This window comes from Kosakonia sp. BYX6, from assembly GCF_038449125.1.
Classification (GTDB): Bacteria; Pseudomonadota; Gammaproteobacteria; order Enterobacterales; family Enterobacteriaceae; genus Kosakonia; species Kosakonia calanthes.
Map to the genome: position 1 here is coordinate 2,575,470 of NZ_CP151800.1, position 112,778 is coordinate 2,688,247.

General features: G+C 53.5%; 117 protein-coding genes, 2 tRNA genes and 1 pseudogene (2 of these 120 cut by a window edge). 66 read left to right on the plus strand and 54 right to left on the minus strand.

Translation table 11 applies throughout. From position 1 onward, the window contains the following. The 3 genes from AAEY27_RS12005 to AAEY27_RS12015 form a co-directional block, all read right to left on the minus strand. On the minus strand, positions 1-784 hold the 5' portion of the coding sequence (locus tag AAEY27_RS12005) for a Zn-dependent oxidoreductase (RefSeq protein ID WP_342320767.1). Its footprint begins 233 nt before the window's first position; only the first 784 of its 1,017 coding nucleotides appear in the window; it begins with the start codon at positions 782-784; its stop codon lies off the left edge, out of view. 21 nt (positions 785-805) lie between these two features. After that, entirely contained in the window at positions 806-2,020 is a 1,215-nt protein-coding gene (gene manD / locus AAEY27_RS12010; RefSeq protein WP_342320768.1) for a D-mannonate dehydratase ManD, read from the minus strand. A 115-nt stretch (positions 2,021-2,135) separates the two neighbouring features. Then, positions 2,136-2,462: a YnfA family protein gene (locus tag AAEY27_RS12015; RefSeq protein ID WP_342320769.1), complete on the minus strand. Its 327-nt coding sequence runs from the start codon at positions 2,460-2,462 to the stop codon at positions 2,136-2,138. A gap of 134 nt (positions 2,463-2,596) precedes the next feature. On the opposite strand from AAEY27_RS12015, the gene AAEY27_RS12020 reads away from it, so the two are divergent. Together AAEY27_RS12020 and speG are read left to right on the plus strand one after the other, a co-directional pair. Beyond that, entirely contained in the window at positions 2,597-2,935 is a 339-nt protein-coding gene (locus AAEY27_RS12020) for a DUF1283 family protein (RefSeq protein WP_342320770.1), read from the plus strand. A 51-nt stretch (positions 2,936-2,986) separates the two neighbouring features. Then, positions 2,987-3,547 carry a spermidine N1-acetyltransferase gene (gene speG / locus AAEY27_RS12025; protein ID WP_342320771.1) on the plus strand — a complete coding sequence of 187 codons (561 nt, stop codon included), beginning with the start codon at positions 2,987-2,989 and terminating at the stop codon, positions 3,545-3,547. A gap of 18 nt (positions 3,548-3,565) precedes the next feature. Here speG and AAEY27_RS12030 read toward each other — a convergent pair whose 3' ends face one another. Continuing rightward, a complete protein-coding gene (locus AAEY27_RS12030; RefSeq protein ID WP_342325560.1) occupies positions 3,566-4,276 on the minus strand; it encodes a YnfC family lipoprotein in 711 nt (236 codons plus the stop codon). A 184-nt stretch (positions 4,277-4,460) separates the two neighbouring features. Between AAEY27_RS12030 and AAEY27_RS12035 the strand changes: the two genes are divergently transcribed. From AAEY27_RS12035 to osmV, 9 genes are all read left to right on the plus strand, one after another. Beyond that, complete coding sequence (locus AAEY27_RS12035; protein WP_342320772.1) at positions 4,461-4,742, plus strand: DUF1161 domain-containing protein; 282 nt, start codon at positions 4,461-4,463, stop codon at positions 4,740-4,742. 153 nt (positions 4,743-4,895) lie between these two features. Continuing rightward, entirely contained in the window at positions 4,896-7,334 is a 2,439-nt protein-coding gene (ynfE, locus tag AAEY27_RS12040; RefSeq protein WP_342320773.1) for a selenate/tellurate reductase subunit YnfE, read from the plus strand. A gap of 10 nt (positions 7,335-7,344) precedes the next feature. Continuing rightward, entirely contained in the window at positions 7,345-7,962 is a 618-nt protein-coding gene (locus AAEY27_RS12045; RefSeq protein WP_342320774.1) for a DMSO/selenate family reductase complex B subunit, read from the plus strand. A gap of 1 nt (position 7,963) precedes the next feature. Further along, positions 7,964-8,821 carry a dimethyl sulfoxide reductase anchor subunit family protein gene (locus tag AAEY27_RS12050; RefSeq protein WP_342320775.1) on the plus strand — a complete coding sequence of 286 codons (858 nt, stop codon included), beginning with the start codon at positions 7,964-7,966 and terminating at the stop codon, positions 8,819-8,821. Positions 8,822-8,899: 78 nt separating this feature from the next. After that, the gene (gene dmsD / locus AAEY27_RS12055) at positions 8,900-9,511 is read left to right on the plus strand and encodes a Tat proofreading chaperone DmsD (protein WP_342320776.1); all 612 of its coding nucleotides are present in this window, start codon (positions 8,900-8,902) and stop codon (positions 9,509-9,511) included. A 288-nt stretch (positions 9,512-9,799) separates the two neighbouring features. Next, the gene (osmY, locus tag AAEY27_RS12060) at positions 9,800-10,510 is read left to right on the plus strand and encodes an osmoprotectant ABC transporter permease OsmY (RefSeq protein ID WP_342320777.1); all 711 of its coding nucleotides are present in this window, start codon (positions 9,800-9,802) and stop codon (positions 10,508-10,510) included. A 20-nt stretch (positions 10,511-10,530) separates the two neighbouring features. Further along, positions 10,531-11,433 carry an osmoprotectant ABC transporter substrate-binding protein OsmX gene (osmX, locus tag AAEY27_RS12065; RefSeq protein ID WP_342320778.1) on the plus strand — a complete coding sequence of 301 codons (903 nt, stop codon included), beginning with the start codon at positions 10,531-10,533 and terminating at the stop codon, positions 11,431-11,433. A gap of 9 nt (positions 11,434-11,442) precedes the next feature. Beyond that, positions 11,443-12,090, plus strand: a complete 648-nt coding sequence (gene osmW, locus AAEY27_RS12070; protein WP_342320779.1) for an osmoprotectant ABC transporter permease OsmW — start codon at positions 11,443-11,445, stop codon at positions 12,088-12,090. Further along, positions 12,090-13,238: an osmoprotectant ABC transporter ATP-binding protein OsmV gene (osmV, locus tag AAEY27_RS12075; RefSeq protein ID WP_342320780.1), complete on the plus strand. Its 1,149-nt coding sequence runs from the start codon at positions 12,090-12,092 to the stop codon at positions 13,236-13,238. The genes osmW and osmV overlap by 1 nt, the downstream gene beginning before the upstream one ends. Positions 13,239-13,345: 107 nt before the next feature. Here osmV and AAEY27_RS12080 read toward each other — a convergent pair whose 3' ends face one another. The 5 genes from AAEY27_RS12080 to AAEY27_RS12100 form a co-directional block, all read right to left on the minus strand. Next, the gene (locus tag AAEY27_RS12080) at positions 13,346-13,651 is read right to left on the minus strand and encodes a hypothetical protein (RefSeq protein WP_342320781.1); all 306 of its coding nucleotides are present in this window, start codon (positions 13,649-13,651) and stop codon (positions 13,346-13,348) included. A gap of 305 nt (positions 13,652-13,956) precedes the next feature. Continuing rightward, the gene (locus tag AAEY27_RS12085; protein ID WP_342320782.1) at positions 13,957-14,805 is read right to left on the minus strand and encodes a hypothetical protein; all 849 of its coding nucleotides are present in this window, start codon (positions 14,803-14,805) and stop codon (positions 13,957-13,959) included. A gap of 186 nt (positions 14,806-14,991) precedes the next feature. Next, a complete protein-coding gene (gene bioD, locus AAEY27_RS12090) occupies positions 14,992-15,687 on the minus strand; it encodes a dethiobiotin synthase (RefSeq protein ID WP_342320783.1) in 696 nt (231 codons plus the stop codon). Positions 15,688-15,812: 125 nt separating this feature from the next. Next, a complete protein-coding gene (gene mlc, locus AAEY27_RS12095) occupies positions 15,813-17,033 on the minus strand; it encodes a sugar metabolism global transcriptional regulator Mlc (RefSeq protein WP_342320784.1) in 1,221 nt (406 codons plus the stop codon). A 129-nt stretch (positions 17,034-17,162) separates the two neighbouring features. Continuing rightward, the gene (locus AAEY27_RS12100) at positions 17,163-18,059 is read right to left on the minus strand and encodes a LysR family transcriptional regulator (protein ID WP_342320785.1); all 897 of its coding nucleotides are present in this window, start codon (positions 18,057-18,059) and stop codon (positions 17,163-17,165) included. 119 nt (positions 18,060-18,178) lie between these two features. Between AAEY27_RS12100 and AAEY27_RS12105 the strand changes: the two genes are divergently transcribed. Further along, entirely contained in the window at positions 18,179-19,429 is a 1,251-nt protein-coding gene (locus tag AAEY27_RS12105; RefSeq protein WP_342320786.1) for an MFS transporter, read from the plus strand. A 60-nt stretch (positions 19,430-19,489) separates the two neighbouring features. Here AAEY27_RS12105 and AAEY27_RS12110 read toward each other — a convergent pair whose 3' ends face one another. After that, entirely contained in the window at positions 19,490-19,582 is a 93-nt protein-coding gene (locus AAEY27_RS12110; RefSeq protein ID WP_342320787.1) for a KPN_01571 family protein, read from the minus strand. Positions 19,583-19,714: 132 nt separating this feature from the next. Here AAEY27_RS12110 and AAEY27_RS12115 point away from each other — a divergent pair, with 132 nt between their 5' ends. The 3 genes from AAEY27_RS12115 to AAEY27_RS12125 all read left to right on the plus strand — a co-directional run bounded on the left by AAEY27_RS12115 (position 19,715) and on the right by AAEY27_RS12125 (position 22,799). Beyond that, positions 19,715-21,199, plus strand: a complete 1,485-nt coding sequence (locus AAEY27_RS12115) for a carboxypeptidase M32 (protein ID WP_342320788.1) — start codon at positions 19,715-19,717, stop codon at positions 21,197-21,199. A gap of 163 nt (positions 21,200-21,362) precedes the next feature. Further along, entirely contained in the window at positions 21,363-21,686 is a 324-nt protein-coding gene (asr, locus tag AAEY27_RS12120; protein WP_342320789.1) for an acid resistance repetitive basic protein Asr, read from the plus strand. A 282-nt stretch (positions 21,687-21,968) separates the two neighbouring features. Then, positions 21,969-22,799, plus strand: coding sequence for a trypsin-like serine peptidase (locus AAEY27_RS12125; protein WP_342320790.1), 831 nt, complete (start codon positions 21,969-21,971; stop codon positions 22,797-22,799). Between the two features lies 1 nt (position 22,800). Here the strand turns inward: AAEY27_RS12125 and AAEY27_RS12130 are convergent, their stop codons facing one another. From AAEY27_RS12130 to AAEY27_RS12145, 4 genes are all read right to left on the minus strand, one after another. Continuing rightward, positions 22,801-24,963 carry a putative bifunctional diguanylate cyclase/phosphodiesterase gene (locus AAEY27_RS12130; protein ID WP_342320791.1) on the minus strand — a complete coding sequence of 721 codons (2,163 nt, stop codon included), beginning with the start codon at positions 24,961-24,963 and terminating at the stop codon, positions 22,801-22,803. A 98-nt stretch (positions 24,964-25,061) separates the two neighbouring features. Continuing rightward, positions 25,062-25,391: a multidrug/spermidine efflux SMR transporter subunit MdtI gene (mdtI, locus tag AAEY27_RS12135; protein WP_342320792.1), complete on the minus strand. Its 330-nt coding sequence runs from the start codon at positions 25,389-25,391 to the stop codon at positions 25,062-25,064. Then, positions 25,378-25,734, minus strand: coding sequence for a multidrug/spermidine efflux SMR transporter subunit MdtJ (gene mdtJ, locus AAEY27_RS12140; RefSeq protein ID WP_342320793.1), 357 nt, complete (start codon positions 25,732-25,734; stop codon positions 25,378-25,380). Before mdtJ ends, mdtI begins: the two co-directional genes overlap by 14 nt. 391 nt (positions 25,735-26,125) lie before the next feature. Beyond that, on the minus strand, positions 26,126-27,196 hold the full coding sequence (locus AAEY27_RS12145) for an AI-2E family transporter (protein ID WP_342320794.1): 1,071 nt from the start codon (positions 27,194-27,196) through the stop codon (positions 26,126-26,128). A gap of 266 nt (positions 27,197-27,462) precedes the next feature. Here AAEY27_RS12145 and umuD point away from each other — a divergent pair, with 266 nt between their 5' ends. Together umuD and umuC are read left to right on the plus strand one after the other, a co-directional pair. Beyond that, entirely contained in the window at positions 27,463-27,840 is a 378-nt protein-coding gene (gene umuD / locus AAEY27_RS12150) for a translesion error-prone DNA polymerase V autoproteolytic subunit (RefSeq protein ID WP_342320795.1), read from the plus strand. Further along, positions 27,824-29,077 (plus strand): translesion error-prone DNA polymerase V subunit UmuC, encoded by a 1,254-nt coding sequence (gene umuC / locus AAEY27_RS12155; RefSeq protein ID WP_342320796.1) that lies wholly within the window; start codon positions 27,824-27,826, stop codon positions 29,075-29,077. The genes umuD and umuC overlap by 17 nt, the downstream gene beginning before the upstream one ends. Here the strand turns inward: umuC and smrA are convergent. Next, positions 29,074-29,637, minus strand: a complete 564-nt coding sequence (smrA, locus tag AAEY27_RS12160) for a DNA endonuclease SmrA (protein ID WP_342320797.1) — start codon at positions 29,635-29,637, stop codon at positions 29,074-29,076. The genes umuC and smrA overlap by 4 nt on opposite strands. A gap of 470 nt (positions 29,638-30,107) precedes the next feature. On the opposite strand from smrA, the gene ogt reads away from it, so the two are divergent. The 3 genes from ogt (at position 30,108) to uspE (ending at position 32,676) form a co-directional block, all read left to right on the plus strand. Continuing rightward, positions 30,108-30,623: a methylated-DNA--[protein]-cysteine S-methyltransferase gene (ogt, locus tag AAEY27_RS12165; protein WP_342320798.1), complete on the plus strand. Its 516-nt coding sequence runs from the start codon at positions 30,108-30,110 to the stop codon at positions 30,621-30,623. A gap of 209 nt (positions 30,624-30,832) precedes the next feature. After that, positions 30,833-31,585, plus strand: a complete 753-nt coding sequence (gene fnr, locus AAEY27_RS12170; RefSeq protein WP_342320799.1) for a fumarate/nitrate reduction transcriptional regulator Fnr — start codon at positions 30,833-30,835, stop codon at positions 31,583-31,585. A gap of 143 nt (positions 31,586-31,728) precedes the next feature. After that, positions 31,729-32,676 (plus strand): universal stress protein UspE, encoded by a 948-nt coding sequence (gene uspE / locus AAEY27_RS12175; protein WP_342320800.1) that lies wholly within the window; start codon positions 31,729-31,731, stop codon positions 32,674-32,676. Positions 32,677-32,705: 29 nt separating this feature from the next. Here the strand turns inward: uspE and AAEY27_RS12180 are convergent, their stop codons facing one another. The 3 genes from AAEY27_RS12180 to pntA form a co-directional block, all read right to left on the minus strand. Beyond that, positions 32,706-33,815 (minus strand): mechanosensitive ion channel family protein, encoded by a 1,110-nt coding sequence (locus tag AAEY27_RS12180; protein WP_342320801.1) that lies wholly within the window; start codon positions 33,813-33,815, stop codon positions 32,706-32,708. 107 nt (positions 33,816-33,922) lie between these two features. After that, positions 33,923-35,311, minus strand: a complete 1,389-nt coding sequence (gene pntB, locus AAEY27_RS12185) for a Re/Si-specific NAD(P)(+) transhydrogenase subunit beta (RefSeq protein WP_342320802.1) — start codon at positions 35,309-35,311, stop codon at positions 33,923-33,925. A gap of 10 nt (positions 35,312-35,321) precedes the next feature. Beyond that, positions 35,322-36,851 (minus strand): Re/Si-specific NAD(P)(+) transhydrogenase subunit alpha, encoded by a 1,530-nt coding sequence (pntA, locus tag AAEY27_RS12190; RefSeq protein WP_342320803.1) that lies wholly within the window; start codon positions 36,849-36,851, stop codon positions 35,322-35,324. A 523-nt stretch (positions 36,852-37,374) separates the two neighbouring features. Between pntA and ydgH the strand changes: the two genes are divergently transcribed. Next, positions 37,375-38,319, plus strand: coding sequence for a DUF1471 family protein YdgH (gene ydgH / locus AAEY27_RS12195; protein WP_342320804.1), 945 nt, complete (start codon positions 37,375-37,377; stop codon positions 38,317-38,319). A 199-nt stretch (positions 38,320-38,518) separates the two neighbouring features. Further along, complete coding sequence (locus AAEY27_RS12200; protein ID WP_342320805.1) at positions 38,519-39,901, plus strand: amino acid permease; 1,383 nt, start codon at positions 38,519-38,521, stop codon at positions 39,899-39,901. Between the two features lie 2 nt (positions 39,902-39,903). Here the strand turns inward: AAEY27_RS12200 and AAEY27_RS12205 are convergent. Beyond that, positions 39,904-40,240, minus strand: a pseudogene (locus AAEY27_RS12205) (GlpM family protein). Positions 40,241-40,368: 128 nt separating this feature from the next. Between AAEY27_RS12205 and rstA the strand changes: the two are divergent. The 3 genes from rstA to tus all read left to right on the plus strand — a co-directional run bounded on the left by rstA (position 40,369) and on the right by tus (position 43,409). Further along, entirely contained in the window at positions 40,369-41,085 is a 717-nt protein-coding gene (rstA, locus tag AAEY27_RS12210) for a two-component system response regulator RstA (protein WP_342320807.1), read from the plus strand. 21 nt (positions 41,086-41,106) lie between these two features. Further along, entirely contained in the window at positions 41,107-42,402 is a 1,296-nt protein-coding gene (gene rstB / locus AAEY27_RS12215) for a two-component system sensor histidine kinase RstB (protein WP_342320809.1), read from the plus strand. Between the two features lie 77 nt (positions 42,403-42,479). Continuing rightward, positions 42,480-43,409 (plus strand): DNA replication terminus site-binding protein, encoded by a 930-nt coding sequence (tus, locus tag AAEY27_RS12220; RefSeq protein ID WP_342320810.1) that lies wholly within the window; start codon positions 42,480-42,482, stop codon positions 43,407-43,409. 12 nt (positions 43,410-43,421) lie between these two features. Here the strand turns inward: tus and fumC are convergent, their stop codons facing one another. Together fumC and fumA are read right to left on the minus strand one after the other, a co-directional pair. Beyond that, complete coding sequence (fumC, locus tag AAEY27_RS12225) at positions 43,422-44,822, minus strand: class II fumarate hydratase (RefSeq protein WP_342320811.1); 1,401 nt, start codon at positions 44,820-44,822, stop codon at positions 43,422-43,424. A gap of 184 nt (positions 44,823-45,006) precedes the next feature. Further along, entirely contained in the window at positions 45,007-46,653 is a 1,647-nt protein-coding gene (gene fumA / locus AAEY27_RS12230; RefSeq protein ID WP_342320812.1) for a class I fumarate hydratase FumA, read from the minus strand. A gap of 198 nt (positions 46,654-46,851) precedes the next feature. Between fumA and manA the strand changes: the two genes are divergently transcribed. The 4 genes from manA to AAEY27_RS12250 all read left to right on the plus strand — a co-directional run bounded on the left by manA (position 46,852) and on the right by AAEY27_RS12250 (position 50,513). Continuing rightward, complete coding sequence (manA, locus tag AAEY27_RS12235; RefSeq protein WP_342320814.1) at positions 46,852-48,030, plus strand: mannose-6-phosphate isomerase; 1,179 nt, start codon at positions 46,852-46,854, stop codon at positions 48,028-48,030. A gap of 101 nt (positions 48,031-48,131) precedes the next feature. Beyond that, positions 48,132-49,661, plus strand: a complete 1,530-nt coding sequence (locus AAEY27_RS12240) for a YdgA family protein (protein WP_342320815.1) — start codon at positions 48,132-48,134, stop codon at positions 49,659-49,661. A gap of 170 nt (positions 49,662-49,831) precedes the next feature. After that, positions 49,832-50,134, plus strand: coding sequence for a hypothetical protein (locus AAEY27_RS12245; RefSeq protein ID WP_342320816.1), 303 nt, complete (start codon positions 49,832-49,834; stop codon positions 50,132-50,134). A gap of 166 nt (positions 50,135-50,300) precedes the next feature. Then, positions 50,301-50,513, plus strand: coding sequence for a hypothetical protein (locus AAEY27_RS12250; RefSeq protein WP_342320818.1), 213 nt, complete (start codon positions 50,301-50,303; stop codon positions 50,511-50,513). 58 nt (positions 50,514-50,571) lie between these two features. On the opposite strand, the gene AAEY27_RS12255 is transcribed toward AAEY27_RS12250, so the two are convergent. Further along, a complete protein-coding gene (locus AAEY27_RS12255) occupies positions 50,572-50,820 on the minus strand; it encodes a biofilm development regulator YmgB/AriR family protein (RefSeq protein WP_342320820.1) in 249 nt (82 codons plus the stop codon). A 286-nt stretch (positions 50,821-51,106) separates the two neighbouring features. On the opposite strand from AAEY27_RS12255, the gene malX reads away from it, so the two are divergent. The 3 genes from malX (at position 51,107) to add (ending at position 55,025) form a co-directional block, all read left to right on the plus strand. Then, positions 51,107-52,720 carry a maltose/glucose-specific PTS transporter subunit IIBC gene (gene malX / locus AAEY27_RS12260; protein ID WP_342320821.1) on the plus strand — a complete coding sequence of 538 codons (1,614 nt, stop codon included), beginning with the start codon at positions 51,107-51,109 and terminating at the stop codon, positions 52,718-52,720. Positions 52,721-52,723: 3 nt separating this feature from the next. Next, positions 52,724-53,911, plus strand: coding sequence for a MalY/PatB family protein (locus tag AAEY27_RS12265; protein ID WP_342325562.1), 1,188 nt, complete (start codon positions 52,724-52,726; stop codon positions 53,909-53,911). Positions 53,912-54,023: 112 nt separating this feature from the next. Then, positions 54,024-55,025, plus strand: coding sequence for an adenosine deaminase (gene add / locus AAEY27_RS12270; RefSeq protein ID WP_342320822.1), 1,002 nt, complete (start codon positions 54,024-54,026; stop codon positions 55,023-55,025). 36 nt (positions 55,026-55,061) lie between these two features. On the opposite strand, the gene AAEY27_RS12275 is transcribed toward add, so the two are convergent. Then, positions 55,062-56,102 (minus strand): oxidoreductase, encoded by a 1,041-nt coding sequence (locus AAEY27_RS12275; protein ID WP_342320824.1) that lies wholly within the window; start codon positions 56,100-56,102, stop codon positions 55,062-55,064. A gap of 196 nt (positions 56,103-56,298) precedes the next feature. Here AAEY27_RS12275 and blr point away from each other — a divergent pair, with 196 nt between their 5' ends. From blr to nth, 10 genes are all read left to right on the plus strand, one after another. Further along, positions 56,299-56,436 carry a division septum protein Blr gene (gene blr, locus AAEY27_RS12280; RefSeq protein ID WP_342320825.1) on the plus strand — a complete coding sequence of 46 codons (138 nt, stop codon included), beginning with the start codon at positions 56,299-56,301 and terminating at the stop codon, positions 56,434-56,436. Positions 56,437-56,674: 238 nt separating this feature from the next. Beyond that, positions 56,675-56,890: a transcription modulator YdgT gene (gene ydgT / locus AAEY27_RS12285; RefSeq protein WP_342320827.1), complete on the plus strand. Its 216-nt coding sequence runs from the start codon at positions 56,675-56,677 to the stop codon at positions 56,888-56,890. An 86-nt stretch (positions 56,891-56,976) separates the two neighbouring features. Beyond that, positions 56,977-57,417: a DUF2569 domain-containing protein gene (locus AAEY27_RS12290; protein ID WP_342320829.1), complete on the plus strand. Its 441-nt coding sequence runs from the start codon at positions 56,977-56,979 to the stop codon at positions 57,415-57,417. A gap of 76 nt (positions 57,418-57,493) precedes the next feature. Continuing rightward, the gene (gene rsxA / locus AAEY27_RS12295) at positions 57,494-58,075 is read left to right on the plus strand and encodes an electron transport complex subunit RsxA (protein ID WP_342320830.1); all 582 of its coding nucleotides are present in this window, start codon (positions 57,494-57,496) and stop codon (positions 58,073-58,075) included. Next, positions 58,075-58,653: an electron transport complex subunit RsxB gene (gene rsxB, locus AAEY27_RS12300; RefSeq protein WP_342320832.1), complete on the plus strand. Its 579-nt coding sequence runs from the start codon at positions 58,075-58,077 to the stop codon at positions 58,651-58,653. The genes rsxA and rsxB overlap by 1 nt, the downstream gene beginning before the upstream one ends. Next, complete coding sequence (gene rsxC, locus AAEY27_RS12305) at positions 58,646-60,727, plus strand: electron transport complex subunit RsxC (RefSeq protein WP_342320833.1); 2,082 nt, start codon at positions 58,646-58,648, stop codon at positions 60,725-60,727. Before rsxB ends, rsxC begins: the two co-directional genes overlap by 8 nt. After that, positions 60,728-61,780 carry an electron transport complex subunit RsxD gene (rsxD, locus tag AAEY27_RS12310; RefSeq protein WP_342320834.1) on the plus strand — a complete coding sequence of 351 codons (1,053 nt, stop codon included), beginning with the start codon at positions 60,728-60,730 and terminating at the stop codon, positions 61,778-61,780. Positions 61,781-61,789: 9 nt separating this feature from the next. Further along, on the plus strand, positions 61,790-62,410 hold the full coding sequence (rsxG, locus tag AAEY27_RS12315; RefSeq protein WP_342320835.1) for an electron transport complex subunit RsxG: 621 nt from the start codon (positions 61,790-61,792) through the stop codon (positions 62,408-62,410). Positions 62,411-62,413: 3 nt separating this feature from the next. Beyond that, positions 62,414-63,109, plus strand: coding sequence for an electron transport complex subunit E (locus tag AAEY27_RS12320; RefSeq protein ID WP_342320836.1), 696 nt, complete (start codon positions 62,414-62,416; stop codon positions 63,107-63,109). Continuing rightward, positions 63,109-63,744: an endonuclease III gene (nth, locus tag AAEY27_RS12325; protein ID WP_342320838.1), complete on the plus strand. Its 636-nt coding sequence runs from the start codon at positions 63,109-63,111 to the stop codon at positions 63,742-63,744. Before AAEY27_RS12320 ends, nth begins: the two co-directional genes overlap by 1 nt. 4 nt (positions 63,745-63,748) lie before the next feature. Here the strand turns inward: nth and AAEY27_RS12330 are convergent, their stop codons facing one another. Continuing rightward, positions 63,749-64,174 (minus strand): CopD family protein, encoded by a 426-nt coding sequence (locus AAEY27_RS12330; protein ID WP_342320840.1) that lies wholly within the window; start codon positions 64,172-64,174, stop codon positions 63,749-63,751. A 743-nt stretch (positions 64,175-64,917) separates the two neighbouring features. Between AAEY27_RS12330 and dtpA the strand changes: the two genes are divergently transcribed. Together dtpA and gstA are read left to right on the plus strand one after the other, a co-directional pair. Next, the gene (gene dtpA / locus AAEY27_RS12335; protein ID WP_342320842.1) at positions 64,918-66,420 is read left to right on the plus strand and encodes a dipeptide/tripeptide permease DtpA; all 1,503 of its coding nucleotides are present in this window, start codon (positions 64,918-64,920) and stop codon (positions 66,418-66,420) included. Positions 66,421-66,527: 107 nt separating this feature from the next. Then, a complete protein-coding gene (gene gstA / locus AAEY27_RS12340; protein WP_342320844.1) occupies positions 66,528-67,133 on the plus strand; it encodes a glutathione transferase GstA in 606 nt (201 codons plus the stop codon). Positions 67,134-67,208: 75 nt separating this feature from the next. Here gstA and pdxY read toward each other — a convergent pair whose 3' ends face one another. The 5 genes from pdxY to anmK form a co-directional block, all read right to left on the minus strand. Further along, positions 67,209-68,069, minus strand: a complete 861-nt coding sequence (gene pdxY, locus AAEY27_RS12345; protein ID WP_342320845.1) for a pyridoxal kinase PdxY — start codon at positions 68,067-68,069, stop codon at positions 67,209-67,211. 67 nt (positions 68,070-68,136) lie between these two features. Beyond that, positions 68,137-69,411, minus strand: coding sequence for a tyrosine--tRNA ligase (tyrS, locus tag AAEY27_RS12350; RefSeq protein ID WP_342320846.1), 1,275 nt, complete (start codon positions 69,409-69,411; stop codon positions 68,137-68,139). Between the two features lie 142 nt (positions 69,412-69,553). Continuing rightward, positions 69,554-70,210 carry a pyridoxamine 5'-phosphate oxidase gene (gene pdxH, locus AAEY27_RS12355; RefSeq protein WP_342320848.1) on the minus strand — a complete coding sequence of 219 codons (657 nt, stop codon included), beginning with the start codon at positions 70,208-70,210 and terminating at the stop codon, positions 69,554-69,556. Between the two features lie 56 nt (positions 70,211-70,266). Beyond that, positions 70,267-70,590: a C-type lysozyme inhibitor gene (gene mliC, locus AAEY27_RS12360; protein ID WP_342320850.1), complete on the minus strand. Its 324-nt coding sequence runs from the start codon at positions 70,588-70,590 to the stop codon at positions 70,267-70,269. Positions 70,591-70,683: 93 nt separating this feature from the next. Continuing rightward, positions 70,684-71,808 carry an anhydro-N-acetylmuramic acid kinase gene (gene anmK / locus AAEY27_RS12365; RefSeq protein WP_342325564.1) on the minus strand — a complete coding sequence of 375 codons (1,125 nt, stop codon included), beginning with the start codon at positions 71,806-71,808 and terminating at the stop codon, positions 70,684-70,686. Positions 71,809-72,091: 283 nt separating this feature from the next. On the opposite strand from anmK, the gene slyB reads away from it, so the two are divergent. Further along, positions 72,092-72,559 (plus strand): outer membrane lipoprotein SlyB, encoded by a 468-nt coding sequence (gene slyB, locus AAEY27_RS12370; RefSeq protein ID WP_342320851.1) that lies wholly within the window; start codon positions 72,092-72,094, stop codon positions 72,557-72,559. Positions 72,560-72,665: 106 nt separating this feature from the next. Here the strand turns inward: slyB and slyA are convergent, their stop codons facing one another. Beyond that, a complete protein-coding gene (slyA, locus tag AAEY27_RS12375) occupies positions 72,666-73,106 on the minus strand; it encodes a transcriptional regulator SlyA (RefSeq protein WP_342320852.1) in 441 nt (146 codons plus the stop codon). A 153-nt stretch (positions 73,107-73,259) separates the two neighbouring features. Here slyA and AAEY27_RS12380 point away from each other — a divergent pair, with 153 nt between their 5' ends. From AAEY27_RS12380 to AAEY27_RS12390, 3 genes are read left to right on the plus strand one after another with little or no spacing between them, the layout of a single operon-like run. Beyond that, on the plus strand, positions 73,260-73,508 hold the full coding sequence (locus tag AAEY27_RS12380) for a DUF1656 domain-containing protein (RefSeq protein WP_342320853.1): 249 nt from the start codon (positions 73,260-73,262) through the stop codon (positions 73,506-73,508). Next, positions 73,499-74,359 carry an HlyD family secretion protein gene (locus AAEY27_RS12385; protein WP_342320854.1) on the plus strand — a complete coding sequence of 287 codons (861 nt, stop codon included), beginning with the start codon at positions 73,499-73,501 and terminating at the stop codon, positions 74,357-74,359. The genes AAEY27_RS12380 and AAEY27_RS12385 overlap by 10 nt, the downstream gene beginning before the upstream one ends. Then, complete coding sequence (locus AAEY27_RS12390) at positions 74,359-76,383, plus strand: FUSC family protein (protein WP_342320855.1); 2,025 nt, start codon at positions 74,359-74,361, stop codon at positions 76,381-76,383. The genes AAEY27_RS12385 and AAEY27_RS12390 overlap by 1 nt, the downstream gene beginning before the upstream one ends. Here AAEY27_RS12390 and sodC read toward each other — a convergent pair. The 3 genes from sodC to AAEY27_RS12405 all read right to left on the minus strand — a co-directional run bounded on the left by sodC (position 76,376) and on the right by AAEY27_RS12405 (position 78,160). Beyond that, the gene (sodC, locus tag AAEY27_RS12395) at positions 76,376-76,897 is read right to left on the minus strand and encodes a superoxide dismutase [Cu-Zn] SodC (RefSeq protein WP_342320856.1); all 522 of its coding nucleotides are present in this window, start codon (positions 76,895-76,897) and stop codon (positions 76,376-76,378) included. The genes AAEY27_RS12390 and sodC overlap by 8 nt on opposite strands. 78 nt (positions 76,898-76,975) lie before the next feature. Further along, positions 76,976-77,872 (minus strand): aldo/keto reductase, encoded by an 897-nt coding sequence (locus AAEY27_RS12400; protein ID WP_342320857.1) that lies wholly within the window; start codon positions 77,870-77,872, stop codon positions 76,976-76,978. A 48-nt stretch (positions 77,873-77,920) separates the two neighbouring features. Continuing rightward, positions 77,921-78,160 carry a DUF1289 domain-containing protein gene (locus AAEY27_RS12405; protein WP_342320859.1) on the minus strand — a complete coding sequence of 80 codons (240 nt, stop codon included), beginning with the start codon at positions 78,158-78,160 and terminating at the stop codon, positions 77,921-77,923. 120 nt (positions 78,161-78,280) lie between these two features. On the opposite strand from AAEY27_RS12405, the gene AAEY27_RS12410 reads away from it, so the two are divergent. From AAEY27_RS12410 to rnt, 4 genes are all read left to right on the plus strand, one after another. Next, positions 78,281-78,880 (plus strand): TetR/AcrR family transcriptional regulator, encoded by a 600-nt coding sequence (locus tag AAEY27_RS12410; RefSeq protein WP_342320860.1) that lies wholly within the window; start codon positions 78,281-78,283, stop codon positions 78,878-78,880. A gap of 51 nt (positions 78,881-78,931) precedes the next feature. Then, positions 78,932-80,026 (plus strand): alkene reductase, encoded by a 1,095-nt coding sequence (locus tag AAEY27_RS12415; protein ID WP_342320861.1) that lies wholly within the window; start codon positions 78,932-78,934, stop codon positions 80,024-80,026. Positions 80,027-80,119: 93 nt separating this feature from the next. Then, positions 80,120-80,527 (plus strand): lactoylglutathione lyase, encoded by a 408-nt coding sequence (gene gloA / locus AAEY27_RS12420; RefSeq protein WP_342320862.1) that lies wholly within the window; start codon positions 80,120-80,122, stop codon positions 80,525-80,527. A gap of 90 nt (positions 80,528-80,617) precedes the next feature. After that, on the plus strand, positions 80,618-81,277 hold the full coding sequence (gene rnt, locus AAEY27_RS12425; protein ID WP_342320863.1) for a ribonuclease T: 660 nt from the start codon (positions 80,618-80,620) through the stop codon (positions 81,275-81,277). 28 nt (positions 81,278-81,305) lie between these two features. Here rnt and AAEY27_RS12430 read toward each other — a convergent pair whose 3' ends face one another. Further along, positions 81,306-82,241 (minus strand): omptin family outer membrane protease, encoded by a 936-nt coding sequence (locus AAEY27_RS12430; protein WP_342320865.1) that lies wholly within the window; start codon positions 82,239-82,241, stop codon positions 81,306-81,308. 272 nt (positions 82,242-82,513) lie between these two features. Then, positions 82,514-82,858, minus strand: a complete 345-nt coding sequence (locus AAEY27_RS12435) for a Grx4 family monothiol glutaredoxin (protein ID WP_342320866.1) — start codon at positions 82,856-82,858, stop codon at positions 82,514-82,516. A 295-nt stretch (positions 82,859-83,153) separates the two neighbouring features. Here AAEY27_RS12435 and AAEY27_RS12440 point away from each other — a divergent pair, with 295 nt between their 5' ends. Together AAEY27_RS12440 and sodB are read left to right on the plus strand one after the other, a co-directional pair. Then, positions 83,154-83,990 (plus strand): C40 family peptidase, encoded by an 837-nt coding sequence (locus AAEY27_RS12440; RefSeq protein ID WP_342320867.1) that lies wholly within the window; start codon positions 83,154-83,156, stop codon positions 83,988-83,990. Between the two features lie 124 nt (positions 83,991-84,114). Continuing rightward, positions 84,115-84,696: a superoxide dismutase [Fe] gene (gene sodB / locus AAEY27_RS12445; protein WP_342320868.1), complete on the plus strand. Its 582-nt coding sequence runs from the start codon at positions 84,115-84,117 to the stop codon at positions 84,694-84,696. A 42-nt stretch (positions 84,697-84,738) separates the two neighbouring features. Here sodB and AAEY27_RS12450 read toward each other — a convergent pair whose 3' ends face one another. Both AAEY27_RS12450 and AAEY27_RS12455 read right to left on the minus strand, forming a co-directional pair. After that, entirely contained in the window at positions 84,739-85,923 is a 1,185-nt protein-coding gene (locus tag AAEY27_RS12450; RefSeq protein WP_342320869.1) for an MFS transporter, read from the minus strand. 174 nt (positions 85,924-86,097) lie between these two features. Further along, complete coding sequence (locus tag AAEY27_RS12455; RefSeq protein ID WP_088236881.1) at positions 86,098-86,187, minus strand: YnhF family membrane protein; 90 nt, start codon at positions 86,185-86,187, stop codon at positions 86,098-86,100. Positions 86,188-86,484: 297 nt separating this feature from the next. Between AAEY27_RS12455 and purR the strand changes: the two genes are divergently transcribed. Next, positions 86,485-87,510 (plus strand): HTH-type transcriptional repressor PurR, encoded by a 1,026-nt coding sequence (gene purR, locus AAEY27_RS12460; protein WP_342320872.1) that lies wholly within the window; start codon positions 86,485-86,487, stop codon positions 87,508-87,510. A gap of 19 nt (positions 87,511-87,529) precedes the next feature. On the opposite strand, the gene punR is transcribed toward purR, so the two are convergent. Beyond that, on the minus strand, positions 87,530-88,441 hold the full coding sequence (punR, locus tag AAEY27_RS12465; protein ID WP_342320873.1) for a DNA-binding transcriptional activator PunR: 912 nt from the start codon (positions 88,439-88,441) through the stop codon (positions 87,530-87,532). A gap of 111 nt (positions 88,442-88,552) precedes the next feature. Between punR and punC the strand changes: the two genes are divergently transcribed. Then, positions 88,553-89,752, plus strand: a complete 1,200-nt coding sequence (gene punC / locus AAEY27_RS12470) for a purine nucleoside transporter PunC (RefSeq protein WP_342320874.1) — start codon at positions 88,553-88,555, stop codon at positions 89,750-89,752. Between the two features lie 299 nt (positions 89,753-90,051). Then, a complete protein-coding gene (gene cfa, locus AAEY27_RS12475; protein WP_342320876.1) occupies positions 90,052-91,200 on the plus strand; it encodes a cyclopropane fatty acyl phospholipid synthase in 1,149 nt (382 codons plus the stop codon). Positions 91,201-91,268: 68 nt separating this feature from the next. Here the strand turns inward: cfa and AAEY27_RS12480 are convergent, their stop codons facing one another. Then, positions 91,269-91,907 carry a riboflavin synthase subunit alpha gene (locus AAEY27_RS12480; RefSeq protein WP_342320877.1) on the minus strand — a complete coding sequence of 213 codons (639 nt, stop codon included), beginning with the start codon at positions 91,905-91,907 and terminating at the stop codon, positions 91,269-91,271. A gap of 306 nt (positions 91,908-92,213) precedes the next feature. On the opposite strand from AAEY27_RS12480, the gene mdtK reads away from it, so the two are divergent. The 3 genes from mdtK (at position 92,214) to AAEY27_RS12495 (ending at position 93,903) form a co-directional block, all read left to right on the plus strand. Next, positions 92,214-93,587: an MdtK family multidrug efflux MATE transporter gene (mdtK, locus tag AAEY27_RS12485; protein ID WP_342320878.1), complete on the plus strand. Its 1,374-nt coding sequence runs from the start codon at positions 92,214-92,216 to the stop codon at positions 93,585-93,587. A 150-nt stretch (positions 93,588-93,737) separates the two neighbouring features. Further along, positions 93,738-93,814: transfer RNA gene (locus tag AAEY27_RS12490), tRNA-Val, on the plus strand. 12 nt (positions 93,815-93,826) lie between these two features. Continuing rightward, a tRNA-Val gene (locus tag AAEY27_RS12495) sits at positions 93,827-93,903 on the plus strand. Between the two features lie 71 nt (positions 93,904-93,974). On the opposite strand, the gene AAEY27_RS12500 is transcribed toward AAEY27_RS12495, so the two are convergent. From AAEY27_RS12500 to AAEY27_RS12515, 4 genes are all read right to left on the minus strand, one after another. After that, the gene (locus AAEY27_RS12500; RefSeq protein WP_342320880.1) at positions 93,975-95,030 is read right to left on the minus strand and encodes an NAD(P)-dependent alcohol dehydrogenase; all 1,056 of its coding nucleotides are present in this window, start codon (positions 95,028-95,030) and stop codon (positions 93,975-93,977) included. Between the two features lie 155 nt (positions 95,031-95,185). Continuing rightward, positions 95,186-95,908 (minus strand): amino acid ABC transporter ATP-binding protein, encoded by a 723-nt coding sequence (locus tag AAEY27_RS12505; protein ID WP_342325566.1) that lies wholly within the window; start codon positions 95,906-95,908, stop codon positions 95,186-95,188. After that, complete coding sequence (locus AAEY27_RS12510; RefSeq protein WP_342320881.1) at positions 95,895-96,659, minus strand: amino acid ABC transporter permease; 765 nt, start codon at positions 96,657-96,659, stop codon at positions 95,895-95,897. The genes AAEY27_RS12505 and AAEY27_RS12510 overlap by 14 nt, the downstream gene beginning before the upstream one ends. 69 nt (positions 96,660-96,728) lie before the next feature. Then, positions 96,729-97,496 carry a basic amino acid ABC transporter substrate-binding protein gene (locus AAEY27_RS12515; RefSeq protein ID WP_342320882.1) on the minus strand — a complete coding sequence of 256 codons (768 nt, stop codon included), beginning with the start codon at positions 97,494-97,496 and terminating at the stop codon, positions 96,729-96,731. Between the two features lie 150 nt (positions 97,497-97,646). Between AAEY27_RS12515 and AAEY27_RS12520 the strand changes: the two genes are divergently transcribed. From AAEY27_RS12520 to AAEY27_RS12530, 4 genes are all read left to right on the plus strand, one after another. Continuing rightward, positions 97,647-98,438: an inositol monophosphatase family protein gene (locus AAEY27_RS12520; protein WP_342320884.1), complete on the plus strand. Its 792-nt coding sequence runs from the start codon at positions 97,647-97,649 to the stop codon at positions 98,436-98,438. A 293-nt stretch (positions 98,439-98,731) separates the two neighbouring features. Then, on the plus strand, positions 98,732-98,926 hold the full coding sequence (locus AAEY27_RS22430; RefSeq protein WP_425294631.1) for a hypothetical protein: 195 nt from the start codon (positions 98,732-98,734) through the stop codon (positions 98,924-98,926). A 14-nt stretch (positions 98,927-98,940) separates the two neighbouring features. Then, entirely contained in the window at positions 98,941-100,353 is a 1,413-nt protein-coding gene (gene pykF, locus AAEY27_RS12525) for a pyruvate kinase PykF (RefSeq protein WP_342320885.1), read from the plus strand. Between the two features lie 309 nt (positions 100,354-100,662). Next, on the plus strand, positions 100,663-100,899 hold the full coding sequence (locus AAEY27_RS12530) for a major outer membrane lipoprotein (RefSeq protein WP_007374746.1): 237 nt from the start codon (positions 100,663-100,665) through the stop codon (positions 100,897-100,899). 64 nt (positions 100,900-100,963) lie between these two features. On the opposite strand, the gene ldtE is transcribed toward AAEY27_RS12530, so the two are convergent. The 7 genes from ldtE to sufA all read right to left on the minus strand — a co-directional run bounded on the left by ldtE (position 100,964) and on the right by sufA (position 107,593). Next, positions 100,964-101,986 carry a L,D-transpeptidase LdtE gene (gene ldtE / locus AAEY27_RS12535; RefSeq protein ID WP_342320886.1) on the minus strand — a complete coding sequence of 341 codons (1,023 nt, stop codon included), beginning with the start codon at positions 101,984-101,986 and terminating at the stop codon, positions 100,964-100,966. A gap of 100 nt (positions 101,987-102,086) precedes the next feature. After that, the gene (gene sufE, locus AAEY27_RS12540; RefSeq protein WP_342320887.1) at positions 102,087-102,503 is read right to left on the minus strand and encodes a cysteine desulfuration protein SufE; all 417 of its coding nucleotides are present in this window, start codon (positions 102,501-102,503) and stop codon (positions 102,087-102,089) included. 13 nt (positions 102,504-102,516) lie between these two features. Then, positions 102,517-103,737: a cysteine desulfurase SufS gene (gene sufS / locus AAEY27_RS12545; protein WP_342320889.1), complete on the minus strand. Its 1,221-nt coding sequence runs from the start codon at positions 103,735-103,737 to the stop codon at positions 102,517-102,519. Beyond that, complete coding sequence (sufD, locus tag AAEY27_RS12550; RefSeq protein WP_342320890.1) at positions 103,734-105,005, minus strand: Fe-S cluster assembly protein SufD; 1,272 nt, start codon at positions 105,003-105,005, stop codon at positions 103,734-103,736. Before sufD ends, sufS begins: the two co-directional genes overlap by 4 nt. Further along, complete coding sequence (sufC, locus tag AAEY27_RS12555) at positions 104,980-105,726, minus strand: Fe-S cluster assembly ATPase SufC (protein ID WP_342320891.1); 747 nt, start codon at positions 105,724-105,726, stop codon at positions 104,980-104,982. Before sufC ends, sufD begins: the two co-directional genes overlap by 26 nt. Positions 105,727-105,743: 17 nt before the next feature. Further along, positions 105,744-107,228, minus strand: a complete 1,485-nt coding sequence (sufB, locus tag AAEY27_RS12560; protein ID WP_342320893.1) for a Fe-S cluster assembly protein SufB — start codon at positions 107,226-107,228, stop codon at positions 105,744-105,746. Positions 107,229-107,236: 8 nt separating this feature from the next. Then, positions 107,237-107,593 (minus strand): Fe-S cluster assembly scaffold SufA, encoded by a 357-nt coding sequence (gene sufA, locus AAEY27_RS12565; RefSeq protein WP_342320895.1) that lies wholly within the window; start codon positions 107,591-107,593, stop codon positions 107,237-107,239. A gap of 399 nt (positions 107,594-107,992) precedes the next feature. On the opposite strand from sufA, the gene AAEY27_RS12570 reads away from it, so the two are divergent. Continuing rightward, positions 107,993-108,784, plus strand: a complete 792-nt coding sequence (locus AAEY27_RS12570) for an alpha/beta fold hydrolase (protein WP_342320896.1) — start codon at positions 107,993-107,995, stop codon at positions 108,782-108,784. Between the two features lie 469 nt (positions 108,785-109,253). Continuing rightward, positions 109,254-109,991 carry an EAL domain-containing protein gene (locus AAEY27_RS12575; protein ID WP_342320897.1) on the plus strand — a complete coding sequence of 246 codons (738 nt, stop codon included), beginning with the start codon at positions 109,254-109,256 and terminating at the stop codon, positions 109,989-109,991. A 54-nt stretch (positions 109,992-110,045) separates the two neighbouring features. Here AAEY27_RS12575 and AAEY27_RS12580 read toward each other — a convergent pair whose 3' ends face one another. The 4 genes from AAEY27_RS12580 to ydiJ form a co-directional block, all read right to left on the minus strand. Beyond that, on the minus strand, positions 110,046-110,396 hold the full coding sequence (locus AAEY27_RS12580; RefSeq protein ID WP_342320898.1) for a hypothetical protein: 351 nt from the start codon (positions 110,394-110,396) through the stop codon (positions 110,046-110,048). Between the two features lie 71 nt (positions 110,397-110,467). Beyond that, on the minus strand, positions 110,468-111,382 hold the full coding sequence (gene lpxP / locus AAEY27_RS12585; protein ID WP_342320899.1) for a kdo(2)-lipid IV(A) palmitoleoyltransferase: 915 nt from the start codon (positions 111,380-111,382) through the stop codon (positions 110,468-110,470). Between the two features lie 208 nt (positions 111,383-111,590). After that, positions 111,591-112,001 (minus strand): 1,4-dihydroxy-2-naphthoyl-CoA hydrolase, encoded by a 411-nt coding sequence (gene menI, locus AAEY27_RS12590; RefSeq protein WP_342320901.1) that lies wholly within the window; start codon positions 111,999-112,001, stop codon positions 111,591-111,593. Continuing rightward, positions 111,998-112,778, minus strand: partial view of a D-2-hydroxyglutarate dehydrogenase YdiJ gene (gene ydiJ, locus AAEY27_RS12595; RefSeq protein WP_342320902.1) — the 3' portion only. It continues 2,276 nt past the right edge of the window; only the last 781 of its 3,057 coding nucleotides appear in the window; its start codon lies beyond the right edge, outside the window; its stop codon occupies positions 111,998-112,000. The genes menI and ydiJ overlap by 4 nt, the downstream gene beginning before the upstream one ends.

Genomic DNA, 112,778 nt, shown 5'->3' on the forward strand with positions numbered 1-112,778 from the left:
TGGAAAATCCCATGATCACAATGCGCGCGGCGGGTGACGCCAGCGCAATCGCTTCCTGCAAAATCGAAGGATGGCAGGCGGCATCCACAATCAACGTCGGTTTGATCCCCTTCTCGGCCAGCGTTTCCTGCAATGGACGCTGGCTATTGTTGATGACCCAGTCGGCACCGCTGTTGCGGGCCATTGCCAGGCGTTCATCGATCCTGTCGGCGACAATCACCTGTTTTACCTTGTAGACACCTTTTAGCGCCTGCAAGGTGGTCAGCCCCATCGGGCCTGCGCCATAAATCAGCGCGATATCGTTTTCCGTTGGTTGCGCCTGGCCGGTGACATTCGCGGCAATGGTGAACGGTTCGACCATCACGGCGTGTTCATCGGCAATGGTTTCGGGGATTTTCCAGGCATTACGCGCCGGAACCGCCGCGTATTCGCTGAATCCGCCATCTCGATGTACGCCAAGCACCACCAGTTCGGTGCAGACATTGGGTTTGCCGATGGAGCACGGATAGCAGTGACCGCAGCTGATCACCGGGTCAACCGAGACGCGCTCGCCAAGACGTGACGGTGAAACACCTTCGCCGACGGCATCAATGTGCCCGTAAAATTCATGACCGATGACGCGCGGATATTTGGCAAACGGGTTATGTCCGCGGTAAATGTGGCTGTCGGAGCCACAAATCCCGGCCAGTTTGACTTTGACGCGCACTTCCCCGGCGGCTGGCTGCGGTAACGGGCGGTCAGCAACGGTTAATTGGTTGGGTTGTTCGATTACCACACTTTTCATTTCGCTTTCCTTTATTACCTATTACCAGTTCCACAGCGTGCCATCTTCCAGTCGCGCGACCGGCAGATAAGCAGGATCGTAGGGGTATTTCGCCGCCAACTTTTCGTCGAACTCAATGCCCAGCCCCGGTTTGTCGCCAGGGTGCATATAGCCGTTTTCAAAGCGCCAACTGTGCGGAAAAACCTCCAGCATTTGTTCGGAATACCCCATGTATTCCTGCACCCCAAAGTTAGGTACCCACAGGTCGAAATGGAGCGCGGCGGCATGGCAAATGGGCGAGAGATCGGACGGGCCATGCGAACCGGTGCGCACCTGGTAGAGCGAGGCAAAATCGGCAATACGGCGCATGCCGGTGATGCCGCCCGCGTGGGTAATGGTGGTGCGGATATAATCGATCAGTTGCTCTTCGATAAGCTGTTTGCAATCCCAGATGCTGTTAAACACTTCGCCGACCGCAATCGGCGTGACCGTATGCTGGCGAATCAGACGAAAGCACGCTTGATTCTCCGCAGGCGTGGGATCTTCCATCCAGAACATACGGAATGGCTCAATACTTTTGCCGAAGCGCGCGGCTTCAATAGGGGTCAGACGGTGATGCATGTCGTGCAGCAAATGTTCGTCAAAACCAAATTTGCTGCGCACCGCGTCGAACAGTTTCGGGGTGAAATCGAGGTATTTTTCCGTCGACCAGAGTTGCTCTTCCGGCCATTGGCCTTTGGTCGCCGGTTCATAAGCCAGGCCTTTGCCTTTTGCCATGCCGTAGGTGGTTTTCATCCCCGGCACACCGCATTGCACGCGGATGGCTTTAAAGCCCATCTCTTTATGCCGGGCATAATCTTCCAGCACATCATCAAGGGTATGGCCGGTGGTGTGGCAATAAACCATTACCCCTTCGCGGGAAGCGCCGCCCAACAGTTGATAGAGCGGCATATTGGCGGCTTTGGCTTTGATATCCCACAGCGCCATATCCACGGCGGAAATGGCCGACATGGTGACCGGGCCGCGGCGCCAGTACGCGCCTTTGTAGAAAAACTGCCAGATATCTTCGATGCGATGGGCGTCACGGCCAATCAATTGCGGGCAAAGATGATCTTTCAGATAGGAGGCGACAGAGAGTTCGCGGCCATTGAGCGTTGCGTCGCCAAGGCCAACAATCCCTTCATCGGTGGTGATTTTTAAGGTGACAAAGTTGCGCCCCGGACAGGTAACAAAAACATCAGCCCCTACGATCTTCATGCGTTATTCCTTGCAGCGTTTTAACGTGATGCAAGAAACTTAAGCAATCCGGCCACTACCATACAAGTATAACGATCAAAAAAGCGGCTTTTGATCACAAAAATTTAAAAATTGCTTATGCCCGGCCCCATCCTGCAACGATGATTAACATGCCGCACAAGGCGATCGCCGCGCCGAGCCAGTCATAAACGCTGAGTTTCACGCCATCTACCACGCGCAGCCAGATAAGCGCCGTGCAGACATAAACACCACCGTAAGCGGCATAAACGCGTCCGCTGGCCGCCGGATGCAACGTTAACAACCAGACAAACAGCGCAAGTGAAAGCGCGGCGGGGATCAGTAATAACGGCGTGTTGCCGCGTTTGAGCCATAACCAGGGCAGGAAGCAACCGACAATTTCACAAATCGCGGTAGCGAAGAAGAGCAGCGTTGTTTTGAGCATTTCTGATACTTTTATTCAAACTTGGTTGAACCATCTTACTCGATAATGCTCATAGTGTCGGTTTCTCGCCGGTATGCTGGCCGGCAGAGATCGCATAGAATAAAACTGTTTCTTTCCCAAAATAGGAAATCGCAATGACTATTACACTTAGCAAACGCCTGTGCCTCACCGCAATGCTGACGCTGGGTGCCATCGTGTACACCACTTCCGCAATGGCTGAAACCAACCGTCTGGTGATTGAATCCGGCGACAACGCGCAAAGCCGTCAATCTGCGGCGATGGAAAAAGAGCAATGGAATGACACCCGTAACCTGCGCACTAAAGTGAACAAACGCGTGGAAAAAGAGTGGGATAAAACCGACGTCGCGTTTGACGCGCAGGATAACTGCCAGAAAAGCAGCAATCTGAATGCGTACTGGGAACCGAACACCCTGCGTTGCCTGGATCGCCGTACCGGTCGTCAAATTCAGTAACCACGCCGGGCGCGCACTGCGCCCGATTCCACTTCAGAGAAAGGATTTTTCATGAGTGACGCGTATACCGTTCGTCTTCGGCCGCTTGAACGCGAGGATCTGCGTTTTGTCCATCAACTCGATAACAACGCAAGTGTGATGCGCTATTGGTTTGAAGAGCCGTACGAAGCCTTCGTTGAATTGTCGGATCTGTACGACAAACACATTCATGACCAGAGCGAGCGGCGTTTTGTGGTCGAATGCGATGGTGAAAAAGCCGGATTAGTGGAGCTGGTGGAAATAAACCATGTTCATCGCCGCGCGGAGTTTCAAATCATCATCTCGCCGGAATATCAAGGCAAAGGCCTGGCGTCAAAGGCGGCAAAACTGGCAATGGATTACGGTTTTACGGTGTTGAACCTGTATAAGCTCTATCTGATCGTTGATAAAGAGAATGAGAAAGCCATTCACATTTACCGCAAGCTGGGGTTTATGGTGGAGGGCGAATTAATTCATGAGTTCTTTATTAATGGCGAGTACCGCAACACCATCCGCATGTGCATTTTCCAGCAGCAATACCTGCAAGAGCACAAAACCAGCGGCACCACGCTGTTAAAACCCACCGCGCAATAAGCGCGGTGGTTGACGGCATCAATAATACTCAATGGTGTTTTTGATGCTGAATTTGTGCGTTACCTGCGGCGTCACACTCTCATCAACAATTTCCAGGCTGCAACTGAGCGGGTTGTTATGCCCGTCATATTCACAGACCTGCTTCACTTTGGTCAGCGGTTTGTCATTCAGCGTGCTGACCGACGTGTAATCGAGCTTTTTGCGTTTATCCGTTGATGGCGTAGACGCAACGTTCAAATGGGCGTCTTTTGAGGTGGTAGATTTCCCCAGCGGGTAACCTTCGCTATCGTAACGGTATTTCACTTCCATATCTTTGCCCGAGGCGCGCACGATAAACCCTTTATCATCCGTGTCCCAGGTCACGCCCGCAGACGGGAACTCAGCCAACTGGCATTTTCCCTGCAAACGCAGACGTTTTTCCTGAGTTTCCGCTTCGATGTAATAGTTGGCATCCAGCACCAGCGACACGCCATTATTATTTTCCAGATCGTGCAGTTCGAGCGTATCGAAACAGCCCTCTTTCGACATCGTTCCGGTCACACGCTTGGTCACTTCGCCCTTTTCATTGAGCAGGGTCTGGCTGAAATCTTTGACCGGGCCGCGCAAAGGATCGAAATCAAATTCATTCGAAAAACTCGCCATCTCAGGCGTGAACGCGACGGGTCCTTTTTCCTCATCACACCCGGCCAATAACACGGCCAGAGAGATAAGTAACAGCTGTTTTTTCAATGGGTTCACCACAGTTTGCTTCATGATGGCGCTTATATTAGCAAATCATTTACAACTTAGGGCAGCGACTTATGTGTAACGATGCCTGGCGCATTGCGCACTGCACGCTTAATTCAGATGTTTCAGGAATTTATCTGCCAGGCAGGTGCTAAGCTTAAAACGGGCATAATAAAAGGAGACGAGAATGCGATATTCACGTTGGCTGTGTGCATTACTGCTGGTGGGTTCTGTTCCTGCATTTGCGGCCCCGGACTCATGCGAACGGGTAAAAACGGACATCCAGCAAAAGATTATCAATAACGGCGTCCCGGAATCGGGTTTTACACTGACCGTCGTGCCAAATGATCAAGCCGATCAGGCGGATGCACAAGTTGTCGGTCATTGTGCCAATGATAGCTATAAAATTCTCTACACCCGCACCAACGGTGCAGCCCCGCAGGGCGAGCCAAGTAACAGCAATCAGTAAATCCCAATCCCCCTTATTTTTAGGGGGATTTCCCTCTATTTGATCCCGCTTAAGATTCTTCTACTCCCTAATGATTATCATGCTCCTATCATTAGCCTGCTTTTAATCCAGGCGGGTAAGTTCTTTTAATTATAAATAATAATGGAGTGAGCTATGTCTGAAGTGGAACACCCTGGGGGGATTAGTCGACGAACGTTGGTGAAGTCCACCGCGATAGGATCTCTGGCGCTGGCAGCAGGCAGTTTTTCTCTTCCTTTCGGCATGCGCTCTGCCGCAGCCGCCGTACAACAGGCAATGCAGCCCGCCCCCGACAAAGTGGTTTGGGGAGCCTGTTCAGTTAACTGTGGTAGCCGCTGCGCACTGCGTTTGCACGTGCGCGACGACGAAGTTTACTGGGTAGAGACCGACAACACCGGCGACGATATTTATGGCAATCACCAGGTTCGCGCCTGCCTGCGCGGGCGTTCTATTCGTCGACGCATCAACCACCCGGATCGCCTCAACTACCCGATGAAACGCGTGGGCAAACGTGGCGAAGGCAAGTTTGAACGCATCAGTTGGGACGAAGCTCTCGATACCATTGCCAACAGCCTGAAAGGCGTGGTGCAAAAATACGGTAACGAAGCGGTTTACATTAACTACTCCTCCGGAATTGTCGGCGGCAACATTACCCGCTCTTCCCCTTCTGCCTCGATCATTGCCCGTCTGATGGCGATGTACGGCGGTTTTCTCAACCAATACGGCACTTACAGCACCGCGCAAATTGCCTGCGCGATGCCCTACACCTACGGCTCCAACGAAGGTAACAGCACGTCGGATATCGAAAATACCAAACTGGTGGTGATGTTCGGTAACAACCCGGCGGAAACCCGCATGAGCGGCGGCGGCATTACCTATTTCCTTGAGCAGGCGCGCGAACGTTCCAATGCGCGGATGATCGTGATTGACCCGCGTTACACCGACACTGCCGCCGGGCGTGAAGACGAATGGGTGCCGATTCGCCCAGGCACCGATGCCGCGCTCGTCGCTGGTATGGCCTGGGTATTGATCAACGAAAACCTCGTCGACCAGCCGTTCCTCGATAAATATTGCGTCGGCTACGATGAGAAAACCCTACCCGCCGACGCCCCCGCTAACAGCCATTACAAAGCCTATATTCTCGGCCAAGGCGAAGATGGCATGGCGAAAACGCCGCAATGGGCGTCGCATATCACCGGTATTCCCGCCGATAAGATCATCAAACTGGCGCGCGAAATCGGCACCGCCAAACCGGCGTACATTTGCCAGGGCTGGGGACCGCAGCGCCAGGCCAATGGCGAGCTGACCTCCCGCGCAATTGCCATGCTGCCGATTCTCACCGGCAATGTTGGTATTAACGGCGGCAACAGCGGCGCGCGCGAATCGACTTATACCATTACCATCGAACGTATGCCGATGCCGGCAAACCCGGTGAAAACGTCGATCTCTTGCTTCACCTGGACCGACGCCATTGATCATGGCCCGGAAATGACGGCCCTGCGCGATGGCGTGCGCGGCAAAGATAAACTTGATGTGCCGATCAAGTTCATCTGGAACTACGCCGGCAACACCATCACCAACCAGCATGGCGACATCAACCATACCCACGATGTGCTGCAAGACGACAGCAAGTGCGAAATGATTGTGGTCATCGAGAATTTCATGACCTCGTCGGCGATGTACGCTGACATTCTGCTGCCGGATCTGATGACCGTTGAGCAAGAAGACATTATTCCCAACGATTACGCCGGGAACATGGGGTATTTGATCTTCCTTCAGCCAGTCACCGCGCCGAAGTTCGAGCGCAAAGGCATTTACTGGATCACCAGCGAAATCGCCCGCCGCCTGGGGCCGGACATTTACCAGAAGTTCACCGAAGGCCGCACGCAAGAAGAGTGGCTGAAGTATCTGTACGCCAAAATGGTGGCGAAAGATCCGCAACTGCCTTCCTATGACGATCTCAAAGCGATGGGCATTTATAAGCGCAAAGACCCGAACGGGCACTTTGTGGCGTATAAAAAATTCCGCGACGACCCGGATGCCAACCCGCTGAAAACGCCGTCTGGCAAAATCGAAATTTACTCCAGCGACCTGGCAAAAATCGCCAACACCTGGGAGCTAAAAGAAGATGACGTGATCAGCCCACTGCCGGTTTATGCCTCGACTTTTGAAGGCTGGGACTCCCCGGCGCGCGACCAATTCCCGCTGCAACTCTTCGGTTTTCACTACAAAGCCCGAACTCACTCCAGCTACGGCAACATTGATGTGCTGAAAGAGGCCTGCCGCCAGGAGGTGTGGATCAACCCGATTGACGCCGAGCGTCGCGGTATCGCCCACGGTGACATGGTGCGCGTGTTTAACGCACGCGGCGAAGTGCGCATTGCCGCCAAAGTGACGCCGCGCATTATGCCGGGCGTCAGCGCGATGGGCCAGGGCGCGTGGCATCAGGCCAATATGGACGGCGATCGCGTCGATCATGGTGGCTGCATGAATACGCTGACCACGCACCGTCCGTCGCCGCTGGCGAAAGGCAACCCGCAGCACACCAACCTGGTCGACATTCAAAAGGTTTGAGGAGTAACCGATGACAACGCAGTATGGATTTTTTATTGATTCTGCCCGGTGCACCGGTTGTAAAACCTGCGAACTGGCCTGTAAAGATTACAAAGACTTAACTCCGGATGTCAGCTTCCGCCGCGTGTATGAATACGCTGGCGGCAACTGGCAGGAAGATAACGGCATCTGGCATCAGAACGTCTTTGCTTACTATCTCTCCATCTCCTGTAACCATTGCGAAGATCCGGCCTGCACCAAAGTGTGCCCGAGCGGCGCAATGCATAAGCGCGAAGACGGTTTTGTGGTGGTGGATGAAGATGTTTGCATCGGCTGTCGTTACTGCCATATGGCCTGCCCATACGGCGCACCGCAATACAATGCGGCGAAAGGCCATATGACCAAGTGCGACGGCTGCCACGACCGCGTTGCGGACGGCAAAAAGCCGATTTGTGTTGAATCTTGCCCGCTGCGCGCGCTGGATTTCGGCCCGATCGACGAGTTACGTAAACAGCACGGTTCGCTGGCCGCTGTCGCGCCGTTCCCGGCGTCACACTTCACGAAGCCGAACATTGTCATCAAACCCAACGCCAATAGCCGCCCAACAGGGGATACCACCGGCTACCTGGCAAACCCTCAGGAGGTGTGAAATGGGAAACGGATGGCATGAATGGCCGCTGGTCCTGTTTACGGTGCTCGGCCAGTGCGTGGCGGGCGGATTGATTGTCACCGGCCTGGTCTGGATGACCAACAAAGACGACCACATTGGCCAGGTGCGCATTGTCCGCAGCCAGTTTTTCCTCTGGGTGCTGATGGGCATTGGGTTTATCGCCTCAATGATGCACCTCGGCTCGCCGCTGCGCGCCTTTAACTCCCTGAACCGTATTGGTGCGTCGGGGCTGAGCAATGAAATCGCCGCCGGTTCGCTGTTTTTCGCCGTTGGCGGATTCTGGTGGCTGCTGAGCTGGCTTGGCAAAATGCCGGCTGCGCTGGGGCGCGTCTGGCTGATTGTCAGCATGGTGCTCGGCGTGCTGTTTGTCTGGGCGATGACGCGGGTTTATCAGATTGATACCGTGCCCACCTGGCATAACGGTTACACCACTGCCGCGTTCTTCCTGACCATGCTGGTCGGCGGGCCGCTGCTGGCGGCGCTGCTGCTGCGCCTGGCGGGCATGCGCTTTCGTGCTTCCCGCTTTGCAGCCATCAGCATTACCGCGCTTGTGGCGAGCGTTGCGGTGGTGATGTTGCAGAGCGTGCAGTTGGGCGAAATCCACAGTTCGGTGCAACAAGCCGTCGCGCTGGTGCCGGATTACGGCACATTGCAGGTGGTACGCTTGCTGCTGGTGGCGCTTGGGCTGGGCTGTTGGATCTGCCCACTGGTGATGCGCAAGCAACCGCACATTCTTAGCCTGCTTGCGGGCATTGTGTTGGTCGCTGCCGGGGAGCTGATTGGTCGCGGCCTGTTTTATGGTCTGCATATGACCGTTGGCGTCGCTGTTGCAGGTTGATTGTCTTTGGCGCAACGACCGCCGTATGGCGGCTTGCGCCTTATCCGGCCTACAAATGGCCGAAATTACGGGGCCCCGATGACTGTTCAAACTCGTGAATCCTTTATTTTTACCGCCCGCGTATTGGGCGCGCTGTTTTACTATCCGCCGGACAGCGAGCCGTGCGCGCCGCTGGTTGCCGCGTTTACCCGCCATGACTGGCTTGAACAGTGGCCGCTGGCGCAGAACGACCTTGCTCCGCTGGTAAAAGGGTTTTCCGCACCCAGCGACGAACCGCTCAATGAAGCCTGGCAGCGCCTGTTGATTGGCCCGTGGGCATTACCCGCTCCGCCGTGGGGTTCCGTGTGGCTTGATAAAGAGAGTGTGTTGTTTGGTGACTCGACACTGGCGCTTCGCCAGTGGATGCGTGACAACAACATTGCCTTTGAAACCCGGCAAAACGAGCCGGAAGATCACGTCGGTGCATTATTGTTACTCGCAGCCTGGCTGGCGGAACAAGGAAACACCCAGGCCTGCGATCAACTGCTGGCGTGGCATCTGCTCCCCTGGAGCGGGCGTTTCCTCAGCGAATTTGCCGATAACGCGCAACACCCTTTCTGGCAGTCGCTGGCCCAACTCACTCAACTCACCCTGGCGGATTGGCAATCTCACCTGTTGATCCCAGTGGCGCAGAAACCCCTGTTTCGTTAGCACTTTTTTCCCGGCTAAACAGGCCGGGATAATTTACACCCGCAATCTTTTCCGTGACGGTGTCACTTCAACGCTTCCTTTTTAAGACAATTCTCTATTTCTTGTATACAGGCGTTACGCCATAAGGGTTAACTCCCTCTGAACGCCGCGAGCTTCGTATTAAAAACGAAACGGTAAACTGGAATCCTTCCCAGGCGCTTGCTATAGCTCAATCACCCTGCCGAACATGGCATAACAACACGCAACCCTCCGTTGCCATAACGCATGCAAACAGGGAGACACACTGCAATGCAAACATCCATGCTTAACCGTGCGCTGTTATTTATCGCCGGAATTGTCGTTGTTTTGGCGTTACTGACCTGGGGCATTGGTCTGGAAACGATCAAAGCACGCCAGGTTGATTTGGTTTATCTCGGGCAACAGCACCTAATTTTGGTGTTCAGTTCGATGTTCTTCGCGCTACTGGTGGGAATACCGAGCGGTGTCCTTTTAAGCCGCCCCGCTGCGCGCGGTGTGGCGGAATATGTGATGCAAATCTTTAACGTCGGTAACACGCTGCCCCCGCTGGCAGTACTGGCGTTAGCGATGGTGGTAATTGGTATCGGCGATACGCCCGCCATTATTGCGCTGTTCCTCGCCTCGCTGCTGCCCATTGTGCGTAACACCTACGCCGGGTTGTGCTCGGTTCCGGCATCCTTAATCGAGGCCGCTAATGGCATCGGCATGACCAAATGGCAACGTCTGCGCCAGGTGGAATTACCCAATGCGTTGCCGGTTATCTTGTCCGGGGTTCGCATTGCCACCGCCATTAATGTCGGTACCGCACCGCTGGCGTTCCTGATTGGTGCCAGCAGTTATGGCGAGCTGATCTTCCCCGGCATCTATTTGAACGACTTCCCGACGTTGATTTTAGGCGCAGCCGCCACCGCGTTGTTCGCCCTGATCCTCGACACCTTGCTGGCGACGCTGGGACGCTTCCTTAGCCCGCACACCGCCTGATAACGATAAGAGGGAACGCAATGAAACGACTTACCCACCTGTTGGGCTGGCTTGCCGCTGCGGCACTGTTTAGCGTAAGTGCGCACGCCGCGCCGCTGATTCTGGCGACCAAGAGTTTTACCGAGCAGCATATTTTGTCGGCCATGACCGTGCAGTACCTGCAAAAGAAGGGTTTTCAGGTTCAGCCGCAAACCAATATCGCCACGGTGATTTCTCGTAACGCGATGATCAACAAACAGATTGATATGACGTGGGAATACACCGGTACCTCGCTGATTATCTTCAACCACATCAATAAGCGTATGACGCCTGAAGAATCCTACGAAACCGTGAAGCGCCTCGATGCAAAACACGGTCTGGTATGGCTGAAACCGGCGGATATGAACAACACCTACGCGTTTGCCATGCAGCGTAAACGCGCGGAAGCCGAACATATCAACACCATGTCGGAACTGGTGGCGAAGATTGAGCAGATCCGCAAAACCGACCCGGATAACAATTGGCTGTTGGGGCTGGATCTGGAATTCTCCGGGCGCAGCGACGGGATGAAGCCGCTGCAACAAGCCTATGCGATGGGGCTGGATCGCCCGCAAATTCGCCAGATGGATCCCGGTCTTGTCTATAACGCCATTCGCGACGGCTTTGTTGATGCCGGGCTGGTTTACACCACCGATGGCCGCCTGAAAGGCTTCGATTTGAAAGTACTGGAAGATGATAAAGGCTTCTTCCCGAGCTACGCGGTGACGCCGGTGGTGCGCAAAGACACGCTGGAGGCGAATCCAGGGCTGGAAGAGGCGCTGGATACACTGTCCGGGCTGTTGAATAACGAGGTCATTATCGCGCTCAACGCCAAAGTCGATATCGATCACCAGACGCCGCAGCAAGTCGCTCATGACTTCCTGCGCGAGAAAGGGTTGCTGTAAGGAGAGCCTATGGACACGATTCATTACATGATGGAAAACGCGGGCTATCTGGCGAGCCTCACCTTCCAGCACCTGTGGCTGGTGCTGCTGGCGGTGGGCCTGGCGATTGTGATTGGCGTACCGCTGGGCATTTTGATTGTCCGCCATAAATGGCTTGCCACGCCGGTACTTGGCCTGGCGACGCTGGTACTGACTATTCCGTCGATCGCCCTGTTCGGGTTGATGATTCCGCTGTTTTCGCTGATCGGTCAGGGTATCGGCGCCCTGCCCGCTATCACGGCGGTCTTTCTCTATTCGTTGTTGCCGATTGTACGTAACACGCATACCGCGCTGGACAGCCTGCCGCCAGGGCTGCGGGAAGCGGGTCGCGGCATCGGCATGACATTCTGGCAACGCCTGCGCTGGGTGGAAATCCCCATGGCGCTGCCGGTGATTTTTGGCGGTATTCGTACTGCTGTGGTGATGAATATTGGCGTGATGGCGATTGCCGCCGTGATTGGCGCGGGCGGCCTGGGGCTGTTGTTGCTTAACGGCATTGGCAGCAGTGATATCCGTATGTTGATTGCTGGTGCGCTGATGATCTGTTTACTGGCGATTGTGCTCGACTGGTTATTGCACCGCTTACAAATTGTGCTGACGCCGAAGGGGATTCGATAATGATTAAACTGGAAAATCTGACCAAACAATTTACACAGAAAAACGGCCAGACCATGAAGGCTGTCGACAATGTGAACCTGAATGTGCCGGAAGGCGAAATGTGCGTTCTGCTCGGCCCTTCCGGCTGTGGTAAAACCACGACGTTGAAGATGATCAACCGCCTGATTGCGCCGAGTAGCGGCACGATTTTGATTAACGGCGAAGACACCAACGGCATGGACACCGTGACCCTGCGCCGCAACATCGGGTATGTGATTCAGCAGATCGGCCTGTTCCCCAATATGACTATTGAGGAGAACATTACCGTGGTGCCGCGCATGCTGGGCTGGGATAAAGCCCGCTGCAAAAGCCGTGCGGAAGAGTTAATGGATATGGTGGCGATGGATGCGAAAAAATTCCTTCATCGCTACCCGCGTGAAATGTCCGGCGGTCAGCAGCAGCGTATTGGGGTTATTCGCGCGCTGGCGGCGGATCCGCCGGTATTGCTGATGGATGAACCGTTTGGCGCGGTCGACCCGATCAACCGTGAAGTCATTCAGAACCAATTTTTAGAGATGCAGCGCAAACTGAAAAAAACGGTGATGCTGGTGAGCCACGACATCGACGAAGCGCTGAAACTTGGCGACCGTATCGCGGTGTTCCGCCAGGGGCGCATTATTCAGTGCGCCAGCCCCGATGAACTGCTGGCGAAACCGGCCAATGAATTTGTCGGTTCCTTTGTCGGCCAGGACCGTACGCTGAAGCGCCTGCTGCTGGTGTCTGCGGGCGACGTGACCGATCAACAGCCGACCATCACCGTGCGTGAATCGACATCCGCCGCTGAAGCCTTCACGACAATGGATGACAACGACATGCGTGCCGTTACGGTTGTTGATGGCGCGGGCAAACCGCTGGGTTTTGTGAAACGCCGTGAAGCGAAAAATATCGCGGGCGATTGCGCCGGATTGTTACACCCGTTCCGCATGACCGGCAAAGCCGAAGATAACCTGCGCGTGGTGCTCTCGCGGCTTTATGAGAGCAACACCAGTTGGATGCCGATTGTCGATGAAGAGGGACGTTACAACGGCGAGATATCGCAGGACTATATTGCGGAATACTTAAGCTCCGGTAGAACACGCCGGGTGCTGAATATTCATAGCGATAACTAATGCCCTGTAGGCCGGATAAGGCGGTAGCCGCCATCCGGCGAATTTTCGGATGACGCTTTGATTGCCGGATGGCGCGTAAATGCTTATCCGGCCTACAACTGCTGTACTTATTTAATCGATTTCATTTTTTGCGCGATATAAGACTTAATATTTGGCCAATCACGCGCATTGGATCCCAGATATAAGTCGCTGAATCCCTCCGCAAAAGCGTCTTCCGCCCCGCCACTGGCGCCACCTTGCCAATAATAATTATTGGGTGATTCTGGTGTCGTATTACCCAAATCCTTTTCCCAGGCGGATACAAAGCTATCTCTTCTGCTCACAAAATCCCCAACTTCGCCCGTGCCCTTTGGTCCCATTAATGCTTTTTCGCCAAAACTGTGATCTATTGCATGGGCATATTCGTGCAGCACTAAATTTGTCGAACTATGTCCTCCCGCCAGGGACCACCCTCCTGCGGTGTTCTTGCTTAAGGAAATTTTGCAATCGCCTCGCGTTCAGTCATGGCATTATCTTCTTGCTCCGCAGAATACACAGAACTTTGCGGTTTGTTTTTTTTCTTTCGCGTAGGCGTACATGGCTTTTAACTCCGGGCGACACGTTCCAGTAAGGATAGCCATGTTAAAAAAAGTCAGGAATGATTTTCGGATATTTCATGATTAAATTAAATCACCGGTGAAGCCTGTAGACCAAATAAACGCCCGACCCAGCACTAACATTAATTACCAGCATTTCTCCTTGCTTCGCGTCTCGCTTGTTGCTCTTTTATGATCCTTTGCACTATCGGATGACGCTTACTAAAGTCAATATATTGTGCTTCTTTTACTTTTTCTTTCCCGAGATTCAATGCCAATAGTGCAATATGATCAGCATTATTAAGAGCGGTTTTCAGCCTACTCAGGCCTTTCGGTCGTCCTATTGATTTAGAATACTCTATATCATTCATTTTATTATAAAATTTCCCCAACCCCGCAATCGATTTCTGAATATACTCTTGCGTATCATCGGTCATTGGATCAGATGCATAAAAGTAATCTTCTGTTCCTGACTCACGATATAATTTATCCCACTTCGGTTTTCTTTTAATGTCTGAAAAATGTGACACTTCATGTAATAACGTCATTAAATTGAACGGCGTTCCCATCTGTTCAATATAATAATTTGTAATATTAATCGCTATATTAGATGTTTCTTGAGAATGCACGTACGCTGTAGTCGTCGGGCTATACGCCGAATAATCTTTATTATAAAAAAACCTTGCAGATGATAGTCTGCGACGCATATATTCAAACCGCAACAGTAATTCATCCTTAAAGCGAGAAGTTTTGATTTTACTTTGCGATGTTGAACCTTCAAATATTTCTCTAATTTTATTTTTAGTATCTGCCGAAAGATTTTTATTCTGAAGTTTTGATATCGCCTCATCTAATATAGCGAGGCAGTTTCTACGCTCTTCTTCCAGACCCGGGTCTTGTATTGGAACTGTGCGTCGGTGAATACTAATCTCAGAGGCTGGACTATCTATTTGAGACGTTTCTTTAGCTGGTTTATTTTGATAGTCATACATTTTATTAAGCTCCAGAGCAAGAGAAGTAATGGTTTTCGGTTCCCCTGTATAATATTTAAGGATAGCGGTGTTTAAAAATACCCTGAATGCATTTCGGATATTTCATAAAGTTAATTAATGAGAGATTGACTTATAACCCAGCCTACAGGTTTATAAACCTAATAAGCCGGGTCAAAAAGAAACGTATCAGGCCAGCACGCGGTCGGCGACTAACATGCCGGTCGCCATTTGCAGATTGATATATTGCGCTAAATCGCGCTGTTCCGGGCGCGGCAAATACGGCAGTTCGCCAATTAACGGTGCGGGGAGTTTTTTACTTAGCACGTTGATGATTTCGGCGTAATGCGCAAGGCCAGGATTAATGCGGTTTGCCACCCAGCCAATCAGCGGCAGGCCGTCGCTGGCAATTGCCTGCGCGGTCAGCAGCGCATGGTTGAGGCACCCTTCCTGAATCCCCACCACCATCAGTACCGCCATTTGCTCCTGCACGACCCACTCGGAAAGCGGACGCAAATCGTTCATCAGGCTACGCCAGCCGCCGGTGCCTTCAACAACCACATGATCAACCTGCTCACAAAGAGAGGCCAAGCCATTGGAAAGTAAGGTGTAATTGATGGGGCAGCTGTGCGCGACGCTGCTCTCTTCTTCACTTAAGGCGATGGGATTGATCGCCTTGTAGGGCAAATCCACCGAGGAAACGCTTTGCAGCACCAACGCGTCTTTATTACGCAGCCCCTCCGGCGTCGCCGCACTCCCTTTCGCAACAGGCTTATAACCTGCCACAGTCTTGCCGCTGGCAGCCAGCGCCTGAAGAAGCGCGCGGGACGCCACTGTCTTCCCGACAGAAGTGTCTGTACCCGTTACAAAGAAACGCTTAAGCATAAATAACTCCACCGTTAAGCAACGAAAATATAAACCAGGAAAATAATTCAGTGGGGAAAGTCTAAGGGAAGTGATGAGTGCTCAGTTTGAGATAGCGCAATTTTTGTCGCAACAAGACAAAAATGTTAACCCTGTAACAAACGAATAAGCAGAGATCCGTTATACATCGCGTCTTTTACCAGCGCGGCACCCGCCATTGTCCCCTGGTTGGTAAACTGCGTGCTCTCCACGGAGATGTGTCGGCTATACGCGGGCAACGCCTGTTGACGGATGCAGTCGGTAATCGCCGGGAACAGCACATCCGCTGCGTTACTGAGCGGAGAGCCAATCAATATTTTTTGCGGGTTGAACAAATTCACCATGATCGCCAGGATGCGCCCGACATTCGCCCCGACGCCGCTGATAATATCTTTCGCCAGCAGATCGCCCTGCTGCGCCGCCTGGCATAGCCACGCGACTGTCAGCGGTTGTTGATGCAGCATCGAACTCATTGACTGGCTCATGCGCAACTGCGCCAGTTCCAGTACGCTTTCCACACTGGCGATGGTCTCCAGGCAGCCGTGGTTACCGCAATAACAGCGTTTACCGTACGGATCCACTTGCGTATGACCGATCTCCACCAGGCTGCTGCTGCCTGCATGCAGCAAGCGCCCATCGGTGATCACGCCCGCGCCGACGTTATGGTCAATCACCACCTGAATCACATCCCTTGCGCCGCGCGACGCGCCAAACAGCGCTTCCGCCATCGTCCAGGCGCTAATATCGTGCTGCACGTAAACCGGCACGCCGGTGTGCTTTTCCAGCGCTTCACCCAGCGGCATATCTTTCACGTCTTCATAAAACGGCATGCGATGAACAATGCCGTTTTCAGTGTCAATGATACCAGGCAGCGTAATGGCAATGGCGGTCAGGCGCTCGAGTCTGTTTTGATGGCGGGTAAAAAATTGGTCGATATGGCTAATGATACGGTTAAGCAGCGGCTGCGGATCGGTCAGCGGCAGTTCGAGCCGGTCTTCCACCACCAGTTTGCTGCTGAGATCGCGCAGCGAGAGGAATATTTCGCCCCGGCTAATGCGCAGCGAGAGATAGTGCCAGGCTTCTGTTTCCACCACCAGCCCAACCGCCGGGCGACCGCGGCTGCCAGGCTCCTGAATTTCCGTCTCCTGCACCAGGTGGGCTTCGAGCATTTCGCGCACAATCTTGGTAATACTTGCCGGCGCTAATTGCGCGAGGCGGGACAAGTCGATGCGCGAAACCGGGCCAAGCTGATCAATAAGGCGATACACCGCCCCCGCGTTAGTTTGCTTTATTTGATCAATATGCCCAGGCTGACTATCAGCAACCACCTCTGTCTCCCTTATTTTCGCGCTTCGAAATAATCGTCCGGCTATGGTGAAACACTTCAGTAGCCGTCGTCAAATATTTACCCCGGCTTGTGATTTACCGCACATTTTGCAATGACTTATGCGCAAAAATCATCCGCCAGCGGCTGCCAATAATTGCTGCTTAAAGCGCGCGGCCGCCGTTCCCTGCTCATGGTGTTTTGACCAGACCAACCACATTTCAGACACCGCGTCCGGCTCGATGATCGGTATCCAGCGCATTTCACTCAGTTGCACACGATGAAATGAAGCCGGAAGAATCGACACGCCAAGGCCTGCCGCTACCAGCCCGATAATGGTCATCGCCTCGCCCACTTCCTGGGTGATGGTGGGCGATAACTGATAGCGGCGCATCAGCCCGAGGATCTCGTCATACAACCCGGTCCCGACATGCGGGTCGAAAAAGACAAATGGCTCTTGCGCCAGCTCGATGAGCGACACGGCATCGCGTGCCGCCAGTGGGTGATTTTGGTGAATCATCGCCAGTAGCGGCTCGCGCAGGATAACCTCCCACGCCAGCGTGTCGGGCAGCGGCGTATTGCGCATCAACCCCAGATCCAGTACGCCTTCATTGAGCGGCGCGATCTGCTCGCGGGTATTAATTTCCCGCGTCTGGATATGCACGTCGGGATAGCGCTGGCGAAACGATGAGAGCGTGTCGGAAACCGCTTTGATAAAGGGCGCGGAAGAAGTAAAGCCAATACGCAACTCGCCGGTTTCCCCCTGATGCAGCCGAACGGCGCGGGCGGCAGCTTCATCGACCTGGCTTAAGATTTGCCGGCTGTCGGCAAGAAATTGTTTTCCAGCGGGTGTCAGCGATACGCTGCGGTTGGTGCGGGCCAGCAAACGCGCGCCGACCTGCTGTTCAAGGATCTGGATTTGCTGGCTGAGCGGCGGCTGCGAAATATTCAGTCGCGCGGCGGCGTGACCAAAATGCAGTTCTTCGGCCACGGCAATAAAGTAACGTAGGTGACGCAGTTCGATATTCATATGTATAAAGTATCATTTGAGATTATTAATATATTAGACAGAATATTGTGCCTTTCATACCCTTTACAGCGTGGTAAGCCCGTCACCCAAATCACGGGTATGAAACGTAAGGATCTCAAGTGAGTCGTACAACAACCGTTGACACCGAGCCGGCAAGCGTCGTCAACGAAAAACCTGTCTCTTTGCCGGGACAATTTATCAAACGTGGTACTCCCCAATTTATGCGCGTCACGCTGGCACTGTTTTCCGCCGGGCTTGCGACCTTCGCCCTGCTTTATTGCGTCCAGCCCATCTTGCCGGTGTTGTCCCATGAATTCGGCGTTTCGCCAGCCAGTAGCAGTATTTCCCTCTCGATTTCGACCGGCATGTTGGCGATTGGCTTGCTGTTTACCGGGCCGTTGTCGGATGCGATTGGCCGCAAAAAAGTGATGGTGACCGCGCTACTGCTGGCTTCCTGCTGCACATTATTATCGACGATGATGACCAGCTGGCACGGCATTCTGGTGATGCGCGCGCTGGTCGGTTTATCGCTGAGCGGCGTGGCGGCGGTGGGGATGACTTACTTAAGCGAAGAGATCCACCCGAGTTTTGTCGCCTTTTCGATGGGGTTGTATATCAGCGGTAACTCCATCGGCGGCATGAGCGGACGCTTACTGAGCGGTGTCTTTACCGACTTCTTTACCTGGCGTATCGCGCTGGCGGTGATTGGCTGTTTTGCGCTGGCCTCGGCGCTGATGTTCTGGAAAATCCTGCCTGAATCGCGCCATTTCCGCCCGGCATCACTGCGCCCGAAAACGCTGTTTATTAATTTTCGCCTGCACTGGCGCGACAAAGGCCTGCCGCTGTTGTTCCTTGAAGGCTTTTTGCTGATGGGATCGTTCGTCACGCTGTTCAACTATATCGGTTATCGGCTGATGCAATCCCCGTGGATGCTGAGCCAGGCGGTCGTCGGGTTGTTGTCAGTGGCCTATTTAACCGGCACCTGGAGTTCACCGAAAGCGGGGGCGATGACCAGCAAATACGGGCGCGGCCCGGTAATGATCGGTTCGACCACCATCATGTTGCTTGGCTTATTGCTGACACTATTCTCGTCACTGGCGCTTATTTTCATCGGCATGTTGCTGTTTACCGCCGGTTTCTTCGCCGCGCACTCGGTCGCCAGTAGTTGGATTGGCCCGCGCGCGAAGCGTGCCAAAGGCCAGGCTTCTTCGCTCTACCTGTTCAGCTATTATTTGGGCTCCAGCGTCGCCGGGACATTAGGCGGCGTGTTCTGGCACAGCTACGGCTGGAATGGCGTCGGCGGGTTTATCGCAGCCATGTTGGTGATTGCCGTGCTGGTAGGTAGCAGGCTTCATTCGCGCCTGCGTTAATGCACGAAAAGAGATGCAAGCCCTGCGATGCGGGGCTTTTTTATTGGCTCTGTGTGCGCGTTAAAACAAACCTAAAATGGACGTAGCACCCATAACTTCTCGCACTGCGTCAAGCACCATCAGAGCAAAGATCACCCAGACAAAAGGATTCATGGTTTTTGTTGTGCTGTGTTGTTATTGGTTATGTAAATGAGATTTTTTTATTATGGTACAAATTTTCAGATTAACCGCAGAACTACTACTTTTAGGCGGTTACGTTAACAAACACTAAAAATCAGAGGCACTATGGATACGCAAAATTATCAACAACTTACCCGCACGTTCCTGCGCCTGTCGCGCTTTTCACACCTCGCCTCTATTGCCAGTTGGGACATGTTCGCCATGATGCCGCCGGGCGGCAGCGCCGCGCGCGGTGAAGCGCTGGCGGAACTTAGCGTGCTGCGCCATCAAATTCTGACCAATAAACAGGTCGGTCAGTGGATTGAAGGCGCGAAGCAGGAAGATCTGAACGATATTGAACAAGCCAACCTGCGTGAAATGCAGCGCCATTACGAGGAAGCCGCCCTGCTGCCGGAAGCGCTGGTCGAAGCCCAGTCACTGGCGGGCAGCAAATGCGAACACGCCTGGCGCACGCAGCGCCCGGCAAATGACTGGACGGGTTTCTCCGCCAATCTGAAAGAGGTGGTAAAACTCGCCCGCGAAGAGGCCAAACTGCGCGCGGCGGCAAAAGGCTGTTCGCCTTATGATGCGTTACTCGATAAGTTCGAACCGGATATGACCAGCGCACGCCTCGATGAACTGTTTGGCGACGTAAAATCCTGGCTGCCGGATCTGCTCAAACAGGCCGTGGCAAAACAGGAACAGCAAACCCTGATTGCGCCGCAAGGCCCCTTCCCGATTGCCGACCAGCGCGAACTCGGCTTGCAGGCCATGCAGGTGCTGGGTTTTGACTTTAACGGCGGGCGCCTGGATGTCAGTGCCCATCCTTTCTGCGGCGGTGTACCGGAAGATGTACGCATCACCACCCGTTACGACGAAAACGAACTGCTGAGCGCCTTGTTCGGTGTGGTGCATGAAACCGGTCATGCCCGTTACGAGCAGAATCTGCCGCGCAGCTGGCCAGGCCAGCCGATCGCGCTGGCGCGTTCTACCGCCATTCACGAATCGCAAAGTCTGTTCTTTGAAATGCAACTGGGTCGCAGTGACGCCTTCCTGCGCCGCCTGCAACCGGCGATTAGCCAGCGTTTTGGTATGCAACCGGCGTTTGAAGAGCAGAACTTTATCGCCTGGAACCAGCGTGTGAAGCCGGGTTATATCCGCGTGGATGCCGATGAAGTCAGCTACCCGGCGCACGTCATTCTGCGCTATGAAATTGAGCGCGCGCTGATCGACGGCGAGATTGAAGTGGATGACATTCCCGCGCTGTGGAATGAAAAAATGCAGGCCTGGCTGGGGATTTCCACCGAAGGTAATTACCGCAATGGCTGCATGCAAGACATTCACTGGACGGACGGCGGCTTTGGTTACTTCCCGTCTTACACCCTTGGCGCAATGTATGCGGCACAGCTTTTCCACGCTGCGCGCGTTGCGTTGCCGGATCTGGACGCGTCGATCGCCGAAGGGGATTTCACCGCCCTGTTCGACTGGCTGCGCCAGAATATCTGGCAGCACGGCAGCCGCTTCAGCACCGCGCAATTAATCGCTAACGCCACCGGCGAAGCGCTGAACGCCGACTATTTCCGCCAGCATCTTACCCGCCGTTATCTGTGACAAATCCGCGCCGGGCGCCAGCTCCGGCGCGGTACATCGCCTTTGTACATTCCGTTACACGCCGATACCAATCACTCACGGAAGCCGTGTGTTTACAGGGATATAGTGCTTTCAACGGCCCCGCAGTGGGGTTGAATGAAGAAACCAATTCGAGGATATCGGAATGAAAAAAGTATTAGCTCTGGTTGTTGCCGCTGCTATGGGTCTGTCTTCTGCTGCTTTCGCTGCTGACACTGCTGCCACCTCTCAGGCACCGGCTGCTGCGCCGACCACCACGACTGCTGCTCCGGCTGCTAAAGCGGCTCCGGCGAAAAAAGTCCACAAAAAACACAAAAAAGCGGCTGAACAAAAAGCGCAGGCTGCTAAAAAACACCACAAAAAAGCAGCCGCTAAACCGGCTGTAGAGCAGAAAGCTCAGGCTGCTAAAAAACACAAAAAACACGTTAAACACACTGCCACCAAACCGGCTGCACAACCAGCTGCATAAGTAAACGTGTCTGTAACCGGCATTCGCCGTATGAATGCCGTGATAAGTCGGCGCTGACCCTTTGGGTAAAGCGCCGTTTTTCTCTGGAGGCCACTGGATGATGCGACGTTATCGTTTTGAAGTGATTCTCATGATGTTGATCCTCTGCGCGCTTATCGCCATCCGCTTCTACCTTTACTGATGTAGCACGCTGATTTTACTCCCACTTTCTTCGCGTCCCGTCTATATTTATTAACCTGGGCTTACGTTTAATAATCATAATTACCCCCACCCGAGTGTGATATGCGAAAAATCGTTGTGCTGTTACTGGGACCGCTGCTTTTGTTTTCTGCCGTTGGGCATGCTGACGATGGCGACGAGGATGTTATAAGCGCCCGTGATGTGAAAACGCTTTTTTTCGGTCATGACGATCGCGTGCGTGTAGCCACGCCGACAAGAGCACCGTGGGATGCCATCGGCCAGTTAGAAACCGCCAGCGGCAATTTGTGCACCGCGACACTTATTTCCCCACACCTGGCGTTAACCGCCGGGCACTGCCTGTTAACGCCGCCGGACGGCAAAGCCGATAAAGCCGTAGCGCTGCGTTTTGTTTCGCAACGCGGCAGCTGGCGCTATGAAATTCACGGTATCGAAGGGCGTGTTGACGCGTCGCTCGGCCATCGGCTCAAGCCCGATGGCGACGGCTGGATTGTTCCCTCTTCTGCCGCCTCCTGGGATTTTGGTCTGATCGTCCTGCGTTACCCGCCTTCTGGCATTACGCCGCTGCCGATTTTTACCGGTGATAAAGATGAGCTTACCGCCGCGCTGAAAACCGCCGGGCGAAAAGTGACTCAGGCCGGTTACCCGGAAGATCATCTCGATAATTTATTCAGCCACGAAGATTGCATTGTGACCGGCTGGGCGCAAAGCAGCGTGCTGTCGCACCAGTGCGATACGCTGCCGGGCGACAGCGGTTCGCCATTGATGTTAAAAACGGATGCCGGTTGGCAACTGATTGCGGTGCAAAGTTCGGCTCCGGCGGCGAAAGATCGCTGGCGCGCCGATAACCGCGCCATTTCCGTGACCGGTTTTCGTGACAAGCTGGAAGCACTGGCGAGAGAGCCGGAAGAGTAACTTAGCGCTTGCGCCAAATCGGTAATTGCAAAATCTCATTGAGCGGCAGCGGCGGGCTAAAGTAATAGCCCTGCAACTGCTCGCAACCCGCCTGGCGCAGCAGCTTCATCTGTTTCTCATTTTCCACCCCTTCGGCCACTACCTGCATGCCCAGCGCGCTGGCAATGCGGATGGTGCCGCTCACCAGCGCCGAGGCCTGCACATCGTCGTCCACCAGCCCGGCCAGCGATTTATCAATCTTGATGGTGTCGAAATTAAAGCGCCGCAGGTAACCAATGCTCGAATAGCCGGTACCGAAATCATCCAGCGCCACCGCCGTACCCAACGCTTTTAAATTGGCGATGGCCGAACGAGCGCGCTCGGGGTTTTCCAGCACGTAGGTTTCTGTCACTTCCAGCTGTAAGCGGTGCGCCGGGAAAAGGCAGGTTTCCAGCACTCGGGCTACTTTGTCTTCAAACTCCGGATCGCGAAATTGCGCGGGCGAGATATTTACCGACAGTTTCAGAGTGTCTATCTGCTGCAAATCGCTACAGGCGCGGCGCAGGACAAATTGCCCGAGCGCATAGATAAGCCCGCTGGTTTCGGCGATTGGGATAAAGTCATCCGGTTTTAGCTCGCCATCCGGGCGACGCGGCCAGCGCGCCAGCGCCTCGACGCCGATCATGGTCTGGCTGTGCGCATCGACAATCGGCTGATACCAGACATCAAACTCTTCGCGCTCCAGTCCCTCGCGGATGTCATTTTCGATCATTAATTGCCGCTCACGCGCGCTGTTCAACGCTGCATCGTAGTGCGTAATGCGGGCTTTGCCGGTAATTTTTGAGTGATACATGGCGATATCGGCACGGCGAAATAGTTCGGAACTGGAGCACTCCACCAGCGTGCCGCTGGCAATGCCAACGCTGGCACCAATATGGATGGTGCGTTTGCCGATACGCACCGGAGTATGCAGGTACTGCAACACGTTTTTGGCAAAGTCGGCGGCTTTTTCCACCGACCACGGCCCGCTCAGGGTCATGGCAAACTCATCGCCACCCATGCGCGCCAGCATTCCGTCGGTCGGCATTTTTTCGCGCAGCGTCTGCGCAATAGTGACAATCAGCCGATCGCCGACATCATGACCGTAAATATCATTGACGTCTTTAAAGCCATCCAGATCGATAAATACCACGCTTATCAAATCGTTATTGCCCAACGCGCTCCACTGCTCCAGCTGTTCGATCAGCGCGCGCCGGTTGGGTAAACGACTTAGCCAGTCGGTCAGCGCGATGTTGCGCGCCATTTTTTCCCCTTTCGCCAGCTTATATAAGCCCGCGCTGCTCAACGCGATGAACAGCAGGATCAGGCCGGAGGCCAGCATCGCGATTTGGCGAATATTGGCGGCCGCCGCCTGCGCCGCTTCTGCGCCAGGCATATGCGGCGTCCAGCCCAGATACCCCAACAATCCCCCGGCGGAATCGCGCAGCGGCACGCTGGTTTCCACCACTTTTTGCGGCGTTAAACGCAGATCCTGGATTTGAAACGTATTGCCGAGATCGCTCAGCAACTGCGCATTCACATGGCGGGTAATCACCAGGTAACGGCGGGTGCTGTCGTACACCTCAAGCCGGCCCATCATCGGGCGGATAAGCCCGATACTGACAAACGCGACGCCCTGGCGGGTGCGGGTGATACCGGCGAAAATCTCTTTGCCAGCCTGTAGCGGTCGGGCATTGTCACGAATCAAGGCGGCAAGACCGTCACCGAAAAAGGCGAGATTGCGCTCGTTAAACGGTTCGCTGCGAAACGATCCCCAAATCACCGCGAAATGTTCATCCAGCACGAAAGTGCCGTCATACAAATTATTGACCTTGAAGCCCGCGCCCCAAGTGTTGTACAGCCAACCGGTGTCCAGCCGTGGAGGATAGACTTCGCGCACCGCGTCGTCCCAGACGGCGTTGTCGATAACCAGCGAACGCGTGCGGTTGACCGAGGTCTGGATTGCGCCCTGCACCGAAAGCGCCGTGCGGTGTTCGTCAATTTCATTGGCTTTGGTGCTGATCAAATGCAAAGAGAGATAGAGCAGCGCAACAACGGAAACTATCAGCCCAATCCCCGCCAAAAAAACCATAACAAACAGCGTTCTTGCCGTCGGGATATTGCGCCAGCTTAACGGATTGAGCATCGACCGTTCCTTACTGGTGGCCCGTAACGTTAGTCTTTGTCTTCTAAGCGTAATACAGCCAGCGAATTTCGTTGCCCGCAATCACGGGCAACGTCACATCATGCGATTTTTATTAATACCATACCGATAATCAGCAGCACCAGGCCGAGCCAGCCTTTGCCGTTCAGGCGCTGGCCGAAGAGCACCCAGCCAGCGGCAAGCGTGGCGACAATACCAAACCCGCCCCACAGCGCGTAAGCAACGGAAAGATCGATACCTTTCACCGCCTGCGATAACGCGCTGAACGCGGCTAAGACGGCGACCAACGACCCGCAGCCGTACAGCTTGCGACGAAAACCGTCGGAAAGTTTTAAGAAAATATTGGCCAGAATTTCCAGCGCGATCGCAATAGCCAGCCATAACGCGTGAACCCACTCAAACGGCGACATGGTTACACTCCTGACACACAGTTTTGCGCGTCCCGGATTTAATCAACACAATGCCGATCACAAGCGTTGTCAGCCCGGCCGCTTTGAGCGGCGATAGCGGTTCATCAAAAAGAACGACGCTCAACACGGTTATCAATACAATGCCGATGCCTTCCCATAATGCGTAGGCCACGCCGAGGGCAATTTTTTTCACCGCGAACGACAGCAAAATATAAGAGAGGGCGATCATCACCAGCATTAAAATAAAACCGCTGTGACTACCGTTAATACTTGCCCATTTCATCGACAGTGTGCCGGTTATTTCAGCAATAATGGCCAGCGCTAATAAAATCCAATAAATCATTTTTTTCTCCTGCTTGAGAATACAATTCCCTGCGGCTTACCGTTCGACGGAAAACCGGAAAAATAGTGTTGTTAGCCGCGCCATGCGCGAGCTCAGGCAGAGAGAAAACTACAGCGCAGAGCGCCAGTATTGGTCGCCAGCAAGCAGGCAGCAAGAGGAGATAGGGAGGGAAAAGCCAGAATTCAGGTTGCTGAACAGCATGTCCATATAGTTACAATTATCCGCGAATTGCTTCTCGTCGGGGCGGATTAAAATTGTCCTCAGTGGTTAAACACCGCGTATTTTTAACATGCCTTAAGATTTTACTCAAAGCCTTTGCACTTCTTTACCCGGCATTTATTTCTGAAAGTAATACACGCTGCCGTTTATTTTCGACAGCGTGTTTACCGTTTTATTTTTGCGGATCGTTAAGCGTATTGGCGCGTGCTTCCGCCAGCAAATTCCACGAGGAAATAAACAACGCGGCAATCATTGGCCCCAGCACAAAACCGTTAATGCCAAAGAACTGCAAACCGCCGAGCGTCGTCAGCAGGATCAGGTAATCCGGCATGCGGGTATCTTTGCCCACCAGCAGCGGGCGCAAAATATTGTCGGCCAGACCTACCACAATCACGAAATAGAGCGTCAAGATTGTCGCGGTGACAAGTTCACCCGTGGAGTAGAGGAAAATCACTGCCGGGATCCAGACAATCGCGGTGCCGACCGCCGGGATCAGGGACAAGAACGCCATCAGCGCGGCCCATAGCAGGCTGCCATTAAAACCGGCAAACCAGAAACCAATGCCGCCGAGCGCGCCCTGCACTATCGCCACCACCAGCGTACCCTTCACGGTTGCCCGTGCTACACCCGCGAATTTCAGGAATAAGCGGCGTTTAATTTTCGCCGACAGCGGCGTCACTTCGTAGATTTTACGCACCAGCGATGCGCCATCTTTCAGCAAGAAGAACAGCAGATAAACCATCAGACAGAAGCTGACCGTGATGCCCAATGTGCCCTTGCCGATAATCACCGCGCTGCCCGCCAGATAGCGTCCGACATTCAGCGCCACGCCGGAGAGTTTTTCTCGGATCGACGCGACCGAGTCAAAATCATTTTCGCGCAATGAATTTTTTGCCCACTCCGGCAGGTGCGCAATCCCGTTGCTCAATAGTTGCGGCAAGTCCGTGGCATTGCTTTGCAGGCGCTGGTACAGGCTATTGATCTCCACGGCAAGCGAAGAGATAACGATCATCATCGGGATAAAAACCAGTATGCAGATCAGCAGCACGGTAATCAGCGAGGCGATACCGTTACGCCCGTTCATCAGCGCCGACAGACGCCTGCGCAGCGGATAAAAGATCAGGGCCAGGATCACCGCCCAGATAATGGCGGAGTAATACGGCTGGATCAGGCTGAAAAACGCCAGACTTACCAGTAATAACAAAACGATAAAGAAGAAATTATTGCTTTTGAGTGTCGTCATGCGAGCCGTCCATTGGATAAATTGCAACTAAGTGTAGTGGCTTACCTATTGATTGTAAAAGAATTACCCTTCCATTCGCGGAGAATGCAGAGACGTTTCGCGACGGCAAATCCTCATTAGTTAGCGTGGAGCATTAAAAGTTTAAGGCGGCTAAATTTCCTCTCACATCAGGATCTTCTGATGATCCTTTCATTGGGTACTTGATCAATGCGTGAGAACAACGATACTGTATTTATATACAGTACCAATAAAGATTCACACTCATTATGACTACCAGCGCCTTTCCCAGCCCGGCTGCGGACTATATCGAAGATGCGATCGACCTTGTCAAAAGCCTGATCGCCCACCCGTCGGCCACATATGTGATACGCGCATCGAGCGATGCCATGTGCGATTCGGCGATCCTGCCGGGTTCACTGCTGCTGGTGGACACCAGCCTGCAACCGGGCGATGGCGATATCGTCGTCGCCCGGCTGTTAAGCGGCTTTACCGTTAAGCGCCTGCGTTTGCGGCCCCGCCCGCAATTGGTGGCGGATAACCCCGCTTACCCGGTCGTAAAAATCGATGAAGAAGAAGGCGCGCACATTGTAGGCGTGGTGACCACCGTAATTACCTTGCCGGCTCGCCATGTACGCGCTCGTTGATGTGAACTCGTTCTATACCAGTTGCGAAACTGTCTGGCGGCCGGATTTAACCGGCAAACCGGTGGTCGTGCTCTCGAACAATGACGGCTGCGTAATTTCGCGGTCGGCCGAAGCCAAAGCACTCGGCATCAATATGGCGGAGCCTTTTTTCAAACAAAAAGAGCTGATGCAGCGCCACGGCGTGGCAGTTTTCAGCAGCAACTACGCGCTGTATGGCGACATGAGCCACCGGGTGATGACCCTGCTGGAAGAGATTTGTCCGGGCGTGGATATGTACAGCATCGATGAAGCATTTGTCGATTTGACCGGTATCCCGCACCTGAGAGCGTTCGGGAAAACGATACGCGATGCCATTTATCAACGCACCATGCTCACTGTCGGGGTGGGCATTGCCCCGACCAAAACGCTGGCGAAACTGGCGAACCACGCCGCCAAAAAATGGCCGGAACAATCGCGCGGCGTTGTGGATTTATCGCGCCAGGTAAACCAGCACAAGCTGATGGCGGCTCTGCCGGTCGGCGATGTCTGGGGCATTGGCCGTCGGCTGAGCAAAAGGCTGGACGCAATGGGCATTGATACCGTGCTCAAGCTGGCGCAGAGCGATCTGTGGTTTATCCGTAAAAATTTCAGCGTGGTGCTTGAGCGAACGGTACGCGAGTTGCGCGGTGAACCCTGCCTGGGATTTTCTGAATTTTCACCGTCCAGGAACGAAATCATCAGTTCCCGCTCATTTGGCCAGCGCGTCAGTGATTACGCCTCTGTGCGCGAAGGTATTTGTACCTGGGCGGCGCGGGCCGCTGAGAAATTGCGCGCCGAGCACCAATATTGTCGCTATGTCGGCGCCTTTATTAAGAGCAGCCCTCACGATGACGATGAACCTTATTACAGCAATCGCGCGGGAATACGTTTGCTAACGCCAACCCATGACACGCGGGATATTATCGCCGCGGCAACGCGTAGCCTGGATATTATCTGGAAGCAAGGCCCGCGTTATCAAAAAGCCGGCGTAATGCTGGGCGATTTTTTCAGCAAAGGCGTGGCACAACTTAATTTATTTGATGAGTACGCCCCGCAGGGAAATAGCGAGGCGCTTATGCATGTGCTGGACAGATTAAATAAGAAAGGCAACAAATTGTGGTTTGCGGGCCAGGGGGTAACACCCGACTGGACGATGAAGCGCTCCCTGCTTTCACCCGCCTGGACCACCCAACTGGATGATGTCCCCCAGGCCGGTTAGCGGCTGCGCTTGGCGTGCCGCTCCCAGTTTTCGTGCTTCGCCTGCTCGGATTTGCGCAGCGCGACATAGCACGCGCCGCTGCCGCCGTGGTGCGGCAACGCCACGCAGAACGCCTGCACATCATCAAACTCAGACAACCAGCGCGCAAGATAGCTGCGCACAATGTTGGGGTGCGAATTATCCTCGCGCCCTTTGCCATGAATGATGAGTAGATTGCGTAGCCCATCCTGCCGGCATTGATACATAAAGCGAAACAGCGCCTGTCGACACTGCTCTACTGGCTGGCGCAGGAGATTCAGACTCGCCTGCTGGGGATATTTCCCCAGGCGCAGCTTATCAATCACGCCGTTTTGCAGACCCTCGCGCCTGAACTCTAGCGGCGTATCGAGAGGAATAATGTCCAGGAAATCGGTGGTTAAAAAGTTATCGAGTTGCAGGGTGTCAACGCGCTGCAAGGTGCGGGAATTATGGCTCGGTTGCCAGTGCACATCGGCGCTGTGCTTTAGAGGTTGGACATCCTCCATGGCGTCAAGGAACAGGGATTTGTCGTCAGGGTTCATGGGGCAGTCCTCCAGCTACTTCTGCTGAGGTACTATAGCTGGCGTGGCGCGCACGCTCAACGACTAACGCCGATTAACCCCTTGCACGTTAACGGGTTAAAAACCTTAACGTAAATTACAACGATATTAATACTCTAAATTTCAGTTAAGTTATCGTGAAATCAATCACCATTTCGTGCTGGTAATAGAAATTGTAACCGCTATAACTATATTTACCACGCAAGGAAAAAAAAGCGAACAATAAAGAAAGGACGCATTTTTGTGTGTACTGTAGAGCCTGGCGGATGTCGGCAGGCTCTATTTTTTTATTATTTTAAAAAATAGAATATATCATCCATTACATAACAAGCCGCTCCGAAATTATATTTCCAGCTGAAAATTCTGACCGCAAACAAGCGTACCTTTGGGGTATGGTGGCAGCAGGTTTTGTCTGATAAATTGACGCCGCTAACCACCGTTAAGGATGCCCGATGCTCACCCTGCTTGAAGATAAGATCTCTACCCCGCTTGGCCCGTTATGGGTGCTGTGCGATGAGCGTTTTCAGCTTCGCGCGGTCGAATGGGAAGAACATAGCGCTCGCATGGTCGAACTGCTGAATATTCATTATCGCAGCGAAGGGTATCAGCGCATCGCGGCACGTAATCCGGGCGGATTAAGCCAGAAATTGCAGGATTATTTTGCCGGCGATCTGGCGATTATCGATACGCTGCCGACAGCAACCGGCGGAACGCCTTTTCAGCGCGAAGTGTGGCAGATGTTGCGCACCATCCCTTGCGGGCAAGTGATGCATTACGGTCAACTGGCGGAAATCCTCGGGCGCACGGGTGCCGCTCGCGCAGTGGGCGCGGCCAATGGCGCAAACCCGGTGAGCATTGTTGTTCCCTGCCACCGCGTGATTGGGCGTAACGGCACCATGACCGGTTATGCGGGCGGCGTGCAGCGCAAAGAGTGGCTGCTGCGCCATGAGAAGTATTTGCTATTGTGAGAAAAAACGCCTGTTTAGGCTTCTTTTCTTTGCGTTCTGTGGTAAAAGCCTTAACGAAATGGTGGAATTTCAAAGAGATGATGCAAGGTCATCTCTTACCGTTTCGCTCCTCTGTTTTAATAATCGTGAATTGACGTTTTGCCAGGCTTACGTGCTCAATAAAAAGATGTTAAAATTGACCAATATCAATTACGGCGTTGAGCAGACCTATGATCCCGGAAAAGCGAATTATACGACGCATTCAGTCTGGCGGGTGTGCAATCCATTGCCAGGATTGCAGCATTAGCCAGCTTTGCATCCCTTTTACCCTCAATGAACACGAGCTGGATCAGCTCGACAATATCATCGAGCGTAAAAAGCCCATCCAGAAAGGTCAGACTCTGTTTAAAGCAGGGGATGAACTGAAATCGCTCTACGCCATCCGTTCGGGTACCATCAAAAGCTACACCATCACCGAACAAGGTGATGAGCAAATCACCGGCTTCCATCTGGCGGGTGATTTAGTGGGCTTTGATGCAATTGGTACCGGCCACCACCCAAGTTTTGCTCAGGCACTGGAAACGTCCATGGTCTGTGAAATCCCGTTTGAAACGCTTGATGATCTGTCTGGCAAAATGCCAAACCTGCGTCAGCAAATGATGCGTCTGATGAGCGGCGAGATCAAAGGCGATCAGGATATGATCCTGCTGTTGTCGAAGAAAAATGCCGAAGAGCGTCTGGCGGCGTTTATCTACAATCTCTCCCGTCGTTTCGCACAGCGTGGTTTCTCGCCGCGTGAGTTCCGCCTGACCATGACCCGTGGCGACATCGGTAACTATCTGGGTCTGACAGTGGAAACCATCAGCCGCCTGCTGGGCCGTTTTCAGAAAAGTGGGATGCTGGCGGTGAAAGGCAAGTACATCACCATTGAGAATAGCGATTTGCTGGCACAACTGGCCGGACACGCGCGTAACGTAGCCTGATTTTTTCCCCGTCTTATGCACCTTTGCCAGGTCATTAAATTTTTCTGATTTATTGATCTGGCAAAAGGTTTTCCCTGTTTCATTCAGCACTTATGGGTTATCTTTTACTTACAGACTGTGGTGACAGATGTAAGGAGACCTGTATGGCTAAGTATCAGAATATGTTGGTCGCCATCGATCCTAACCAGGACGATCAGCCAGCATTACGACGCGCCGTGTATTTACACCAACGGATTGGCGGCCGAATCAAAGCGTTTTTACCAATCTATGATTTCTCTTACGAGATGACCACCCTTCTGTCCCCCGATGAGCGAACCGCAATGCGCCAAGGCGTCATTAGTCAGCGTACCGCGTGGATCCGCGAGCAGGCTAAGTACTACATCGACGCGGGCGTGCCTATCGAGATTAAAGTGGTGTGGCACAATCGTCCCTTCGAAGCGATCATTCAGGAAGTGCTGGCGGGTGGTCATGATTTACTGCTGAAAATGACCCACCAGCACGACAAACTGGAATCCGTCATTTTCACCCCCACCGACTGGCACTTGCTGCGTAAATGCCCTTGCCCGGTATGGATGGTCAAAGATCAGCCCTGGCCGGAAGGCGGTCGGGCCGTTGTGGCGGTGAACCTCGCCAGCGAAGAGATTTACCACAACTCGCTGAATGAAAAATTAGTGAAAGAGACGCAGCAACTGGCTGAGCAGGTTAACCATACAGAAGTGCATTTGGTTGGCGCTTATCCGGTCACGCCGATCAATATCGCTATTGAACTGCCGGAGTTTGACCCGAGTGTATATAACGATGCGATTCGCGGTCAGCATTTGCTGGCAATGAAAGCGCTGCGGCAAAAATTTGGTATTGATGAAAAAATGACGCATGTGGAAAAAGGCTTGCCGGAAGAAGTGATCCCGGACCTGGCTGAACATCTGCAGGCCGGGATTGTGGTGCTGGGCACCATCGGGCGTACCGGGATTTCCGCTGCGTTTTTGGGCAATACCGCCGAACAGGTTATCGATCATCTGCGCTGCGATTTACTGGTTATCAAGCCAGATCAATACCAGACGCCGGTCGAGCTGGACGAAGAAGACGATTAACCATCAAACCCGCCCGCTGGCGGGTTTTTTTATGCCGTCTGCTGCCCACTTTCCTCAATGGACGCGTTCTCAACCGCCAGCCCACCTTTGACAACCACACACGGCAGCGCCAGTTCGATACCCTGCTCAGCCAATTTTTCCATAATGCGGATGTTAATCTCCTGCTGAATATCCATGTATTGGTTGTAATCCGCCGTGTTGACGATATGCACCACTTCAAAATTCAGCCTATCGGCGGCAAAACCCTGGAAATGCGCGCGGTCAAATTTGGTTTCGCCAACCTCAGTAATGATGGTTCGCACCATTTCCCCCACTTTGCGCAATTTGTCCGGCGGCGTCGTTAATGCCAGACCGAAAGTAAAAACGATTCGCCGCGTCTGCATGCGTTTGTAATTATGCAGCGTCTGTTGCAGCAAAATGGCGTTACCACAAACGATCTGCTCGCCGCTCAGGCTGCGGATGCGCGTAGTTTTAAGACCAATGTGTTCGATGGTGCCGGCAACGTCATTGAACACCACAAAATCACCGATTTCGAAAGGCTTATCAAAACCGATGGAAAGCGACGCGAAAACATCGCTAAGAATGGTTTGCACGGCCAGCGCAATGGCGATACCGCCAACCCCCAGGCTGGCAACCAACGCGGTGATATTGACGCCCACGTTCGCCAGAATCGACAACAGCATGACTGTCCAGAGCATCATTCGCAGCAGCAAACCGGCAATCACCATGGTGACCGGATTTTTGCTCGCGCCTGGCGTATACATCAAATGGCGCATCCACGAAACAACGCCCTGATCCATCCAAATTGCCACCTGGATTGCCAGTACTAAAAACCAGGCATGGCCAAGAGTGTTGAACAGGCGATCGGGCAGATCAACAAAGCGCAGGCTAAACAGCAACGCGGCGATGAAAAGCAGAAATCGGCTGGTGCGCTTCAACATATCCACCAACACATGCTGCATTTTTCCTACACCGCGCTGCCGCTCGCTCCAGCTTTGCGCACCTTTCATCAACACCGCCAGTAAGCGCTTAAACAGCCAGTAGACAATCAGCGTTACCACCACGACTGTCCCAAAACCGATCCAGAATGATGGCAACATCAACATGGATATGAAGTCGAAACGTGACAAAAACGTCATCCTTCCTCCGCTTAAAAAACATAGAAAGAAAAGTATAGACGCGGGTTTTGGCGGATAGCGGGCAAAAAAATACCGCCCCGAAGAGCGGTATTGGCAGGCTGTACGGATTACAGCGCTTTGAGGATCGCATCGACGCTGGCTTTGGCATCGCCAAACAGCATCTGCGTGTTCTCTTTAAAGAACAGCGGGTTCTGCACACCAGCATAGCCCGTGTTCATAGAGCGTTTGAACACAATAACGTTTTGCGCTTTCCACACTTCCAGAACCGGCATACCGGCGATGGGGCTTTTGGGGTCGTCCTGTGCCGCCGGGTTGACGGTGTCGTTCGCGCCGATAACCAGCACGGTGTCGGTATCGGCGAAATCATCGTTGATTTCGTCCATTTCCAGCACGATGTCATACGGCACTTTCGCTTCCGCCAGCAGCACGTTCATGTGGCCCGGTAAACGGCCGGCAACCGGGTGGATACCAAAACGTACTTTCACGCCGCGCGCGCGCAGTTTTTCGGTGATTTCCGCTACCGGATACTGCGCCTGCGCCACCGCCATGCCATAACCCGGGGTGATGATGACAGAATGCGAGTTTTTCAGCAGATCCGCCGTCTCTTCGGCGTTGATTTCACGGTGCTCGCCCGCTTCTTCATCACTGCCGCTGGAAGAACCATCCGTACCAAAACCACCAGCAATCACGCTGATAAAGGAGCGGTTCATCGCCTTACACATAATGTAAGAAAGTATCGCCCCCGACGAGCCGACGAGCGCACCGGTGACAATCAGCAGATCGTTGCTGAGCATAAAGCCCGCCGCCGCCGCCGCCCAACCGGAATAGGAGTTCAGCATCGACACCACAACCGGCATATCCGCCCCGCCGATGGACGCCACTAAATGCCAGCCAAACGCCAGCGCGATGATGGTCATCAGCAGCAGCGCCAGCACTTGCAGACCAACGCTTTCCGTGCGAACAAAGATCAGCAGCAGCACAAAAGAAACGACCAGCGCCGCCAGGTTCATCTTGTGGCGGTTCGGCAGCATCAGCGGCTTAGAGGAGATCTTCCCGCGCAGCTTACCGAACGCAACAATAGAACCGGTAAAGGTGACGGCACCGATAAAGATACCGAGGAACACTTCGGTCAGGTGAATATTCACCAGCACCGGGTCCAGACCCACTTCATGATCCAGGTAGCTGTTGAAACCGACCAGCACTGCTGCCAGGCCGACAAAGCTGTGCAGCACCGCGACCAGTTCCGGCATTTCAGTCATTTCGACTTTCTTCGCCAGACGAATACCGATAGCGCCACCAATGATCATCGCCACCAGAATCCAGGCGACATTGCCGGTTTCCGGGCCAAAAATGGTCGCCACCAGTGCAATGGCCATACCGGCGATACCAAAGTTGTTACCCTGCTGGGAGGTTTCATGCTTGGAAAGCCCCGCCAGACTGAAAATAAACAGGATCGCGGCAACAATGTATGCAGCTGTAACTAATCCTCCAGACATTTGTTACCCCTTAGTTCTTCCGGAACATTTTCAGCATGCGCTGAGTGACGGTGAAACCACCGAAAATATTAATGCTGGCAATCAACACCGCGATAAAGCTTAAGAAGCTGACCCAGCCGCCGTGACCAATCTGAAGCAGCGCGCCGACAACGATAATGCCGGAAATGGCGTTAGTGACCGACATCAACGGCGTATGCAGCGCATGAGAAACGTTCCACACGACGTAATAGCCGACCACACAAGCCAGCGCGAAAACGGTGAAATGGCCGAGGAACTCTTTCGGCGCCACATCCGCCAGCCAACCGAAGAGAATAATCGCCAGCGCCATCAACGCATATTTACGCCACGGCGACGCCGGTTTGGCCTCTTCTTTCGGTGCAGCAGCGGCTTTTGGTGCAGCCTGTGGCTGTGCGGAAACCTGAATAGGCGGCGCCGGCCAGGTCACTTCACCATCGCGAACCACCGTAACACCGCGCACGACCACATCGTCGAAATTGACAACAACGTTGCCATCTTTCTCAACGCACAGCAGTTTCAGCAGGTTAACAAGGTTGGTGCCGTACAACTGGGAAGATTGTGTCGGCAGGCGGCCAGGCAAGTCGGTATAACCGATCACTTTGACGCCGTTAGCGGTGGTGCTGACTTGATTAGGCACGGTGTATTCGCAATTACCACCGTTTTGCGCAGCCAGATCGACAATCACGCTGCCCGGCTTCATGGAATCGACCATCTCGCGGGTAATCAGTTTTGGTGCGGGTTTGCCTGGGATCAGCGCAGTAGTGACGATGATATCGACATCTTTTGCCTGTGCGGCGAACAGTTCCATCTCGGCTTTGATAAAGGCTTCAGACATCACTTTCGCGTAACCGTCGCCGCTGCCCGCCTCTTCTTCAAAATCCAGCTCAAGGAACTCGGCGCCCATACTCTGCACCTGCTCTTTCACTTCTGGGCGAGTATCGAAAGCGCGGACGATAGCGCCAAGGCTGTTGGCGGCGCCGATCGCGGCAAGACCCGCAACACCCGCGCCAATAACCATCACTTTTGCCGGTGGAACTTTACCTGCGGCGGTGATTTGCCCTGTAAAGAAACGGCCAAATTCATGCGCGGCTTCAACAATGGCGCGGTAGCCGGCGATGTTCGCCATGGAACTCAACGCATCCAGCGATTGCGCGCGGGAAATACGTGGCACGGAATCCATCGCCATGACAGTCACATTTCGCGCTGCCAGTTTCTCGATCAACGCCGGATTCTGCGCAGGCCAGATAAAGCTCACCAGCGTCGTGCCGGGGTTTAACAGCGCAATCTCTTCTTCATCAGGTGCATTGACCTTGAGGATCACGTCCGAATGCCAGACATTATCGCCGTCGACAATCGTCGCCCCAGCCTGGGTGAACGCATCGTCATCGAAACTTGCCAGTTTGCCGGCGCCGCTTTCAATCGCGACGGTGAAACCCAATTTAAGCAGCTGCTCGACCGTTTTCGGCGTCGCCGCAACGCGGGTTTCATTGGCCAACCGTTCTTTAGGTACACCAATACGCATAGTTTTCCCTTCCATCGGTTTTAGATGATGGTTTGTCAGTCGTTACCGGAACAGCGTTGCATCTGTACGACAGAAATACGGACTACGTCCCGGAAAATAAAACAGTAACAAACTTTCTATAACCTACTGAAAATAACGCCGCTGATCCACCGCCGGAAAAGACAATTTATGCGTTTATCTGGGAAAATTAAGCTATTGAGGAGGCTGGCAGGGTTATTTGCCTTAAATTCATGCGTACAGACTGATATTCCGCTTAAGCGAAGCGGCAAAACACGATTAATCTCCAGCGAAGATTAGCTTTTTAACAATGCATTAACTTTAAAAAGTCATATGCTTTATCACTTTTACGGGTCAATCGCCTGTTTTTTCAACATATCACTAAAGGTTATCGTTATTAACCCTGCCCACAGCACAGTCAGTGAAAAATCACGCAGACAGTCGCTCTGTTTAAATGCAATAATCACCGACGTTTTCCTAACAACAACACCAGTTTATGGTTTGCGCAAGGCGAAGGATTATTTTTATGAAGCTCAAGTACACCCTCCTGGCGTCAGCACTTCTGTCCGTGACCGCGTTGTCCGCCAACGCTGCGACAGAGTTAACACCGGAGCAAGCAGCAGCGGTGAAACCTTACGATCGTATTGTCATCACTGGCCGCTTTAACGCCATTGGCGATGCGGTTAACGCAGTGTCCAAACGCGCGGATAAAGAAGGTGCGGCGGCATTTTACGTTGTTGACTCCCATGATGCGGGTAACAGCGGCAACCAGCGCGTAACCGCCGATTTATATAAAGCAGACGCAGCCAAAGCCGATAAACCGGAATACCGTGTGATTAACGGCATTACGGAATTACCGAAAGACAAAGCGGTTCAACTGGAACCATACGATACGGTGACTGTTCAAGGTTTCTTCCGTACCCAGCCTGAAGTTAACGACGCCATCACCAAAGCGGCCAAAGCGAAAGGCGCGCATTCTTTCTATATTGTGCGCCAGGTTGATGCCAACCAGGGCGGCAACCAGCTGGTGACGGCTTTTGTGTACAAAGCTGACGCGAAAAAACGCGTTCTGCAAAGCGCCGATGCTATTCCGCGTGATTCCGATGCGGGCCGCGCTGCGCTGGCAAAAGGCGGCGAAGAAGCCAAGAAAGTGGAAATCCCGGGCGTTGCTTCCGATGCCACACCAGGCGTCGGTGTAGGCCGTTTCTTCGAAACACAATCTTCCAGCGGCGGTCGTTACAGCGTCACGCTGCCTGACGGCAAAAAGATTGAAGAAGTGAATAAAATCACGGCCGCGCAGATGGTGCCGTTCGACAGCATCAAGTTCACCGGCAACTACGGTAACATGACCGAAATCTCCTACCAGGTTGCGAAACGTGCAGCAGCCAAGGGCGCGAAGTATTACCACATCACGCGCCAGTGGTCCGAGAGCGGCAACAACATGACAATCAGCGCTGACTTGTTCAAATAATCGGTACTGGTTTACCAGGCGGCTCCTGTAGCCGCCTTTTTTTTGCGATTTTGCTCGGTTTTTCGTGAAAATTACCTTCCCGCGCATTGCATGCCCAAGCGACTCTCCGTAAAATCCCGCGCCTTAGTCATATCCACCATATTTATGCGCCCCGGCAAAATAATTATTCTGGATTAGTTGCATTTTTGACAGGATAACAATGGAAAAGAAACTTGGCCTTAGCGCTTTAACTGCGCTGGTTTTGAGCTCAATGCTCGGCGCAGGCGTGTTCAGCCTGCCGCAGAATATGGCGGAAGTCGCCAGCCCTGCGGCGCTGATCCTTGGTTGGCTGATTACCGGCGCGGGGATTTTACTGCTCGCCTTCGCCATGTTGATCCTGACCCGCATCCGCCCGGATCTTGATGGCGGCATTTTTACTTATGCCCGCGAAGGTTTTGGCGAGTTGATCGGCTTTTGCTCTGCCTGGGGTTACTGGCTGTGTGCGGTCATCGCTAACGTTTCCTACCTGGTGATTGTCTTTTCCGCTTTGAGCTTTTTTACCGACACTCCAGCGCTACGCCTGTTTGGTGATGGTAATACCTGGCAGTCGATTGTGGGCGCTTCCGCCCTGTTATGGATTGTGCATGCGTTAGTGCTGCGCGGGGTGCAAACCGCGGCGAGCATCAACCTGGCGGCAACGCTGGCAAAACTGGTACCGCTCGGGCTGTTTGTCGTGCTGGCGGCGCTGGCGTTTAACCTCGATAAATTCAAATTTGATTTTAGCGGCGTGGCGCTGGGCGTTCCCGTTTGGGAACAAGTGAAAAACACCATGCTGATCACCCTGTGGGTGTTTATCGGTGTGGAAGGCGCTGTGGTGGTTTCCGCCCGTGCGCGCAATAAACACGACGTTGGCCGCGCCACAATGCTGGCGGTGCTGGCTGCGTTAACCGTGTATCTGCTGGTTACGCTGCTCTCGCTGGGCGTCGTTCCACGCGCTGAACTGGCGGAAATGCGTAACCCGTCGATGGCCGGGCTGATGGTCAAATTGCTCGGTAGCTGGGGTGAAGTGGTGATTGCGGCGGGCTTGATTGTCTCGGTGTGCGGCGCGTATCTGAGCTGGACCATTATGGCGGCGGAAGTGCCGCTGCTGGCGGCAACTTATAAAGCCTTCCCGCGCATTTTTGCCCGCCAGAACAAAAACAATGCGCCAGCAGCCTCGCTGTGGCTGACCAACACCAGCGTTCAGGTGTGTCTGGTGCTGATTTGGCTGACCGGCTCGGATTACAACACCCTGTTGACCATCGCTTCCGAAATGATTCTGGTGCCCTACTTGCTGGTTGGCGCGTTCCTGCTGAAAATCGCTCGCCGTCCGCTGCATCAGGCGGTGGCTATCGGCGCATGCGCGTATGGCCTTTGGCTGTTGTATGCCTCCGGCCCGATGCATTTATTGCTGTCAGTGGTGCTATACGCGCCGGGCCTGTTGGTGTTTATGTACGCGCGCCGCACCCATGCGCTGGAAGCATCCCTCAAACAGCGGGAAAAAGCGCTGATTGGTCTGCTGCTGATCGCCGCACTGCCCGCCACCTGGATGCTGACTCGGTGAGATTAATGGAGGCGGCTCCAACAGTAAATTAACAGCCAGGCGCTGAGGCTCCAACAGAGTACCGCGCAGCCCAGCTGCCGGCCAGACTCGCATAAAACCGGTGAAATACCATAACGACAGCAAATAAATAAAGTACGGAATAATCGCCCACATGCCGAAGACGATCGTTATGCGCAACGCCTCGATGCCGCGCTCGGTTGCCACAATGTAATGAGCAATCAGCGCAAAGGTGGGAAACAGCGGGATTAACCCGGCAATATAGTAATTTTTTGTTTTAGCCAGCATGCCAATCAGCAACACCACCAGCGCGCCGATCGCCGCTTTAATAACCAACCCCATAATTCTGCCTTTAACACTTAAACAACAAAGAGCGACAGCATAACGGAACGTTTGTTGTTTAGAAAAGATTAATGGCAGGTTGCGACAAGGCGGTGTATGTTGACGTTTTTGTTCAATCACGATGGCATATGGATAAGATCGTTTTTGTGGAAGACGACCCGGAAGTTGGCGCACTTATCGCTGCGTACCTGGGCAAACACGATATGGATGTCATTGTTGAACTCCGAGGCGATCGTGCCGAAGAGGTCATCGCCCGTGAGAACCCGGAACTGGTGCTGCTGGATATTATGCTGCCCGGTAAAGATGGCATGACTTTGTGCCGCGATCTGCGCAAACAGTGGAACGGCCCGATTGTGCTACTCACCTCGCTTGATAGCGATATGAACCATATCCTTTCGCTGGAAATGGGCGCGAATGATTACATTCTCAAAACCACACCGCCCGCTGTGCTACTGGCGCGTTTGCGCTTACATTTACGCCAGCGCACCCACGCCGCAACGGAACCCGCGGTTCCCTCGTTGAAACAGCATAAAACCATCAGCTTCGGCACATTATCTATCGATCCGGTGAATCGCCAGGTGCTGCTCGCTGGTGTTCAGGTCTCACTTTCGACGGCGGATTTCGAACTGTTGTGGGAACTGGCGACACACGCCGGGCAGATCATGGATCGCGACGCACTGTTGAAAAACTTACGCGGCGTGAGCTACGACGGCATGGATCGTAGCGTAGATGTGGCGATTTCCCGTCTGCGCAAAAAGCTGCTCGACAGCGCAACGGAACCCTATCGCATCAAAACCGTCCGTAATAAAGGCTATCTGTTTGCCCCTCATGCGTGGGACAACTGAAGCGCATAACCAGGTGTCACTATGAAAAAGCTGTTCGTCCAGTTTTACCTTTTGCTGTTCGTCTGCTTTCTGGTCATGACGATGTTGGTCGGCCTGGTGTACAAATTCACTGCCGAGCGGGCGGGCCGCCAGTCCCTCGACGATTTGATGAAAAGCTCGCTCTACCTGATGCGCAGCGAACTGCGCGAAATCCCGCCGCATCAATGGGCTAAGACCCTGAAAGAGCTGGATCTCAACCTGTCGTTTAATCTGCGTATCGAGCCGATGAATAAATTTACCCTTGACGCGCCTTCTGCACAGCGGCTGCGCGAAGGCGATATTGTCGCGCTGGATTCGGAATACACCTTTATTCAGCGCATTCCCCGTAGCCACTACGTCCTGGCAGTTGGCCCAATACCCTATCTCTTTTTCCTGCATGAAACGCGACTGCTGGATATGGGGCTAATGGCGCTGATCGCCATCTCCCTCGCCTTCCCGGTGTTTATCTGGATGCGTCCGCACTGGCAGGAGATGTTGCGGCTGGAATCGGCCGCGCAGCGCTTCGGCGAAGGCCATCTTGAAGAGCGCATCCATTTTGACAGCGCCTCCAGTTTTGAACGCCTCGGCATCGCGTTTAACCAAATGGCTGACAATATCAACGCGCTGATCACCAGTAAAAAACAGCTGATCGACGGTATCGCCCATGAACTGCGCACGCCGCTGGTGCGGTTACGTTACCGGCTGGAGATGAGCGATAACCTCAGCGAAAGTGAACGCGCGGCGCTAAATCGCGACATTGGCCAGTTGGAAGCGCTGATTGAAGAGTTACTGACCTATGCCCGTCTCGATCGCCCACAAACCGAACTGAAATTAACCACGCCGGATCTGCCCGCCTGGTTTCGCAGTTATATGGACGACGCCCGCAGTATGAACCCGAAACACACCTTGTTGCTCAGCAGTACGGCAGGCGAAGAGTACGGCGCGCTCGATATGCGCCTGATGGAGCGCGTGTTAGATAATCTGGTGAACAACGCCCTGCGCTACAGCCAGCAAACGGTGAAAGTGACCTTGCAGCGCAACGGTTCGCTGGCCAGCATGACGGTGGAAGATGACGGCCCAGGCATCGCGCCGCAAGAGCGCGAACGTGTGTTCGAACCGTTTGTACGTCTCGATCCGAGCCGTGACCGCGCGACCGGCGGCTGCGGATTAGGGTTAGCGATTGTGTATTCTATTGCCCAGGCGTTCGGCGGCAATGTTAGTTGCACGCAGAGTGAACTTGGCGGCGCGCAATTTACTTTCCAGTGGCCAATTTACCACCACATTCAACTGCCCTCCTGAACGATAACGACGCAGTAGCCGATGCCCGGCTGCTGTGCTATAAATTAAAAGTATGTTGTAACTAAATAGAGGGAATGATGGCCGCTTTAGATCTGATCGACCGCCTGAACACCACCTTTCGCCAGCTGGAACACGAACTGGCGGCGCTGAAAGCGGAGCTGAGCGATTGCCGTTTAATGGCCGGTCGCGTGTTTACCCTGCCGGAAATCGCCAAAGGCGCGGAGCACGATCCGCTGAACACCATTCATGTCAAACAGCATATTGGCAAGCAGGCCGCCAGCCTGGCGCTGAGCCATTACACGCATCTGTTTATTCAGCAGCAGTCGGAAAACCGCAGCAGTAAAGCCGCCGTCCGTCTGCCGGGCGTGCTCTGTTATCAAACCAGCGAAGCCGCGCTGAAAGCGCTTGAAGCGCGCATCAGCACCATTAATTCGCTGAAATTAACGTTTGAGCGCATTGTCACGGTGGATTCCGGGCTGACGCCCGCCGCCCGTTTTGAATGGGTGCATCGCCATCTTCCAGGGTTGATCACGCTGAATGCTTACCGCACGCTGACGCTGATCCGCTCGCCGGGAACCATCCGTTTCGGCTGGGCGAATAAGCACATTATTAAAAATCTCACCCGCGATGAGGTACTGGCGCAACTGGAGAAAAGCCTGAAATCGCCGCGTGCCGTTTCCGCCTGGACGCGCGAAGAGTGGCTGGCGCGCGTGGAGCAAGAGTACAACGACATCGCCGCCCTGCCGAAACAGGCGCGGCTGAAAATCAAACGGCCGGTAAAAGTGCAGCCAATCGCGCGGGTCTGGTATTCCGGGTCGCAAAAACAGGTGCAATACGCCTGCCCGACGCCGATTATCGCCCTGCTTGCAGAAGAGAATGGCGCAGCGGTGCCGGACATCGGCGAACTGCTGGATTACAACGCCGATAATGTGCAACACCGCTATAAACCGCAGGCGCAGCCGTTGACGTTACTGATCCCACGGCTGCACCTTTATTTGGCGGGTTAGGTATTTGGCGGATTAGGCCTGTTTCATGCTGCCTACCATCGATTCCGGGCGTACCCAGCTATCGAACTCGGCTTCCGTCAGGTAGCCGAGCGCCAGCGCAGACGCTTTCAGCGTTAGCCCCTCTTTGTGCGCTTTTTTGGCGATTTCCGCCGCTTTGTCATAGCCAATGTGCGTATTCAGCGCGGTGACCAACATCAGCGACTCATTCAGTAACTGATTAATCCGCTCGCGGTTCGGCTCAATACCCACTGCGCAATGCTCGTTGAAACTCTCCATCCCATCTGCCAGCAAACGAACCGATTGCAGGAAATTATGAATCACCATCGGGCGATAGACGTTCAGTTCAAAGTTGCCGGACGCGCCGCCAATATTCACCGCCACGTCATTGCCCAGCACCTGGCTACATAACATCGTCATCGCTTCGCACTGCGTCGGGTTCACTTTGCCTGGCATGATCGAGCTACCCGGTTCATTTTCCGGGATGGCGATTTCGCCAATGCCGCAGCGCGGACCGGACGCCAGCCAGCGCACATCATTGGCAATTTTCATCAGCGAAGATGCCAGCCCTTTCAGCGCGCCATGCGCATGCACCAGCGCGTCGCAGGTTGCCAACGCTTCGAACTTGTTCGGCGCGGTCACAAATGGCTGATGGGTAAAACTCGCCAGCTCTTTCGCCACGCGTTCAGCATATTCAGGATGGGTATTCAGCCCTGTGCCGACAGCCGTACCGCCCAGCGCCAGTTCGCCCAGGTGCGGCAGGCTCTGTTCAATATGTTTGAGATTGTGCTCGAGCATCGCGACCCAGCCGGAGATCTCCTGGCCGAGCGTCAGCGGTGTCGCGTCCTGCAAATGGGTACGGCCGATTTTGACGATGTCGGCAAAAGCGGTGGCTTTCTCGCTCAGCGTTTTTTTCAGCACCTGCAATTGCGGGATCAGTTGCTCACGCACGCCAATTACCGCCGCCACATGCATGGCTGTTGGAAAGACATCATTAGAGCTTTGGCTTTTATTCACGTCATCATTCGGGTGAATTTTGCGCGCCATCCCGCGCACGCCACCGAGGATCTCACTGCCGCGATTCGCCAGCACCTCGTTCATATTCATATTGCTTTGCGTACCGGAGCCGGTTTGCCAGATAGCCAACGGAAACTCGTCGGGGTGTTTTCCAGCCAGCACTTCGTCCGCCGCCGCGATAATGGCGCGGGCTTTCTCTTCAGGCAGCAGCCCCAAATCCTGGTTGACCTTCGCCGCCGCGCGCTTGGTTAGCGCCAGGGCGTGGATCAGCGAGACCGGCATTTTTTCCGTTGAAATACGAAAATGCTCAAGCGACCGTTGGGTTTGCGCCCCCCATAACTTATCTGCCGGGACGTCGATGGCGCCCATCGAATCTTTCTCACTGCGATGCGTTGTCATTACTCTCTCCTTGGATACAAAGTGATGGTGGGTATCGACATTGCTCACCTGCAAACAAGTAAAAGTATTGATGCTTTTTAGAATGTTGTTGAATGCTTCGTGCTTTAAAACAATGTCGGATGGCGACAGCGCCTTATCTGGCCGACAAATCACGTGCCAAAACCGCCCCGCAGGGCGGTCAGGATTATTTCAGGCAGTTGGCGCACTGACCGGACTGAATCTGCTGGAAGAAGTCGTTGCCTTTGTCATCCACGAGGATAAACGCCGGGAAATCTTCCACTTCAATTTTCCAGATAGCCTCCATACCCAGTTCCGGGTACGCCACGCATTCCAGATGCTTGATGCTGTTTTGCGCGAGGATCGCCGCCGGGCCGCCGATGCTGCCAAGGTAGAAACCGCCGTGTTTATGACACGCATCAGTTACCTGTTTACTGCGGTTGCCTTTCGCCAGCATGATCATGCTGCCGCCCTGCGCTTGCAGTTGATCGACATAGGAATCCATCCGCCCGGCGGTGGTCGGCCCAAGGGATCCGGAAGCGTATCCTTCTGGCGTTTTCGCCGGGCCTGCGTAATAGATCGGGTGATCTTTCACGTACTGCGGCAGATGTTCGCCGCTGTCCATCAGTTCTTTCAGTTTCGCGTGGGCGATGTCGCGGGCAACAATAATGGTGCCGGTCAGGGATAAACGCGTGGACACCGGGTATTGCGCCAATTGCGCAAGGATCTCGCGCATCGGGCGATTGAGGTCCACTTTCACCGCTTCGCCCTCGCCCGCCTGGCGCAGCGCCTGCGGAATGTATTTGCCCGGGTTCTGCTCCAGCCTTTCCAGCCAAATGCCGTCGCGGTTAATTTTGCCTTTGATGTTTCGGTCTGCCGAGCAGGAAACGCCCATACCTATAGGACAAGACGCACCGTGGCGCGGCAGGCGAATGACGCGGATATCATGCGCGAAATATTTTCCGCCAAACTGTGCGCCGAGACCCAGATTGCGCGCTTCTTGCAACAATTCCTGCTCCAGTTGCACATCGCGGAACGCCTGGCCGTGTTCATTACCTTCGGTCGGCAGCGCGTCATAATATTTGGTCGACGCCAGTTTGACGGTTTTCAGCGTGGCTTCCGCCGAGGTTCCACCAATCACAAAGGCGATATGGTACGGCGGGCAAGCCGCAGTGCCGAGCGTGCGCATTTTCTCAACCAGATAGTTTTTCAGCTTCGCCGGAGTGATCAGCGCTTTGGTTTCCTGATAGAGATACGTTTTGTTGGCGGAACCACCGCCTTTGGCGATGCAGAGAAATTTGTATTCGTCACCGTCGACGCTGTAGAGATCAATCTGCGCAGGCAAGTTCGTGCCGGTGTTGACCTCTTTATACATATCGAGCGGCGCGTTTTGCGAGTAACGCAGGTTGTCTTCGGTGTAGGTGTTATAAACGCCACGCGCCAGCGCGGCTTCATCACCGCCGCCGGTCCATACACGCTGCCCTTTTTTGCCCATGATGATTGCCGTGCCGGTGTCCTGGCAGGTCGGCAGAATGCCTTTCGCGGCGATTTCCGAGTTACGCAGGAATTGCAGCGCGACATATTTGTCGTTTTCGCTCGCCTCAGGGTCGTCGAGGATATCGGCAACCTGCTGCTGGTGCGCCGGGCGCAGTAAGAATGAGGCATCGTGGAAAGCGTGCTGCGCCAGTAACGTTAGCGCTTCAGGGTCTACTTTGAGGATCTCCTGGCCGTCGAACTGGGCGACAGAAACATGCTCGCGGCTCAGCAGATAATACTCGGTGTCATCCTTTCCGAGCGGGAAAGGATCCTGATAACAGAAGGGTTTGTTCGACATTGTTCTCTCACTTACGGCACGGTCTGGTTATTGTTCAGGCAGCGAATCCCTCTGCCTGTGTTAAAGCGAGTCGCCTTATCCTACACAATTTTTTAACAAAAACTGAGACTAGTACGACTTTTTGTCCTCGCTGGTTACTTCCTGCGGGTTTGTTGCTTTAATGTCGCGATGATTTCTTAAATGTGAAAGGGCTTGATAATGCAAAAACTCATCAACTCAGTGCAGAACTATGCCTGGGGAAGTAAAACTGCGTTAACGGATCTCTATGGTGTTGCCAATCCGGACAACCTGCCGATGGCCGAGTTGTGGATGGGCGCCCACCCGAAGAGCAGCTCAAAAGTGCAGGACGCCAGCGGCCAGACCCGTTCCCTGCGCGAGGTCATTGACGAAGATAAAAACCGTTTGCTGGGTCATGCGGTTGCCGAACGTTTTGGCGAATTGCCGTTCCTGTTTAAAGTGTTGTGCGCCGATCAGCCGCTGTCGATCCAAGTTCATCCGAACAAGAAAAATTCCGAGATCGGCTTTGCCAAAGAAAATGCAGCGGGTATTCCGCTGAGCGCCGCCGAACGTAACTACAAAGATCCCAACCATAAGCCAGAGTTGGTGTTCGCCCTGACCCCTTTCCTGGCGATGAATGCATTTCGCGAGTTTTCCGACATTGTTTCGCTGTTGCAGCCGGTTTCCGGTGCGCATCCGGCGATTGCCCACTTCTTGCAGGCACCGGGCGCGGAGCGCCTGAGCGAACTGTTCGCGGCGCTGCTCAATATGCAGGGCGAGGAAAAATCCCGCGCGCTGGCGGTGTTGAAATCGGCGCTGGATAACCATCAAGGCGAGCCGTGGCAAACCATTCGCGCGATTGCGGAATTCTACCCGGACGACAGCGGCCTCTTCTCGCCGCTTTTGCTTAACGTGGTGAAACTCAATCCGGGCGACGCAATGTTCCTGTTCGCGGAAACGCCGCACGCGTATTTGCAGGGTGTGGCGCTGGAAGTGATGGCGAACTCCGATAACGTGCTGCGCGCCGGTTTAACACCGAAATATATTGATATTCCGGAACTGGTGGCGAACGTGAAATTCACGCCGAAACCCGCCAGCGAACTGCTGACCCAGCCTGCCCGCCACGGTGCAGAACTTGATTTTCCGATCCCGGTCGCGGATTTTGCCTTCTCGTTGCACGATCTTTCCACCACCGAAACGCAACTGGCGCAGCAGAGCGCAGCAATTGTGTTTTGTGTGGAAGGTGAAGCGGTGCTGAGCAAGGGTTCAGAGCGCCTGGTGCTTAAACCGGGCGAGTCGGCATTTATCGCCGCAGACGAGTCGCCTGTGGCGGCAAGCGGCACAGGACGCGTCGCTCGCGTGTTTAATAAAATCGACTAAGTTACTGAACTTTTTAACAACTATTGCTAAGCTTTACGTAACTTCATTCGACAGTACAGGCGGTCTTTACCGCCTGGTTTCATTTTTATGGATAAGCACATATGAAAAAATCGTTGGTTGCCGTAGGGATTATCGTTGCGCTGGGTGTCGTCTGGACAGGCGGCGCCTGGTACACAGGGAAACAAATTGAAGGTCGTCTGGCTGAAATGGTCACCCAGGCGAATGCACAGATCAAACGCAACGCGCCGGAAGCCAACGTCGAGCTCTCTGCGCAGGATTACAAACGCAGCCTGTTCTCCAGCCAGTTCGCGCTGCAAATCAAACCGCTTCCCGGCAGCACCAATCCGTGGCTGAAACCGGGTCAAAGCATCGTGCTAAATGAACACGTCGATCACGGCCCTTTCCCGCTGGCACAGTTGAAATCCTTTAGCCTCACCCCGGCGATGGCCTCCGTACATACGCAACTGGTGAATAATGACGTCACCAAAGCGTTGTTTGAGATTGCTAAAGGCGAGTCGCCTTTCGTTGCCGACACGCGCATTAGCTATAACGGCGATACCCGTAGTGACATTGCGTTGCGCCCGCTGAGTTCTGAAAAAGAGAATGAAAAAGTCGCCTTTAGCGGCGGCAACTTCCGCGTCAGTGCCGATAAAGACGGCAATGCGCTGGCCCTGAGCGGTGAAGCGCAGAGCGGCCTGGTGGACACGGTCAATGAGTTCGGCCAGAAAGTGCAGCTCTCTTTCAATAACCTGAAAACAGACGGCTCCAGCGAAATCACCGAGTTTGATGAGCGTACCGGCAGCCAGAAGATGAGCGTCGATAAGCTCACCATTTCGGTTGAGAATAAAGAGATGGCGCTGCTGGAAGGCATGAATTTAACTGCCAAATCCGACGTCGCCGATGACAAGAAAAACATCAACAGCCAGCTCGACTACTCCTTGAATAGCCTGAAAGTTCAGGGCCAGGATCTCGGTAGCGGAAACCTGACGCTGAAAGTCGGCCAGATGGACGGCAAAGCGTGGCATCAGGCCAGCCAGCAATATGACGCGCAGATTCGTGCGTTGATGGCGCAGCCGGATATCGCGCAGAACCCGGAAGTGTATCAACAGAAGGCCACCGAAGCGTTCCTCAACGTCGTGCCGCTGCTGTTGAAAGGCGAACCGGTCATCACCGTTGCGCCGCTCAGTTGGAAAAACGCCAAAGGCGAAAGTACCTTTAACCTGTCGCTGTTTCTGAAAGATCCGTCAACGACGCCTGACGCGCCGCAAACCCTGGCTGCTCAGGTGGATCGCAACGTGAAATCTCTCGACAGCAAGTTGACCATTCCGGTGGATATGGCAACAGAGTTGATGACGCAGGTGGCGAAATTGCAAGGCTACCAGCAGGAAGATGCCGCGAAGCTGGCGAACCAACAGGTGAAAGGCCTGGCGGCGATGGGACAAATGTTCCGCATCACCACGCTTGAGAACAACACCATTCTCACCAGCCTTCAATACGCGAACGGCCAGGTCACACTGAATGGCGAGAAAATGCCACTCGAGCAGTTTGTCGGTATGTTCGGTCTGCCTGGCTTGCAGCCTGCACAACCAGAAATCAACGCACCGCAAGCACCCGCCGTTCCGCAACAGTGATGTTAAGCCCCTCTTGAGAGGGGCGATTTTTTCTGGTACATATCGCCAGCATCATCAGCCGATGAGTTTCATAACCCAACTAAATAGTTTATAACGACTTAACATTCAGCACTAAAATGCTTAGCGGGGCGCAATGCTTAAAGCCCATGCAGCTCTATTTGAGAGGCAGAATGAGTAAAAATGAGACAGACAAGCTTGTCAATATCGTGATTGGAGAAGCCGTTCTGGCGCTTCTCGAGTCGGATGATGAAGTTTCTTTTGATGCCCTGATTGGACAATTGCAAGAGTACCTGCTGGACGAAGTGGACAGCAAACGACGTAACGCTTTTCAGACCGCGATCAGCGATATTCACCACTATAAAACGCAACCGGCGGTTGCCCGTGGGCTCAAAGGGAGTTCACAGGTCAGCCGAACCCGAAGCTGGCTGCCAATCTCCGGCCCGGAAATAGACAATAAAGCCCGTAAACACTGAATGACCGATCAACGTTTCCTCACCAGGTCTGGCGTCTCCTACCGGGCCACTCGACGTTTCGCCCTTCTATTCAGACTTGCTTCGCATGTTCTCTTAAATGCTCAGTGAATTTGATCTGGCCTACAAGCTTAGAAGCCAAAGTTCTATATGCATTAAGGGAGTGTCATTGAACGACGATGAGCAAGTTCAATCCGAGGAAATACATGAGGCAATTGGTTTAGCCACCACTTATCTAATGAATTCTCAACTGCCTATAAAAACAAGCAATCTGGTGATGGTTTTGCGCGCACGGGTCATCATCACTACCGATCCACGGCAAAAGCGGGTTTTGGAAGCGGCGCGGCAATTTATCACCGAAAGAGCGACTCACCCCACCTGACAGAGACAAAAACGCCTTCGGATTAACGAAGGCGTTTAACAGAGCGCGGCATGATGTTTTACAGGTCGTCCGGGGTTTTCTGCACAATCATTTCTAACGCATTGCGGTAAATATCCAGTTTCGCAATATCATCTTCAGTTTCCAGCAGCCCTATCAATGCCAGAATGAGATGTTTATTGCTAACATCCGTTTGCTGTAACCGAAGGTTATAAATGATGTCGCTGATTACTTTCTTTTCTGCTGCATAATTATGCGTATTCGCGCCGAAATACGCATTGAGTTGTTCTTCTGTTGTCGTCGTCTGCATAGTAGTCCTGGATATAGAAGAGAGCCCGGCCTCCGCGATATGGTGGGAGGGTTCTGATTCGTCAATAAAAATAGTCACAGATTTGAAGGGGCGCAATGTGTTCCATGAAAATTTTTCATTGATTGCGCAACGGACATATCTATGCACAATAAAGCAACTATCTTATTGAAATCCTAAACACCGCTTATCTCTCTGATAACAGTGCTGCTTTAATCTTAAATCTGCTAAAACCTTACGCTCTGTTTCGTGATGTCTGAGCCTTGTTTACTTCAATGGAGAAGTCGTTATGACGGGGAAAACCGCGCAAAAGATAACCTTGTGGGAATTCTTTCAGCAGTTGGGCAAAACCTTTATGCTGCCGGTCGCGCTGCTGTCGTTTTGCGGGATCATGCTGGGCATCGGCAGCTCATTAAGCAGCCGCGATGTGATTACGCTGCTGCCCTTTTTAGGCCATCCGATCTTGCAGGCGATTTTTATCTGGATGAGCAAAATCGGCTCGTTTGCCTTTAGTTTTCTACCCGTGATGTTCTGCATCGCCATCCCACTGGGCCTGGCGCGCGAAGACAAAGGTGTGGCGGCGTTCTCCGGTTTTGTTGGCTATGCGGTCATGAACCTGGCGGTCAACTTCTGGCTGAGCACGCAGGGGATTTTGCCCACCAGCGACGTTGCGGTGCTGAAAGCGCACAACGTACAAAATGTGCTGGGCATTCAATCGATTGATACTGGCATCCTCGGCGCGGTGATCGCGGGCATCATCATCTGGCGTTTACACGAACGCTTTCACACCTTACGCCTGCCGGACGCGCTGGCTTTTTTTGGCGGCACACGTTCGGTGCCAATTGTCACAAGCGTGGTGATGGGCGTGATTGGCCTGTTGATCCCGCTGGTCTGGCCGTGGTTCGCACTGGGCATTAGCGGCCTCGGGCACATTATCGAAAGCGCGGGCGAATTCGGGCCAATGATATTTGGTACCGGCGAGCGCCTGTTACTCCCCTTCGGTTTGCAGCATATTCTGGTGGCGCTGATCCGCTTTACAGAAGCAGGCGGAACCATGGACGTTTGCGGGCACACCGTTAATGGCGCGCTGACCATTTTTCAGGCGCAATTAAGCTGCCCGGACACCCACGGTTTTTCTGAAAGCGCGACACGTTTTCTCTCGCAGGGCAAAATGCCGGCGTTCCTTGGCGGCTTACCCGGCGCAGCGCTGGCTATGTACCACTGCGCCAGACCAGAAAACCGCCACAAAATAAAAGGGTTAATGATTTCCGGCGTGATTGCCTGCGTTGTCGGCGGCACCACCGAACCGATCGAGTTCCTGTTCCTCTTCGTCGCACCGGCGCTTTATCTCATCCACGCGCTATTGACCGGTCTCGGTTTCACCACCATGGCGGTGCTCGGCGTCACCATCGGTAACACCGACGGCAACATTATCGATTTTATTGTCTTCGGCGTGCTGCACGGCATGGCAACCAAGTGGTATCTGGTGCCGCTGGCCGCCGCGATCTGGTTTGTCGTCTACTACGCGCTGTTCCGTTTCGCCATCAAACATTTCAACCTCAAAACACCGGGGCGCGAAGCCGATGTCACCGATAGCGCGGAAAGCGCGTCAACGTCGACGCCGGGCAAATCGGGCTATGACGTGCCCGCCCTGCTGAATGCCCTTGGCGGCGCGGCAAATATCGACACGCTGGATAACTGCATTACCCGCTTACGTTTGTCGGTGAAAGAGATGTCACGGGTCAATGTCGATGCCCTGAAAGCCAACCGCGCAATTGGCGTTATCAAAGTGAATGACCACAACTTACAGGTCGTTATCGGCCCGCAAGTGCAGTCGGTGAAAGACGAAATGGCTCAGTTGATGAGCAGCACGCGGGAAACTGCTGCGGTTGATGCAGGATAAATGATGAATAACCCTACCTTTGATTTTTCCACCGTTATCGACAGGCATGGTACCTGGTGCACGCAGTGGGATTATGTGACTGACCGCTTTGGCCGCGCGGATTTGCTGCCCTTCACCATCTCCGATATGGATTTTGCCACCGCGCCCTGCGTTATTGATGCCATGCAACAGCGTCTGGCGCACGGCGTATTGGGTTACAGCCGCTGGAAAAATGAGGATTTTCTCGGCGCGATCGAACACTGGCTCGCCAGCCGCTTCAACACCTGCATCAACAGCGAGGCAATTGTTTATGGTCCCTCGGTTATCTGGATGATCGCTGAGATGATCCGCCAGTGGTCGCAGCCCGGCGATGGCGTGGTGGTGCACACTCCGGCTTACGACGCCTTTTATAAAGCCATTGCCGCCAACCAACGGCAGTTGCTGGCCGTGCCTTTGCAGCAAAACGCGGCGGGCTGGTATTGCGATATGGCGCAGCTTGAAGCCGTGCTGGCGCGCCCGGAAAGCAAAATCCTGTTGCTGTGCAGCCCGCAAAACCCCACCGGAAAAGTGTGGACGCGCGAGGAGTTAGACACGATTGCAGCACTGTGCGAGCGCCACCACGTGAAGGTGATCAGCGACGAAATCCATATGGATATGGTCTGGAGCGAACAGCCGCATATTCCGTGGAGCAAGGTGGCGCGCGGGCCGTGGGCGCTGTTTAGCTCGGCGTCGAAAAGTTTCAACATCCCGGCGCTGACTGGCGCGTGGGGGATAATCGGCGATGAGGCGTCACGCCTCGCCTGGCTGGAGGCGTTAAAAAATGGCAACGGCCTGTCGTCTCCGGCGGTGCTTTCGGTGGTGGCACACATTGCCGCCTATCGCGATGGCGCGCCGTGGCTGGAGGCGTTGCGCGCTTATCTGCGCGCAAACCTTGATTATGTTGCCAGCGAGCTTAACGCCGCATTTCCGCAAGTAAACTGGCACGTGCCTGAATCCACCTATCTGGCGTGGATCGATTTGCGCACGCTCTCCATTGATGATTCCGCGCTGCAAAAAAGGCTGATTGAGGAGCAAAAAGTCGCCATTATGCGCGGCGACACCTACGGAAGCGAAGGTCAGGGATTTGTTCGCCTGAATGTCGGCTGCCCGCGAGTGAAGCTCGAACAGGGCGTGGCGGGGTTAATTGCGGCATTGCGTTCATTGACTCCGTAAACGGGGCAAATGCGTCTCTGGCGTTTGCAGGCTTATGATTTAAAACAATTTTTAATGAGTTAAAAAATTGTTGTATAATGCTGTGCACTTCTACGAAAACAAGAGTGCGACCATGATTGATCAAAACCTGCCTTTAACTGATATCCATCGCCATCTCGACGGCAACATTCGTGCCCAAACCATTCTCGATCTTGGCCGCCAGTACAATTTAACCCTGCCCGCTCAAACCCTCGACGCGCTGCGCCCGCATGTGCAAGTGACCTCGCAAGAACCCGACCTGGTAAGTTTCCTCGCCAAACTCGACTGGGGCGTCAAAGTGCTCGCCTCGCTGGAAGCCTGCCGCCGCGTTGCGTATGAGAACATGCAGGACGCCGCATTGAATGGCCTGCATTACGTTGAACTGCGTTTTTCGCCGGGTTATATGGCGATGACCCACAACCTGCCGATCGCGGGCGTGGTTGAGGCAGTGATTGCCGGTGTGCGCGAAGGCAGCCGTGACTTTAATGTCCAGGCACGTTTGATCGGCATTATGAGCCGCACCTTCGGCGAAGCAGCCTGTTTGCAAGAGCTGGAAGCGTTGCTGGCGCATCGGGATGGCATCACAGCGCTGGATTTGGCGGGCGACGAACTGGGTTTCCCCGGCAGCCTTTTCCTGTCGCATTTTAATCGCGCGCGGGATGCGGGCTGGCAAATCACCGTACATGCGGGCGAAGCCGCAGGCCCGGAAAGCATCTGGCAGGCGATTCGTGAACTGGGTGCGGTGCGTATCGGTCACGGTGTAAAAGCCATTGAAGACGCAGTGTTGATGGATTTCCTCGCGGAGCAGCGAATCGGCATTGAGTCCTGCCTGACGTCGAACATTCAAACCAGTACCGTTGCTTCACTCGACCGTCATCCGCTGAAAACCTTCCTCGATCACGGCATTCTCGCCAGCATCAATACGGACGATCCGGCGGTTCAGGGCGTGGAAATTCGCCATGAGTATGAGATTGCCGCACCTGCGGCGGGGCTGAGCCGTGAGCAGATTCGCCAGGCGCAAATCAATGGGCTGGAGATGGCGTTTCTCAGCGCGGCAGAAAAACAGGCCCTGCGCGAAAGCGTCGCGACGGCATAAAGAAAGCCGCTCACGCCGAAACGTGAGCGGTATTTTTCAGGTCAGACTTAGCGTGGCGCGGTGTTTCGCCGACTCGATGCCCAGCTCAATCAGCTCCATGATCTGAATCGCCTGGCTGGCCGGAACCGGGTTTTCCCCAACGCCATTAAGCGCATCGCGGATCGCCGCGTAATACGCCGGATAATTCCCCGGCAGCGTCAGCCAGGTCTCTTCTTCACGCACATCACCTTCAACGCGGGTTAAGACACCATCTCGCATGTCATAGCCCCAGTCGGCTTGCGGCAGGCGCTCTCCGCTTTTCAAACGTTCTTCCTGCGGATCCAGCCCATATTTCACAAAGCTTCCGCGCGTGCCGTGCACGATATAACGCGCGGATTCCGCCGCTGCCAGCAACGTACCGTGCAGCACGACCCGGCGCTGCGGGTAAGCGAGCACTGCATGGAAATAGTCGGTGGATTGCGCGCCAGGGCGCATTTGTGCCAAATCGACGGTCAGCGACACCGGTAGGCCAAACAGATTGACCGCCTGATCGAGCAAATGCGGCGCTAAATCATACCAAATGCCGCTTCCCGGGCCGCCCTGTTCACGCCAGCGGTTACGCACCTGCGGGCGAAAACGATCAAAATGCGATTCGAAATAGGCGACTTCGCCGAGTGCGCCGTCAGCCAATAACGCTTTCAGCGTCAGGAAATCGCTGTCCCAACGGCGATTATGAAAAACAGACAGCAAGCGACCAAGACTTCGCGCCAGCCCATCCAGTTCGCGAGCCTGTGACAGCGTCACAGTGAAGGGTTTATCCACCACCACATGTTTACCGGCTTCGAGCGCCGCTTTCGCCAGCGGGAAGTGGGTATCGTTTGGCGTAGGGATGACAATCAAATCAATTTTCGGATCGTTGAACAGGTGTTTGGGTTCAGAAACAACCTGTACCGCTGGCCAATCCGCTTTCACTTTCGATTCATCACTGCTGGAAATAGCTGCCAGCTCCATTCCCGCCGTACCATCAATCAGCGGTGCGTGAAATGTTTTACTGGCGTAGCCATAACCAATCAATCCAACACGGATAATATCACTCATATAGCGGCCTCTTCTCAGTGGAACACCTATTTCACACCATCTGTCATGCGGCGACAACCTGTTACCAAATTCATTAGTTAAACGAATGAATTAAGCGCTTTCGCCCTGGTTTCCGGTTAAAAAATCTGCTTAAATCTGCGGCTGGCGCCATATTGCTGTAAAGGCGCGTCGGCTAACATCAGGGAGTAGTAGAAGTATGACCGCGATTTTCAATCGGATTATTGAATTAATGGGCTGGGTCGTGCTCGGTGTATCGACCATATTGTTGGTTTTCGCCAGCCATATTGATAATTATCAGCCACCTGAGCAAAGCGTGGTGGCGCAAAAGAAATAATGGCGACGCTTTACCCATGAGACGAGGTTAAGCGCCAGATGATGATTGCCAGTCATGGCGAAGGGCGTTAATCTTCTCCACCGGGCGCTGTTCTGGCGTCTGGTTTTACCAGAAAAGAAAACTCTTAATTAACGGCAGAATAATCTCGCGCTATTTACGCCCGACAAATAATGTTTATTATTTGAGCGAATTGGCCACCCCTGTTTTTGCCTCTTTCATTATATGGACAACCCTCGACATGACCGTGCAGGACTATTTATTAAAATTTCGTAAAATCAGTTCGCTTGAAAGCCTTGAAAAATTATTTGATCACCTTAACTACACGCTGACTGAGAGCACTGAAATCATCAATATGTACCGCGCAGCCGATCATCGCCGCGCAGAACTGGTTTCTGGCGGGCGCTTATTTGACATTGGGTGCGTTCCACGGTCGGTATGGCGTTACGTGCTGTAACGCCGCTGGCATTCGTCACGTAATCCTTTATACTCGTCGCCCGGCTAAGCACCGCAAAGCATTGATGTCTTAACAGAGGAAAACGCATGACAACAACACCCGCAGAAAGAATCGGAGGCTGGTTACTCGCTCCTCTGGCCTGGTTGCTGGTCGCGTTATTAAGCACCTCGCTGGCATTGCTGCTTTATGCCACAGCGCTGTTAACGCCGCAGTCGGTAACGGCGCTCGGCACACAGCCGATGAAAGAAATGGTGCTGTGGTTTGTCTCTTTCGCGTTTGCTATTGCCATCTGGTATTACACGTTCTGGCTGGTTATCGCGTTTTTCAAACGTCGCCGCCTTGTGCCAAAGCACTACATTATCTGGCTACTGGTGTGCGTGTTGTTGGCGGTGAAAGCATTTGCCTTTTCCCCCGTTTCCGACGAACTGGCCGTGCGCCAGCTCCTCTTTCCGCTGCTTGCTGCCGCGTTACTGGTACCGTATTTCAAGCGTTCTTCGCGTGTGAAGAAGACCTTTATCAACCCGTAATAACCTTACAGTTATCCTGTTGTCGCCCGATGTTGTTTGGCCGATAATAGGCGGCTTTTTTATCTCAGGCCACATAATGACAGACTATCTGCTGCTATTTATCGGAACGGTGCTGGTCAATAACTTCGTACTGGTGAAGTTTCTTGGCTTGTGTCCGTTTATGGGCGTTTCCAAAAAGCTGGAAAGCGCAATGGGCATGGGGCTGGCGACCACCTTCGTGATGACGCTGGCGTCCATCTGCGCCTGGCTTATTGACACCTGGATTCTGATCCCCCTGGATTTAGTCTATCTGCGCACGCTGGCTTTCATCCTTATTATTGCCGTGGTTGTCCAGTTCACCGAAATGGTGGTACGCAAAACCAGCCCGGCGCTCTATCGCCTGCTCGGTATTTTCCTGCCGCTGATCACCACCAACTGCGCGGTGCTCGGCGTTGCCCTGCTCAATATCAATCTTGGGCACAATTTCATGCAATCGGCGTTATACGGTTTCTCCGCCGCCGTCGGGTTCTCACTGGTGATGGTGCTGTTTGCCGCCATTCGCGAACGTCTGGCCGTCGCCGATGTGCCCGCGCCTTTTCGTGGCAATGCCATTGCGTTAATTACGGCGGGTTTAATGTCTCTGGCCTTTATGGGCTTTAGTGGTCTGGTGAAATTGTAATGAACGCGATTTCCATCGCCGTTGCCGCGCTGAGCGTGCTCGGGCTGCTGTTCGGCCTGATTCTCGGCTACGCGTCCCGCCGTTTTGCGGTGGAAGACGATCCGGTCGTTGAAAAGATCGATGAACTTTTACCGCAAAGCCAGTGTGGGCAGTGCGGTTACCCTGGCTGTCGCCCCTACGCAGAAGCGGTCGGCAAACAGGGTGAAAACATTAACCGCTGCGCCCCGGGCGGCGAAGCCGTGATGCTGAAAATCGCCACGCTGCTGAACGTTGATCCGCAGCCAATTGACGGCGATGCCGATGCGCTAGAGCCAGTTCGTATGCTGGCCATTATTGATGAAAGCAACTGCATCGGCTGCACCAAATGCATTCAGGCATGTCCGGTCGACGCGATTGTCGGCGCTACGCGTGCCATGCACACGGTGATGAGCGATCTCTGTACCGGTTGTAATCTTTGTGTGGATCCGTGCCCGACGCAGTGTATTGAACTGCGCCCTGTGGAAACGACCATCCATAACTGGAAATGGGATTTGCAGACCATTCCGGTGCGCACTATTCCTGTGGAACACCATGCTTAAGTTATTTTCCGCTTTCCGAAAAGACAAACTGTGGGATTTTCACGGCGGCATTCACCCGCCTGAAATGAAAACCCAGTCTAACGGTACGCCGCTGCGTCAAATCCCGCTGGCGCACCGTTTTGTTATTCCCCTGAAACAGCATATCGGCGCGGAAGGCGAACTGTGCGTCAGCGTTGGCGACAGCGTTCTGCGCGGCCAGCCGCTGACCCGTGGTCGCGGGCGCATGCTACCGGTGCACGCGCCGACCTCCGGCACCGTGATGGCGATCGCCCCGCACTCCACCGCCCACCCTTCCGCGTTGCCGGAATTGAGCGTCATTATTGAAGCCGATGGCGAAGATCGCTGGATTGCGCGTGATGGCTGGCAAGATTATCGTACGCACAGCGTGGAAGCACTGATTGAGCGTATCCATCAGTTTGGCGTTGCAGGCCTCGGCGGTGCGGGTTTCCCGACCGGCGCAAAACTGCAAGGCGCGGGCAATAAAATTGAAACGCTGATTATCAATGCCGCCGAATGCGAACCATATATCACCGCTGATGACCGCCTGATGCAGGATTGCGCCGCGCAGATTATGGAAGGCGTGCGCATCCTCGCGCACATCCTCCAGCCGCGCCAGGTACTGATCGGTATCGAAGATAACAAACCGCAGGCCATTTCCATGATGCGCGCGGTGCTGGCGGGCAGCCACGATATTCAGTTGAAAGTGATCCCGACGAAATACCCCTCCGGCGGCGCAAAACAGTTAACGCAAATTCTGACCGGCAAACAGGTGCCGCACGGTGGCCGTTCTTCGGATATCGGCGTGCTGATGCAAAACGTCGGTACCGCCTATGCGATAAAACGCGCGGTGATCGACGGTGAACCGCTGACCGAACGTGTCGTCACCCTGACCGGCGAAGCTGTTACCCGTCCCGGCAACGTCTGGGCGCGCCTTGGTACCCCGGTTCGTCATCTGCTCGACTTCGCCGGTTTCTGCCCTTCCGCAGAGCAATTGGTGATCATGGGTGGCCCGCTGATGGGCTTTACCCTACCGTGGCTCGACGTGCCAGTGGTGAAAATCACCAACTGCCTGTTGGCGCCTTCCGCCAGCGAGATGGGCGAACCGCAGGAAGAGAAAGGCTGTATCCGTTGCAGCGCCTGTGCCGACGCGTGCCCGGCGGATTTGCTTCCACAACAGCTTTACTGGTTCAGCCAGGGTCAGCAGCATGACAAAGCCACGGCGCACAATCTTGCTGACTGTATCGAATGCGGCGCTTGCGCTTGGGTTTGCCCGAGCAACATCCCGTTGGTGCAATATTTCCGCCAGGAGAAAGCGGAAATTTATGCCATCGCGCAGGAAGAGAAACGCAACGCCGAGGCGAAAGCACGCTTCGAAGCCCGCCAGGCCCGCCTTGAGCGTGACAAAATGGCTCGCCAGGCCCGTCATAAACAAGCCGCCGTGCAGCCTGCCGCCAAAGATCAAGACGCCATCGATGCGGCGCTTGCTCGCGTACGCGAAAAACAGGCCAATGCCACCCAACCGGTGGTTATTCAGGCCGGAACGCAACCCGATAACAGCGAAATGATTGCCGCCCGTGAAACGCGTAAAGCTGAAGCGCGTGCACGTCAGGCCGAAAAAGCCCAGCAGGCTAAAGAAAATGCTACCGCCAGCGAAAACCCGGATCCGCGCAAAGCGGCGGTTGAAGCCGCCATTGCGCGTGCCAAAGCACGCAAAGCGGCGCAAACATCAGTAGATGCGCCAGTGGTAAAAGAAGAAGAAACCGCGCCGGTCGATCCGCGCAAAGCGGCGGTTGAAGCCGCCATTGCGCGTGCCAAAGCACGCAAAGCGGCGCAAACATCAGTAGACGCGCCGGTGGTAAAAGAAGAAGAAACCGTGTCGGTTGATCCGCGCAAAGCCGCGGTTGAAGCCGCCATTGCCCGCGCCAAAGCGCGAAAATTAGAACAAGCTCAGGCAAAAGAGGCGTCACCTGCTCCGCAGGCTGCCAATGACGACCCGCGTAAAGCCGCAGTCGCCGCTGCCATCGCCCGTGTTCAGGCTAAAAAAGCCGCGCAGCAAGCCGTTAACGAGGATTGAATGGTTTTTAGAATCGCAAGTTCCCCTTACACCCATAACCAGCGCCAGACATCGCGCATTATGCTGCTTGTTGCTCTGGCGACCCTGCCGGGCGTCATTGCACAGTTGTGGTTTTTCGGCTGGGGAACATTAGTACAAGTTGTTCTCGCGATCGTTAGCGCACTGCTGGCGGAAGGCTTAGTCCTCAAATTACGCAAACAGACCGTCAGCGCCATCCTCGCTGATAATTCGGCGTTACTGACCGGGCTGTTACTGGCGATCAGTATCCCGCCCTTCGCACCGTGGTGGATGGTGGTGCTCGGCACTGTCTTCGCCGTGGTTATCGCCAAACAACTGTACGGTGGCCTCGGGCATAACCCCTTTAACCCGGCCATGATCGGCTACGTGGTGCTGCTTATCTCCTTCCCGGTGCAGATGACCAGTTGGCTGCCGCCGTTTGAGATCGCGCGCACAGTGCCGGGCATAATGGATGCGTTACAGGTGATCTTCACCGGCCACAGCGCGACTGGCGCGACTATGGAAACCCTGCGCATCGGCATTGACGGTGTCAGTCAGGCGACGCCGCTTGATACCTTCAAAACCTCGCTGCATGCCGGGCATAGCGTTGAGCAAATTCTGCAATACCCAATTTACAGCGGCGTGCTGGCAGGCGCAGGCTGGCAATGGGTTAACCTGGGTTACCTAGCGGGCGGCCTGTTTTTGTTGTGGCAGAAAACCATTCGCTGGCATATTCCGGTTAGCTTCCTGCTCTCGCTTGCTGTTTGCGCGACGCTGGGCTGGATCTTTTCGCCAGAATCGCTGGCCGCGCCACAGCTGCATTTGCTGTCGGGTGCCACGATGTTAGGCGCGTTCTTTATTTTGACCGACCCGGTGACGGCTTCCACCACCAACAAAGGTCGCCTGATTTTTGGCGCACTGGCCGGTTTGCTGGTGTGGTTGATCCGCAGCTTTGGCGGTTACCCGGATGGTGTGGCATTCGCGGTGCTATTGGCGAACATTACCGTGCCGTTGATTGACTACTACACGCGCCCGCGCGTGTACGGGCATCGCTAAGGAGCCGTCATGCTGAAAACAATGCGTAAACATGGCGTGACGCTGGCGCTTTTCGCCGCAGGTTCAACCGGGTTGACCGCCGCCATCGATCAAATGACCAAAACGACGATTACCGAACAGGCCGCGCTGCAACAAAAAGCCCTGTTCGACCAGGTTATCCCTGGCGATAGCTATAATAATTCGTTGCAACAAAGCTGTTATCTGGTGAGCGATCCGGCGCTGGGCAAAGGCCAGCACCATGTGTGGATCGCCAAAAAAGACGACCAGCCTGTGGCAGCAGTGATTGAAGCCACCGCGCCGGATGGTTATTCCGGTGCGATTCAGTTGCTGGTTGGCGCAGACTTTAACGGAACGGTGCTCGGCGTGCGCGTCACGGAACATCACGAGACGCCGGGTCTGGGCGATAAAATTGAGCTGCGTATTACTGACTGGATCACCCATTTTTCCGGCAAAAAAATCGACGGCCCTGCCGACAGCCACTTTGCGGTGAAAAAAGATGGCGGTGATTTCGATCAGTTTACCGGTGCGACCATCACCCCGCGCGCTGTGGTGAATGCGGTAAAACGTACCGGATTATACGCAATGACGCTGCCTGAGCAGCTTTCCCGTTTGCCGGGTTGTGGAGAGTAAGCGATGAGCGAAGTCAAAGAGGTTATCGTACAGGGGCTGTGGAAAAACAACTCCGCACTGGTGCAGCTTTTGGGGATGTGTCCGCTGCTGGCGGTGACATCAACCGCCACCAACGCCCTCGGTTTAGGTCTGGCGACCACGCTGGTGCTGACGCTGACCAACCTGTTTATCTCCACCCTGCGCCGCTGGACGCCTGCGGAGATTCGTATTCCTATTTATGTGATGATCATCGCTTCGGTGGTCAGCGCAGTGCAGATGCTAATCAACGCCTACGCGTTCGGGCTTTATCAGTCTCTGGGGATTTTTATTCCCCTCATCGTTACCAACTGTATCGTCGTTGGGCGCGCGGAAGCCTTCGCCGCGAAAAAGGGCCCGGCGCTTTCAGCGCTGGATGGTTTCTCGATTGGTATGGGTGCAACCAGCGCGATGTTTGTGCTGGGTTCCATGCGTGAAATCCTCGGCAACGGGACGCTGTTTGACGGTGCCGATGGCCTGCTGGGGAGCTGGGCGAAAGTGCTGCGCATTGAAGTGTTCCACACCGATTCGCCGTTCCTGCTGGCAATGCTGCCGCCGGGCGCGTTTATTGGCCTCGGCATGATGCTGGCAGGAAAGTACTTGATAGATCAAAAAATGAAGAAACGCCGCGAAGCTGCGGCCACCGTCAGTGGCGCCGCAGAGACCTCGCCCGGGAAGGCATAATGAATAAAGCGAAACGGCTGGAAATATTAACCCGTTTACGGGAAAACAATCCGCACCCGACCACCGAATTAAATTTCAACTCGCCATTTGAGTTACTGATCGCCGTGCTGCTCTCTGCTCAGGCCACGGACGTAAGCGTTAACAAGGCGACAGCCCTACTCTATCCGGTGGCGAATACGCCGAAAGCGATGCTGGAACTGGGCGTCGACGGTGTGAAGCAGTACATCAAAACCATCGGCCTGTTTAACAGCAAAGCGGAAAATGTCATTAAGACCTGCCGTATTTTGCTGGAACAGCACGGTGGCGACGTGCCGGAAGACAGAGCGGCGCTGGAAGCCTTACCGGGCGTAGGCAGAAAAACCGCCAATGTGGTGCTTAATACCGCGTTTGGCTGGCCGACGATCGCCGTGGATACACATATTTTCCGTGTCTCTAACCGCACACGTTTCGCGCCGGGAAAGAACGTGGAAGAAGTGGAAGAGAAGTTGCTGAAAGTGGTGCCGGCGGAGTTCAAAGTCGATTGCCATCACTGGCTGATCCTGCATGGGCGATACACCTGCATCGCCCGTAAACCGCGTTGCGGCTCCTGCATTATCGAAGATCTGTGCGAGTTCGACAGCAAGGTCGAGAGTTAACACCTCAGAACGGGCGCATCACTGCCAGCAAAATAATCACTACCACCGCGAGAACGATTAATGCGGTGGCGTTGCGAATCGCGCCCGCGCCTCTCACCGCTTCGCCACCCGCCATCCTGCGCAGTGTGGCAGACAGAAAACCGTGCAGCCCGGACAACAGCACCACCATCACGATTTTCACAATCAGCCACAGGTGCGGCATTTGACCGTGCGCCACGACCATCACAACGCCCGCAATCCACAGCAGCAACATTGCTGGTGTGGTGACTTTACGGCTCCAACGGCGAACTTCCGCCAGCAGCCCTTGTGTGGAAGCTTTATCAGCTTGCGTTGCGCTCCAGCCAGCGACGACCGCCATCACTAACATGCCGCCAATCCAGATAATGGCCGCTGCGATATGTAACGCATTGAGCCACGGGTGAAAGTTCATAAATTTGCTCCACAGTAAAAATGACAGGCAGAAGTCTGACAGCGCCGCGCAGCCCTGTCATGAACAATGCGCGGCATTCAGGGGATAAATGAAAGATTGTTGATCTATTTCGCATTGCATCAGTTTGCCCGACGCGCGAACCCGCTGATTTTAAGACATTAAGTACTGTGACATCCCTCACAACTCTGCAAAAGACCTTGATAAGTAGATTATCTGGCAATAAACCGGCCATAGAACAAACTTTCGTCCACTTATGCGTATTTACAAAGATGAATCCTTTTTTTAGAAGAAAAAAATCCTACCACACAGAGATTGCACCAATATTGCTAACGAAGTGTTAAAAAAGGGCTAAATGTGAAAACATTCACGCGCATCGTACAAAGTAAGGGTCTTTATTTGCGGGACATATAACCAGATAAATCCAACAAACCAGTCCTATACACTACACAATAAGCAAAACAGCAGAACATATACCTTTAAGCCACTATCACCCGGTCTTGATTAGTGGAAAAAACCATGTTTCTGGAGTTGGTAAAATTTAACTCTGAATAACAATTGTATTTGCCGAGCAAAGTAACGACCGGGATCTATGTAACAGAATATGTCAAAAGGCTTGCCTGAAAGCGCAGGATAGTGAACATTACCCGCCGTTTCCCCTCCCAATATAACTATAAGCGCGATGAGCTCTGGTTATTTCGCGCTGAACACCCCCGTTAATATGGGATGTAAAAAAAGAGGTATATGTGTCAACTGCAAACAAACCAACCGAAAGCGTGAGTTTGAACGCTTTTAAACAACCGAGAGCGTTCTACCTGATCTTCTCCATTGAATTATGGGAACGTTTTGGTTACTACGGCCTGCAAGGGATTATGGCTGTTTACCTGGTCAAACAACTGGGTATGTCAGAAGCGGACTCAATCACGCTGTTCTCCTCCTTCAGCGCGCTGGTGTATGGTCTGGTCGCTATTGGCGGCTGGCTGGGCGATAAAGTGCTGGGCACCAAACGCGTGATTATGCTGGGCGCGATTGTGCTGGCGATCGGTTATGCGCTGGTTGCCTGCTCTGGTCATGACGCAGGCATCGTTTATATGGGGATGGCAGCAATTGCCGTGGGTAATGGCCTGTTTAAGGCCAACCCGTCTTCCCTGCTCTCCACCTGCTATGACAAAGATGACCCGCGTCTGGACGGTGCATTTACCATGTACTACATGTCCGTTAACGTCGGCTCTTTCTTCTCAATGTTGGCAACACCCTGGCTTGCCGCCCGTTTCGGCTGGAGCACCGCGTTTGGTCTGAGCGTTGTGGGCTTGATCATCACCATTGTTAACTTCGCGTTCTGCAAACGCTGGGTGAAAAACTACGGTTCTAAGCCAGACTTCGCACCGATGCGCATCAGCTACCTGCTGGCGACCATTGTGGGTATCGTGGCGCTGGTTGCCCTTGCGACTTGGCTGCTGCATAACCAGGGTATCGCACGTATGGTGCTGGGCGTGATCGCTGTCGGCATTATCTGCATCTTCGCGAAAGAGACGTTCGCGTTGAAAGGTGCGGCGCGTCGTAAAATGATTGTGGCCTTCATCCTGATGGTTCAGGCGATCGTCTTCTTCGTGCTCTACAGCCAGATGCCAACTTCCCTGAACTTCTTTGCTATCCGCAACGTTGAACATACCCTGTTCGGCATCGCTTTTGAGCCGGAACAATATCAGGCGCTGAACCCGTTCTGGATCATCATTGGTAGCCCTATTCTGGCAGCCATCTATAACAAGATGGGTGATACCCTGCCGATGCCGCACAAATTCGCCATCGGTATGGTGCTGTGCTCTGGCGCGTTCCTGGTTCTGCCGCTCGGTACCAAATTCGCCTCTGATGCAGGTATCGTTTCGGTAAGCTGGCTGATTGCGAGCTACGGTTTGCAGAGTATCGGTGAACTGATGATTTCCGGCCTCGGCCTGGCAATGGTCGCGCAACTGGTGCCGCAACGACTGATGGGCTTCATCATGGGTAGCTGGTTCCTGACCACCGCTGGCGCGAACATCATCGCGGGCTATGTGGCAAACCAGATGGCTATCCCGGAAAACGTGACTGACCCGCTGATGTCCCTGAATATCTACGGTTCTGTCTTCCTGCAAATTGGTGTCGCGACAGCGGTGATTGCTGCGCTGATGATCTTGACTGCGCCGAAGCTGAACCGCATGACGCAGGCTGCTGATAACACCGAAGAAGCAACCGAAACCGCTACCGCGTAATCGCTGCGGGAAACATGAAATATCAAGCCGTTAACGCAAGTTAGCGGCTTTTTTTTTATTCCACCACGTACTAACCTATGTCGGAAATTAATCAAAAGGAAACGTAGATGAAACTGTTTTACAAACCTGGTGCCTGCTCCCTTGCCTCCCACATCGCACTGCGCGAAACCGAAAAAGAGATTGCCCTTGTCAGCGTCGATCTGATGAAAAAACGTCTGGAAAATGGCGATGACTTTTTTGCCATCAACCCGAAAGGACAAATCCCCGCGCTGTTACTGAATGACAACACGCTGCTTACCGAAGGCGTGGCGATCATGCAATACGTCGCTGACAGCGCGCCGGAAAGCCAACTGCTGGCGCCGGTTGGTACGTTGCCGCGCTACAAGACGCTGGAGTGGCTGAACTTTGTCGCCACCGAATTGCACAAAGGTTTCACGCCACTTTTCCGCCCGGATACACCGGAAGAGTACAAACCGTCCGTTCGTGCTGCGCTTGAGAAAAAGCTGCAATACGTTAACGAATCCCTGAGCAACAGCGAATGGATCAGCGGCGCGCACTTCACCATCGCCGATGGCTACCTGTTTACCGTGCTGCGCTGGGCGCGGGCAGTGAAGCTGAATATGGCGGAACTGACGAATATTGATGCCTACATGGCACGCGTTGCGGCACGCCCGGCGGTAGCTGCGGCAATGGCAGCGGAAGGGATTGCGTAGTTTTGCCTGATGGCGCTGCGCTTATCAGGCCTACGCGGCAGGTCTACATGAAAAAGGCGGGAATTCCCGCCTTGCTTACAACTGCGTAGCGCTAAACAGATGTTCGGGTTGCGCGATACGATCCTGCGCCGCCACCACTTGCAGCTCGTACTCGTGCATGTTTTTGGTCGCCAGCATAATTTCATACACCGCCGCCGTGACATGCTCCAGCGCTTCTCGCACGCTCGCGCCCTGCAACAGTTTCACCAACAGCAACCCGCTGGTGACATCGCCAACGCCCACCGGCTGACGCAGGCCAAAATCCACCAGCGGACGGCTGATATGCCAGGCTTCGTCTGGCGTCACCAGCAACATCTCAAAGCGATCGGCGCTTAACCCGGCGCGCGCCAGATGTTTCACCAGTACAATTTGCGGCCCCTGAGCAATCAACTCGCGCGCAGCGGCAACGGCTTCCTGCACATTGTTAACCGTATGTTCGCAGAGGATTTCAAGCTCCACGAGGTTCGGCGCAATAATATCGCTAGCGGGCAGTGCGAAGCGCAGATGGAACTCAGCAACGCCCGGCGCAACGAAACAGCCTTTTTCAGGATGGCCCATCACCGGATCGCAAAAATATTTGGCTTGCGGGTTGGCGGCTTTTACCTGGCGAACGATGCCAAGAATATGCTCGCCCTGCTCTGCTGAACCTAAATAACCGCTCAGCACCGCATCGCAGCGCTGGAGCTGGTCAATGGCGGCGATGCCTTGCACAATTTCCGTCAGATGCTCTGGCGGCATCACGCTGCCGGTCCATTTGCCATATTGCGTGTGGTTAGAAAATTGCACCGTATTTAACGGCCAGACGTTTGCGCCAAGACGGCGCATCGGGAACTCGGCGGCACTGTTTCCCGCGTGCCCAAAAACTACATGCGATTGAATGGCGAGAATGTTTTTCATTTTTTAGCCTTGCAATAACGGGCAATAAAAAGGGAGTGATTTCTCACTCCCTGGGGATAGCGTTAAATTATTTCCAGCAAACCAGACAGTAATTTTTCTTACCGCGACGCAGCAGCGTGTAGCGACCAAACAGACGATCGCTGTCGGTGAAGAAATATTCCGGGTCGGACTGTTTTTCACCGTTGATGGTGACCGCGTTAGAAGCGATGGTTTTGCGCGCCTGCCCACGTGACGGCTGCAACTCGGAATCCACCAGCGCTTGCATCAGATCCGCGCCTTTTTCCATCTCAACCATCGGTACGCCGTCCTGCGCCAGCTGTTCGAAATCCGCTTCGCTCAGCGCACTCAGTGTTCCGTTGAACAGGCTTTCAGTGATGCGTTTCGCGGCGATAAGACCTTCTTCGCCGTGCACCAGGCGCGTCACCTGCTCGGCCAGCACATACTGCGCGCGCGGCGCTTTACCGCTGTTCTTGTCTTCTTCTTCCAGCGCGTTAATTTCCGCGATGTCCATAAAGGTGAAGAATTTCAGGAAGCGATATACATCGGCATCGGCGGTATTAATCCAGAACTGATAGAACTTGTACGGACTGGTTTTCTTCGGATCCAGCCATACTGCGCCGCCTTCGGTTTTACCAAATTTGGTGCCGTCGGCTTTGGTGATTAGCGGAACGGTCAAACCGAAGACCTGGTTCTGGTGCAGACGACGGGTCAGGTCGATACCGGAGGTGATGTTACCCCACTGATCCGAACCGCCAATTTGCAATGCCACGCCGTGCAGTTCGTTCAGGCAGGCGAAGTCATAACCTTGCAGCAGGTTGTAGGAAAACTCGGTGAAGGAAATCCCCACGTCATCGCGGTTCAGACGCTGTTTCACCGCTTCTCGGTTAATCATCTGGTTAACCGAGAAGTGTTTGCCGATATCGCGCAGGAAAGTCAGCACGTTCATGCTGCCAAACCAGTCGTAGTTGTTCGCCGCGATGGCGGAGTTGTCGCCGCAGTCGAAATCGAGGAATGGTGCAACCTGTTTGCGGATTTTTTCCACCCACTCCTGCACGGTGTCCTCGGTGTTCAGTTTACGCTCGGTGGCTTTAAAGCTCGGGTCGCCGATAAGACCTGTAGCGCCACCCACCAGCGCAACCGGCTTGTGGCCAGCTTGCTGGAAGCGTTTCAGGCATAACAATGGAACCAGATGCCCCAAATGCAAGCTGTCAGCGGTGGGATCGAAGCCGCAATAGAGCGCGATTGGCCCCTGCGCCAGTCGCTCTGCTAACGCTTCCTCATCCGTCACCTGAGCCACAAGGCCCCGCTCTTGCAATTGTTTAATCAAGTTACTGCTTGCCATCAAATTCTCCATGTATAAAACGGACTGCACCTTTGCCGGTACACGACTTTTCGCCAGATGCGAAAGGATACTTCAGGGGGGGCAGATAGAATAAAGCGCCGGGCCACGGAGCACCAGCGCTTATAGCAACATTTTTCAGGGATTACGGGGCAAGACGATCAATTTTCCAGGCGTCGTTTTCACGCTGGTACAAAAAACGATCATGCAGGCGATTGGCACCGCCCTGCCAGAACTCCATTTGCTCGATGCTGACGCGATAACCGCCCCAGAAACTCGGCAAAGGAATCTCGCCCTGCTGGAACTTCTGCTTCAGCTCAAGGAACTTACTCTCCAGCACACCGCGCGCGGAGATGCGGCTTGATTGTTTCGACACCCAGGCGCCGATTTGGCTGTCACGCGGGCGGCTGTGAAAATATTTCACCACGTCCAGCGTCGACAGGCGCTCCGCTTTGCCGATAACCATCACCTGGCGCTCAAGCATATGCCACGGGAAGAGCAAACTGATGGCGGGATTATGTTCGATGTGGTGCGCTTTGCGGCTACCAAGGTTGGTGTAAAACACCAGCCCTTTCTCGTCATAATGTTTAAGTAACACAATGCGTTGGTAGGGCTGACCGTGCTCATCCACCGTCGCTACCACCATGGCAGTCGGATCGGCGAGTTTCGCTTCGCAGGCCTGGCCTAGCCAGCGCTCAAACAGTGTCAACGGTTCTGCGGGAAGATCGCCGCGACGCAGGCCACCTTTGGTGTATTCACGGCGCAAATGCGCGATTTGCTGCAATTGATCGTTATCAGACATGGCGTTAGCGAAAGTTGTGATCAGGGAGAGCTATTATGCGCCCCCCTGTGAAAATCTCAACGTTGTGGATTTTGCAGCTGGCAGTTATTCAGCACGATGCGGTCACGCTTGTAGACCGTGGCGCTGTCGCCTTTTGACCAAAAAACGTAGACGCCATCAGTATAGCGAGCGCCCGAAGCGGACAACCCTTGTTGCAGGTTCAGCAGCTTATCATCCCAGACGAAACTGACTTGCTGGCGCGGATTATTGAGTTTAACGGTCAGGGGTTTTTCATCACACTGGTACTCCAGCGTATCGGTGTTCATTCGTTCAACGAATTGATTGTAATAACTGCACCCGGCAAGCAGCGCGGGCAGGCAGGCGATCAGCAGTCTTTTCATGTGGTATTTCCCGGGACGGTCCTGGTCACGGAGAGCGAAGCGCTCTCCCTAAGCCTGGTCAGTCTAGCGGGCGACCACTAAAGTGAAACTCGGTTAACTCTGATTCTGCCGCGGGTTCGCCGGGAAAATAGCCCCCAGCACGGATGGCGCAGATGCACCGGTTACCGACGGTAAATTTCCAGGTAACCCCGCCAGCGTACGCCACGCCAGCCAGGCAAACGCCAGCGCTTCCATATCATCGCCACTAATACCGGCTTCATCCGTCGTGCTCACTTCAATACCCGGCAGCAACCCCGCCAGGCGCGCCATTAAGAGCGGATTACGGCTACCGCCACCGCAAATCAGCAAACGCTCGCAGCCACCGCTGAGCAGTACCTGTTCTGAAATAGTTACAGCCGTCAGTTCGACCAGCGTTGCCTGAACATCACTGGGAGAGAGTGCCGGGAAATGCACCAGATGGCGCTCCAGCCAACCGAGATTGAAATATTCCCGGCCGGTGCTTTTCGGCGCAGGCATAGCGAAATAAGGGTCGCTCAGCATATTTTGCAGCAGCGGCAACACGACCTTGCCTTCGCTGGCCCATTGCGCGTCGTGATCGTACGGTTTGCCTTTTTTGCGCCAAATCCACGCATCCATCAGCATATTGCCCGGCCCGGTGTCATACCCGCGCACCGGTTGCCCCGGGATCAACAGCGATAGATTGGCGATGCCGCCGATATTCAATACCATGCGCCGTTCTGTCGGATGTGCTAGCAGTGCGTGGTGAAATGCCGGAACCAGCGGCGCACCCTGACCGCCCAGCGCCATATCGCGGCGGCGAAAATCGCCCACGACCGTCACACCGGTACGGGCAGCAATCTGGTTATTATCCCCGATTTGCAGAGTATGCGGTGCAATCCCTGTTGGCTCATGCCAGACGGTTTGCCCGTGGCAACCAATCGCCACAATGTCGTCCGGGTGCAATTGCTCTCTGTCCATCAGTGCCAACACCGCATCGGCAAACAGTTTGCCAAGTTGCGTATCCAGCCTGCCAAGTTGCGAAAGCGTCAGTTGTTGACCCTGGCAGATGCTCAGAATCGCCTCTTTCAGCGGCAGCGGAATGGGAAACGTCAGACTGGCCTGTTGCGCGACCATCGTTTCATCAATTGCCGCCAGCACCACATCAACACCGTCCAGACTCGTTCCTGACATCACTCCAATGTAGCGACCTGATTTCATACGCTTTCCTTTAATGCGTGACAGAGAAGCCCCACTCCACCATAAAGCGCCAGGTAAAGCCATCGACAGCAAACACTTTTTAACAATCCGCTACATTTCACTTAAGTGAAATTGTGGGTTGTTACGCTTATAATCGCGCCGTTTAAATCTGGTTAAGCTCTGTTTGTTTATACTAATGCCCAGGATTTGGCAGAAGATACGACCTGGCATCGCTAAAATGCCATATAATTTAACCATGACGGATGCTCGCAAGAGCGTTTCATGGTGAACAGGAGATTCATAAATGATGTTACGTGCACTGGCAGTTTCGCTGATTGGTTTTACTTTGGCTGGTTGTGTTAATAACGACACACTTTCGGGTGACGTCTATTCTGCATCCGAAGCAAAACAGGTGCAGAATGTCACTTACGGCACCATTGTTAACGTCCGTCCGGTACAAATTCAGGGCGGCGATGACAATAATGTTATCGGTGCGCTTGGCGGTGCGGTGCTGGGTGGTTTCCTGGGTAACACCGTTGGCGGCGGTACGGGGCGTTCGCTGGCAACAGCGGCTGGCGCAGTTGCTGGTGGTGTGGCAGGTCAGTCCGTTCAGGGCTCACTGAATAAAACCCAGGGTGTTGAGCTGGAAATCCGTAAAGATGATGGCAACACCATTATGGTGGTGCAGAAACAGGGTAACACCCGCTTCGCCGCAGGTCAGCGCGTCGTCATGGCGAGCAATGGCCGCCAGATCACCGTTTCCCCGCGCTAAACGCTGTCATAATGTGGTCACTTTCGGTGGCCACATTCTCTTCTTAGAGACTTCTTTTGCCGACGGCAGGCATAAAAAAGCCTTGCTGATGCAAGGCCCTTTGGGGTCAGTCTCGCGACTGCAATTCACTGATGTTTTGTTCCAGCCGGGAAATCATCTTCGTCAATAAATTCAGCTCTTCGGCAGAGATCCCGGCGAGAATTTCGCCCCGGGTTTTGCGAATGACTGTTTCCATTTCTTCGATGATCGGGGAGGCTTTCTCGGTTAATTTGATCCGTTTTGCCCGGCGATCGCTAGCACAAGTCTGGCGAGAAATAAGGCCTTTCTCTTCCAGTTGATCCAGCGTACGCACCAGCGAAGGCTGCTCGATGCCAATCGCTTTTGCCAGTTGAATTTGCGACTGATCGGGCGGCAGCTGATGAATGTTATGCAGCGTTACCCAGTGAGTCTGCGTTAATTCCAGAGGTTTTAGGCGATGGTCAATCAAAGCGCGCCAGACGCGCACTAAGCGTGCCAGATCAGAACCTAATGGCGATTCCAATTTCATCTCCTTATAATTAGCTTGCTAAGTTATTATACTCATTTTAGAATAGTTTGCAGTATTTATATTGGCAAAACAAATGTATCGCGCTCTCCGCCAGCACTTACACCGAAGCGATTCCCGGCGGGTGTTCAGTTTGGCTGTACAGGAAACAAAGGTGTGAAGTTAACTTCGAGTTCCCCGGATTTGCCCTTGCAAGACCTGATTTTTGGCGCATCGGTATATTTTCCTCCCTTATTTAAAGTCGTCCTGCTCGGTTTTCTGTTCTGGCTCGTCGCCCACCGTTTGCTTCGCGACTGGATCTACGCCGGTGATATCTGGCACCCCATCCTGATGGATCTTTCCCTGTTTGTTATTGCGCTGAGCCTCGCCCTCGGCTTGCTCATTGTGTGGTGGTTATGCGTCTGAAATCCTTGAAATATTTTTCCACTTTATTGGTACTGGCCGTGGCGATTTTCGCCGCATGGTGGATGTGGAACTTCTATATGCAGTCGCCCTGGACGCGGGATGGCAAAGTCCGCGCCGAGCAAGTCAGCATCACGCCGCAGGTCTCTGGCAGCATTACGTCCCTTGAAGTAAGAGACAATCAGTTTGTTAAAGCAGGCGATGTCCTGTTTCGTCTCGACGACACGCCCTATCGCATTGCAGTGCTGAACGCCGAAGCGCAACTTGCCAGGGCGCAAACTGAGCTGGCGAAAGCGAACAATGAAGCAAATCGTCGCAGGCATTTGTCGCAAAACTACATCTCCGCCGAAGATCTTGATACCGCCAATATTGGTGTAAAAGCGGCGCAGGCCGGCGTGGCGGTGGCGCAAGCACAGCTGGAACAGGCGAAATGGCAATTGACGCAAACCCGCATTAAAGCGCCAGTGGATGGCTGGGTGACGAATCTCTCCGTTCGCACTGGTAATTACGCCACCGCCGGACAACCGGTTTTCGCCCTTGTGGACAGCCATTCGTTTTATGTGGTGGGTTATTTTGAAGAGACCAAATTGCGCCATATTCACGAAGGTGCAACGGCCAAAATTGTGCTTTATAGCGGCGATGTAACGTTACAGGGTCACGTCACCAGTATCGGCCGGGCGATTTACGATCAGAGTGTCGAGACCGACAGCGGGCTGGTCGCGGATATCAAACCCAATGTGCCGTGGGTGCGCCTCGCGCAACGCGTGCCGGTGCGGATTCAGTTCGACAAATTACCTGCGGACTTAACCCTGGTATCCGGCACCACCTGCACCGTGGCGATTGGCGGCCAGTAATGAAATCGTCCGCCAGGCTGTGGCAAAACCTGCCGTGGGTAAAAGCGACATCGGCCCAGTGGCGCTATGCGCTGCGCAACGGTATTGCGATGTGCCTGGCGCTCACGGTGGCCTACTATCTCGATCTGGACGAACCCTACTGGGCGATGACGTCAGCGGCAGTGGTCAGTTTCCCCACCGTCGGCGGCGTAATCAGTAAAAGCCTGGGGCGGATTGCCGGTAGCCTACTCGGTGCGTGCGCGGCACTGATTATCGCCGGGCAGACGCTCAATGATCCCTGGCTGTTTCTGTTTGCCATGGCCGGCTGGATTGGCTTTTGCACCTGGGCCTGCGCGCAGTTCACCAACAACGTTGCTTATGCCTTCCAACTGGCGGGCTACACCGCCGCGATCATTGCGTTTGCGATGGTCAATATCACCGATATTACGGAACTGTGGGATATCGCCCAGGCGCGAGTTTGCGAAGTTATTCTGGGGATACTTTGCGGCGGCATGATGATGATGATCCTGCCCGGCACGGCAGATGGCACCACGCTGCTCACCGCGCTGAAAAAAATGCACGCGCGTCTGCTGGAGCACGCCAGCCTACTCTGGCAACCGGAAACCACCGACGCGATCCGAACCGCCCATGAAAGTGTGATCGGCCAAATCCTTACCACCAATTTGCTGCGCATTCAGGCCTTCTGGAGCCATTACCGTTTTCGTCGGCAGAACACCGTGCTGACCTATTTGCTGCACCAGCAACTGCGTATGACCAGCGTTATTTCCAGCCTGCGCCGCATGCTGCTCAACTGGCCGGACGCCCCGCAAAACTTGCGGCCAGTGCTCGAACAACTGCTCGCCGGGCTTTCGCAGCCGCACACCGATGCGCTGACCATCGCCCGCATTATCGCCCCACTTGCGCCGACAGATGCGTATGATTTTCGCCACCATGCTTTCTGGCAGCGCTTACGTTATTTCTGCCGTTTATATCTCACCAGTCACCGTTGGCTGTTGCGCCTGGAAAATGCGTCACCGGTCAGTGTTGAAACACCGCCACGCAGCCCGGCATTAATGCGTTATACCGACAATGCCGAAGCGTTATGGAGCGGCATCCGCACCTTCTGCGCGTTGAGTCTGGTGGGCGCATGGAGCATCAACACACAGTGGGAATATGGTTCCGCCGCTTTGACGCTGGCAGCGATCAGTTGCGTGCTGTATTCCGTCTCTCCGGCTCCGTTTAACTCCCTCACCCTGTTACTGCGCACCCTCACGCTGCTAACGATTTTTAGTTTTGTGGTGAAGTTTGGTCTGATGGTGCAAATCAGCGAACTGGCGCTATTTTTGCTGTTTTTATTCCCTTTGCTGACCACCTTGCAATTACTGAAATTGCAGATGCCGAAACGCGCCGGGCTTTGGGGGCAATTGATTGTCTTTATGGGCTCGTTTATCGCCGTGACAAATCCGCCGGTGTATGACTTCGCTGACTTTTTGAATGATGACCTGGCAAAAATTCTTGGCGTTGCGCTGGCCTGGCTCGCCTTCGCGGTGCTACGTCCGGGATCGGATGCGCGTAAAAGCCGCCGACATATTCGCGCGTTGCGCCGCAGTTTCGTAGATCAGTTAAGTCGTGTGCCGCAACTCAGCGAGCATGAGTTTGAATCGGTGGTCTATCACCACATCAGCCAACTCAGTCATAGCCAGGATGCATTAGCGCGGCGCTGGTTGTTGCGCTGGGGCGTGGTGTTGCTCAACTGCTCGCATGTGGTGTGGCAGCTGCGCGACTGGGAAATCCGCGCCGATCCGCTGGTAAAAGTGCGCGATCTTTGCATCGAATTACTGCGGGATGTGATGAGTGAGCGCGGCGTTCAGCAACGAACTCTGAGCGCCGCGCTGTCAGAGCTACAGCGAATTTACATGGCATTGGGGAAACACCATCAACCCGCCGCGCGCGAACTGGCTTCGGTTATCTGGCGGCTGTACTGCGCGTTATCCCAGTTGGAACAAGCCCCCGCGCCAGGCACGATTAGCGAACAGACTACTTGATCACTCCGCAGGCATAGCGCGCACCCCCACCGCCCAGCGGTTTCGGTTGATCGGACATATTATCGCCGCCAACGTGCACCATCAGCGCTTTGCCTTTTACGTCATCAAGTTTTTTCAGCCGTGGCGCGACGACGGCATCCGTCGCTTTCCCATCGTTATTCACTACCAGCACCGGCAAGTCACCTAAGTGCCCCACACCTTCCGGCCCTTCATGCTTGCCGGTGTGTTGAGGATCGAGGTGGCCGCCCGCCGCTTCAGCAGCAGAGGCTTTCCCCTCTTTCATGGCGGGCTGACAACTGCCTTTGGCGTGAACATGAAAGCCATGCTCGCCGGGCGGCAGGGCTTTCAGGTCCGGGGCGAACTCCAGCCCTTTGTCGGTTTCGCTGATTTTCACGCTACCCACAGACTGACCCACGCCCTGGGCGGTGACGAGGTTCATCTCCACTTCTTCACTGGCGGCCTGCGCACCTGCACAGGTAAGCAATGCCAGCACTGCCAGACTAAAACGCTTCATATGACCTCCTTCGGATTGTTTTTGCCCTGTAAGTTTAAACCAGAGTAAAAGATTTCACCGGGAGGTCACTAAAGAGTCTTATGGCACGTCGTAGCCCAGCGCAGCTTTGCGGATGCGGAACCACTGCTGGCGGGTCATCTGCAACGCCAGCGCCCCCAGCGCCGAGCGCACGCGCTCAATTTTGCCAGAACCAATAATCGGCAACGGCGAGGACGGTAAACGCATCACCCAGGCATACACCACTTGCTCGATGGTTTCGGCATTGAGTTCCTGTGCAACCAGCGCCAGTTCGTCACGCAGCGGCTGGAAAGCCGGATCGTTAAACAGACGCCCGCCGCCAAGGCAGGACCACGCCATCGGGCGGATTCGCAGTTGTTGCAGTTGATCCAGCGTGCCATCAAGCAGCAGCGGCTGGTGTACCGGCGAAATCTCAACCTGGTTGGTAGACAGCGTAAACGGCAGACGCGATTGCAACAGCGAGAACTGCGCCGGCGTGAAGTTAGACACACCAAAGTGGCGCACTTTGCCGCTTTGGTGCAGTTGCAGAAAGGCCTCCGCCACTTCGTCCGCATTCATCAGCGGATCCGGGCGGTGGATCAGCAGCAGATCGAGATGGTCGATAGCAAGGTTCACCAGCGACTGTTCAGCGCTGCGAATAATGTGGTCGCGCTCGGTAATGTAGTGACCAATGGCATGTTCCGGCTTGGCAGTAGTGGCGATGCCGCATTTGCTGACAATCTCCATGCGTTCGCGCAGTTGCGGCGCCAGTTTCAGGGCTTCACCAAATGCGGCTTCGCACTGATAACCGCCGTAGATATCGGCATGATCGACCGTGGTCACGCCGAGATCGAGGTGGGATTCAATAAAACTGACCAGCTGGCGTGGGGACATATTCCAGTCCATTAGACGCCAGTAACCCATAACAAAACGAGAGAACTCCGGGCCTTGCGGCGTGAGGGCAATACGTTGAACCATAATGGTTTCCTCGAAAGTAATTTGTTCCGAGTATACCCATTTTTGCGATTAAAACAGTGAAGGTTGCTGAGGTTCTTCCGGTGGGTTTGCTTTCGTTGCGCGCATTTTGCGCAGCCAGCGCAGTCGGCACAGGCGCAGAACATCCTGCTTTTGCGCATCATCCATCGTTTGCCAGTTGAAGCGCTCATCGCGACTGCGCATGCAGCCACGGCAAAAACCGCGCTCATCTGACTGACAGATTCCGCGGCACGGGCTTTGGATGGGGAAAAACTCCAGTTGTTCAGGCACTGTTGTCTCCACGAATGCAACGACTCCCCTTCATTGAAGACTGCCTCGCAGCAACGCGCAACTGTAAAAGCGCATTGTTCGCCAATTGTCAGCCGCAGCCATGGCAGGTAAAGTGTCGCAATGCGCAAACACACCGAATACGACACACGTGAACACCTGATGGCAACCGGCGAGCAACTTTGCATGCAGCGTGGGTTTACCGCCATGGGGCTGAGCGAATTGTTGAAACGGGCGGAAGTGCCTAAAGGCTCTTTCTACCATTACTTTCGCTCTAAAGAAGCCTTCGGTGTGGCGATGCTTGAGCGTCACTATGCGGCTTATCACCAGCGGCTGGCAACCCACTTCGCCAGCGGGCCGGGGACATCGCGCGACAGGCTGCTGGCCTATTATCAAGAGACGCTGAACCAGTTTTCTCAGCAAGGCATTATCAGCGGCTGTCTGACCGTTAAACTTTCAGCGGAGGTTTGCGATCTCTCAGAAGATATGCGCACCGCGATTGATAACGGCGCCAGCCGGATTATCGCCCTGCTCGCGAAAGCGCTGGAGCAAGGCCGTAAGGATCACAGCCTGGCTTTCAACGGTGATGCGCTAACGCAGGCGCAGGTGCTGTACGCTCTGTGGTTGGGTGCCAATTTGCAGGCTAAAATTTCGCGCAGTGCTTTGCCGCTGGAAAGCGCACTGGCGCACGTTCAACACATTCTTGCAGTACCTGCTTCTTAGCAGGCTTTTTTTTGGCCTTTTACTAGACGACCGGTCTATTCAGGAGTTGTTATGTCCAATAAGTTGTTTACGCCGCTGAAAATTGGCGCGATTACCGTTCCAAACCGTGTTCTGATGGCCCCCCTGACCCGCTTACGCAGCATTGAGCCAGGCGATATTCCCACCCCACTGATGGCTGAATATTATCGCCAGCGCGCCAGCTCTGGTCTGATCATTAGCGAAGCTACCCAGATTTCCGCCCAGGCGAAAGGTTATGCCGGCGCGCCTGGTTTGCACAGTGCCGAGCAAGTCGCGGCATGGCAGAAAATCACCGATGCGGTGCATAGCGAAAACGGCCATATCGCCGTGCAGCTTTGGCATACCGGTCGTATTTCTCATAGCAGCCTGCAACCTGGCGGCGCCGCACCGGTTGCGCCATCGGCCATCGCCGCGGGCACCCGCACGTCGCTGCGTGATGCTAACGGTAATGCGACTCGCGAAGAGACCTCTATGCCGCGCGCGCTGGAAACCGAAGAGATTCCGGGTATCGTGAATGATTTCCGCCAGGCGGTGGCGAATGCCCGTGAAGCCGGATTCGACATGGTCGAATTGCACTCCGCCCATGGCTATTTACTGCACCAGTTCCTCTCTCCGTCCGCGAACCATCGTACCGATCAGTACGGTGGCAGCGTTGAAAACCGCGCGCGTCTGGTGCTGGAAGTGGTGGATGCGGTAAGTGCGGAATGGGGTGCGGATCGCATTGGTATTCGCGTATCGCCGATCGGCGCTTTCCAGAACACCGACAATGGCCCGAATGAAGAAGCGGACGCGTTGTATCTGATTGAAGAACTGGGTAAACGCGGTATTGCTTATCTTCATATGTCCGAACCGGACTGGGCTGGCGGCGAACCGTACACCGACGCTTTCCGTGAAAAAGTGCGGGCGCGTTTCCACGGTCCGATCATCGGTGCCGGTGCTTACACGCCTGAAAAAGCAGAAGAGCTTATCGAGAAAGGTTTGATCGACGCTGTGGCCTTTGGCCGTGCGTACATCGCCAACCCGGACCTGGTAAAACGCTTGCAGTTGAAAGCAGAACTGAACCCGCAGCGCACCGAAAGTTTCTACGGCGGCGGCGCGGAAGGCTATACCGATTACCCTTCTCTGTGATCCTCTGATTGTTCGTTGATAGCGGCGGCGTTCCGCCGCTATACTTAACGGTGTTTCGAACCGAATGCTAACTCATTCATAAAAGAGGACATTATGCGCTTACTTCATACCATGCTGCGCGTTGGCGACTTGCAACGCTCTATCGATTTCTACACCAAAGTGCTGGGCATGAAACTGCTGCGCACCAGCGAAAACCCGGAATATAAATATTCATTAGCGTTTGTGGGTTACGGCCCGGAAAGCGATGAAGCGGTGATTGAACTGACTTATAACTGGGGTGTGGACAGCTATGAGCTGGGCACCGCGTATGGTCATATCGCGCTGAGCGTGGAAAACGCGGCTGAATCTTGCGAAACCATTCGCAAAAACGGCGGTAACGTTACCCGCGAAGCTGGCCCGGTCAAAGGCGGCACAACAGTTATCGCTTTCGTTGAAGATCCGGACGGTTACAAAATTGAACTGATCGAAGAGAAAGACGCCGGTCGCGGTCTCGGCCACTGATCCCCCGGGCGCACTTTGCGCCCGCTGTTTTACATCTCTTCGCAAAATTTGCCATAATGCGCTGCCATTTTCCCGTATCAAGAGATCCTGATGTCCGATAACGCTCAACTTGCTGGTCTGTGCGACCGTTTTCGCGGTTTTTACCCTGTCGTGATTGATGTCGAAACCGCCGGGTTTAACGCGAAAACCGACGCCCTGCTGGAAGTCGCCGCCATTACGTTAAAGATGGATGAACAAGGCTGGCTAATGCCTGACAGCACCCTGCACTTTCATGTTGAGCCATTCGAGGGCGCAAACCTGCAGCCGGAAGCGCTGGCGTTTAACGGTATCGATCCGAGTAACCCGCTACGCGGCGCGGTGAGTGAACACGACGCACTGCATGCCATTTTCAAAATGGTGCGCAAAGGCATTAAAGATCAGGGCTGCAACCGCGCGATTATGGTGGCGCACAATGCCACCTTCGATCACAGCTTTATGATGGCCGCCGCAGAGCGAGCCTCGCTGAAACGCAACCCGTTCCACCCCTTCGTGACCTTTGATACGGCGTCGTTAAGCGGCCTGGCGCTCGGCCAAACCGTGCTGTCGAAAGCCTGTGGCGCAGCAGGTATCGCGTTTGATGCTTCACAAGCGCACTCTGCGTTATACGACACCGAGCAAACGGCATTGCTGTTTTGCGAAATCGTCAACCGCTGGAAACGCCTTGGCGGCTGGCCATTGCCCACCCCCACCGCTGACGATTCACAAGCGTAAAAAACCGGTCTTTTGACCGGTTTCGTTTTTAGAAGCTGTATTTCAGCCCTGCGGTGGTCAGGAAACTGTAACTTTCGATGCCCGCGCCATCCTTAAATGACACGCGCCCGGGGGTACCATTGTCATCGAACGTGACGGTAGTGTTGGCTTTTTTATTCGTTGTCCGATTCCATGTGCCTTCAAGATAGACCTTCATGTTTTTCGTCAGGTAATAACCGAGGTTTGCCGAGAGAGCAAAGAAGTCCTGATTTCGAGTCTTATCCGTAAAAATCAGGCCATGCAAATAGTGAACATCCGTCGCTTCGGCGCGCGCCCAGCCGCTGTATTTAAAACTGCTTCCCACTTCAAAATTCTGATAGCGATAAAGCCCGGTGAGACCGATATAAGGAACGTCATACTGCTGCTTGTAGCCACCGATTTTTATGTCAGGAAAAACACCGGTACAGGCACCGTTTCCATAGTTAAAGCTGCCCCCGTGTGCATTAAAGCTAAAGCGGCCTTGCTGATACCCGGCCAGCAAACCAAGACGCCAGGTCGGTTCGTTGACAATCCAGCCCATGAGATGCAAATCCCACTGGTTGGCAAAGGTGAGTCGTGTATTTGGATGGGTACTGTGATGGGTCCAGGTCTTTTGCGAATCCAGCAACCAATCATAATTGTCTGATAAGCCTCCCTTGCGCGCTAAGGTCGTCCAGCCCGAAGCGCCCAGAGACAACCACGATATCGCGTCCCATTCCAAAGAACCCTGAACAATAGCGGCATTCCGGTATTGCCAGTCAAGCTGGCTGAGTTTGCGCCCACCGGGGTCAGAATCGTACGCCCTTTCTCTGATTAGGCCGCCCAGTGTGCCGAGATTGATTCCCGCGCTAACCTGCTCCCAGTCGGCGCTTTCCTCACTTTTCACCGCAGCCGAAAAAATCAACGGCAACGAGAGCGCAACAATGGTAATAGTTCCTTTTTTCATTCGTTCATCCTTAGCGAATTTGTCCCATTAAGTATTTCCATGATACTCAGAGAATGAGCATTACGCGTTAAAGTAACGATATATATCAATATGTTACATGAAAACGCACATACACAAATACACAAAGGATTTTATTGAGTCAATTAGCAGGCGAATGAATGCAAATGAAATATTCACGTCTCATCAACTTTACTGGAGAGGCGTCAATCCATAAAAAAAGGGCTCATGTCGAAACATGAACCCTTTTATCCATCGCTTAAAGAAAGCGCGGGTTATTCAGCGCTCGGCTCGTCTTTGAATTTTGCCGCCGCTTCTTTGATAAGCGACTGCAATTCGCCGCGCTGATACATTTCAATGATGATATCGCAACCACCCACCAGCTCGCCTTCAACCCACAGTTGCGGGAAGGTCGGCCAGTTCGCGTATTTCGGCAGCTCGGCGCGGATATCCGGGTTTTGCAGAATATCAACATACGCAAAACGCTCGCCGCACGCAGAGAGCGCTTGTACAGCCTGAGCAGAGAAACCGCAGCTTGGCAGTTTCGGAGAGCCTTTCATGTACAGCAGGATCGGGTTTTCAGCGATCTGGCGCTGAATTTTTTCAAGAGTTTCACTCATGGTCTTGCTTCCTTCAACTTCTTCTACGGCAGAGTCGGATATTGTAGCGGGTCAGGGCCGCAACGGAAAATAACATTTTGTTCACGCTTCATGCTTTTCTGATTTGGCGGCCGTTTGCTGCTTAAGCTTTGAGCGCAGAGAAACGTTTTGCTGCTTTTTTTTGCGCTCGTTAACGAAACGCAGTTTTAGATGCAAAAACAGTATTAACTTTTGGGCTTTTTATAGATTAGAATCGACGAGTTTTGAAAATCATACGCAAGCATTATATATGCCTGCCCTAACAGGGGATTGCTCAGTGGCGCGGATACCTAAAGCTTCAATCACGCTCTGTGCTTTGTTGTTCACCACGTTGTCTTTCACGCCATTAGCGAGCGCATCTGAACAGGCGCCAACCTCGGCCGTGCAAAAAACACATCTGGCGAAAGCATCCGAACGTAAGAAAAAAAACACATCACAAAAAACAGCAAAGAAAAGCAGCCGCAGTTCGGTAAAAAAAACAACCATCAAAAAAACCACGGAGACGAAAAAGTCTTCGTCGACCAAAAAAGTTTCCACCAGCAATAAAGCCAGCAAACTCACCTCGCGTCGTAAAGTATCCAACACAGCCAAAACGGCTTCCATTACCTGGACTGAAAAATGTACGACGCGCAAAGGCCACAAGCCTCACTGCATTAAAGTCAAAAGCACCCAATCTGCAACACTCGCCGATATTCATAAAGTGCGAATTCAGAAAGCGCAGAAAACCGCGATGTCCAAATTGATGAATCAAATTGGCAAACCTTATCACTGGGGCGGTACGTCACCGAGCACCGGTTTCGATTGCAGCGGCCTGGTTTATTACGCGTATAAAGATCTGGTGAAATTCCGTATTCCACGCACGGCCAATGAAATGTATCACCTGCGTGATGCTTCACCGGTTAACGTGGCTGAACTGGAAAGCGGCGATCTGGTGTTCTTCCGCACCCAGGGTCGCGGTACTGCCGATCACGTTGGCGTGTATGTTGGTAATGGCAAATTCATTCAGTCTCCGCGCAGCGGCCAGGACATTCAGGTGACCTCGTTAAGCGAAGATTACTGGCAGCGCCATTATGTCGGCGCACGCCGCGTCGTTACGCCGAAAACCATCCGTTAATCCTCCCTTACCTGCCGCACGTGCGGCAGGTAACGCTCTCTTTGGTCAGTCCTTTTATTCTGCTACCCTAGCCGCACACTCAGTAGGGCTATTGAGTGTATGACAAGAATAAAGGAGAGCAGCAATGTCGTTCGAACTACCCGCATTACCGTATGCCAAAGACGCCCTGATGCCGCACATTTCGGCGGAAACGCTGGAATACCATTATGGCAAGCACCATCAAACGTATGTCACCAATCTCAATAACCTGATCAAAAGTACCGCTTTTGAAGGCCAAACGCTGGAAGCGATTGTGAAGAACAGCGAAGGCGGCATTTTCAACAATGCTGCGCAGGTCTGGAACCATAGCTTTTACTGGAACTGCCTGGCACCTAACGCTGGTGGTGAGCCAACAGGCGAACTGGCAACGGCGATTGCCCAATCCTTTGGCAGTTTCGCCGAGTTCAAAGCGCAGTTTACCGACGCGGCAGTGAAAAACTTCGGTGCAGGCTGGACATGGCTGGTGAAAAACGCGGATGGCACACTGGCGATTGTTTCGACGTCTAACGCCGGTACGCCTCTGACGACGGATGCGACACCGTTGTTAACGATCGATGTGTGGGAACATGCCTATTACATTGATTACCGTAACGCTCGTCCGAGCTACCTTGAGCATTTTTGGGCGCTGGTTAACTGGGCGTTCGTGACAAAAAATTTTGCCGCATAACCTTTTTGTTGCATAAAAAAAGGAGGGGCAAGCCCCTCCTTCTTATTGATTCAATTTGTTATTCAGCGTCGCACAGGCAGTTTCTGGCTGAGTACGGCTGGTAAGCAGCACCACCAACAAACCCGATCCGGCGATGATTGCGCCCATCACCGATACAAACGCATACCCCAGACCGCCAGAAATCACCGCACCACCTGCCGCTGCACCCAGGGCGTTACCGAGGTTAAAGGCACCGATGTTAACCGAAGACGACAGGCCCGGCGCTTCATGCGCAACGCGCATCACACGCATCTGCAACGGCGGAACCACCGCAAAGGTCGCCGCGCCCCACACCACCATGCTGATGGCTGCGCCAATTTCACTGCGCGCCAGGAACGGGATGGCCAGCATGATCGCAATCAGCAGCACCAGGAAGCCTTTCAGCGTGCCGGTAACAGAGCGGTCCGCCAGTTTCCCACCGAGATAGTTACCAATCGAGAAGCCCACACCAATCAGTACCAGCATGGCGGTAACAAATACCGGCGTAGCATGAGTAATGGTATGCAGTACCGGAGAGATATAGGTATAGAGCGTAAACATGGCTCCAGCACCCAGCACGGTGGTCAGTAACGCAGAGAGAACCTGCGGACGCATCAGTACTGACAGCTCTTTGCGGACATCCGGACGCGCACCCGCGCCGCCTTTTGGCAGAGAGAAGAACAGGCTCAACATAGCAATCACGCCCAGTCCGGCAGTGGCCATAAATGACATGCGCCAGCCGATGGTTTCACCCAGCCAGGTAGCGGCAGGCACGCCGCCGATATTAGCGATGGTCAGCCCCATAAACATGGTGGCGACTGCGCTGGCCTGTTTTTCTTTCGCAACCACGCTTGCGGCCACCACCGAACCGAGGCCGAAGAATGCGCCGTGGTTCAGGCTGGTAACGATGCGGGCGAGCATTAATGTGGAGTAGTCTGGCGCAATGGCCGACAACACGTTACCCAAGGTAAAAATAGACATCAAAAAGATCAGCGCGTTACGACGACCGCGATGCGACAGCAGCAGCGTCATCAGGGGGGCGCCGACCATCACGCCGATAGCGTATGCGCTAATCAACATCCCTGCCGCCGGAATGGAAACGTCAACGCCGCGGGCAATCACCGGCAGTAATCCCATTGGGGAAAACTCCGTAGTACCGATACCGAAGGCACCGATAGCCAGGGACAGCAAAGGGAAATTAATTTTCATATTTTGGCTCCGAAAATGACATGCCGACGCTCGACTCTGTCGTTGAAGACAAAAGTATGACAGCTGTCACATAAATTAGAAGTTAGCTGAATGACAAAAGATTATTGCGCAACAGATACAAATGCAGGAGATAAGGCAGGAAAACCGAGGGAGAAAGCTCTCCCTCGCGATAGATCAATGCAGTGCTGCGGTCAGCGCGCCGAAAACAATCAGACCCAGAACGATGACGGTGGTGAATAATGAATACTTAAGATCGGTGCTCATCAATTTCTCTCCTTTTAATTTCCCCACAAAAAGTGAGATAGCGCATTTTTGCACAAATTATCCTAAAAATCTTGCGGGAATTAGAGGGAGAATCGTTTTAACTCTTCCCCTTTTGCTCAAGATAAGACAAAATTCGACGCTAAATTTATAAGCGTACCGGCCATTGACTCCCCTCCTGACGTCCAGTGTCGTTTTCCCGGCGTACCGCACTCTTTTTGCTGAGTTCAGGGTGTTTAAAGGCAAACGTTTACCTTAAGTATTATCAGGAGCTTACGATATGGTCTGGAGTAATATCTGATGGCAACGATTAAAGACGTCGCGAAACGAGCAAACGTTTCCACTACAACCGTATCACATGTAATTAACAAAACACGCTTCGTCGCCGAAGAGACGCGCAACGCCGTGTGGGCCGCGATCAAAGAACTGCACTATTCGCCGAGCGCCGTGGCGCGCAGTTTGAAAGTCAATCACACAAAATCTATCGGTTTATTGGCCACCAGCAGCGAAGCGGCCTATTTTGCCGAAATCATCGAAGCTGTCGAAAAGAAATGTTTCCAGAAAGGCTACACCCTGATTCTGGGTAACGCATGGAATAGCCACGAAAAACAGCGCGCTTATTTGTCGATGATGGCGCAAAAACGCGTCGACGGCCTGTTGGTTATGTGCTCTGAATATCCCGAATCTGTTTTAAGCATGCTGGAAGAGTATCGCCACATTCCGATGGTGGTGATGGACTGGGGCGAAGCAAAAGCCGATTTTACCGATTCTGTCATTGATAACGCCTTCGAAGGCGGTTATATGGCAGGCCGCTATCTTATTGAACGCGGGCATCGCGATATCGGCGTGATCCCCGGCCCGCTGGAGCGTAATACCGGCGCAGGCCGTCTGGCGGGCTTTATGAAATCGATGGAAGAAGCCATGATTTCCGTCCCGGAAAACTGGATTGTGCAGGGCGACTTCGAACCGGAATCTGGTTACCGCGCCATGCAGCAGATCCTCGGCCAGTCGCACCGCCCTACCGCCGTTTTTTGCGGCGGTGATATTATGGCGATGGGCGCACTGTGCGCCGCTGATGAGATGGGTTTACGCGTACCGCAGGATATTTCGGTTATCGGTTATGACAATGTGCGCAACTCTCGCTTCTTCACGCCAGCGTTGACGACGATTCATCAGCCGAAAGATTCATTGGGTGAAACCGCCTTTACCATGTTGCTTGACCGCATCGTCAACAAACGTGAAGAGTCGCAATCGATTGAGGTGCATCCGCGCCTGGTAGAGCGCCGCTCGGTGGCCGATGGCCCGTTCCGCGACTACCGCCGTTAATCTTCTTTCGCGGGGGCCGTTACTCCGGCTCCCGCAACCATTCACTGTTCAGCGTTTCGCTATCTCCCAGGTACTCCAGCAGCCAATTTAAGGCGGGCGATGCCTCGTTTTGTTGCCATGTCAGGCAGCAAGCCGCATCCGGAAACGGGTTTTCCAGTTCGAGCGCCACCCAGGCTCCGCTATCCAACCACGGTCTGGCAAAATGCGCCGGCACCATGCCCACACACAGCCCCGCCGAGAGACAGGCTTCCGACGATTCCCAATCCGGGACAATCACGCGTTTTTGGTTATCCAGCAGCCAGGTAATGCGTTTCGGTAATGAACGCGACGTATCTTCCTGAATCAGCGAAGGCCAGTTGCGCAACGTCTCATCACTTAGCGGGCCGGGCATTGCAGCCAAAGGATGTTGACTGGAAACCACGCATTTCCAGCTAAGCATGCCCATATCGCGAAACGCATAACGTCCACCGACCGGAATGGCCTGCGTTGCGCCAATCGCCAACTCAACGCGTCCGTCAGAAAGCGCATCCCAGACGCCATTAAACACCTCCTGATAAACCAGTAATTCGACATCACTGAAATGGCGATAAAAATCAACGATTAGCTGCCGCGTGCGCGAAGGTTTAACGATATTGTCCACCGCGATCGCCAGTTGCCCGCGCCAGCCATTGGCGATTTGCTGGCACTGCTGGCGGGTGACCTGCATTTTTTTGATAACAGAACGCCCTTCTTTCAAAAACCAGACGCCTGCGGGCGTTAACTCTACATCACGATGGCGACGCACAAACAGCGGAACCGCCAGCCACTCTTCCAGTTGCCGAACGGTATAGCTCACCGCAGAAGGCACGCGATGCAACTCTTGCGCCGCACCGCTAAAACTGCCATTGCGCGCCACCGCATCAACCACTTCAAGGGAATATTCTGACCACATAATCTGCCTGCAAAAATTTTGAAACCAATGCGCAAATATTAGCGTTTCACAACTGTTATTGCACTCCTTACACTCGACACCCCTAAATACCTGCAACAAAGAGAAACCATAATGCAACCTGGCAAAGGATTTTTAGTCTGGCTCGCGGGATTAAGCGTGCTGGGCTTTTTAGCCACCGACATGTACCTGCCCGCTTTCAGTGCAATACAACAAGATTTGCAAACCTCTTCCGCCGTGGTCAGCGCCACGCTCAGCCTCTTTCTGGCGGGGTTCGCGATCGCGCAACTGGTGTGGGGGCCGCTGTCGGATCGTTATGGACGCAAACCGATTCTGCTGATCGGGTTGACCATTTTCGCGTTAGGTTGCGTGGGTACATTATGGATACGCGATGCCACACTGCTGCTGGTGCTGCGCTTTGTGCAGGCAGTGGGCGTCTGCGCGGCCACTGTAAGCTGGCAAGCGCTGGTGACTGACCATTATCCGGCGCACCGCGTTAACCGCATTTTCGCCACCATTATGCCGCTGGTCGGGTTAACCCCGGCGCTGGCACCGCTGCTCGGCGCCTGGATCCTCTCCCATCTCTCCTGGCAGGCCATTTTCGCCACCCTGCTGATCATTACGCTGGTGTTGATGGTGCCGGCTTTCCGGCTGCGCCCTGCGGTTAAACACGTTGAGAACCCGCAACCGGCGCTGACGTTTATGGACCTGCTGCGTACCCGCGATTATCGCGGCAATGTGATTATCTACGCCGCCTGCTCCGCCAGCTTTTTCGCCTGGCTGACCGGCTCACCATTTATCCTGCATGAAATGGGTTATGGCCCGTCGATTATTGGCCTGAGCTATGTGCCGCAAACCATCGCCTTCTTAATTGGCGGTTACGGTTGCCGGGCGGCCTTGCAGAAATGGAACGGCTCCCGCCTGTTGCCGTGGCTGCTGGCGGCCTTTGGATTAAGCGTGCTTGCCACCTGGGCTGTCGGCTTTATGTCTGGCGTCACCCTGACCACGCTGCTGATCCCGTTCTGCGTGATGGCGATGGCAAACGGTGCCATCTACCCGATCGTCGTCGCGCAGGCGCTGCGCCCGTTCCCACAGGCGACTGGCCGGGCAGCGGCGCTGCAAAACACGCTGCAACTGGGGCTCTGTTTTCTGGCGAGCCTGGTGGTGTCGTGGCTGATTGCCACACCGCTGCTGACCACCACCAGTGTGATGTTGTCAATGGTATTGCTTGCCGCGCTGGGTTATTCCTTGCAACGCCAGATGAAGCATTTGCCGCTAGCGGAAGAGGCCGAACCGTCTTCTTCTCTCAAATAGTTGCACAAGCAATTATCACCCTCTAATCCATTAGCTTGCTAACAGCTTTATGTTGAATCGCCAGATATTGAGGCCTATACTCATTTTCGGTTGTTCCATAATTACGATAAATATTATGTATTAACGGGCACAGGATCGTGCTCGTTTCACCACGGAAGGCCTTTCTGGCAAGGGTCATCTCCCTTCCTCTGTTAACGTCGGATATCAGCCTCACGGTGCGAACCGTGAGATTTCTCACAAGCCGGAAAACGCGATTTCGCGCTTCGACGGTTCTGATCACTGCGAGTGATGGAGAAGTTATGAGTTCATCGTGTATAGAAGAAGTTAGCGTACGGGATGATAATTGGTTCCGTATAGCAAACGAACTGCTGAACCGCGCAGGCATCCGTGTCAACGGTCCCGCCGCTTCAGATATTCAGGTGAAAAATCCTGATTTTTTTAAACGTGTTTTGCAGGAAGGCTCGCTTGGACTCGGCGAAAGTTATATGGACGGCTGGTGGGAATGCGACCGCCTGGACATATTCTTCACCAAAGTTCTCCGCGCTGGACTGGAAAAACAGCTCCCTCATCATTTAAAAGACACACTCCGCATTGCCGGAGCAAGATTATTTAATCTGCAAAGCAAAAAAAGGGCCTGGATTGTCGGAAAAGAGCATTACGATCTCGGTAATGACCTGTTTACCCGCATGCTGGATCCGCAGATGCAATACTCTTGCGCCTACTGGAAAGATGCCGAAACACTGGATGACGCTCAACGGGCAAAACTGAGGCTGTGCTGTGAAAAGCTGAAGTTAAAACCGGGCATGCGCGTGCTGGATATTGGCTGTGGCTGGGGCGGGCTGGCGCAATTTATGGCGCAGAATTACGGCGTCAGCGTCGTTGGCGTCACCATTTCGGCGGAACAACAAAAAATGGCGCAGCAGCGGTGCGAAGGGCTGGATGTCGATATCCGCCTGCTGGATTATCGCGACCTGGACGATCAGTTTGACCGCATTGTCTCCGTCGGCATGTTCGAGCATGTTGGGCCGAAAAATTACCCGACCTATTTCAGCGTGGTCGATCGCAACCTGAAACCGGACGGGATCTTTTTGCTGCACACCATCGGCTCAAAACGCACAGATCACAATGTCGATCCGTGGATCAATCGTTATATCTTCCCCAATGGCTGTTTACCGTCGGTGCGGCACATCGCCACCGCCAGTGAACCGCATTTTGTGATGGAAGACTGGCACAATTTTGGTGCCGATTATGACCGCACACTGATGGCGTGGTATGAGCGTTTTCTTGCCGCCTGGCCGGAAATCGCCGACAACTACTCCGAGCGTTTTAAACGGATGTTCAGCTACTATCTGAACGCCTGCGCGGGCGCGTTCCGCGCGCGGGATATTCAACTCTGGCAGGTGGTGTTTAGCCGCGGAGTGGAACACGGGCTGCGCGTCGCGCGCTAACCTGCTGCTTTTAGCCAATAAAAAAGCCGCACGATTTTCGTTGCGGCTTTTTTTACAAGCTTTACGGATTACTCATCGCTGTTCACAACCACGGCCGCTTCTTTCGCAGCCAGTACACGTTCAACCGTATCGACAACCGCCTGGGTTTGCGGATCAATTTCGATATTGACGCGGTGACCCAGTTTTTTCACCCCGAGCGTGGTGCGCTGCAACGTTTCCGGGATCAAATGCACGCAGAAGCGGCTGCTGGTGACTTCGCCGACCGTCAGGCTGATGCCATCAATGCCGATAAAACCTTTATAGAGGATGTATTTCATCAGCGTCGGATCCTGCACTTTAAACCAGATCTGACGGTTATTTTCCGAGGTGAGAATTTTGACGATTTCAGCGGTGGTCATGATGTGACCCGACATTAAATGCCCGCCGATCTCATCGCTGAATTTTGCCGCACGCTCAACGTTGACGGTATCACCCACGCCCAGTTCGCCGAGGTTAGTAATTCGCAGCGTCTCTTTCATCAAATCGAAACTGATATGGCTACCGTTAATTGCTGTGACTGTCAGGCAGCAACCGTTGTTGGCAATGGAGGCACCGGTTTCAATGCCATCCAGCATCGTTTCAGGAAGCTCAACAACGTGGGTGCGGAAATTGGGTTTATCTTCAATCGACACCACTTTTGCCGTGCCTTGCACAATACCCGTAAACATACTTACCACTCCTGTTCCATTCATACGGCATTACCGTGTTCTTGACGCACAATAACAGGTGAAAATTGCCCTTTCCAGCCTCAATCTTTTTCCCGGTAGCCGGACAGCCGATAAGCTGGCTAATTATCGGGATATCAAAAGATAATTTTGATTTATGGTTAACATGGCAAAAAAACGCGTTAGCAGGTAATATTTGAGCACATGTTGCACTGGTCGCTGTGCAGCATTCTTTGTAGCACAAGGAAATACTCCTTCCTGAACAGCCGTTCCATTCCTCATTTATAACAACAATATATAGGTGTACACGTGCAGAAGTATGTTACAGAAGCGCGTCAATTACTGGCCCTCGCGTTGCCAGTGATTTTTGCGCAGGTGGCCCAGACGTCGATGGGCTTCGTTGATACGGTAATGGCAGGTGGCTACAGCGCCACGGATATGGCTGCCGTTGCCATTGGTACCTCTATCTGGTTTCCCGCCATTTTGTTTGGTCATGGCCTGCTGCTGGCGATGACGCCTGTCATTGCGCAATTAAACGGTTCGGGACGTCGCGAACGCATCGCTCATCAGGTAAGCCAGGGGTTCTGGCTGGCAGGTGTGGTCTCCGTGCTGATTATGATTGTGCTGTGGAATGCCGGGCATATTATTCGCGCCATGCATAACATCGATCCGCTGATGGCCGACAAAGCGGTGCGCTTTTTACGCGCGCTGATGTGGGGCGCGCCGGGTTACCTCTTCTTTCAGGTGTTGCGTAACCAGTGCGAAGGCCTCGCCCGCACAAAACCGGGCATGGTGATGGGCTTTCTTGGGTTGCTGGTGAATATTCCGGTGAACTATGCCTTTATCTATGGCCATTTCGGGATGCCGGAACTGGGCGGCGTCGGCTGTGGTGTGGCGACGGCATCCGTTTATTGGGTGATGTTTATCTGTCTGCGCGCCTATGTGAAGCGTGCCCCTGCGATGCGCGATATCCAACAGGACACACGTTTTGCCAAACCGGATCTGGAAATATTGAAGCGCCTGACCCAACTCGGTTTGCCGATTGCGCTGGCGTTGTTCTTTGAAGTCACGCTGTTTGCCGTGGTGGCGTTACTGGTGTCGCCGTTGGGTATTGTGGATGTGGCCGGTCACCAGATTGCCCTGAACTTCAGCTCGCTGATGTTTGTCCTGCCAATGTCGCTGGCAGCAGCGGTCACTATCCGTGTGGGTTTTCGTCTCGGGCAGGGTTCAACACTGGATGCGCGGACATCAGCACGAACCGGCTTAATCGTTGGCGTCTGCATGGCCGCCTTAACCGCGGTGTTCACGGTCTTAATGCGCGAGCAGATCGCCCTGCTCTACAACGATAACCCGGAAGTCGTGACGCTGGCCTCGCACCTGATGTTGCTGGCGGCGATTTATCAAATCTCCGATTCTATCCAGGTGATCGGCAGCGGCGTGCTGCGCGGTTATAAAGATACGCGCTCGATCTTTTTTATCACCTTTGTTGCCTATTGGGTGCTGGGGCTGCCGACCGGCTACATTCTGGCGCTGACCGATTTGGTCGTCGATCGCATGGGGCCTGCGGGTTTCTGGATGGGCTTTATTATTGGCCTGACCTCCGCCGCCATCATGATCATGTTGCGTATGCGTTTCCTGCAACGCCAGCCTTCGGCGTGGATTTTGCAGCGCGCTGCGCGCTAATCAATGCTAGCCGCCGCATGGCGGCTACTTTCCCGGCGTTTTGCTCAGTTGTTCCGCAATCGGGTGAATTCAGTAAGAAATCTGCCATTTTCCGCTTGCCACTTCTCCGACCTGCCGCTAATATTCGTCCCCGTTGTCAACCACAACACTGCGTTCATAGCTCAGTTGGTTAGAGCACCACCTTGACATGGTGGGGGTCGTTGGTTCGAGTCCAATTGAACGCACCATTCCTTTTCAGTGCGTCCGTAGCTCAGTTGGTTAGAGCACCACCTTGACATGGTGGGGGTCGATGGTTCGAGTCCATTCGGACGCACCATTCTTGTGTTTTATCCCTTTTGTATTTCTCGCTGCAATACGCAGCAGACCGCTTTCGCGGCCTGCACCTGTTTATGCCGTCAGCGTCTTCATATCGATAACAAAGCGGTATTTCACATCGCTTTTCAGCAGCCGCTCAAACGCCTCGTTAATCTCATCCATGCGAATCACTTCAGAATCGGCGGTGATGTTATGTTGGCCGCAGAAATCAAGCATCTCCTGGGTTTCAGCAATGCCGCCAATGCACGAACCGGACACCGAACGACGACCGATAATCATTGGTACGGTGTTTACTGTCGGTTCGAGATCCCCCAGCAGCCCAACAAATACCAGTGTACCGTCGAGGGTTAACGTCGACATATAGCCGTTGATATCGTGGGTATAGGGGACAGTATCAATGATCAGATCAAATTTCCCTTTCACCGCCTCCATCTGTTGCGCATCCGTGGAGAGCACCACATGATGCGCGCCCAAGCGACGGGCATCGTCCTCTTTACCCGATGAACGGGTAAACAACGTGACGTCAGCTCCCAACGCGTGCGCCAGTTTCAGCGCCATATGGCCGAGGCCGCCAAGACCCACTACCGCCACTTTACTGCCTTCCTTCACGCCCCAATGGTGTAAAGGTGACCAGGTGGTGATTCCGGCGCAAAGCAGCGGTGCGACCGCTTGCGCATCAAGGTTTTCAGGGATGCGCAACACGAAATCTTGCGAGCAAACAATCGATTGCGAATAACCGCCATACGTTGGGCGATGATCGTGGCGGTCGATACCGTTATAGGTTTGGATGTTGCCCTCTTCGCAATATTGCTCCAGCCCCTGTTTGCAAGGTGAGCATTCGCGACAGGAATCGACCATACAGCCGATACCGACTAAATCACCGGTTTTGAATTTATTCACCGCGTCGCCAACGGAAACGACGCGACCAATAATTTCGTGCCCCGGCACAATGGGGTACTGGCTGCCATGCCAATCGTTACGCGCCTGATGCAGATCGGAATGGCATACGCCACAGTAAAGGATATCGATAACCACATCATCAGCGCGCGGTGAGCGGCGCTCAAAATGAAACGGTGCCAGAGGGGTTTTATTCGACTGTGCGGCATAGCCGAGGACTTTCATTGTCATGGTTTTTCTCCGAGAGTTTATCGGGGCGGTAGACCCCGCTTGTGGACCCACACTGCTTGAGTATGGCGCATTGCAGTATCGGTCGCGCGATCAGTACGTGCTTTGCACTTACTGTCATCGGAGATAAGAAAAAGCTCTCCGAAGAGAGCTTGAAATTAAAGGACTTTACTGAGAAAAGCCGCCGTGCGTGGATTGGTCGGTGTGGTAAACAAGTGCTGGGGTGTGCCCTCTTCCTGAATCACGCCCTGATCGATAAAAATCACCCGATCCGCGACTTCACGGGCAAAGCCCATTTCGTGAGTGACAATCACCATCGTCATGCCTTCTGTGGCCAGCGTTTTCATCACCTGTAACACATCCCCCACCAGCTCTGGATCCAGCGCCGATGTCGGTTCGTCAAACAGCATAATGGACGGGTTCATTGCCAACGCACGAGCAATGGCGACACGCTGTTGCTGACCACCGGAAAGGCTCGACGGCCAGGCATCGCGCTTGTCGCTTAGGCCCACTTTTGCCAGCAAATTTTCTGCCAGGCTTACTGCCTCAGCGCGTTTCATCCCTTTCAGGCTCATCGGAGCCATCATCAGGTTTTCCAGCACCGTCATATGCGGGAAAAGGTTAAAGCGCTGGAACACCATACCGACGCTTTCACGCAGCTTATTAATGTCGGTTTTCGCATCGTGAATGGCAAAGCCGTTGACCTGCACTTCCCCTTCGCTGACGCTTTCCAGCGCATTCATGCAGCGCAAAAAAGTGCTCTTCCCGGAACCGGAAGGGCCAATCACGCAAACCACTTCTTTCGGTTGGATATCGCAACTGATGCCGCGCAGGACATGGCTTTCGCCAAAGTACTTATGCAGGTTTTTAATGTGAATCACTTTTGCCAAACCTCTTTTCCAGTCGATTAACCAGTTGCGCAAGCAGGAAGGTAATAACCCAGTAAACCAGCGAAATGGTCAGATAGGGTTCCCAATAGGTGGCATACGCACCGGATACCGTGCGGGCGGCATACGCCAGGTCCGCGAGGCCAATCGCCGAGGCCAGCGAAGAATCTTTCACAATGGCGATCGCATTGTTGCCGAGCGGCGGCAGAATGCGGCGAAACGCCTGCGGCAGGATGACTTTACGCATCGTTTTCCACCACGGCATGCCCAGCGCGCGCGAAGCTTCCATCTGCCCTTTGTCGATAGACTGGATCCCGGCGCGGAAAATTTCCGAGACGTAAGCGCCCGCATTGAGCGTAATCGCCACGATACACGAGAGAAATGCGCCGTAGTCCGAACGCAAGCTGCGCGCCAGATCGCTACTCATAATGTCGCTGGTCACCAGAATGCCGTCGCGCGGGTTAATAAACAGCGGCACCAGTGCGAAATGCACCACCATGATCTGCACAAACAGCGGCGTGCCGCGAATGGCGCTGACATAAAAACGCACCGGGAATTGCACCAGATAGCGCAGCACATATTTCCACGGGCCGTGCCCGGCCTGCGCCATTCTGCCGAGGCCGAGCGTCAGCCCCCAGAGCGTGCCTAAAATCACGCAGATAATGGTGCATTTGATGGTCATCCAGGCACCTTCCATAAACAGCGGTGCATACTCCTGGATTATCTCCCAGCGGAATCCTGACATACCTAAACCCTGAAAAAATGACGGCTACCGCAGACGCGCTGCGATAGCCGGATTGAAAAGAAAGATGAATTACTGCGCAGGTAACGCCGGTACGTTTTCATCGAACCAGGTGTTATAAATCTTGGCATAGGTGCCATCGGCGACAATTTTCTTCAGGCCGCTGTTGAGTTTCGCCTGCAATTCGGTGTTGCCTTTGGCGACCGCAATGCCGAAGTACTGGCGCTCAAATTTCGCGTCCGGCACCAGCTTAAATTGCTTCTCCGGATGCTGTTTGATGTAGTACTTCACCACACCGACGTCACCAACGGCCGCGCTGACACCATCTTCGAACAGCTCTTGCAGCATCAACGGCGTGTTATCAAAGCGCTTGATCGCCGTGCTGTTTTTGCCCAGCACATCGGAAACCACGATATCGCCGGTGCTGGAGTTCACTACGCCCACTTTTTCATCTTTCAGCGACGCGAGTGACGTAACTTTGGAGGTTGCCGGAACGACTATCGATTGTTCCGCCGGGAAGTATGGCGCGGAGAAATCCACCATCTGTTTACGTTTATCCGTAATGGTAATACCAGAGATGATGATGTCGCGATCGCCGGAACCGAGAGTGGCGAAAATCCCTTCCCACGGCGTATTGATCAGTTTGATATTGAAGTTTTCCGCTTTGGCGATGGCTTTGATGATATCGATATCAAAACCTTCCAGCTGTTTCTGGCTGTTTTCAAATTCGAACGGGCGATACGTACCACCCGCGCCAACGACATATGTTTCCTGGGCTGCAAAGGCACTGCTGGCCATCGCGGCAAAAAGACAACCCGCCTGAATCCACTTCCTGAACATTTTCATCACCTTTTTATGCAAATTATTTGCATAAAAATACATACAACATGCTGACTGTGCAACGGTTATTATCCCGTCGGGAAAGAATACACCGCCGTTATGTGTTAAAACCGGAACAGTCATTCACTCGTCTCACTGGAGGATTGCGCAATGAATTACACTGTACCCGATATCGCTTTTCTACATGAACTGGCCGACGCGGCGGATAAACAGACGCTGCCGCGTTTTCGCTCATCGTTGAACCTGCATGTGGGCAGTAAACCCAAAGAGGGTTTTCGCTTTGACCCGGTGACCGATGCCGATCGCGAAGCCGAGCGCGTGATGCGCGAACTCATTACCGCACGTTATCCTTCGCACTCGATTATGGGCGAAGAGTTCGGCCTGACCGGCTCCGGCCCGCTGCAATGGGTGCTGGATCCTGTCGACGGTACGCGGCCTTTTCTGTGCGGCCTGCCAGTTTGGGGAACCTTGATTGGCTTGACGGTCGAGCAGCGTGGACATATGGGAATGATGAGCCAGCCGCTGACCGGTGAACGTTTCTGGGCCGATGGTCAACACGCCTGGCGCAGCGGGCCGCAAGGCACTGCACAATTGCAAACACGCAAGGGGCTTCCGCTGGAGCAGGCGATTTTGCATCTCACCTCGCCTGAACCTGTTGCTCGCCATCCTGAAGTGAATTTCGCCGCGCTGGAAGCACAAACGCTGATGATCCGCTACGGCGGCGAATGCTACGCCATGGCGATGCTGGCCGCCGGGCAAATCGATTTATGCCTGGAATATGGCTTGCAGCCTTACGATATCGTCGCGCTAATACCGATTATCGAGCAGGCCGGTGGGGTCGTAACCACATTAAGTGGCGATCGCCCGGAAGCCGGGGGAAATATTCTGGCGTGTGGCTGCCCGCGCCTGCATGAACAGGCGTTGCGTATCCTCAATAGCTAAAAAACGGCTAAAACGTTACAGCTTTACCTCGTAAGTGCCGATAATAATTATAGAAACTACCAACGAAACGGCAGAAAAGTGCACCGACTTCACCTTCGCCTTTGCCCTTTTTGTGGCAAAGGCGTCATTTTTGCTATTAATTCGTTAAATTGTTTCTTGTGCATACTTAACACGTTGATAACACTTCGTTGTGAAACTGCACAGATGGTTTTTGAAACAGTGTTTTTGTTTTCCATTTGCTTACTTTTCGTCGTATAATGTCCGCCTATTCACTCTTGAATGGTTTCAGCTGATTGAACTGTAAAATTCATAACGTACATCACTCTTTTCCCGGTTGGGCTGAAACTCAGGCACACATTACTCTGCACGCTTTTTTGATGTCACCTATCCTTAGGCTGTGGCATCGCTCTTTTCGCAACACAGGTTTGGCTCCGAAGCCGTGCGCTTACCGGAGCGTGAATTTCCTATCCTTCTCAACTCAAACTTAAAGACCAGAACTGTCATGAAAAAGACCAAAATTGTTTGCACCATCGGTCCGAAAACCGAATCCGAAGAGATGCTGGCGAAAATGCTGGACGCTGGCATGAACGTCATGCGTTTAAACTTCTCTCACGGTGACTATGCTGAGCACGGCCAGCGCATCAAAAACTTGCGCAACGTGATGAGCAAAACCGGTAAAAAAGCGGCAATTCTGCTGGACACCAAAGGTCCGGAAATCCGCACCATCAAACTGGAAGGCGGCAACGACGTTTCCCTGAAAGCGGGCCAGACCTTCACTTTCACTACCGACAAATCTGTCGTAGGTAACAGCGAAACCGTTGCCGTGACTTATGAAGGTTTCACCAGCGATCTGAGCGTGGGTAATACCGTGCTGGTTGACGATGGTCTGATCGGCATGGAAGTCACCGCTATCGAAGGCAACAAAGTTGTCTGTAAAGTACTGAACAACGGCGACCTGGGTGAAAACAAAGGTGTTAACCTGCCAGGCGTTTCCATCGCCCTGCCGGCACTGGCTGAAAAAGATAAGCAAGACCTGATCTTCGGCTGCGAGCAAGGCGTTGACTTCGTTGCAGCATCGTTTATCCGTAAACGTTCTGACGTGGTTGAAATCCGTGAGCACCTGAAAGCCCACGGCGGCGAGCATATTCAGATCATCTCTAAAATCGAAAACCAAGAAGGCCTGAACAACTTCGACGAAATTCTCGAAGCGTCTGACGGCATCATGGTTGCGCGTGGCGACCTGGGTGTTGAAATCCCGGTTGAAGAAGTGATCTTCGCGCAGAAGATGATGATCGAGAAATGTATCCGTGCGCGCAAAGTGGTTATCACTGCCACCCAGATGCTCGACTCCATGATCAAAAACCCGCGTCCGACCCGCGCTGAAGCTGGTGACGTTGCGAACGCCATTCTCGACGGCACCGATGCTGTGATGCTGTCTGGTGAGTCTGCAAAAGGCAAATATCCGCTGGAAGCGGTCTCCATCATGGCGACCATCTGCGAACGTACCGATCGCGTGATGACCAGCCGTCTGGACTTCAACAACGACAGCCGCAAACTGCGCATCACCGAGGCAGTTTGCCGTGGTGCTGTTGAAACCGCTGAAAAACTGGAAGCCCCGCTGATCGTCGTGGCGACTCAGGGCGGTAAATCTGCGCGCGCTGTGCGTAAATACTTCCCGGATGCCACCATTCTGGCGCTGACCACCAACGAACTGACCGCTCGTCAACTGGTGCTGAGCAAAGGCGTTGTCGCGCAGCTGGTGAAAGAGATTTCTTCTACCGATGATTTCTATCGTCTGGGTAAAGAAGTCGCGCTGGAAAGCGGCCTGGCGAACAAAGGTGACGTTGTGGTAATGGTATCCGGCGCACTGGTTCCGAGCGGCACGACTAACACTGCTTCTGTCCACGTTCTGTAATAATAACCGGACATTTGCGATTGATTAAAAAAGCGCCTTCGCGGCGCTTTTTTTATATTCCCGCCTCCCGCGAAAATAAAAAATCAAATCGGATTTCACTATTTAAGCAGCGCATTATCTAAGATGAATCCGATGGAAGCTTGCTGTTTTAACACGCGTTTTTTAACACCTAATTCAAAGTCGATGCTTCTTTGAGCGAACGATCAAATTTAAGTGCATTCCCATTAAAAAAATATTCTCAACCTAAAAAAGTTTGTGTAATACTTGTAACGCTACATGGAGATTAACTCAATCTAGAGGGTATTAATAATGAATCGTACTAAACTGGTACTGGGCGCGGTAATCCTGGGTTCTACTCTGCTGGCTGGTTGCTCCAGCAATGCTAAAATCGATCAGCTGTCTTCTGACGTTCAGACTCTGAACGCTAAAGTTGACCAACTGAGCAACGACGTGAACGCAATCCGTTCTGACGTTCAGGCTGCTAAAGATGACGCAGCTCGCGCTAACCAGCGTCTGGACAACCAGGCTCACTCTTACCGTAAGTAAGAGTTCCTGTAATGAAAATGGCGCACAATGTGCGCCATTTTTTTTGCCTACGTTTTACTGTTCCCTACTGCGTTACCGCTTCTCCCGCATCCTCAGCATTCATCGCCGCCCCTTTCGTGCTGTTCTGCACTGACAACACGCTTTCGGTCGTCGCCTTCTCTGCTTTTGCTTTACCCGCAGGAATACCAACCGGATAGCCCGCACGGCGGTTCAGCGCTTTTTCGATTAACGTGTGATCACCACCCGCGTTGGTGATAAGCGTTCCCAGCTCAGGTGAGAAGTTAATCGGCACCGTCTGTGTATTTTCATCCACGGTCTGCGACAGTGGGCGATGCACTTCAATGTACTGTTTGCCATCCGGTTCAACAGCGTACTTCACCGGCTCGTTGATGATGGTGACTTTCGTTCCCGCAGCGACCTGCGCAAACAATTTCTCAATGTCCGGCGCATTCATGCGTATACAACCCGAACTGACCCGCAGCCCGACGCTGTCCTGCGCATTAGTGCCATGAATGAGATATTCACCATTTCCTATCCCCAGACGCAATGCAAAGCGCCCCAGAGGGTTATTTGGCCCGGCGGGGACAACCTGTGGCAATTCAATGCCATTCGCCAGAGAGCGTGCACGTATCCCAGCTGTTGGCGTCCAGGTTGGATTAGGGATCTTCTGGCTGACGCGTGTTACAGAAACAGGTGTTTCAAGCCCCTGCTGACCAATGCCAATAGGGTAAACCTGTACGCTATTTTCACCCTTCGGGAAATAATAGAGCCGCAGTTCCGCCAGATTAACCACAATCCCTTCGCGCGGTGTGTCGGGTAACAGCATTTGGGATGGAATTGTGACAACGGTTCCTGGTTTCGGCACCGGCGCGATAGTGTCATTGGCTTCGAGAATCAACATTGCCGCCGTATCAAAACGTCGGGCGATGGTTTGCAGGTTTCTATCCCCTGCTTGCACGGTGTAGGTTTGGTTTTGACCAATGATGCGACTATTGGCCGCAGGCAAAGTGTATTCCGCCGCATGAGCCAACGGGATAGTGCTAAAAGCACCTAAAAGACACAGAGAGATAAAAGAGGCGCGTTTCATGCTGAAGTTCCTGTATTCACTGACAAGGTGTCAGAAAGCTGAAGATCCAGCGAGGCGGCGAACGCCCCGCGTATAACAGGATGAAAGGGGTCTTGTAAGTTTAGCTAAAGTTAGCCGCTTTGTTGCGGATAGCGCGGATCATCGCTTCAAGCCCTTGCGAGCGGGAGGGGGTCAAATGTTGGGTCAGTGACATTTTTTCGAACCACGGGCGCACATCGAACGCCACAATATCCTGCGCGGTCATCTGCTGATACAGCACAAATACGATGGCGATAAGCCCTTTGACAATCGCGGCATCGCTGTCGCCCGCCAGCTCTATCACGCCAGCGTCGTTACGCTGCATCACAATCCACACCTGGCTTTGACAGCCTTGAATGATGTTCTCCGGGTTATGTGCTTCTGCGCTTAACTCCGGCAGTCGCTGCCCTAGCTCAATAATATAAAGGTACTTCTCTTCCCAGTTGGCGCAGCGGCCAAAATTGCGCAGCAATTTCTCTTTATCGGGTAATGCGGCCATTTTCGCCTCTCTGTTAGCCCAGCAACTGATGAATACGTTTCAGGCCTGCTACCAGACGATCCACCTCTTCTTGCGTGTTGTACATTGCCAGCGATGCGCGACACATGGCGGGCACTTTGTAAAATGCCATCAGCGGCATCGCGCAATGGTGCCCGGTACGCACCGCAATGCCATAATTATCAAGGAAACTGCCGACATCATAGGCGTGATGTTTACCCAGGTTGAACGCAATCACGCCCAAACGGTGATCCGGGCCATACAGCGTGAGATCCGGAACATCTGCCAGCGCATTCAGCGCGTAGCGCATCAGCGTCTGCTCATACTCGCCAATCGCTTTCAGACCCAGCCCGGTCACATACTCGATCGCCGCGCCAAGACCAATGATCCCGCCAGTATTCGGTGTACCCGCTTCAAAGCGCCACGGCGCTTTCGCGAACGTGGTTCCTTCAGTCAGGCTGACGGTGGCGATCATTGACCCGCCCCCTTCCCACGGCGGCATGTTCTGCAAAATGTCTTCTTTCACATACAGCGCGCCAATGCCTGTCGGGCCATACAGTTTATGACCGGAGAAGACATAAAAATCGCAATCCAGCGCCTGCACATCGATCGGGTGATGCATGACCGCCTGCGCACCATCCACCAGCACTTTTGCGCCGTGCTGATGCGCCAGCGCAATCATCTCCGCAACCGGGTTTTCCGTCCCCAGCACATTGGAAACCTGCGTTATCGCCAGCAGCCGCGTGCGCTCATCAAGCAGCGTCGGCAGCACATCAAGTTGCAATGTGCCATCCTGGTTCAGCGGAATAACGCGCAACTGCGCGCCGACGCGTTCACAGAGCATTTGCCACGGCACAATATTGGCGTGGTGCTCCATCTCGCTAATGATAATGTTATCGCCCGCCTGCACCTGGCTGTTACCCCAGCTATTGGCGACCAGGTTGATCCCTTCGGTGGTGCCACGAACAAACACCAGCTCTTCCGGCAGACGAGCGTTGAGAAACGCCGCCACCTGCACGCGCACATTTTCCATGCGCTGCGTCGCTTCGGCACTAAGGGTATGAATGCCGCGATGCACAGCCGCATAACCGTGGCGGAAAAATTCCGCCTCGGTATCAATGACTTGATTCGGTTTTTGCGCACTGGCGGCACTGTCGAGATACGCCAGCGGGAGTCCGTTCACTTCACGCAGCAGCACCGGGAAATCGGCACGTACGTTGTTCACGGGAAAACTCATACTACGCCCCCTGCCAGACGCTGGCTGATACGCGCCAGAATCTGTTGTTTCAGCGCCTCGTCGCTGATGGCTTCCGTCAACTCAGCGGCAAAGGCATGGATAATCATCTGTTGCGCCGCTTGCTGGTTGATCCCACGCGAGCGCAAATAGAACATCTGTTCGTCGTCGATGCGACCAATGGTCGCGCCATGACTACATTTGACGTCATCAGCGTAAATTTCAAGTTGTGGTTTCGTATCCACTTCCGCCAGACGGCCGAGCAGCAAGTTGTTATTGGTCATCTGGCCGTCGGTCTTAATGGCGTGTTGCGCAACGTTAATCAACCCGTTAAACACCGCGCGCCCTTTGTCACTGACGATGGTTTTATGTAACTGGCGGCTGTTGCAGTAGCCTTTATTGTGCTCAAGCCAGGTGCGTGTATCGCACACTTCCGACTTCACCGGCATCGCCAGGCTGTTCATGTTCAGTTGCGTGTTCTCGCCGTTCAGTTGCGTGCTGGTGTTATGGCGTAGCACCGCGCCGCCAAGCAGGAAACTGTGGCTGTCTGCGCAGGCGTCTGCCGCCAACAAAATATCGTTATGGGCGAAGTGGTAGCTGAGCGGGTTTTCAAACGCCATCTTCATATGATGCAGGTGCGCGTTCGCCGCCACATTCATTGTTAAACGGGAACCGGTAAAGTGCCGCGCGTCGTTGAGGCTGACGTAGTGTTCATACACTGTCGCTTCCGCACCCTGCGCCAGATCCAGATGATGGCGATAATGCGCCGTGTTCATCTCTTCGCCCGCCAGACCTTGCGTGACATGCATTAAGAGCAATGGCTTAGAAGGCCGTTGGTTACGCGCGACCTGAATCCAGGTGACGTCGTGCGCCAGGCTTTCGGTCAGGTGTAAAAATACTTCCGGCTGCACAGGTGCGGGCAGGTTTCCTCGCGCATCACTAAAGGTCACTTCGAAGCCAGAACCTGCGAGATCGTCACTTAACGCCGCATTGAATTGCCCGTCGACAAACACCAGCCGCACGGCATCCACTGGCAAAGCCAGCGCATCGCGTTGCTGCGCGTCCAGCGAACCGCGCGTGGCGACAAACTGGCTGTTCAGCAGGCCATCAAGCGGCGTGTATTTCCAGTTTTCATGTTTTCGCGTCGGCAGCCCAAGGCGCAGCATCTGTTGCAGGTGCTGTTGCGCCACTTCGGAGTGCGCGCCGCCCTGTGTTTCGAACAGATGGTGCCACTGTTGCAGCGCGTTACTGCTGTTCGGTAAGCCAGCCATAGCCCTGCTCCTCCAGTTGCTTAACCAGCGTGAAATCGCCGGATTTCACAATGCGCCCCTGATACAACACATGCACAAAGTCAGGTTTGATGTAATCAAGGATGCGCTGGTAGTGCGTGACGATGATAAAAGCGCGATTTTCGTCGCGCAGCGCGTTCACGCCTTCGGCGACAATTTTCAGCGCATCAATATCCAGTCCGGAGTCGGTTTCATCAAGGATGCACAGTTCAGGCTCCAGCACCGCCATTTGCAAAATATCGTTGCGTTTCTTCTCGCCGCCAGAGAATCCGACGTTAACCGAGCGGGTCAACAAATCTTCCGGCATCTTCAGCAGTTTGATCTTCTCTTCCATCAAATCCTGAAAGTCAAAACGGTCCAGCGCGTCTTCCCCGCGATATTCGCGTACCGCATTCAGGGCGGTTTGCAGAAAAAATTGGTTGCTGACACCCGGAATTTCGACCGGATACTGAAATGCCATAAACACGCCTTCACCGGCGCGATCTTCCGGCGACAGCTCAAGCAAATCTTTGCCTTTGAATTCGACGCTACCGCCCACAACTTCGTAATCTTCACGTCCGGCCAGGGTCGCCGAAAGCGTACTTTTGCCGGAGCCATTCGGCCCCATAATCGCGTGGACTTCGCCCGGACGCACTTCCAGACTCAAACCACGCAGGATCTCTTTATCTTCAACGCTCACCTGCAAATCTTTAATACTTAACATTTATTATCCCTTAGTTCTTAACCGACGCTGTGTTCAAGGCTGATGGCCAGCAGTTTTTGCGCTTCAACAGCAAACTCCAGCGGCAGCTCGGAGAAGACGTCTTTACAGAAGCCGTTAACAATCATCGAAATCGCGTCATCTTCGCTGATACCGCGTTGCAGGCAGTAGAACAATTGGTCTTCACCAATGCGCGACGTGGTCGCTTCGTGCTCCAGCTGAGCGCTGTTATTACGGCATTCGACATACGGGAAGGTATGCGCGCCGGAATCCGGGCCAATTAACATTGAGTCACATTGGGTAAAGTTTCGCGCGTTGGTGGCGGTCGGCATAATTTTTACCAGCCCGCGATAGCTGTTTTGGCTGTGCCCGGCAGAGATCCCTTTCGAAATAATGGTCGACTTGGTGTTCTTGCCGATGTGGATCATCTTGGTCCCGGTGTCCGCCTGCTGGTGCCCGCTGGTTAACGCGACGGAGAAAAATTCACCGATCGAGTTATCCCCGCGCAGAATGCAGCTCGGGTATTTCCAGGTGATCGCCGAGCCGGTTTCGGACTGCGTCCACGACATTTTGCTGTTTTCGCCTTCGCACAGCGCACGCTTGGTCACAAAGTTGAGGATCCCGCCGGTGTTGTTATCGCCCGGGAACCAGTTTTGTACCGTGGAATACTTCACTTCCGCGTCTTTATGGATAATGACTTCGACAACGGCGGCGTGCAGCTGGTAGCTGTCGCGAACCGGCGCTGAGCAGCCTTCGATATAGCTGACGTAACTGCCCTCATCCGCCACCAAAATAGTGCGCTCGAACTGGCCAGTTTTTTCCGCATTAATACGGAAATAGGTCGACAACTCCATTGGGCAACGCACGCCTTTCGGGATGTAAATAAAGGTGCCATCAGAAGCGACCGCAGCGTTTAGCGCGGCAAAGAAGTTGTCATTCGAAGGGACCACGGTGCCCAGGTATTTTTTTACCAGTTCAGGATGGTCGTGGATCGCCTCGCCAAAGGAGCAAAAGATAATCCCCTGCTCTGACAATTTTTCGCGGTAGGTCGTGGCGACGGATACGGAGTCAAAAATGGCGTCGACTGCGACCTCTCTGCCTTCACGTACCGGTACACCAAGCTGATTAAACGCTTCTTCCACTTCTTCGGTCAGCCAGGCATTGGAACCTGTTTGCTGCACAGCGCCAGGCTGCGACGCGCAAGTATCATCGCAGTTGCCGCACGACGGTGCGGAGTAGTAGCTGTAATCCTGATAATCGAGCTTTTCATAATGGGCTTTCAGCCAGTGTGGCTCGTCCATTTCCAGCCACGCGCGAAACGCGTTCAGGCGGAACTCCAGCATCCAGTCGGGTTCGTTACGTTTTGCCGAGATTGCGCGCACAACATCTTCATTGATGCCTTTCGCCAGCTCATCAGTGCTTAACCGGGTGAAAAAACCCTCTTTATAGTTGAGGTTGCCGGTCCAGATTTTGACATCGTCAGTTGCTTCAGTATTACGAGACATAGTACCGCCTATACCCCAAAGCTTTCGCCACAGCCACATTCGTGCTGCGCTTTCGGGTTATTAAATTTGAAGATCTGATTTAAGCCTTCGCGTACGTAATCGACTTCGGTGCCATCAATAAAAGGCATCGCCTGTAAGGGTACGTAAAGCCGCGCGCCGTCCAATTCATACAGTAAATCGTCAGCGTTCGGTTCTGTTACCGTGTCGAGTACGTAGCCGAAGCCCGCGCAACCGGTCTGTTTGATACCGAGTCGCACGCCCAGCACGTCGGCCTGTTTGCTGGTTAGCGCACGAATATGTTCTGCCGCGGCAGGCGTCATGGTTAGCCCGCGCCACGCAAAATCTTCCGGATTAAATGATTCCATCGAGTTACCTCACGTCACCTGATCTAAAGGGCACAACGCTATGTTAGTGATAATAATTCTCACTTCAACCTGTTTCCCGAAGGGTTATTCCCCCGGAAGCCCTTTTTTCGGTCATTGCTATAAGCATAGACTGTGCTGAAAGGCTTTACAGACATGTGAAAAATTGTTTAATGAATTGATAAATAATGGCTTTAAATAACGCAACGCGGCTAAGTAGGCAAAAAGGAAAAGATGTATAGGCGATGCCTATTTTTGAGATAGGATTTGAGAAAAACCTATGGGCAAAGAAGATAAGGCAAATTAAGAATTTGCAGACTCATCCTGGTGGCTCAAGTCCTATATGATGGGTGAGTTTTCGCTGCGCTCACGCCGCTGAGCTATCAAACAAGGAAAATATTGATGCACACTATGCCAACAATGTCATTTATTGATACCGGTACCGGTTTTCCCATTCTATTGGGCCACAGCTATTTATTTGATAAATCGATGTGGTCAACGCAAATCGAAGTGCTAGCCAAACATTTTCGCGTTATAGCTCCTGACTTATGGGGGCATGGTGAGTCGCCCGCCTTGCCTGGAAGTACCTCTTCGTTGAAAGATATTGCTGCGGATCATTTGCATCTCATGGACTCACTTAATATTGAGCACTTCGCGGTCGTCGGTTTATCGGTGGGAGGAATGTGGGGAGCAGAGTTAGCCGCGATGGCACCCAAACGTGTTAAATCGTTAATGTTGTTCGATACCTTCATCGGGAACGAAACGGAAGAAGCGCGTGAACGTTACTTTGCCATGCTTAATGCAATCGATGCGGCGGGAATGCTTCCGCAGCCGCTGCTGGAATATGTCGTTTCGCAGTTTTACTCCCGTTATGCTGCGCCTTCCGATGTTCAACAGCTTACCGCCTGGCTTTCATCACTCTGCACAGAGCGTTTACGTACCAGTATTGTTCCGCTCGGGAAAATGATATTCGGCCGACCCGATCATATGGCCATTCTTGACGCCATCACTTGCCCGGTGCACATCGCCACCGGTGAACTTGATTTACCTCGTCCGCCGGTTGAAGGGCGATTAATGGCGGAAAAATTGGGTTGTGAGTTCACCCTTATTCCCAAGGCTGCACATATCAGTAATCGTGAGAACCCTGATTTCGTTACAACGCTAATTATTGATTTCATCACTAGACATCAATAATCAACCTCCGCGAGTTGTTGAGCATTCCTTATCGCCTCAGGAATGCTTCTATTGGATAACAGCGTCAAATCGACTCTCAAACCAAAATTGCTGCAGATTATACACTTTGTGCTCTTCTCTCCTCCCGGGGTCATCGACAATCAATTTTTGCGACCAAACTCGCGGGCAGTTTCAAATGCAGATATGTATGCAACAAGCCGACTTTACCCCTACAAAACAAGCACATAAATCAAACTCAAAACAAACCACCAGCAAATAAAACTCTTTAAATATAAATCTCAGGGATATACACCCGAATTAATATATAGATTTAAGCGATCAGTTTTGTGATAGCAATAGATGCAGGCTATCAAAATGAAAGGATCGATCATTTAAAACAATTTTCATTCATTATGAATCGCTGTGTAAAATTGAAAAATTGTATATTGGAAAAGTCCTGTTCTTTTGAGTGGGGAGCTTAATCAGGGAAATGAAAATAACAACATTGGAAATTTCAGATAAAAAAATACTTATGACTGCAGAATTCAGACCCATCGCTGATTTCTCAGGGAAAAATATTTCTCGCTATCATGCAGCAGCCCGTTTTATTAACGCCGATAATTTTCTCGATTCCCCAGAGCCATTAATAGATCTTTGCGAAGAGACTGAATTCAGTAATAACGTCGCTGACTTTCTGTTTGATACCATTTGCAATCTGCTTAAAAAGAAAGAACAACTCACCCTCGCATTCAGTTTGCCGTATCAACGTTTAAATGATATGGATTATCTCACCACGCTTTATCATCAATGTTTGCAGAATGATATACAGCCTCAACATATAGAAATTGCCATCAGTGAAAAATTCTCAGGCGACAAATTGATTAACAGCCAACCTTTTCTGAATAAAGCTAAAGAGTACGGTTTTATACTTTCGCTGGATAATTTCGGTATCGGCGACTTACAAATAAATGGCCTTCATTCACTGCCATTCGATAGCATCAAAATCGATCGCGCCATTATTCACGGCATCTCAACAGACAAGATGAAGCAATCGACGCTACAACGTCTTATCAGCGATGTTATTCCGACGGGTATAGAGGTGATTTGTGATGGTGCAGAACGCACGTCTGACCTTGCATTACTCAAGCGTTTTCATGCAGACATTAAAGGGTACATGCTACGCCGTCCATTGACCTGTGCGCAGCTGCAACTGCTGGAAGACTTTTAGCCTGCAAAAAAAAGCCCACTCGTTTGAGCGGGCCTGCTTCTTATTAACACCCTGTTATTGCGATTCTTTTTCGCGGGTGCAGATAATTGCTTTCTCATCGGTATGTTTGCTGTCGGAGTAGAAAAACGCTTTTTTGCCCGATTCAATCTGCGTAATGATATGAATTGCAACCCAATTAGTGTCGGTGTTTTGATCCTGGCTGTCGGTATAAATCAGTGTACGACCTGTGTACTGGTCGGAGATCTCATAGGGTTTCTCCTGCGGATTCGCGAAGTGGCGACCGTTAACGGTAAGCCCATTCGGCTCAACAACGGCTGTATATTCATCGCATGACAGATTGATTCCATTCGCGCATGAATATGCAGAAAAAAGAGCAAAACAACTGCCTACAATAAACCTGACCATAAGCATCCCATCTCGTTTTTATTAGCACCTGGATAATATTACGCCCCGAAAACGGGGCGTTAAAGAAGCGTTTAGCTATACAGCGAGGGTTCACCGATTGGGCGAGTTTTAAAGCGCCGGTGGATCCACAGATATTGCTCTGGCGCGCGCAATATTTCTCGTTCAATCACGCGGTTTATATAGCTGGCAGCGGCATATTCATCCTGCCCCGGATAATCATCCAGAGCCTCACCAATGTGCAATGAATAACCCGAGCAGCCCTCTTTACGCACCATTGTCACGGTCAGCATTTTCGCGCCAGAAAGGCGTGATAATACGAAAGTCCCGTTAGTGGTCGCCGCATTTTTCACGGAGAAGAATGGTGCGAAGCTGCTGCCCTTGCGTCCATAATCCTGATCCGGCGCAAACCATACGGCTTCGCCCTGTTTCAGGGCGTTGACCAGCCCTTTCAGGTTGCGGCGATCGATCATTGATTTATTCGAACGCATACGCCCGCGGGTTTGAACCCACTCCATCAACGCGCTGTTATGCGGTCGATAGGTTGCCATCATCGGCTGGCACAGCCCCATTACGCGGCCACCCAGCTCCAGCGACATAAAGTGCACGCCGACCACCATCACGCCACGCTGGCTTGCCTGCGCGGCCTGCAAATGCTGATAACCATCAACATCGAACCAGCGACGCACACGTTTATCGGACCAAAACCACGCCATACCGGTTTCGATCAGCCCCATGCCCAACGACATGAAGTTTTTCGCGATCAGCGCTTCGCGCCTTTCGCTATTCATATAGGGAAAGCAAAGTTCGAGGTTACGCTGAGCGATACGCTCACGCCGCTTGAGAAACCGACGAGATTGTCGACCAAGCCCTGCCCCGAAACGGGAAAGAAGAGGATAAGGGAGTTGAACGAGGAGCCAAAGCAATCCTAGTCCGGCCCATGTCACCCAGTACCGCGGGTGTAGAAATGCTAATTTGAATGATGTCATCAATGTTACCTACAAGCCTTTTATCAGTAGCGCTTAAGGAGACAATGAATCACTTCATCGGGGTCATTACGCGTTACAGCCACTCGCTTACGTTATAACCGAAGCGATACATCCTGTGCTGCGCAATATAGCACGGAGGGATAAAAACATACTCTAAGAATAATGAATAAAATATGAAGTTTTTTCGGCGGATTGCCCGCCGAAAACCTCACACAATCGCGGTTGTCAGGCGAGATGAACAGCACAAGCGGGATTGCTCGTCGTAAATATCGATTTGCCACACCTGGTGACGCCCGCCGGTATGCAGCGCCCGGCAAACTCCACGTACGCGCCCGCTGCGCACCGAGCGAAGATGGTTGGCATTCACCTCAAGGCCAACCACTTTCTGCTCCCCTTCCGTACAGAGGTAACCCGCAACCGACCCCAGCGTTTCTGCCAGCACCACCGAGGCCCCACCATGCAGCAAGCCGAACGGCTGGTGCGTACGATTATCTACCGGCATTGAGGCTTCGAGCGCATCATCACTAATGCGCTCGAAACGGATGTCCAGCAAGCCAACCATATTGCCATCGCCCATGGCATTCAATGCTTCCAGCGTCACTGCGCGTTTCCAGATCATCCCACAATCTCCAGCAACGCCTGCAAAGGATGGCGAACACCGTTACCTTCAATGCGCTTGACCTGGCTGCGGCAGGAATACCCCGTCGCAAGGCAGCGGTTACGCGGCAGGCGCTGCATCGCCTGGTGCCAAGAAAGCTCATAAATGCCCAGCGAGTTGGCATGATTCTTCACTTCATGGCCATAGGTTCCGGCCATGCCACAGCAGCCAACGCTGACATTCTCAAGCCGCGCGCCGAAACGGGCGAAAATCGAAGCCCACTGCGCCGTCGCGCCGGGTAATGCCGTCACTTCCGTGCAGTGACCGAATAGATACCACGATTCACCGCTAATGGCCCGGTTTTCCACCGTTTCCAGCGCCGCAGGCAACCATTCGTGCACCAGTTGTACATGGAAATCGCCGCGTTTATCGCCCAACGCTAGCCTGTATTCATCGCGATAACAGAGCACCAGCGCCGGATCGACGCCCACCATCGGCATTCCCAGTTGCGCCACGCGATTCAGAAAATCGGCGGTTTTTTGCGCCGTTTTGGCAAAGCGATTGAGAAAACCTTTAATATGCTGCGCCTTGCCGTTCGGCGAGAATGGCAGTACGACTGGCTGGAAGCCCAGTTTTTCCACCAGTCGGACAAAATCCGCCACAACGTGCGCGTCGTAGTAGCTGGTAAACGGATCCTGCACCACCAGCACCGTTTTCGCTTTTTGCGCAGCATCCAGTTGTTCCAGTTGCTCCAGCGTCATGTTCGCAGTGTGGTGGCCCACCATCTGGCGCTGCAAT

Excerpts from the sequence above, each read along its gene's own strand:
- manD (WP_342320768.1), bottom strand. The coding sequence starts at position 2,020 with ATGAAGATCGTAGGGGCTGATGTTTTTGTTACCTGTCCGGGGCGCAAC.
- AAEY27_RS12015 (WP_342320769.1), bottom strand. The coding sequence starts at position 2,462 with ATGCTCAAAACAACGCTGCTCTTCTTCGCTACCGCGATTTGTGAAATT.
- AAEY27_RS12020 (WP_342320770.1), top strand. The coding sequence starts at position 2,597 with ATGACTATTACACTTAGCAAACGCCTGTGCCTCACCGCAATGCTGACG.
- speG (WP_342320771.1), top strand. The coding sequence starts at position 2,987 with ATGAGTGACGCGTATACCGTTCGTCTTCGGCCGCTTGAACGCGAGGAT.
- AAEY27_RS12035 (WP_342320772.1), top strand. The coding sequence starts at position 4,461 with ATGCGATATTCACGTTGGCTGTGTGCATTACTGCTGGTGGGTTCTGTT.
- ynfE (WP_342320773.1), top strand. The coding sequence starts at position 4,896 with ATGTCTGAAGTGGAACACCCTGGGGGGATTAGTCGACGAACGTTGGTG.
- AAEY27_RS12045 (WP_342320774.1), top strand. The coding sequence starts at position 7,345 with ATGACAACGCAGTATGGATTTTTTATTGATTCTGCCCGGTGCACCGGT.
- AAEY27_RS12050 (WP_342320775.1), top strand. The coding sequence starts at position 7,964 with ATGGGAAACGGATGGCATGAATGGCCGCTGGTCCTGTTTACGGTGCTC.
- dmsD (WP_342320776.1), top strand. The coding sequence starts at position 8,900 with ATGACTGTTCAAACTCGTGAATCCTTTATTTTTACCGCCCGCGTATTG.
- osmY (WP_342320777.1), top strand. The coding sequence starts at position 9,800 with ATGCAAACATCCATGCTTAACCGTGCGCTGTTATTTATCGCCGGAATT.
- osmX (WP_342320778.1), top strand. The coding sequence starts at position 10,531 with ATGAAACGACTTACCCACCTGTTGGGCTGGCTTGCCGCTGCGGCACTG.
- osmW (WP_342320779.1), top strand. The coding sequence starts at position 11,443 with ATGGACACGATTCATTACATGATGGAAAACGCGGGCTATCTGGCGAGC.
- osmV (WP_342320780.1), top strand. The coding sequence starts at position 12,090 with ATGATTAAACTGGAAAATCTGACCAAACAATTTACACAGAAAAACGGC.
- AAEY27_RS12085 (WP_342320782.1), bottom strand. The coding sequence starts at position 14,805 with ATGTATGACTATCAAAATAAACCAGCTAAAGAAACGTCTCAAATAGAT.
- bioD (WP_342320783.1), bottom strand. The coding sequence starts at position 15,687 with ATGCTTAAGCGTTTCTTTGTAACGGGTACAGACACTTCTGTCGGGAAG.
- AAEY27_RS12100 (WP_342320785.1), bottom strand. The coding sequence starts at position 18,059 with ATGAATATCGAACTGCGTCACCTACGTTACTTTATTGCCGTGGCCGAA.
- AAEY27_RS12110 (WP_342320787.1), bottom strand. The coding sequence starts at position 19,582 with ATGAATCCTTTTGTCTGGGTGATCTTTGCTCTGATGGTGCTTGACGCA.
- AAEY27_RS12115 (WP_342320788.1), top strand. The coding sequence starts at position 19,715 with ATGGATACGCAAAATTATCAACAACTTACCCGCACGTTCCTGCGCCTG.
- asr (WP_342320789.1), top strand. The coding sequence starts at position 21,363 with ATGAAAAAAGTATTAGCTCTGGTTGTTGCCGCTGCTATGGGTCTGTCT.
- AAEY27_RS12125 (WP_342320790.1), top strand. The coding sequence starts at position 21,969 with ATGCGAAAAATCGTTGTGCTGTTACTGGGACCGCTGCTTTTGTTTTCT.
- AAEY27_RS12130 (WP_342320791.1), bottom strand. The coding sequence starts at position 24,963 with ATGCTCAATCCGTTAAGCTGGCGCAATATCCCGACGGCAAGAACGCTG.
- mdtI (WP_342320792.1), bottom strand. The coding sequence starts at position 25,391 with ATGTCGCCGTTTGAGTGGGTTCACGCGTTATGGCTGGCTATTGCGATC.
- mdtJ (WP_342320793.1), bottom strand. The coding sequence starts at position 25,734 with ATGATTTATTGGATTTTATTAGCGCTGGCCATTATTGCTGAAATAACC.
- AAEY27_RS12145 (WP_342320794.1), bottom strand. The coding sequence starts at position 27,196 with ATGACGACACTCAAAAGCAATAATTTCTTCTTTATCGTTTTGTTATTA.
- umuD (WP_342320795.1), top strand. The coding sequence starts at position 27,463 with ATGACTACCAGCGCCTTTCCCAGCCCGGCTGCGGACTATATCGAAGAT.
- umuC (WP_342320796.1), top strand. The coding sequence starts at position 27,824 with ATGTACGCGCTCGTTGATGTGAACTCGTTCTATACCAGTTGCGAAACT.
- smrA (WP_342320797.1), bottom strand. The coding sequence starts at position 29,637 with ATGAACCCTGACGACAAATCCCTGTTCCTTGACGCCATGGAGGATGTC.
- ogt (WP_342320798.1), top strand. The coding sequence starts at position 30,108 with ATGCTCACCCTGCTTGAAGATAAGATCTCTACCCCGCTTGGCCCGTTA.
- fnr (WP_342320799.1), top strand. The coding sequence starts at position 30,833 with ATGATCCCGGAAAAGCGAATTATACGACGCATTCAGTCTGGCGGGTGT.
- uspE (WP_342320800.1), top strand. The coding sequence starts at position 31,729 with ATGGCTAAGTATCAGAATATGTTGGTCGCCATCGATCCTAACCAGGAC.
- AAEY27_RS12180 (WP_342320801.1), bottom strand. The coding sequence starts at position 33,815 with ATGACGTTTTTGTCACGTTTCGACTTCATATCCATGTTGATGTTGCCA.
- pntB (WP_342320802.1), bottom strand. The coding sequence starts at position 35,311 with ATGTCTGGAGGATTAGTTACAGCTGCATACATTGTTGCCGCGATCCTG.
- pntA (WP_342320803.1), bottom strand. The coding sequence starts at position 36,851 with ATGCGTATTGGTGTACCTAAAGAACGGTTGGCCAATGAAACCCGCGTT.
- ydgH (WP_342320804.1), top strand. The coding sequence starts at position 37,375 with ATGAAGCTCAAGTACACCCTCCTGGCGTCAGCACTTCTGTCCGTGACC.
- AAEY27_RS12200 (WP_342320805.1), top strand. The coding sequence starts at position 38,519 with ATGGAAAAGAAACTTGGCCTTAGCGCTTTAACTGCGCTGGTTTTGAGC.
- rstA (WP_342320807.1), top strand. The coding sequence starts at position 40,369 with ATGGATAAGATCGTTTTTGTGGAAGACGACCCGGAAGTTGGCGCACTT.
- rstB (WP_342320809.1), top strand. The coding sequence starts at position 41,107 with ATGAAAAAGCTGTTCGTCCAGTTTTACCTTTTGCTGTTCGTCTGCTTT.
- tus (WP_342320810.1), top strand. The coding sequence starts at position 42,480 with ATGGCCGCTTTAGATCTGATCGACCGCCTGAACACCACCTTTCGCCAG.
- fumC (WP_342320811.1), bottom strand. The coding sequence starts at position 44,822 with ATGACAACGCATCGCAGTGAGAAAGATTCGATGGGCGCCATCGACGTC.
- fumA (WP_342320812.1), bottom strand. The coding sequence starts at position 46,653 with ATGTCGAACAAACCCTTCTGTTATCAGGATCCTTTCCCGCTCGGAAAG.
- manA (WP_342320814.1), top strand. The coding sequence starts at position 46,852 with ATGCAAAAACTCATCAACTCAGTGCAGAACTATGCCTGGGGAAGTAAA.
- AAEY27_RS12240 (WP_342320815.1), top strand. The coding sequence starts at position 48,132 with ATGAAAAAATCGTTGGTTGCCGTAGGGATTATCGTTGCGCTGGGTGTC.
- AAEY27_RS12245 (WP_342320816.1), top strand. The coding sequence starts at position 49,832 with ATGAGTAAAAATGAGACAGACAAGCTTGTCAATATCGTGATTGGAGAA.
- AAEY27_RS12255 (WP_342320820.1), bottom strand. The coding sequence starts at position 50,820 with ATGCAGACGACGACAACAGAAGAACAACTCAATGCGTATTTCGGCGCG.
- malX (WP_342320821.1), top strand. The coding sequence starts at position 51,107 with ATGACGGGGAAAACCGCGCAAAAGATAACCTTGTGGGAATTCTTTCAG.
- AAEY27_RS12265 (WP_342325562.1), top strand. The coding sequence starts at position 52,724 with ATGAATAACCCTACCTTTGATTTTTCCACCGTTATCGACAGGCATGGT.
- add (WP_342320822.1), top strand. The coding sequence starts at position 54,024 with ATGATTGATCAAAACCTGCCTTTAACTGATATCCATCGCCATCTCGAC.
- AAEY27_RS12275 (WP_342320824.1), bottom strand. The coding sequence starts at position 56,102 with ATGAGTGATATTATCCGTGTTGGATTGATTGGTTATGGCTACGCCAGT.
- blr (WP_342320825.1), top strand. The coding sequence starts at position 56,299 with ATGACCGCGATTTTCAATCGGATTATTGAATTAATGGGCTGGGTCGTG.
- ydgT (WP_342320827.1), top strand. The coding sequence starts at position 56,675 with ATGACCGTGCAGGACTATTTATTAAAATTTCGTAAAATCAGTTCGCTT.
- AAEY27_RS12290 (WP_342320829.1), top strand. The coding sequence starts at position 56,977 with ATGACAACAACACCCGCAGAAAGAATCGGAGGCTGGTTACTCGCTCCT.
- rsxA (WP_342320830.1), top strand. The coding sequence starts at position 57,494 with ATGACAGACTATCTGCTGCTATTTATCGGAACGGTGCTGGTCAATAAC.
- rsxB (WP_342320832.1), top strand. The coding sequence starts at position 58,075 with ATGAACGCGATTTCCATCGCCGTTGCCGCGCTGAGCGTGCTCGGGCTG.
- rsxC (WP_342320833.1), top strand. The coding sequence starts at position 58,646 with ATGCTTAAGTTATTTTCCGCTTTCCGAAAAGACAAACTGTGGGATTTT.
- rsxD (WP_342320834.1), top strand. The coding sequence starts at position 60,728 with ATGGTTTTTAGAATCGCAAGTTCCCCTTACACCCATAACCAGCGCCAG.
- rsxG (WP_342320835.1), top strand. The coding sequence starts at position 61,790 with ATGCTGAAAACAATGCGTAAACATGGCGTGACGCTGGCGCTTTTCGCC.
- AAEY27_RS12320 (WP_342320836.1), top strand. The coding sequence starts at position 62,414 with ATGAGCGAAGTCAAAGAGGTTATCGTACAGGGGCTGTGGAAAAACAAC.
- nth (WP_342320838.1), top strand. The coding sequence starts at position 63,109 with ATGAATAAAGCGAAACGGCTGGAAATATTAACCCGTTTACGGGAAAAC.
- AAEY27_RS12330 (WP_342320840.1), bottom strand. The coding sequence starts at position 64,174 with ATGAACTTTCACCCGTGGCTCAATGCGTTACATATCGCAGCGGCCATT.
- gstA (WP_342320844.1), top strand. The coding sequence starts at position 66,528 with ATGAAACTGTTTTACAAACCTGGTGCCTGCTCCCTTGCCTCCCACATC.
- pdxY (WP_342320845.1), bottom strand. The coding sequence starts at position 68,069 with ATGAAAAACATTCTCGCCATTCAATCGCATGTAGTTTTTGGGCACGCG.
- tyrS (WP_342320846.1), bottom strand. The coding sequence starts at position 69,411 with ATGGCAAGCAGTAACTTGATTAAACAATTGCAAGAGCGGGGCCTTGTG.
- pdxH (WP_342320848.1), bottom strand. The coding sequence starts at position 70,210 with ATGTCTGATAACGATCAATTGCAGCAAATCGCGCATTTGCGCCGTGAA.
- mliC (WP_342320850.1), bottom strand. The coding sequence starts at position 70,590 with ATGAAAAGACTGCTGATCGCCTGCCTGCCCGCGCTGCTTGCCGGGTGC.
- anmK (WP_342325564.1), bottom strand. The coding sequence starts at position 71,808 with ATGAAATCAGGTCGCTACATTGGAGTGATGTCAGGAACGAGTCTGGAC.
- slyB (WP_342320851.1), top strand. The coding sequence starts at position 72,092 with ATGATGTTACGTGCACTGGCAGTTTCGCTGATTGGTTTTACTTTGGCT.
- slyA (WP_342320852.1), bottom strand. The coding sequence starts at position 73,106 with ATGAAATTGGAATCGCCATTAGGTTCTGATCTGGCACGCTTAGTGCGC.
- AAEY27_RS12385 (WP_342320854.1), top strand. The coding sequence starts at position 73,499 with ATGCGTCTGAAATCCTTGAAATATTTTTCCACTTTATTGGTACTGGCC.
- AAEY27_RS12390 (WP_342320855.1), top strand. The coding sequence starts at position 74,359 with ATGAAATCGTCCGCCAGGCTGTGGCAAAACCTGCCGTGGGTAAAAGCG.
- sodC (WP_342320856.1), bottom strand. The coding sequence starts at position 76,897 with ATGAAGCGTTTTAGTCTGGCAGTGCTGGCATTGCTTACCTGTGCAGGT.
- AAEY27_RS12400 (WP_342320857.1), bottom strand. The coding sequence starts at position 77,872 with ATGGTTCAACGTATTGCCCTCACGCCGCAAGGCCCGGAGTTCTCTCGT.
- AAEY27_RS12410 (WP_342320860.1), top strand. The coding sequence starts at position 78,281 with ATGCGCAAACACACCGAATACGACACACGTGAACACCTGATGGCAACC.
- AAEY27_RS12415 (WP_342320861.1), top strand. The coding sequence starts at position 78,932 with ATGTCCAATAAGTTGTTTACGCCGCTGAAAATTGGCGCGATTACCGTT.
- gloA (WP_342320862.1), top strand. The coding sequence starts at position 80,120 with ATGCGCTTACTTCATACCATGCTGCGCGTTGGCGACTTGCAACGCTCT.
- rnt (WP_342320863.1), top strand. The coding sequence starts at position 80,618 with ATGTCCGATAACGCTCAACTTGCTGGTCTGTGCGACCGTTTTCGCGGT.
- AAEY27_RS12430 (WP_342320865.1), bottom strand. The coding sequence starts at position 82,241 with ATGAAAAAAGGAACTATTACCATTGTTGCGCTCTCGTTGCCGTTGATT.
- AAEY27_RS12435 (WP_342320866.1), bottom strand. The coding sequence starts at position 82,858 with ATGAGTGAAACTCTTGAAAAAATTCAGCGCCAGATCGCTGAAAACCCG.
- sodB (WP_342320868.1), top strand. The coding sequence starts at position 84,115 with ATGTCGTTCGAACTACCCGCATTACCGTATGCCAAAGACGCCCTGATG.
- AAEY27_RS12450 (WP_342320869.1), bottom strand. The coding sequence starts at position 85,923 with ATGAAAATTAATTTCCCTTTGCTGTCCCTGGCTATCGGTGCCTTCGGT.
- AAEY27_RS12455 (WP_088236881.1), bottom strand. The coding sequence starts at position 86,187 with ATGAGCACCGATCTTAAGTATTCATTATTCACCACCGTCATCGTTCTG.
- purR (WP_342320872.1), top strand. The coding sequence starts at position 86,485 with ATGGCAACGATTAAAGACGTCGCGAAACGAGCAAACGTTTCCACTACA.
- punR (WP_342320873.1), bottom strand. The coding sequence starts at position 88,441 with ATGTGGTCAGAATATTCCCTTGAAGTGGTTGATGCGGTGGCGCGCAAT.
- punC (WP_342320874.1), top strand. The coding sequence starts at position 88,553 with ATGCAACCTGGCAAAGGATTTTTAGTCTGGCTCGCGGGATTAAGCGTG.
- cfa (WP_342320876.1), top strand. The coding sequence starts at position 90,052 with ATGAGTTCATCGTGTATAGAAGAAGTTAGCGTACGGGATGATAATTGG.
- AAEY27_RS12480 (WP_342320877.1), bottom strand. The coding sequence starts at position 91,907 with ATGTTTACGGGTATTGTGCAAGGCACGGCAAAAGTGGTGTCGATTGAA.
- AAEY27_RS12500 (WP_342320880.1), bottom strand. The coding sequence starts at position 95,030 with ATGACAATGAAAGTCCTCGGCTATGCCGCACAGTCGAATAAAACCCCT.
- AAEY27_RS12510 (WP_342320881.1), bottom strand. The coding sequence starts at position 96,659 with ATGTCAGGATTCCGCTGGGAGATAATCCAGGAGTATGCACCGCTGTTT.
- AAEY27_RS12515 (WP_342320882.1), bottom strand. The coding sequence starts at position 97,496 with ATGTTCAGGAAGTGGATTCAGGCGGGTTGTCTTTTTGCCGCGATGGCC.
- AAEY27_RS12520 (WP_342320884.1), top strand. The coding sequence starts at position 97,647 with ATGAATTACACTGTACCCGATATCGCTTTTCTACATGAACTGGCCGAC.
- pykF (WP_342320885.1), top strand. The coding sequence starts at position 98,941 with ATGAAAAAGACCAAAATTGTTTGCACCATCGGTCCGAAAACCGAATCC.
- AAEY27_RS12530 (WP_007374746.1), top strand. The coding sequence starts at position 100,663 with ATGAATCGTACTAAACTGGTACTGGGCGCGGTAATCCTGGGTTCTACT.
- ldtE (WP_342320886.1), bottom strand. The coding sequence starts at position 101,986 with ATGAAACGCGCCTCTTTTATCTCTCTGTGTCTTTTAGGTGCTTTTAGC.
- sufE (WP_342320887.1), bottom strand. The coding sequence starts at position 102,503 with ATGGCCGCATTACCCGATAAAGAGAAATTGCTGCGCAATTTTGGCCGC.
- sufS (WP_342320889.1), bottom strand. The coding sequence starts at position 103,737 with ATGAGTTTTCCCGTGAACAACGTACGTGCCGATTTCCCGGTGCTGCTG.
- sufD (WP_342320890.1), bottom strand. The coding sequence starts at position 105,005 with ATGGCTGGCTTACCGAACAGCAGTAACGCGCTGCAACAGTGGCACCAT.
- sufC (WP_342320891.1), bottom strand. The coding sequence starts at position 105,726 with ATGTTAAGTATTAAAGATTTGCAGGTGAGCGTTGAAGATAAAGAGATC.
- sufB (WP_342320893.1), bottom strand. The coding sequence starts at position 107,228 with ATGTCTCGTAATACTGAAGCAACTGACGATGTCAAAATCTGGACCGGC.
- sufA (WP_342320895.1), bottom strand. The coding sequence starts at position 107,593 with ATGGAATCATTTAATCCGGAAGATTTTGCGTGGCGCGGGCTAACCATG.
- AAEY27_RS12570 (WP_342320896.1), top strand. The coding sequence starts at position 107,993 with ATGCACACTATGCCAACAATGTCATTTATTGATACCGGTACCGGTTTT.
- AAEY27_RS12575 (WP_342320897.1), top strand. The coding sequence starts at position 109,254 with ATGAAAATAACAACATTGGAAATTTCAGATAAAAAAATACTTATGACT.
- AAEY27_RS12580 (WP_342320898.1), bottom strand. The coding sequence starts at position 110,396 with ATGGTCAGGTTTATTGTAGGCAGTTGTTTTGCTCTTTTTTCTGCATAT.
- lpxP (WP_342320899.1), bottom strand. The coding sequence starts at position 111,382 with ATGACATCATTCAAATTAGCATTTCTACACCCGCGGTACTGGGTGACA.
- menI (WP_342320901.1), bottom strand. The coding sequence starts at position 112,001 with ATGATCTGGAAACGCGCAGTGACGCTGGAAGCATTGAATGCCATGGGC.